This window comes from Collimonas arenae (genome assembly GCF_000786695.1).
GTDB lineage: Bacteria > Pseudomonadota > Gammaproteobacteria > Burkholderiales > Burkholderiaceae_D > Collimonas > Collimonas arenae_A.
Genome location: NZ_CP009962.1, coordinates 287759 through 403101, shown reverse-complemented (window position 1 = coordinate 403101; position 115343 = coordinate 287759). Strand labels below are relative to the sequence as shown.

At 57.9% G+C, this 115343-nt stretch carries 82 protein-coding genes and 2 pseudogenes (2 of these 84 running past the window's edge); 41 read left to right on the top strand and 43 right to left on the bottom strand.

The genetic code is table 11. The features are described from left to right. From LT85_RS01700 to LT85_RS01655, 10 genes are all read left to right on the top strand, one after another. Positions 1–5906: the 3' portion of a non-ribosomal peptide synthetase gene (locus LT85_RS01700; protein WP_052134544.1), read on the top strand. The gene continues 1183 nt to the left of window position 1, outside the view; the window shows 5906 of its 7089 coding nt (coding positions 1184–7089); its start codon lies beyond the left edge, outside the window; the stop codon is at positions 5904–5906. A 132-nt stretch (positions 5907–6038) separates the two neighbouring features. Continuing rightward, complete coding sequence (locus tag LT85_RS01695; protein ID WP_038484514.1) at positions 6039–12272, top strand: type I polyketide synthase; 6234 nt, start codon at positions 6039–6041, stop codon at positions 12270–12272. A 23-nt stretch (positions 12273–12295) separates the two neighbouring features. Further along, positions 12296–17854: a beta-ketoacyl synthase N-terminal-like domain-containing protein gene (locus LT85_RS01690; protein ID WP_038484511.1), complete on the top strand. Its 5559-nt coding sequence runs from the start codon at positions 12296–12298 to the stop codon at positions 17852–17854. Beyond that, positions 17851–19596, top strand: a complete 1746-nt coding sequence (locus tag LT85_RS01685; RefSeq protein WP_052134542.1) for a PfaD family polyunsaturated fatty acid/polyketide biosynthesis protein — start codon at positions 17851–17853, stop codon at positions 19594–19596. The genes LT85_RS01690 and LT85_RS01685 overlap by 4 nt, the downstream gene beginning before the upstream one ends. 52 nt (positions 19597–19648) lie before the next feature. Continuing rightward, a complete protein-coding gene (locus LT85_RS01680; RefSeq protein WP_052134540.1) occupies positions 19649–20443 on the top strand; it encodes a thioesterase II family protein in 795 nt (264 codons plus the stop codon). Next, entirely contained in the window at positions 20440–21207 is a 768-nt protein-coding gene (locus tag LT85_RS01675; RefSeq protein ID WP_052134537.1) for a 4'-phosphopantetheinyl transferase family protein, read from the top strand. Before LT85_RS01680 ends, LT85_RS01675 begins: the two co-directional genes overlap by 4 nt. After that, the gene (locus LT85_RS01670) at positions 21191–22663 is read left to right on the top strand and encodes a polysaccharide pyruvyl transferase family protein (protein ID WP_038484508.1); all 1473 of its coding nucleotides are present in this window, start codon (positions 21191–21193) and stop codon (positions 22661–22663) included. Before LT85_RS01675 ends, LT85_RS01670 begins: the two co-directional genes overlap by 17 nt. A 62-nt stretch (positions 22664–22725) precedes the next feature. Then, positions 22726–23349, top strand: a complete 624-nt coding sequence (locus LT85_RS01665; protein ID WP_156117398.1) for a hypothetical protein — start codon at positions 22726–22728, stop codon at positions 23347–23349. A 50-nt stretch (positions 23350–23399) separates the two neighbouring features. Then, a complete protein-coding gene (locus LT85_RS01660; protein ID WP_172656931.1) occupies positions 23400–24194 on the top strand; it encodes a deaminated glutathione amidase in 795 nt (264 codons plus the stop codon). Positions 24195–24401: 207 nt separating this feature from the next. After that, complete coding sequence (locus LT85_RS01655; RefSeq protein WP_253273643.1) at positions 24402–25691, top strand: TCR/Tet family MFS transporter; 1290 nt, start codon at positions 24402–24404, stop codon at positions 25689–25691. Between the two features lie 21 nt (positions 25692–25712). Here the strand turns inward: LT85_RS01655 and LT85_RS01650 are convergent, their stop codons facing one another. Next, on the bottom strand, positions 25713–26174 hold the full coding sequence (locus LT85_RS01650) for a MarR family winged helix-turn-helix transcriptional regulator (protein WP_038484502.1): 462 nt from the start codon (positions 26172–26174) through the stop codon (positions 25713–25715). Between the two features lie 54 nt (positions 26175–26228). Here LT85_RS01650 and LT85_RS01645 point away from each other — a divergent pair, with 54 nt between their 5' ends. Then, positions 26229–26597, top strand: coding sequence for a VOC family protein (locus tag LT85_RS01645; RefSeq protein WP_038484499.1), 369 nt, complete (start codon positions 26229–26231; stop codon positions 26595–26597). A gap of 23 nt (positions 26598–26620) precedes the next feature. Here the strand turns inward: LT85_RS01645 and LT85_RS01640 are convergent, their stop codons facing one another. Beyond that, positions 26621–27085, bottom strand: a complete 465-nt coding sequence (locus LT85_RS01640; protein ID WP_038484496.1) for an Lrp/AsnC family transcriptional regulator — start codon at positions 27083–27085, stop codon at positions 26621–26623. A 164-nt stretch (positions 27086–27249) separates the two neighbouring features. Between LT85_RS01640 and LT85_RS01635 the strand changes: the two genes are divergently transcribed. The 4 genes from LT85_RS01635 to LT85_RS01625 all read left to right on the top strand — a co-directional run bounded on the left by LT85_RS01635 (position 27250) and on the right by LT85_RS01625 (position 31381). Then, positions 27250–27876 (top strand): LysE family translocator, encoded by a 627-nt coding sequence (locus tag LT85_RS01635; protein WP_038484493.1) that lies wholly within the window; start codon positions 27250–27252, stop codon positions 27874–27876. A 294-nt stretch (positions 27877–28170) separates the two neighbouring features. Further along, positions 28171–29340, top strand: coding sequence for a DGQHR domain-containing protein (locus LT85_RS01630; protein ID WP_156117397.1), 1170 nt, complete (start codon positions 28171–28173; stop codon positions 29338–29340). A gap of 2 nt (positions 29341–29342) precedes the next feature. Further along, a complete protein-coding gene (locus LT85_RS26345) occupies positions 29343–30314 on the top strand; it encodes a hypothetical protein (RefSeq protein ID WP_156117396.1) in 972 nt (323 codons plus the stop codon). Between the two features lie 266 nt (positions 30315–30580). Further along, positions 30581–31381, top strand: coding sequence for a hypothetical protein (locus tag LT85_RS01625; protein ID WP_038484490.1), 801 nt, complete (start codon positions 30581–30583; stop codon positions 31379–31381). Positions 31382–31505: 124 nt separating this feature from the next. Here LT85_RS01625 and LT85_RS01620 read toward each other — a convergent pair whose 3' ends face one another. Then, complete coding sequence (locus LT85_RS01620; RefSeq protein WP_038484487.1) at positions 31506–31886, bottom strand: helix-turn-helix domain-containing protein; 381 nt, start codon at positions 31884–31886, stop codon at positions 31506–31508. A 210-nt stretch (positions 31887–32096) separates the two neighbouring features. Here LT85_RS01620 and LT85_RS01615 point away from each other — a divergent pair, with 210 nt between their 5' ends. Beyond that, positions 32097–32879 (top strand): SDR family NAD(P)-dependent oxidoreductase, encoded by a 783-nt coding sequence (locus tag LT85_RS01615; protein WP_038484482.1) that lies wholly within the window; start codon positions 32097–32099, stop codon positions 32877–32879. A gap of 106 nt (positions 32880–32985) precedes the next feature. Here LT85_RS01615 and LT85_RS01610 read toward each other — a convergent pair whose 3' ends face one another. The 6 genes from LT85_RS01610 to LT85_RS01585 all read right to left on the bottom strand — a co-directional run bounded on the left by LT85_RS01610 (position 32986) and on the right by LT85_RS01585 (position 38348). After that, positions 32986–33411 (bottom strand): lipocalin-like domain-containing protein, encoded by a 426-nt coding sequence (locus LT85_RS01610; RefSeq protein WP_038484479.1) that lies wholly within the window; start codon positions 33409–33411, stop codon positions 32986–32988. A gap of 160 nt (positions 33412–33571) precedes the next feature. Continuing rightward, the gene (locus LT85_RS01605; RefSeq protein ID WP_038484476.1) at positions 33572–34285 is read right to left on the bottom strand and encodes a hypothetical protein; all 714 of its coding nucleotides are present in this window, start codon (positions 34283–34285) and stop codon (positions 33572–33574) included. A gap of 175 nt (positions 34286–34460) precedes the next feature. Further along, positions 34461–35753, bottom strand: a complete 1293-nt coding sequence (locus tag LT85_RS01600) for a thiolase family protein (RefSeq protein ID WP_038484473.1) — start codon at positions 35751–35753, stop codon at positions 34461–34463. Between the two features lie 442 nt (positions 35754–36195). Further along, positions 36196–36843: an NADPH-dependent F420 reductase gene (locus LT85_RS01595; protein ID WP_052134534.1), complete on the bottom strand. Its 648-nt coding sequence runs from the start codon at positions 36841–36843 to the stop codon at positions 36196–36198. 101 nt (positions 36844–36944) lie between these two features. Continuing rightward, positions 36945–37367 carry a DoxX family protein gene (locus LT85_RS01590; protein ID WP_038484470.1) on the bottom strand — a complete coding sequence of 141 codons (423 nt, stop codon included), beginning with the start codon at positions 37365–37367 and terminating at the stop codon, positions 36945–36947. 117 nt (positions 37368–37484) lie between these two features. Beyond that, positions 37485–38348, bottom strand: coding sequence for a pirin family protein (locus tag LT85_RS01585; protein ID WP_038484467.1), 864 nt, complete (start codon positions 38346–38348; stop codon positions 37485–37487). 126 nt (positions 38349–38474) lie between these two features. On the opposite strand from LT85_RS01585, the gene LT85_RS01580 reads away from it, so the two are divergent. The 5 genes from LT85_RS01580 to LT85_RS01560 all read left to right on the top strand — a co-directional run bounded on the left by LT85_RS01580 (position 38475) and on the right by LT85_RS01560 (position 43767). Then, positions 38475–39383 (top strand): LysR family transcriptional regulator, encoded by a 909-nt coding sequence (locus LT85_RS01580; protein WP_038484465.1) that lies wholly within the window; start codon positions 38475–38477, stop codon positions 39381–39383. A 303-nt stretch (positions 39384–39686) separates the two neighbouring features. After that, positions 39687–40124, top strand: coding sequence for a MarR family winged helix-turn-helix transcriptional regulator (locus tag LT85_RS01575; RefSeq protein ID WP_038484462.1), 438 nt, complete (start codon positions 39687–39689; stop codon positions 40122–40124). Between the two features lie 174 nt (positions 40125–40298). After that, entirely contained in the window at positions 40299–41066 is a 768-nt protein-coding gene (locus LT85_RS01570; RefSeq protein WP_038484459.1) for an alpha/beta fold hydrolase, read from the top strand. Positions 41067–41175: 109 nt separating this feature from the next. Further along, the gene (locus LT85_RS01565) at positions 41176–41601 is read left to right on the top strand and encodes an organic hydroperoxide resistance protein (RefSeq protein WP_038484456.1); all 426 of its coding nucleotides are present in this window, start codon (positions 41176–41178) and stop codon (positions 41599–41601) included. Between the two features lie 300 nt (positions 41602–41901). Next, positions 41902–43767 carry a DUF3857 domain-containing transglutaminase family protein gene (locus tag LT85_RS01560; protein WP_038484453.1) on the top strand — a complete coding sequence of 622 codons (1866 nt, stop codon included), beginning with the start codon at positions 41902–41904 and terminating at the stop codon, positions 43765–43767. A 133-nt stretch (positions 43768–43900) separates the two neighbouring features. Here LT85_RS01560 and LT85_RS01555 read toward each other — a convergent pair whose 3' ends face one another. Together LT85_RS01555 and LT85_RS01550 are read right to left on the bottom strand one after the other, a co-directional pair. Further along, a complete protein-coding gene (locus tag LT85_RS01555) occupies positions 43901–44281 on the bottom strand; it encodes a hypothetical protein (protein ID WP_038484449.1) in 381 nt (126 codons plus the stop codon). Positions 44282–44491: 210 nt separating this feature from the next. Further along, positions 44492–45397 (bottom strand): LysR family transcriptional regulator, encoded by a 906-nt coding sequence (locus LT85_RS01550; RefSeq protein WP_038484446.1) that lies wholly within the window; start codon positions 45395–45397, stop codon positions 44492–44494. Between the two features lie 225 nt (positions 45398–45622). On the opposite strand from LT85_RS01550, the gene LT85_RS01545 reads away from it, so the two are divergent. Together LT85_RS01545 and LT85_RS01540 are read left to right on the top strand one after the other, a co-directional pair. Continuing rightward, a complete protein-coding gene (locus tag LT85_RS01545) occupies positions 45623–46567 on the top strand; it encodes an alpha/beta fold hydrolase (protein ID WP_253273642.1) in 945 nt (314 codons plus the stop codon). Between the two features lie 105 nt (positions 46568–46672). Beyond that, a complete protein-coding gene (locus tag LT85_RS01540) occupies positions 46673–47764 on the top strand; it encodes an alpha/beta fold hydrolase (RefSeq protein ID WP_172656930.1) in 1092 nt (363 codons plus the stop codon). Between the two features lie 228 nt (positions 47765–47992). Here the strand turns inward: LT85_RS01540 and katG are convergent, their stop codons facing one another. The 9 genes from katG to LT85_RS01495 form a co-directional block, all read right to left on the bottom strand. Then, a complete protein-coding gene (gene katG / locus LT85_RS01535; RefSeq protein WP_038484440.1) occupies positions 47993–50137 on the bottom strand; it encodes a catalase/peroxidase HPI in 2145 nt (714 codons plus the stop codon). Positions 50138–50170: 33 nt separating this feature from the next. After that, the gene (locus LT85_RS01530; protein ID WP_038484437.1) at positions 50171–50368 is read right to left on the bottom strand and encodes a hypothetical protein; all 198 of its coding nucleotides are present in this window, start codon (positions 50366–50368) and stop codon (positions 50171–50173) included. Positions 50369–50768: 400 nt separating this feature from the next. Further along, positions 50769–52892: a TonB-dependent receptor gene (locus LT85_RS01525; protein ID WP_038484433.1), complete on the bottom strand. Its 2124-nt coding sequence runs from the start codon at positions 52890–52892 to the stop codon at positions 50769–50771. A 604-nt stretch (positions 52893–53496) separates the two neighbouring features. Then, positions 53497–53871 carry a copper-binding protein gene (locus LT85_RS01520; RefSeq protein WP_038484430.1) on the bottom strand — a complete coding sequence of 125 codons (375 nt, stop codon included), beginning with the start codon at positions 53869–53871 and terminating at the stop codon, positions 53497–53499. Positions 53872–53957: 86 nt separating this feature from the next. Next, positions 53958–57113, bottom strand: a complete 3156-nt coding sequence (locus LT85_RS01515) for an efflux RND transporter permease subunit (RefSeq protein WP_038484428.1) — start codon at positions 57111–57113, stop codon at positions 53958–53960. After that, the gene (locus tag LT85_RS01510; RefSeq protein ID WP_052134532.1) at positions 57110–58726 is read right to left on the bottom strand and encodes an efflux RND transporter periplasmic adaptor subunit; all 1617 of its coding nucleotides are present in this window, start codon (positions 58724–58726) and stop codon (positions 57110–57112) included. Before LT85_RS01510 ends, LT85_RS01515 begins: the two co-directional genes overlap by 4 nt. Next, positions 58723–60069: a TolC family protein gene (locus LT85_RS01505; protein ID WP_081991921.1), complete on the bottom strand. Its 1347-nt coding sequence runs from the start codon at positions 60067–60069 to the stop codon at positions 58723–58725. The genes LT85_RS01510 and LT85_RS01505 overlap by 4 nt, the downstream gene beginning before the upstream one ends. A 75-nt stretch (positions 60070–60144) precedes the next feature. Then, positions 60145–60549, bottom strand: a complete 405-nt coding sequence (locus LT85_RS01500; RefSeq protein WP_038484425.1) for a hypothetical protein — start codon at positions 60547–60549, stop codon at positions 60145–60147. Positions 60550–60845: 296 nt separating this feature from the next. Continuing rightward, on the bottom strand, positions 60846–62048 hold the full coding sequence (locus LT85_RS01495) for a glycoside hydrolase family 5 protein (RefSeq protein ID WP_038484423.1): 1203 nt from the start codon (positions 62046–62048) through the stop codon (positions 60846–60848). Positions 62049–62456: 408 nt separating this feature from the next. Here LT85_RS01495 and LT85_RS01490 point away from each other — a divergent pair, with 408 nt between their 5' ends. The 4 genes from LT85_RS01490 to LT85_RS01475 all read left to right on the top strand — a co-directional run bounded on the left by LT85_RS01490 (position 62457) and on the right by LT85_RS01475 (position 66699). Beyond that, entirely contained in the window at positions 62457–64187 is a 1731-nt protein-coding gene (locus LT85_RS01490) for a cytochrome c biogenesis protein DipZ (protein ID WP_038484420.1), read from the top strand. A gap of 8 nt (positions 64188–64195) precedes the next feature. Beyond that, positions 64196–64801: a peptide-methionine (R)-S-oxide reductase MsrB gene (gene msrB / locus LT85_RS01485; protein WP_367379788.1), complete on the top strand. Its 606-nt coding sequence runs from the start codon at positions 64196–64198 to the stop codon at positions 64799–64801. Between the two features lie 110 nt (positions 64802–64911). Beyond that, positions 64912–65736, top strand: coding sequence for an alpha/beta fold hydrolase (locus tag LT85_RS01480; RefSeq protein WP_038484417.1), 825 nt, complete (start codon positions 64912–64914; stop codon positions 65734–65736). Between the two features lie 318 nt (positions 65737–66054). Continuing rightward, a complete protein-coding gene (locus LT85_RS01475) occupies positions 66055–66699 on the top strand; it encodes an SAM-dependent methyltransferase (protein WP_038484414.1) in 645 nt (214 codons plus the stop codon). A 60-nt stretch (positions 66700–66759) separates the two neighbouring features. Here the strand turns inward: LT85_RS01475 and LT85_RS01470 are convergent, their stop codons facing one another. Both LT85_RS01470 and LT85_RS01465 read right to left on the bottom strand, forming a co-directional pair. Further along, complete coding sequence (locus tag LT85_RS01470) at positions 66760–67551, bottom strand: polysaccharide lyase family 7 protein (protein WP_038484412.1); 792 nt, start codon at positions 67549–67551, stop codon at positions 66760–66762. Between the two features lie 72 nt (positions 67552–67623). Then, on the bottom strand, positions 67624–68613 hold the full coding sequence (locus LT85_RS01465; RefSeq protein WP_038494717.1) for an MBL fold metallo-hydrolase: 990 nt from the start codon (positions 68611–68613) through the stop codon (positions 67624–67626). Between the two features lie 456 nt (positions 68614–69069). Between LT85_RS01465 and LT85_RS26335 the strand changes: the two genes are divergently transcribed. From LT85_RS26335 to LT85_RS01430, 6 genes are all read left to right on the top strand, one after another. Then, the gene (locus tag LT85_RS26335; RefSeq protein WP_156117395.1) at positions 69070–69759 is read left to right on the top strand and encodes a hypothetical protein; all 690 of its coding nucleotides are present in this window, start codon (positions 69070–69072) and stop codon (positions 69757–69759) included. A 354-nt stretch (positions 69760–70113) separates the two neighbouring features. Then, on the top strand, positions 70114–71688 hold the full coding sequence (locus LT85_RS01450; RefSeq protein ID WP_253273641.1) for a porin: 1575 nt from the start codon (positions 70114–70116) through the stop codon (positions 71686–71688). 445 nt (positions 71689–72133) lie between these two features. After that, the gene (locus LT85_RS01445) at positions 72134–74776 is read left to right on the top strand and encodes a S9 family peptidase (protein ID WP_253273640.1); all 2643 of its coding nucleotides are present in this window, start codon (positions 72134–72136) and stop codon (positions 74774–74776) included. A 266-nt stretch (positions 74777–75042) separates the two neighbouring features. Beyond that, positions 75043–76107 (top strand): purine-nucleoside phosphorylase, encoded by a 1065-nt coding sequence (locus LT85_RS01440; protein ID WP_038484406.1) that lies wholly within the window; start codon positions 75043–75045, stop codon positions 76105–76107. Positions 76108–76286: 179 nt separating this feature from the next. Further along, positions 76287–76640 (top strand): hypothetical protein, encoded by a 354-nt coding sequence (locus tag LT85_RS01435; protein ID WP_038484403.1) that lies wholly within the window; start codon positions 76287–76289, stop codon positions 76638–76640. A gap of 427 nt (positions 76641–77067) precedes the next feature. Further along, positions 77068–77502 carry a hypothetical protein gene (locus LT85_RS01430; protein WP_038484400.1) on the top strand — a complete coding sequence of 145 codons (435 nt, stop codon included), beginning with the start codon at positions 77068–77070 and terminating at the stop codon, positions 77500–77502. Positions 77503–77803: 301 nt separating this feature from the next. On the opposite strand, the gene LT85_RS01425 is transcribed toward LT85_RS01430, so the two are convergent. Then, positions 77804–78586 (bottom strand): SDR family NAD(P)-dependent oxidoreductase, encoded by a 783-nt coding sequence (locus tag LT85_RS01425; protein WP_038484397.1) that lies wholly within the window; start codon positions 78584–78586, stop codon positions 77804–77806. Between the two features lie 279 nt (positions 78587–78865). On the opposite strand from LT85_RS01425, the gene LT85_RS01420 reads away from it, so the two are divergent. Continuing rightward, positions 78866–79225 carry a helix-turn-helix domain-containing protein gene (locus LT85_RS01420; RefSeq protein ID WP_052134528.1) on the top strand — a complete coding sequence of 120 codons (360 nt, stop codon included), beginning with the start codon at positions 78866–78868 and terminating at the stop codon, positions 79223–79225. 779 nt (positions 79226–80004) lie between these two features. Here LT85_RS01420 and LT85_RS26330 read toward each other — a convergent pair. The 3 genes and pseudogenes from LT85_RS26330 to LT85_RS01405 all read right to left on the bottom strand — a co-directional run. Then, positions 80005–84846, bottom strand: a pseudogene (locus LT85_RS26330) (beta strand repeat-containing protein); the annotation flags it as partial. Positions 84847–84945: 99 nt separating this feature from the next. Continuing rightward, a pseudogene (locus tag LT85_RS27645) lies at positions 84946–85056 on the bottom strand (ESPR-type extended signal peptide-containing protein); the annotation flags it as partial. 310 nt (positions 85057–85366) lie between these two features. Next, entirely contained in the window at positions 85367–86080 is a 714-nt protein-coding gene (locus tag LT85_RS01405; RefSeq protein WP_038484394.1) for a response regulator transcription factor, read from the bottom strand. Positions 86081–86921: 841 nt separating this feature from the next. On the opposite strand from LT85_RS01405, the gene LT85_RS01395 reads away from it, so the two are divergent. Then, entirely contained in the window at positions 86922–87251 is a 330-nt protein-coding gene (locus LT85_RS01395; RefSeq protein WP_038484387.1) for a hypothetical protein, read from the top strand. Positions 87252–87300: 49 nt separating this feature from the next. Here the strand turns inward: LT85_RS01395 and LT85_RS27435 are convergent, their stop codons facing one another. The 4 genes from LT85_RS27435 to LT85_RS01375 all read right to left on the bottom strand — a co-directional run bounded on the left by LT85_RS27435 (position 87301) and on the right by LT85_RS01375 (position 90925). Beyond that, positions 87301–88089: a transposase gene (locus LT85_RS27435; RefSeq protein WP_172656929.1), complete on the bottom strand. Its 789-nt coding sequence runs from the start codon at positions 88087–88089 to the stop codon at positions 87301–87303. Positions 88090–89086: 997 nt separating this feature from the next. After that, the gene (locus LT85_RS01380) at positions 89087–89788 is read right to left on the bottom strand and encodes a response regulator transcription factor (protein WP_038484382.1); all 702 of its coding nucleotides are present in this window, start codon (positions 89786–89788) and stop codon (positions 89087–89089) included. Positions 89789–90100: 312 nt separating this feature from the next. Continuing rightward, positions 90101–90274, bottom strand: coding sequence for a hypothetical protein (locus LT85_RS26325; protein ID WP_156117394.1), 174 nt, complete (start codon positions 90272–90274; stop codon positions 90101–90103). Positions 90275–90295: 21 nt separating this feature from the next. Then, the gene (locus LT85_RS01375) at positions 90296–90925 is read right to left on the bottom strand and encodes a LysE family translocator (RefSeq protein WP_038484379.1); all 630 of its coding nucleotides are present in this window, start codon (positions 90923–90925) and stop codon (positions 90296–90298) included. 159 nt (positions 90926–91084) lie between these two features. Here LT85_RS01375 and LT85_RS01370 point away from each other — a divergent pair, with 159 nt between their 5' ends. Beyond that, a complete protein-coding gene (locus tag LT85_RS01370) occupies positions 91085–91549 on the top strand; it encodes an Lrp/AsnC family transcriptional regulator (protein ID WP_038494698.1) in 465 nt (154 codons plus the stop codon). A 997-nt stretch (positions 91550–92546) separates the two neighbouring features. On the opposite strand, the gene LT85_RS01365 is transcribed toward LT85_RS01370, so the two are convergent. From LT85_RS01365 to LT85_RS01355, 4 genes are all read right to left on the bottom strand, one after another. Continuing rightward, positions 92547–93326 (bottom strand): isocitrate lyase/PEP mutase family protein, encoded by a 780-nt coding sequence (locus LT85_RS01365; RefSeq protein ID WP_038484376.1) that lies wholly within the window; start codon positions 93324–93326, stop codon positions 92547–92549. Between the two features lie 168 nt (positions 93327–93494). Beyond that, positions 93495–93659, bottom strand: coding sequence for a hypothetical protein (locus tag LT85_RS26865; protein WP_172656928.1), 165 nt, complete (start codon positions 93657–93659; stop codon positions 93495–93497). 92 nt (positions 93660–93751) lie between these two features. Further along, a complete protein-coding gene (locus LT85_RS01360) occupies positions 93752–94594 on the bottom strand; it encodes a helix-turn-helix transcriptional regulator (RefSeq protein WP_216595039.1) in 843 nt (280 codons plus the stop codon). A 159-nt stretch (positions 94595–94753) separates the two neighbouring features. Further along, positions 94754–95923 (bottom strand): JmjC domain-containing protein, encoded by a 1170-nt coding sequence (locus tag LT85_RS01355; RefSeq protein ID WP_081991907.1) that lies wholly within the window; start codon positions 95921–95923, stop codon positions 94754–94756. Positions 95924–96247: 324 nt separating this feature from the next. Between LT85_RS01355 and LT85_RS01350 the strand changes: the two genes are divergently transcribed. Continuing rightward, complete coding sequence (locus LT85_RS01350) at positions 96248–99796, top strand: pyruvate formate lyase family protein (protein ID WP_038494690.1); 3549 nt, start codon at positions 96248–96250, stop codon at positions 99794–99796. 201 nt (positions 99797–99997) lie between these two features. Further along, positions 99998–101392, top strand: a complete 1395-nt coding sequence (locus LT85_RS01345; protein ID WP_253273639.1) for an MFS transporter — start codon at positions 99998–100000, stop codon at positions 101390–101392. 33 nt (positions 101393–101425) lie between these two features. Here LT85_RS01345 and LT85_RS01340 read toward each other — a convergent pair whose 3' ends face one another. From LT85_RS01340 to LT85_RS01315, 6 genes are all read right to left on the bottom strand, one after another. Beyond that, a complete protein-coding gene (locus LT85_RS01340) occupies positions 101426–102868 on the bottom strand; it encodes an efflux transporter outer membrane subunit (protein ID WP_038484370.1) in 1443 nt (480 codons plus the stop codon). Continuing rightward, entirely contained in the window at positions 102865–104112 is a 1248-nt protein-coding gene (locus LT85_RS01335) for an efflux RND transporter periplasmic adaptor subunit (protein WP_038484367.1), read from the bottom strand. Before LT85_RS01335 ends, LT85_RS01340 begins: the two co-directional genes overlap by 4 nt. A 1-nt stretch (position 104113) precedes the next feature. Further along, on the bottom strand, positions 104114–107362 hold the full coding sequence (locus LT85_RS01330; protein ID WP_038484363.1) for an efflux RND transporter permease subunit: 3249 nt from the start codon (positions 107360–107362) through the stop codon (positions 104114–104116). 375 nt (positions 107363–107737) lie between these two features. Further along, the gene (scpB, locus tag LT85_RS01325; RefSeq protein WP_038484360.1) at positions 107738–108541 is read right to left on the bottom strand and encodes a methylmalonyl-CoA decarboxylase; all 804 of its coding nucleotides are present in this window, start codon (positions 108539–108541) and stop codon (positions 107738–107740) included. Next, complete coding sequence (locus LT85_RS01320; protein WP_038484357.1) at positions 108538–109761, bottom strand: CaiB/BaiF CoA transferase family protein; 1224 nt, start codon at positions 109759–109761, stop codon at positions 108538–108540. The genes scpB and LT85_RS01320 overlap by 4 nt, the downstream gene beginning before the upstream one ends. A 31-nt stretch (positions 109762–109792) precedes the next feature. Beyond that, positions 109793–111139 carry an MFS transporter gene (locus tag LT85_RS01315; RefSeq protein WP_081991905.1) on the bottom strand — a complete coding sequence of 449 codons (1347 nt, stop codon included), beginning with the start codon at positions 111137–111139 and terminating at the stop codon, positions 109793–109795. Positions 111140–111296: 157 nt separating this feature from the next. Here LT85_RS01315 and LT85_RS01310 point away from each other — a divergent pair, with 157 nt between their 5' ends. Then, entirely contained in the window at positions 111297–112223 is a 927-nt protein-coding gene (locus LT85_RS01310) for a LysR substrate-binding domain-containing protein (protein ID WP_038484354.1), read from the top strand. A gap of 41 nt (positions 112224–112264) precedes the next feature. Here the strand turns inward: LT85_RS01310 and LT85_RS01305 are convergent, their stop codons facing one another. Then, positions 112265–112777 (bottom strand): GAF domain-containing protein, encoded by a 513-nt coding sequence (locus tag LT85_RS01305; RefSeq protein WP_038484351.1) that lies wholly within the window; start codon positions 112775–112777, stop codon positions 112265–112267. Between the two features lie 9 nt (positions 112778–112786). Between LT85_RS01305 and LT85_RS26320 the strand changes: the two genes are divergently transcribed. Both LT85_RS26320 and pstS read left to right on the top strand, forming a co-directional pair. After that, on the top strand, positions 112787–112951 hold the full coding sequence (locus tag LT85_RS26320; RefSeq protein WP_156117393.1) for a hypothetical protein: 165 nt from the start codon (positions 112787–112789) through the stop codon (positions 112949–112951). Between the two features lie 229 nt (positions 112952–113180). Beyond that, positions 113181–114224: a phosphate ABC transporter substrate-binding protein PstS gene (gene pstS, locus LT85_RS01300; RefSeq protein WP_038484348.1), complete on the top strand. Its 1044-nt coding sequence runs from the start codon at positions 113181–113183 to the stop codon at positions 114222–114224. A 79-nt stretch (positions 114225–114303) separates the two neighbouring features. Here the strand turns inward: pstS and LT85_RS01295 are convergent, their stop codons facing one another. Continuing rightward, entirely contained in the window at positions 114304–114927 is a 624-nt protein-coding gene (locus LT85_RS01295) for a LysE family translocator (RefSeq protein WP_038484345.1), read from the bottom strand. A gap of 165 nt (positions 114928–115092) precedes the next feature. Then, positions 115093–115343, bottom strand: partial view of an alpha/beta fold hydrolase gene (locus tag LT85_RS01290; RefSeq protein WP_038484343.1) — the 3' end only. 526 nt of this gene lie beyond the right edge of the window; 251 of the gene's 777 nt are visible here — the last part of the coding sequence; the start codon falls outside the window, past its right edge; its stop codon occupies positions 115093–115095.

Genomic DNA, 115343 nt, shown 5'->3' with positions numbered 1-115343 from the left:
TCTCGCATGCTGAAGTGCCGGCCGAACGCATCCTGTCCGAGGCGGTGGCGCCAGATGCGCGGTCCGGGTTGTTCCAGGTCATGATTGCATTGCAGAATGCGGTCAGCAGCAAGCTCGCGTTTGCCGGACTGGAAGTCCAGCCCTTGCCGATCAGCGGCGACACCGCAAAATTCGACCTGTTCCTGGCCATCGACGAAATCGGCGACACGCTGGCGCTGTCGCTCGAATACTCCACCGCCCGCTTCGGCCAGGAAGGCATGCAGCAACTGCTCACGCACCTGGTGCGGCTGACCTCCGCCGCAGTCGACGCGCCGGACCTGCCGCTATCGCGTCTGCCGATGCTGACGCCGCAGGAACGGCAAGACTTGCTCAGCGCCGGCGACAACGCCGCACCTTGGCCAGGGCCTGACAACCTGTGGCAACGTTTCAGCCAGATGGCCGCCGCCGCACCCGAACAGTTGGCGCTGATCGCGCCGCCGCAATGGGGCGAACTAAAGACCGATGACATGACCTATGGCGCGCTCCATGCGCGGGCTCTGGCTATCGCCGCCCGGTTGCTGCAAGCGGGCATGCAGCCAGGCGAAGTGGTGGCGCTGAACGGGCAACGTTCAGCCGGCTTTATCGAAGGCATGCTCGGGATTCTGGCTGCCGGCGGCAGTTATATGCCGATTGCCCCCGATCTGCCGGCGGCGCGTATCGCGGAATTGCTGGAAGATACGGCGGCAAGTATCCTGGTCTGCGTCAGCAATGATTGTCCGATCCCGGCGACACAATTTCGCGCCATTGTCTGCACCGGCGATATCGGCAACCTCCCTGACGCAAGCTCGCTGGAGATGCCTGCCACAGCTGCCGACGCACGGGCTTACGTCATGTTCACTTCCGGCTCCACCGGCCGGCCCAAGGGAGTCGAGGTAACGCACGCCAATGTGGTGCATTTCGTGGCAGGGATGCCGACCACACCCGGCGACGGCAATGCCGTATTCCTGCATTTTGCGCCGACCGGATTCGACGCCTCGGTGCTGGAAATATGGAGCGCGCTGCTGACCGGGGCGCGCCTGGTGATCGCTCCACCAGGCTTGCCAAGCCTGGATGCGCTGGCCGACCTGATGGAAGCCCACCGGGTATCCGCCAGCTTCCTGACCGCCGGCCTGTTCCAGCAACTGTGCGAAGTCCGCGCCGCCACGCTGTCGAAACTCGACTGCCTGATGGCCGGCGGCGACCGCGTATCGCTCAACGCCGTGCGCGCGGTCATGGCTTGCGGCGGCCGGGTAAGGCTGTACAACGGCTACGGCCCGACCGAAACCACCGTCATTGCTTGCCACCACGAAGTGCGGCTGGCCGATATCGATCCTGCAGCGCACTCATTACCTATCGGCAAAGCGCACGGCAACACGCGCCTGTACGTGCTTGACAGCCACGGTGAACCGGTAGCCGCCGGTGTGATCGGCGAGCTGTACATCGGCGGCGGCGGCGTTGCGGCCGGCTACATCAATCGTCCGGATCTGAGCGCCGAGCGCTTCCTGCCCGATCCGTTCAGCAGCGAACCGCAAGCGCGGATGTACCGCAGCGGCGATCTGGTGCGGCGGCGCAGCGACGGCGTGCTGGATTTTCTTGGCCGCGCCGACCGCCAGCTGAAAATCCGCGGCTTCCGCATCGAACCGGGCGAGATCGAAGCCAGCTTGAGCGCCCACCCAGCCGTAGCGCAGGCCGCAGTCGAATTGAAAACCGTAAGCGGTCACGCGCGACTGGTCGCCTATATCGTGGCGGCCCAGCCTGCGACCGATCAACATAACCCGCTGGACCTGGCCGCCATACGCGGGTTCCTGGTGCAACGGCTGCCCGAGCACATGATTCCAGGCGCGCTGGTAATCCTGGACAGCCTGCCGTTGACCCGCAACGGCAAGCTGGACCGCGCCGCGCTGCCCTTGCCTGTGGCGGAAGCGGCGGGCGAAACCCTCCGTACTCCACCCTCCAGTCCCGAAAGCCTGATCCTGGCAGGCATCTGGCAAGATGTCTTGCAGGTGGCGCAGGTTGGCATGGAAGACAATTTCTACGACCTCGGCGGCGACTCGATCATGGCGATGCAAGTGGCGATGCGCCTGACGCGTCAGGGCTGGGAACTGCGGCCGCAGGAAATGCTGCGCCATCCGACCTTGCAGGCCCAAAGCACGCTGATGCGCCGTCGCCAGCAAGCTTTCGTCAAACGCTCCGATCATGGTCCGTTGCCGGCAACACCGATCCAGAACTGGTTCTTCAACCTGGAGCTGGCTAACCGCCACCACTGGAACCAGGCCGTGCGCCTGGCCTTGGAACCACAGGCCTTGTCCGCCCTGGAACCGGCATTGCTGCAACTGGAGCAGACGCATGAAGCCTTGCGCCTGCGCTTTCTGAACACCGCCGATGGCTGGCTGCAACAAGCCGTCGCAACTGCGGCGAGCCCGCTGCTGCGCGTTACTGCCGATAACCCGGCGCAAGCACTGGCCCATATTGAAGCGGCGCAAGCCAGTCTGGATATACAAAGCGGCCCGGTCTGGCGCGCCGTGCTGGTCGAAGGCGACCATGACGAGTGGCCGCATCTGGTATTGATCGCACATCATCTGGTGGTCGATGGCGTGTCCTGGCGCATCCTGCTGGAAGACCTGACGCTGGCATTGCAAGGAAAAGCGATTGAAGCGCCTGCGCTCGGCATCACCGACTGGGCCGCTCATCTCGCGACCAGCGCCTCGCCGGCGCAGTCCGACGCAATGCCAACGCCAACGCCGGCGTTGCCGCCTTTCGACTGGCCGGATGGCGCGCATTTGGAGGCAGACACCGGCATCGTCACACTGCAGCTGCCGCCGCAAGTTGCAGCTGACCTGCTCGGCGCCGCCAATCTGCCTTATCGCACGGAACCGACCGAACTGCTGCTGGCCGGCGTGATGCTTGGCTTGCGCGACGCCTTCGACCGCGGCGACCTGAGCGTGGCCCTGGAACGGCATGGCCGGGAAGTAGAGGGCGTTGATCTGTCCGGCACGGTCGGCTGGTTTACTGCGATAACACCGGTTCATCTGGCGCTGGCTGCCGATGCCGGTACCGGGCAAGCTTTGCTGGCGCTCAAACAAACCATCCGCAGCGCTGCCAGGGAGATGTCCTCCGGCCGCGAGATGCCTGCAGTGGCGTTCAACTATCTTGGCCGCTTCGACAACAGCCTGCCGCCAGGCGGACCGTTCATGCTGGTGGAGGAAAGCAGCGGCGCCACCAGCGCTGCCAAAAACAGCCGCCCTTATCCGCTGGAGATTGTCGCTTCGGTCGATAGCACCGGCCTACGCATGGACTTCCGCTTCAGCCACGGCCAGTTCGCGCAGCGCACTGTCGAAGCCTGGGCTGCGGCGGCGAAACTGGCGTTGCTGGATGTGGTGGAACACACCAAGACTACCGAAGCCGGCGGCCGCGCACCCTGCGATTTTCCGCTGGCAGGCATCGCCACCCAGCACGAACTCGATGCGTTGCTGGCGGATAACCGGCTGAGCGCCGGCCAGATCGCAGATGTGCTGCCGGTCAGCTCGCAACAGCGCGGCATGCTGCTGGAAAACATGGCGCATCGCGAACGCGGTCTGCATATAGAACAATTCGTCGCCACCTTCGAGGGGCCGCTCGATTACAGCGCTTTGGAAAGCAGCTGGGGCAGCCTGGTGACGCGCCACGAAACCCTGCGCAGCAGCTTTATCTGGCGTCCTGCCGGCGATCCGCTATGCGTTGTCTTTGAACGGCATGCAGCTGCCTGGCAACACCTCGACTGGAGCGCACGCGACGCCGCCAGCCAGCAACAGGACATCGCCGACTGGCTGCAACAGGACAGCCGGGCCGGCTTTGACGGCAATGGCGTGCCGCTGCGCTTTGCCACGATCCGCCTGACGCCGGAAAGCTGGCTGTTCGTCTGGACCTACCATCACGCATTGCTGGATGGCTGGAGCGTCGCCCAGCTCCTGTCCGAGGTGCTGGATGGAAATGGCAGCCAGACCTTGCCAGACAGCGTCCGCGATCACGCCAGTTGGCTGGCATCGCGCGACCGTGAAGCCGCAGCCGCCTTCTGGCAACAGAACCTGGCCCATGCACAGACGCCGACAATTCCCGGCCGTTATGTCGAGCAGCTGGCGCCGGGCACAGGCCACGCTGACCAGCGCCGCCAGGTTCCGGCCGGCGTTGTGCAACAGCTGGAGCAACTGGCGCGCCGCCACCGCACTACGCCTGCCCTGGTGGCGCAAGGCGCATGGGCTTTGGTGATGGCATGGGCATCGGGCCGCAGCGACATCGTTTTTTCGATTACGGTATCCGGCCGCCCCGCTGAAGTCGCCGGCAGCGAAGCCTGGGTCGGCCTGTTTATCAATAGTTTGCCGTTGCGATTGACGGTTCCCGCCACCGGCAATGCCTGGCAATGGTTGGGCGAACTGGGCGCCGTCAGCGCAGCGCTAACACCGTACGAATGGTGCACCGGCGGCGACATTCATTCTTGGTCGGGCCTGCCGTTGACTCGCGCGCTGAGCGACACTTTGCTGATCTTTGAAAACTTTCCGCGAGCGCAGCACCAGCCGCAAGCGGGCAACGAGGATAGCGCCCTGCCGCAACTGGTCGACGTAGCCGGGCACGGTTCCCGTACGCGTTTCCCCGTCACGCTGGTGATTGTTCCGGACAATGGCTGGCGCTGTGAGCTGGCTGGCGACAACACGTATTTCCCCGAATCCGAAAGCGAGAAATTGCTGGATGCATTCGTCGTCTTGCTGCGCCAGCTGATCGAAGACAATATCGATATCGCCGCGGCACAGGCGATTCTTCCCTCACCGCCAGGCATTTGCATCCCGGTGGCGCGCACTGCGCAAGCGCCGCGTACGCCGCTGGAACTGGATCTTGCCAAGTTATGGGAAGACCTGTTTTCTTACAGTCCGATCGGGATAGACGACAATTTCTTTTCTCTCGGCGGGCATTCGCTGCTGGCGCTGGACCTGATGTCGCGCCTGCGCATCCGCTTCGGCCGCAACATCCCGTTCACGGCGTTCTTGCGCGATCCGACGATCGGCAGCTTGTCCAGGCTGCTGGAAGGCGACGTCGAGAAAGGCGGCGTCAGCCTGTTGCCGCTGGGCGTCGCCGGTCAGCCGATGTATCTGATGCCGGGCGCCAGCGGCAATCCGCTGGCCTACCTGCCGCTGGCGCAGATACTCGAAGGCCGTATCGCGTTGATCGGCGCCCAGCCGGACATGCTGCTGGAATCCGGCGCAATCTCGATTGAAGCCATCGCAGCCGAGCTGGCGCGCTCGATCGACCTGTATCAGCCGCATGGAACCGTGCATCTGGCCGGCCATTCGTTCGGCGCCGTGGTGGCTTTCGAAACCGCCCGCCAGCTGACGCAGACCGGCCGCCACGTCGGCGCCCTGATCCTGATCGATACCACAGTGCCGGACGGCGGCAAGGAGTTCATCGGCTATGGCGAGCGCGACTGGATCGTCGCCATTTCCGATGCCGCGGCCAGTTATTTCGGCCGTGCGGTCGAGATCCGGATGGAGCAGCTGGAAGGGCTATCGCCGCAGCAGCAACGCAGCTTGCTGCTGCAACGCTTCAAGGCAGCCGGCACCTTGCCGGCCGGCGCTTCCGTGGAAGTCATCGACGATCTGCTTCTTACGTACCAGCGCAGCATTGAAGCCTTGTCGACCTACCAGCCGCAGTATTGGGATGGCGCCTTAAGTGTGATCCGTTCCAGCGAAACCCCGGCGCCAGCCGATCCTGCCTTGGGCTGGGGCGCGCTATGCCGTGAAATTTCCGCAACGTTCCAGGCGCCCGGCGACCATATCACCATGGTGACCGAGGCGCATGCAGCGGCTTTGGCCGGATTGATACAACAAAGCATGGATGCAAATCCTGTGGCAACTACCTGACGGTGTGCAAATGACCCAATGAACCAATGAACGCAAGGGCGACCTCCGGCGGCGCAACAAGCCGCAGGCGGTCGCCCCTCAAGAAACAACCAAAACGACCAACCTGTTTTTCACTGATAAAGAGAATCGGAAATGCTCATCAACCAGTCACAGCCTAGTCCGGATGAAGCGCCTAGCAGCTTCGCCTCCTCCCCCATTGCGGTCATCGGCATGGCTGCGCTCATGCCCAAGGCCAACAGCCTGAAAGAGTACTGGAGCAATATTCTCAACGAGAGCGAATGCCTGGAAACCGTACCGTCCAGCCGCTGGCGGGTGGACGACTATTTCGACGCCGACCCCAGCGCGCCTGACCGCACCTACTCCGACCGCGGCGGCTTCATTCCCGATATCGCCTTCGATCCCATGCTGTTCGGCATGCCGCCGAAGTCTCTTGCATCGACCGATGCGGCGCAGATTTTTGCATTAGCGGTCGGCCGCCAGGCTTTGATCGATGCAGGTTACAACCCAGACGCTGCGGGCCAGGGACGGCGCTTGCCCGCCGACCGCGCCGGCATCGTGCTGGGAGTATCCGGCACCACCATGAAACTCACACTGGAAATGGCCAAGCGCAGCGAAATCCCGAAATGGATCGACACGTTGCGTCAGGCCGGCATCGACGAACGCGCCATTGCCAGCGTGGCGAACGCCATGCGTCAGCATTATCCGGACTGGACCGAGGATACCTTCCCAGGTTTCCTGGCCAACGTCGTCGCCGGCCGCATCGCTAACCGTTTCGGCCTCGGCGCCGCCAGCTATACCGTCGACGCCGCCTGCGCCAGCTCGCTATCGGCAGTGCGGCTGGCATGCCAGGAATTGCGCAGCGGCGCCGCCGACATCATGGTCACCGGCGGCGTCGACACTGACAATTCCAATGTCGCCTATCTCAGCTTCAGCAAGACGCCTGCGCTGTCAAAGAGCGGCAAGGTCCGCTCGTTCGACGCCGATGCCGACGGCACCATGATCTCGGAGGGGGTCGGCATGCTGGTGCTCAAGCGCCTTGACGACGCCATCGCCGACAAGGACCGTATCTACGGGGTAATTCGCGGTCTCGGCGCCTCCACCGACGCCGCCGGCGGCGCCATCTACGCACCGCGCAGTTCGGGCCAGATCCGCGCACTGCAAGCGGCTTACGCCGACGCCGGCTTCGACCCGCAATCCATCGGCCTGATCGAAGCCCATGCAACCGGCACCGTGGTCGGCGACGCCGTCGAAATCGAGTCGCTTGAAAGCGTATTCGACGCCACCGACAATGCAGTCGCGCTGGGCAGCGTCAAGGCCCAGATCGGCCATACCAAGGCAGCAGCAGGCGCGGCCAGCCTGATCAAGACGGTCCTGGCGCTGTATCACAAGGTGATCCCGCCGACCATGAACGTCCAGGCGCCGAATCCGCGCCTGAATCTGGACAACGGACCGTTTTACCTGCCACGTCACGCCCGGCCATGGCTCGCGCCTGCACACGGCCCGCGCCGCGCCGGCGTCAGTGTGTTCGGCTTTGGCGGCGCCAACCTGCATGTCGCGCTGGAAGAGCATGTGAACGACCATCCGCTGCCTAGCCACCAGCAAGCGTTGCCGATCCTGCTCAGTGCCGCCACGCCGGCGCAGCTGGCGCTCACCTGCCGCAAACTGGCTGGCGAGATAGAAAGCGGCGACGCCGAAACGTTGCTGTGGCCGCTAGCCGCAGTGCCGTCAAGCGACGCCCGCATCGGCTTGCTGGCGCGCTCGCGCGAAGCAGCTCCCGCGCTGCTGCGCAGCGCTGCCGATATGCTGGAGAAACGATTGCAGGAAGATACCTGGTCACTGCCGACCGGCGTCCATTACCGGCGTCAGGCCATGGCCGCCGATGCGCGCGTGGTTGCCGTATTCAGCGGCCAGGGTTCGCAAACCGTCGGCATGGGCGCTCGCCTGTCGATCGATTTCCCGCAGGTGCGCAAGTATTTCGAAGCGTTCGATGCCGCCGGAAAAGCCAGCGGCTTCAAGCCGGTTTCCAGCCTGATCTTCGCTCCCGACAGCTTCGACGCCAGCCGCGTCGAAGCCCAGCGCAAGGCGCTGACGCACACGCTGCACGCCCAGACGGCAATCGGGGCCTACAGCATGTCCGCCTATTCCCTGCTGCGCAACGCCGGCTTTACGCCAGCTATCGCGTTCGGCCACAGCTTTGGCGAATTGACCGCATTGTGGGCCGCAGGCGTGTTCAGCGACCAGGCCTATCGCAGCGCAGTACTGGCGCGCGGTGACGCATTGACGCCGCCGCCCGGCGCCAACGCCGGCAGCCTGATCGCAATCAGCGCCGCCGCTGAACGGGTAACCGAGCTGTTGCCGCAAATACCGGGACTGGCCATCGCCAATCTGAACAGCCCAAGGCAAACCGTGGCCGGCGGCTCCCGTGAGGTGTTGACCAATGCGCTGGAAGTCTTCAAGCGCAACAACATCGATGCGACGCCAATCCCGGTTGCCGCCGCCTTCCATACCGAACATGTCAATTACGCTGCCGAGCCCTGGCATGCCGCGTTGGCAAACATCGAACTGGGCGCCCCCGCCTTGCCTGTGCTGGCCAACCTGAACGCACAGCACTACCCGGCAGACGCCAGCGGAATCCGCGATTTGCTGGCCCGGCAGCCGTTCGCCGCAGTACAGTTCCGGCAACAGATTGAGGCTGCATACGCCGCTGGCGGCCGGATTTTCGTGGAGATAGGCCCGCGTGCAATCCTGACCAGACTGGTCGACGACATCCTCGGCGACCGCCCGCACGTGGCCCTGCCGGTGGCGCACGATCCGGCCGGCGACGACAGCCGACAAATCCAGGAAGCCATGGTGCGGCTTGCAGTTCTGGGGCAAGCGCTGCAACTGGCGACCCCGGCTTTCAAGAAAATTCCGGCCAGCGCTTTATCGGTCCAGATCGGCGCCCATATCATCCGCAACCCGAACCAGCCTGCCTGGCCGGTAGTGGAAAAACCGAGCGGCGCGCTGGCCGGCATCTTGTCCAAGCTGCAAGAACCAGCGCAGGCGACGACGCCTGCCGATGCCTCAGCTGTGCAACTGAATACGATGCTGGCGGCGCAGAACCGGCTTGCAGAAATACACCAGGATTTCCTCGACAGACAGGCGACGCTGGCGCACAGCCTGGCGCAGCATTCACCTTCGGCTGAAGTCATGGCTGAAATTCAACGCAACCAGGCAAGCATCAACGCTGCACATGCCGCCTTCATGCAAGGACAGCAGCAAGCCATCAACCAGTTGGCGGCCAGCGGTGGTGCTGCCTTGCCTGTCACTGCCGAGATTTCTTCACTCCCGCTTACCCCTTCTGATCTTGCGAATCAGGGCCGTGCGCCACAAGCGCCCGCTCCTGCGGCACAAGTCACTGCGCCGGCCGATCCTGGCGTTTCCTCCATTCATATCCTGCAGCTATTGACGGATATCGTCGCAGAGAAGACCGGCTTTCCGGCATCGCTGATTGAAGCCCAGATGTCGATCGAAGGCGACCTCGGCGTCGATTCCATCAAGCGCGTGGAAATACTCTCAGCCATGCGCACGGCGCTGGGCGCACTGCCTGCGCCAGAAATACTGTCGTCGGCGCGTAACCTTGCGGAACTTGCGCAATGCATCGCGCAAGCCAGCGGCGAACCAATCAGGGCTGCTGCAGTTCCCGTTGCCGCGCCCGTTGCGGAACCTGTCCAGGTTGCGGCGACGGCTGCGTTACACGTCAGCCCTCCCGAACAGAGCAGCCCGACGGCTTCGGTATCCGGCATCGGCGCCTTGCTGTTAAGCACGGTGGCTGACAAAACCGGCTACCCGGTCGACATGCTATCGCTCGACATGCGGCTGGAGGCTGATCTTGGCGTCGACTCCATCAAACGCGTCGAAATCCTGTCCTTTATCCGCGACACACTCGGGTTGCAGAGTCATTCAGCCACCGACCAGCTGCGCAACGCCGCAACGCTGGCGGATATCGCCGCATTGCTCGGACACCAGGAGAATTCTGGCGCAAGCACGGTTGCCGTCGAGGCGTCGGCACCAGCTTCAGTCCCAGTCCCAGTTCCAGCCACTGTCATTGCGCCACCAGCCGTCGCTGTTGCCGTTGCCGATAAGACCGGCGACGTATTGACCCTGTTGCTGCAAACGGTCGCAGACAAGACCGGCTTCCCGGCTGACATGCTGTCCGCCGAAATGCGGCTGGAAGCGGATCTCGGCGTCGATTCCATCAAACGTGTCGAAATCCTCTCCGCCGTGCGCGATACGCTCGGCATAGCGGTCTCTGCTGCGGCCAGTTCGGATGCTTTGCGCAATGCGGCTACGCTGGCCGCCATCGCCGAATTACTGAGTGGCGCCGCCAGCGAGGCGACAGCGGTTGCAGCGCCGCCAGCCGCGCCGGCGCAACCTGAATCCCAACCTGTTGCGCCAACGTTGCAACAGCCCGATACGGATATCAGTAACCTGCTGTTAGCGACCGTCGCGGAAAAAACCGGCTATCCGGTAGACATGCTGTCGCTCGATATGCGGCTTGAAAGCGATTTGGGCGTGGACTCGATCAAACGCGTCGAAATCCTGTCCAGCGTGCGCGATACCTTGGGCATTGCCGCCGGCTCGGCCAGCGACGAATTGCGCAGCGCCAGCACGCTGGCGGAAATCGCAGCATTGCTTGCCCATGGCCCCCGCGTCCAGGCTAGCGTCTCGCCGTGGCAGCCTTTGCCGGTTTGCGCGCAGGCCTTGCCCTATCCGCCGCAACCGCGCAATCCGCAAGCCAACGCCGGCAAGACAGCGCTGATCTTCAGCGATGGCGGCGAGCTTGGCAGCGCGGCGACCGACGGTTTGCTGCAAGCAGGTTACCGGCCGCTGATCATCCGCCTGGATGGCTGGATGGCGCCAAATTCGAAGCAAGCGGCCAACGCGCATGTCAACGCACATGCCAGCACACATATTATCGACGCGTCGATCGACACCCTGGCGGCGACGCTGACATCGCTCGCCCAACAATTCGGCACGCCGGCAATCGCCCTGCTGTTGCAAGCAACGGATAGCAAGGTCGCCAGCCGCAATCGTCTTTCGCTGGCGTTGCGCACCGTGCGCGTCATGCTGCCATGGCTGGATGGCCGCCAGGGCCGGCTGACCTTGCTGGCCGCGGCCCGGCTTGACGGCAAACTCGGCAGTCTTGGCGCGCCCGGCGGCGATCCGGTCGCCGGTGGCCTGGCCGGCCTGATCAAGACGCTACGGCTGGAAGCAGAAGGCGTCGCCGCACGCTTCGTCGACCTGGCGCCGGAATTAAGCCCGGCGGCAGCCGCGCAATCCCTGCTGGCGGAAATGCACGATGCCGATCATGCTCCGGCCGAAACCGGCTGGACCGCAGAGGGACGCTGGACGCTGGCGTCTGCGCCGGCTACCCCTGAACAGCAAGGCGCTTTGCCGCCACTGCGCGCAGGTGACCTGGTGCTGGTTACCGGCGGCGCTCGCGGCGTGACTGCGCACTGCGTACAGGCGCTGGCAGCCACCGTAGCAGCGCATTTCGTCCTGATTGGACGCACGCCGCTGGTCGAGCGCGATCCTGCCTGGGCCGAGAACGTCAACGACCCCGCCACGCTCAAAAGCAACGCGCTGCAACACCTGCGCAGTAATGGCGGTACGCCGACGCCGCGCATGCTGGAAGACAGCTGCCGTGCAGTACTGGCCGCACGGGAAGTGCGGCTCACCTTGCAAGCAATCGCCGCCCACGGCGCCCAGGCGACTTACCTGCCGCTCGATCTGGGCGACGTCGCCGCCACTCGCAGCGCGATCGCCGCATTGACCGCGCGCCATGGTCCTGTCGCCGCGCTGGTGCATGGCGCCGGCGCACTGGCCGACCGCAAGATCGCCGACAAGACCGAGGCCGATGTCGAAATCGTGTTCCGGCCCAAGCTGGACGGTTTTCTGACCTTGCTGGAAGCGCTGCGTGACGCGCCGCCGGCGCGCACCGTGCTGTTTTCCTCAACCGCCGGCGTCTCCGGCAATGTCGGCCAGGCCGATTACGCAATGGCCAATGAAGCGCTGAGCAAACTGGCGTTCCACCTGCCGCATGTATGGCATGGCACGCGCGTGGTTGCTCTGGCCTGGGGGCCGTGGGAAGGCGGCATGGTGACGCCGGCTCTGAAAAAGATGTTCGCAGAGCGCGGCATCGGCTTGTTGCCGATTGCCGACGGCGCTTCCTTGTTTGCTGCCGCCCTGAGCGGCACCCGCGCCGGCGGTTATCAGTTCGTGGTGGGCGACGCCATGCAGGCCCCCGCCAGTGGACAGGCCGCCGCCGTTACCCCCACCCAATATGCCGGAACCGCGACAACGGTTCTTGCTTATTCCATCTAAGCGGTCGAAGAGGAGATTTATTGATGTTTCCGTTAGATATCACAGGCATAGGCTGCCTGGTGCCCGATGCCGACACACTTGCCGGTTTCTGGGACAACCTGGTGGCAGGAAAACGTTCTATCCGCACCGCCGACAAGCAAGACTGGGGCGTCGACCCAACCCGCTTCATACAACCCGGGCGCGGCATCGCCGACCATACGTCAAGCATCGAGCTCGGCAAACCGGTCGGCTATGAATTCGACCCTAACGGCTACCTGCTGCCGCCGGAATTCCTGGCGGCGCAGGATCGCTGCATCCAATGGCCGCTGGCGGTGGCGCGCACCGCGTTGAGCGATGCCGGCATGTGGCCCGGAACCGATCTGTCGCGGGTCGGCATCGTGCTGGGAAGTTACGCCTGGGCCGCCAGCTCGGCCAGCGACGCCATCACCCGGCCACTGTACGATACGGCGCTGGCGCAGGCCCTTGCCAGCGCCGCACCGAACAACCCGTTGCAACTGAGCACAGGCCGCGCCACGCCTAGCACGCATCCCGAATCGGCGCGCGTTTCCGGCGGCATCACCACTACCCTGGCGCAGGCGCTCGGACTCGGCGGCCCGCGCTATGCCATCGACGCCGCCTGCGCTACGTCCCTGTATGCGATCTATCTGGCGGCGCTGCACATTGCGTCGGGCGAGGCGGACAGCATGCTGGTGGTCGCCGCCAATGCCTTCGATACCTTGTTCGCCAATTTCGGCTTTGCCGCCACCCAGGCGCTGCCCGACGGCAGCACCAACCGCCCTTTCGATATCGGTTCCGACGGCGTAGCGCCAGCCGACGGCGCTGTGGCGCTGGTGCTGCGGCGCGCCGCCGGCCACAGCACGCAAGCCTATGGCACCGTGCGCGCCATAGGCTTGTCCAGCGACGGCCGTGGCCAGACCCTGACCGCGCCCAATCCGAAAGGCCAGCTGCTGGCTTGCGAGCGGGCTTATGCCCAGTCCGGCATCGATCCGGCTTCAGTCGCTTATGTTGAATGCCATGCGACCGGCACCCGGCTGGGCGACCGGGTAGAACTGGAAACCGTGGCCAAGGTGTTCGGCCCCAACCAGCCGGTCGGTTCGGTCAAATCGAATGTCGGCCATCTGCTGACTGCCGCCGGCGTCGCCGGCCTGGTCAAAACCTTGCTGGCGATGCGTCACAACAACATACCGGCCACCGTCGGCATCCTGAATCCGCTGTCGCGGGAAATCGCAGGCACGCCCGCTATCCTGATGGAAAACACGCCCTGGCCGGGAAGCCACAAACGCGCCGCCATCAATGCCTTCGGTTTCGGCGGCGTCAACGCGCACCTGATCCTGGACGGTCCCGGGCAGGCGGGTGGTGAACAAGGCCCGTCGCGGCGGAAAGGCGGCACCGCCCTGCTGACCGGCATGGGCGCCGCCATCGGCGATTGCCCGGATCTGGTTTCGGTGGCGCATGCCTTGGCCGCCGGAAGGCCGCGTCTGCGGCCGCTACCGGAGCAACGCCATGCCGGTCTGTCGCTGCCCTGCGCTGCACCGGCAGGCGCTTATCTGGAACGCGTCGCCATCGATGCCTTGCGCTTGCGCGTGCCGCCCAACGATATCGTGCGCATGCATCCGCAGCAGCTGCTGATGCTATCGGTGGCCGACGCCGCCTTGCATGATGCCGGCATCGTCCAGGGCAGCCGCACCGCAGTCATCATCGCCGGCTCCATGGACCATAGCGGCCACCGTTTGATGGCGCGCTGGGAATCTTCATGGCGGCTGGAAGACAGCCTGGACGCCGCCGGTTTCAAACTGACGCCGGAAGAACGCACCGGTCTGACCCAGGCAGTACGCGAAGCCTTGCACAATCCGGTCGACGCCGTGGTCATGCTCAGCTATGTCGGTAGCCTGCTGGCCAGCCGGATTGCCGCCACCTGGGATTTCTCCGGCCCCGCTTTCATGCTGACCGGCGATGAAACCGGCGCCCTGCGCGCCATGGACCTGGGTGCGCAACTGCTGGCTGAGGGCGAAGCTGACGCGGTGCTGGTCGGCGCGGTCGACCTGGCTGGCGCTATCGAAAACCTGATGGTGCGGCTGGCCTCCGGACGCGATATCTCACAGCCGTTGGGCGAAGGCGCTTGCGCCATCGTGCTGGAACCGTCGGCGGCGGTGCAACAACGGGCGCAGCCGGCCTATGCCGAATGGCGCGGCGCCGGCTTCGGTTCAACGGCGGCAACCGCTGCACACAATGCTGGCAATGCAAGCGCCATTCAGGCAGCCTCGATCGGTTTGTTCGAGACCACAGAAACATTGCCTGCGGCCAGCTTGCTGGGCGGCCGTCCGGCATTGGCCAGCGCTGCCGCCGTCTTCGGCCATAGCCGCATGGTGGCGCCGCTGCTCGGAACGCTGCATGCGGCGCTGGCGCTCAACGCCCGCACCGTGCCGGCCTGGGCTGGCTGGAAAGAAAGCAAAATCCCACACGGCCTGAGCGAAGCGGATGCCTATGTACCGACTGAAGCCCGGCCATGGTTCCGCCCGGCTGCAGGACGCCGCATCGCCGCCATCCTGGCGCAAGACGCCGACGGCAGTTCGGCGCAGGGCTTGCTGGCGGAGGCCCCGGACGGCGTCGCCGCCAAAGCCATAGCGCCGGCATTGCCGTTGTTGTTCCCGCTAGCAGCGGAGAATAGCGCCGCCTTGACCGAACATGTAGCGGCCTTGGTGCGCGAACTCGGCAATGGCGCCGATGCTGCGGAACTGTGCCGTGCCGCAATCCGCGACTATCAGGCCGAGCCGCCGCTGGCATTGGCGCTGGTAGCCGACGATAAAACGGAATTACTGGCCGAAGCGACAGCCGCGCTGGCGCAATTCTCAAAAGGCGCAACTGAATGGCAATCACCGCGCGGTAGCCGCTATACCTCGCAACCGCTCGGCCGTGAAGGCAAGCTTGCCTTTGTGTATTCAGCCTTGAACACGGCGTTCACAGGATTGGCGGCGACGGTGGCGCAACTGGCGCCGCAATGCATCGAGCAGATGACCGCGGCGCACCATGACGCCGGCCGCGCCATCGGCAGCGCACAGCTCTATCCGCAAAGCCTGGCGCCACTCACGCCGGATGCACGGATGGAGATCGAAGAGCAACTGCTGCAAGATAACAATGCCTTGATCAACGCCGGCATCCTGTCGAGCTGGCAATACACAAAATTGCTGACCGAGCGCATCGGACTGCGCCCCGGCGTCCTGTTCGGCCATAGTCTGGGCCAGTCCAGCATGCTGTTCGCCAACGGCGTCTGGGCCCCGGGCGATGCCTGGGGTGAGCGCCTGAAGGGACTCGACAGCACGCTGGCCAAGTTATCCGGCGACAAACAAGGCGTGCGCGAACTGTGGCAATTGCCGCCAGAGGCCCCGGTTGACTGGGTAAATTTCCTGGTGCTGGCGCCAGCGGCAGCGGTGGTGGAAGCTGCCAGCCATGAGCCGCGCGCCTATGTCAGCCTGATCAATGCGCCGGATGAAGTCACTTTGGTCGGCGAGCGCGACGCTTGCGCCCGTATCCTGCAAAAACTGGGCGCCGATGCAGTGCCGGCGCCAGACAGCCTGGCGATGCATTGCGCCCCGGCGGCACAGGAACGCGCCAATATCGCAGCCCGCTTCAGCGTTCCGATTGGCCCCCAGCCGGCTGGCCTGCTGTTTGCCGGCGGCGCACCACGCAGCTGGGATTCGGAGGCATTGGCGGAGCGGATCGCCGGCGACCTGGTGGCGCCGCTGGACTTCCCGGCGCTGACCGAGCAAGCCTATGCCGAAGGCGCCCGCTTGTTTCTCGAACTGGGACCGGGCGCCAACTGCAGCCGCTGGATCGGCAAAACGCTGCAAGGCAGGCCGCACGCCAGTTTTGCGCTGGGACGCCGGGATCAGAGCGATGCAACGATGTTCATCAGGCTGCTGGCCTTGTTGGTGACGCATCGCGTGCCGCTGGACCTGGCCGCAATTCTCGACACGCCGCCGCTGGTGAAGAAACCCGCACTCTACAAGGACCTGGTGTTCGGCAAACCCGCCATCGGCAAAACGCTGGTCGAATCGCTGCGCAAGCAAGGCCTGGATCAGGCTTTGTCCAGACCGCTTGAAAAACCCCAACCTCTTACTACCATGCCTGCAACGGCTACCAGGAACAGCATGACTACATCCGATACGCATCACGCCCCGCCAGCGCCGCTGCCGCCCGCCGACGCCTCGCTGCACAATCTGCTGCAAAACCTGGAGCAGCAGGCGCAACAGCACGGCGCCCAGCTCGCCACGCAGCACGCAGCGCTGACCAGCCTCCTTAACCTCAATCCAAATCCGCCGCCAACTGCCCTGCACGGTGGCCTGGCCGCGAATCCCTCGCCGGCGCGGACGATCTTGTTCAGCGAGGCCGACATCATGGAATTCGCCGAGGGGCGGGTCGCCAACGTACTGGGACCGCAATACGCGGCCATCGACAAACTGCCGCGCCGGGTGCGTGTGCCGGGTCCACCGTTCATGGCGGTCAGCCGCGTCACCCACATGTCAGGCACCCACGGCAAGCTGGAAGACGCTCGCATCCGCACCGAATACGACATTCCCGATCCGGCATGGAACGCTGTCGATGGCCAGGTATCGTACCTGTCGCTGGATGCCCAGGGCGTATTGTTCCTGGTCGGCTGGCTCGGCATCGATTTCGAAAACCAGGGCAAGCGCGCCTATCGCTGGCTCGACGCGCAACTGACTTACCTGGGGCCGATGCCGCAGGCAGGCCAGCGCGTCGAATACGATATCCATATCAAGCAGTCATTCCGCAACGGCGACGCGACCCTGTTCAAGACCGATTTCCTGGCGCACGTCGACGGCCAGCCGATGCTCAAGATCGAACACTGTACGGCTGGCTTCTTCACCTACGAAGAACTGGCCAAGGGCGCCGGCATTACGGACCAGCACCGGACTCCGCGCAAGGTCACGCAAAGCGCATTCCGCGCGCCGCTGACGCCGCCAGGACGGGCGCTGGAAAATGCCGACCTGATCGCCCTGGCGCGCGGCGATATCGCACAAGTGCTATCGCCTGCGCATGCCACCGGTGGCCGCAATCCGTCGCTGCGGATTCCGCCGCCGGTCATCCAGTTCATCGACAGGGTGACGCGGATTGAGAGCGGCGGCGCCTACGGACTCGGCGTCAGCGAAGCCGAATTCCGGCTGGACCCGCAACACTGGGCGATCCGTGCGCACTTCAAGGACGATCCGATCTTCCCCGGACCTTGCATGATGGAAGGCGCATTCCAGCTGCTGCAGATCCATGCGCTGGCGCTTGGTTTGCAGACCGCCGTCAGCGGCGCCCGCTTCCAGCCTCTGCCAGACCGGCCGATCCTGGTACGCTTCCGGGCCCAGGTGTTACCGCAGAATCAGTTGTTCGGCTATCGTGCCGATATCGTCGAAATCGGCTTGAGTCCGGAACCCTACCTGATCGCCGATATCGACCTGATCGATAACGGCCGCGTGGTAGGACGGGTGGAAGGATTGGGCATCCGCCTGGTCGGCCAGTCGGCGCCGCAAAGCAGCCACGGCGCACTGGCGCCGGCAAGCGGGGTGGCGCTATGAGCTCCGCCGCGTACAACGTAGAGCGCAATGTAGAACACAACGCAGAGCAACTCGGCAGCGCCGCTTTCCGCCAGCGCCATGGACTTCGCCTTGCCTACATGGCAGGCGCGATGGCCAACGGCATTGCCGGCGAAGCGCTGGTAGAGTCCTTGACGCGAGCCGGCTGCCTGGCCAGTTTCGGCGCTGCTGGCCTGTCGCTGCAACGTATCGAGAGCGCCATCGTCCACCTGCGTGCGGCCTTGCCTGGCAAGCCGCTCTGTTTCAATCTGATTCACACGCCGGACGATCCCGAACTGGAACTGGCGCTGGTCGAGCTGTACCTGAAAAACGGCATCGAAACCGTCGAGGCATCAGCCTTCATGTCGCTCAGCCCTGCCATCGTGCTGTACCGTGCGCGCGGCGCTCATATCGACGCCGCCGGCCGCGCCATTGCACGCAATCGTGTGATCGCCAAGGTCTCGCGGCGTGAAGTCGCCGAGCCCTTCTTCCGCCCTGCACCGGAAACGATCCTGTCCGCCTTGCTGGCCAGCGGCGCGCTGACGGCCGGCGAAGCGGCAGCAGCACGGCTGTTGCCGGTAGCCGACGACGTTACTGTGGAAGCGGATTCCGGCGGCCACACGGACCGCCAGTCGCTGGTCTGCGCGTTGCCGGCGCTGGCTTTGCTGCGTGAACGCATCGCCCGCAGTTTTCCGGCGGCGGCCCGGGTTGGCCTCGGCGCAGCCGGCGGCATGAGTACGCCGGCTGCGATTGCAGCGGCTTTCGCCATGGGCGCCGACTATATCGTGACCGGATCGGTCAACCAGGCATGCGTGGAAGCAGCTACCTCTCCCGCCGTCAAGCGACTACTAGCAGAAGCCGACCTGGCTGACGTCGCGATGGCGCCGGCGGCTGACATGTTTGAACTGGGAGTGCAAGTCCAGGTGTTGAAACGCGGCAGCTTGTTTGCCGTCAGGGCCGCCGCGCTGTGGGACCTGTATCGCGCCTTCCCGTCGCTGCAGGCGCTGCCGCCGGCAGAACGCGAGCGGCTGGAGCGCCAGTTTTTCCGGCTGCCGTTTGCCGAAGTCATCGCCGCAACCGACGCCTTCTGGCGCGAGCGCAATCCGGCGCTGGCCGAGCTGGCTGCGCGTGATCCGAAGGTGCAGATGGGGTTGGTGTTCCGTTGGTACCTGGGGCAATCCTCGCGCTGGGCGATCCAGGGTCAGGAAGATCGCCTGTTCGACTATCAGGTCTGGTGCGGACCGGCGATGGGCGCGTTCAACGCCTGGGCTGCCGATACCCGCTTCGCCAGGCCGGAAGCGCGACGCGCTGCGGAGATCGCCGAGGCGCTGATGCAGGCTGCGACAGAACGTTCCCTCAATAGTGCGGCGCCATCGCCCGTGCTGCACGACGCGTCGCCGATAGCGCCGTTGATCGCTGCAGCTGACATCCAGGCGACCGCAGGCTTGCCGCAGAGCGAGGAGGATATCCAGGAGTGGCTGATGGAACAGATCGCCGACCAGCTTGCGGTCTCGACCGACGAGATCGATCCGCGCCGCACCTTTGAAAGCTACGCGCTGGATTCGGCGCGCGCGCTGTTGATCCTGACGCGGCTGGAGACCCGGCTCAGCCTGAAACTGTCGCCGACGCTGATCTGGAATTATCCGACCATCGAGGCGCTGGCGGCGCGCCTTTACAAGATGTCGCAGGCTCGCACCACACCGGCCGAAGCTACGACTGCGGCTGAAGCGGCGCAGCCGGCATGAAACAACCGCCATTTATCAGAAATCAGAAACCAGTCATCAGGAATCAGCAACCATGCCGACTACTCAAGCAACCAAGACTTTTCCGGTCCAGCGCCCGGATCCCTACAATAACTGGCTGATGTTCCGTAAGCCGCGTCCGCAGGCAGCGATCCGGCTGCTGTGCTTCCATCATGCCGGCGGCGCGGCGCTGGCCTACCGCTCCTGGGTCGACCGGATGCCGGCTTTCGTGGATGTCTGCCCGGTGCAACTGCCCGGACGCAGCACACGCATGAACGAAGAGCCGGGCCGCAACGTCGACGTCATGGTCGCCTCCCTGTTGCGCGCCATCGAGCCGCTGCTGGACCGGCCGCTGGCGTTGTTCGGCCACAGCATGGGGGCGACGCTGGCGTTTGCCGCCGCACAGGTGCTGGAACGCAAACAGGCACAGGTCGTGCATCTGTTTGCGGCCGGCCGCCGGGCGCCGATCCCGGAATACAAGACCGATCTGCACCGGCTGACGGACGTCGGTTTGGAAGCCTATCTCAGGAAACTGGGCGGCACGCCTGACATCGTGTTCCAGGAACCCGACCTGAGAGCCAACGTATTCTCGCTATTACGCGCCGATTTTGAAATGAACGACCGCTTCACCGCCATCGGCCGATTGCAGAATGTGCCGATTTCAGCCATGGGCGGGAATCAGGACGAACACGTCCCGGTAGCTGCGCTGGACCACTGGCGCGGTCTGACAGGCGCGGGCTTTAGCAGGCATTTGTTCCAGGGCGGCCACTTCTTTGTGCGCGATGAAGAAACCGCCGTGATCCAGCATGTCTCTTCGACCCTGGCGGCGAGCGTGGAGTATTCGCTGTGAATGAATTTGCGACCGGGTTGGCGACGGAGTTGGCAATCGAGTTAGCAATCGATACGCATAGCATCCATGTCATCGCCATCGCGCTGGACGACACCGAACCGGACTACGCGTTGTTGTCCGAAACGGAGCGTCAGCGCGCCGGTCGCTTCTTGCGGCAACAGGATGGCGCGCGCTTCGCCGTGGCGCATAGCGCATTGCGGCGTTTGCTGGCCGCTGCGCTTGAAATTCCGGCCACAGAACTGCACATCGCCGCCAGCAGCGACGGCAAGCCCTGGCTGCTGCGGTATCCCGGGCTGGCCTTCAACCTGAGCCACTCCGGCGCCGTCGCCATGATCGCGATCGGCCGCGACATGCGGCTGGGTATCGATATCGAACATCGGGAACGCCTGGCCGCCGCACATTTCGACTGGCGCGGCATTGCCCGTTCCTATTTCACCCAGCGCGAGCGCACGGCAATCGGCGCCGGCGCCGATGCGGCATATCGCTTCCTGCAAATGTGGACGGCGAAGGAATCAGTACTGAAAGCCATCGGCAGCGGACTGTCGGAACTGGAGCAAGTCGAAGTCGCTTTCGACGACGCCGTTCCGCTGCTGCTGTCCAGACACCACCTGCGCTGGCGTCTGATGCCGCTGGCGACCGCCGACGGCCATCCGGCCGCCCTGGCACACGATGGGCCGCCCCGGCCGCTCCGCTACTGGCGTTGGGACGGCTCCCTGCAACCTGCATTCACTGAAAAGAACATCTCTTATGTCCAAGCTGCTTGAAGAATTCCTGGCGTCCAACGCCGCCTATCCCGTCATGTACCGCCAGCTCAACCAGTTGATCGGCAGCGCCGCCAGCCTGCCGCCGCTGACCAGGGAGCCCGGCGCGCCTTTACGCTTGCTGTTCGCCGGCTATGCCGGCGGCGGTAACACCGGCTCCGATGTGCGGGTAGCGGAAATGATGCGGCAGGTGCGTGCCATCCTCGGCCGCGACAAGGTGGTGATCGGCCTGGTCGCCACCGGCGAAGAACTGCCGCCCGATTTGCTGGACGATGTCATCCTGGAACCGGTGCTAGACTATTTCCCCGACTTTCTCATGCAGACCATCCCGCGCTATGACGGCGTGATCGCCTGCGACGGCTCCATGTTCAAATCGAATTTGTGCTCGATGTTGTCCGGTATGCTGGGCGGCGCGCTAGGCATCGCTGCCGCCGCCGGCAAGCTGGCGGTCGGCTACGGCGCAGAGGCCGGCAAGATGGACCCCGACCTGAGTGAATTTGTCGCCGGCCTCGGCCGCGCGCCGCTGGTCTTGTGCCGCAACGAGGAGTCCCGGGCCGTGCTGGAACCGCTTGGCCTGCGTACCACAGGCGGCGCCGACACCGCATGGACTTACCAGGCGGAACCGGCTGCCGCCACCACGGAACGGTTGCGCGCGCTGCGCCTGGAACACCGGCCGCTACTGGTCGTATGCCCGATGAATCCATTCTGGTGGCCGGTGAGCCCCGACTTGCGCAAAGCGCAGGAACTGGAACAAACCGGCGCCCATCGCGAGCTGCATTTCGGCAGCCTGCTATTTCATCCCGACGATGAAACCATCCGTACACGCTATGCAACCTACCTCGACGCACTGGCTTTCGCGGCGCAGCAATGGCAACAGGAAAGCGGCGGCAGCGTGCTGATTATCGGCATGGATAAAGTCGACCGTATCGCATGCAACGATCTCGCGACCCGTTTCGAACAAACGCCGCCGGTGGTGGTCAGCGGCGACGCGCCGCCTGCCGCCATGGTCGGCCTGCTGCGGGCAGCCGACCTGTTGCTGAGTTCACGTTTCCACGCCATCGTCACCAGCATGGAAGCAGGCGTACCGGCGGTCGGCGTCAGCATGGATGAGCGGATCGCCAATCTGCTGGGTAAAGACGAGATCGGCCGCCGCCTGTTGAAGGTCGATGCTGTCGATTTACCGGAACGGCTGGTCGCCGCCCTGCGTCATGCAGAAGCGGAACGTAGCCAGATCCACGCGCAAACGCGCGCCGCGGTAGTGACGCAATTGCGCAGCATGGCAGAGATGGGAATGCGTTTTGCCAGGGAAGTACAGCGTTTCCATCCTGATTTGCAGACGCCGGACGAAGCAGGCCCCTGGACCGCTTTCCTGCCGTCGCTCAGTCCGCAACTGGAAGAGCTGATAGAGCTGATTGCACCGCATGCCATCAGGGCCGAGGCTAGCGCTTTAAGCGCGTAAGAATGTTGATGCGCCTTTTGGCGCTGGTTGTTGTCATATTTTACAAAACGGAGATACCAATAATGACCGTCAGATTAGTTTCCAGGATTTCCATCCTGATCTCCGCGGCCGCGTTGCTTCTGAGCGCTGCCGCCTGTTCCACCGACAAGGATCCCAATGAAAGGGTTACCGGCGACAGCGGCAGCAAACTCTTGAGACTCAGTTCCAAGCAGGTTACCGTTGATCTCAATGAGAAGGAACGGGCAGCCCTGACGCACGTCCAGGACAAGCTGTTTCCCAGCCTGAACGGTTCCGGGGCAGTTGCCGCCAGCGCCTGGGCGCTGGAGGAGATGGGCTTCAAGCCGGTCAAGGCGGACCCGGAGTTTTTCATGGTGGAAGCCCAGAAAGACAAGGTGATCGGCGTGCGCTGGCGCGAGGCGATTCGCGCCATCTTCAAGAGCCGGGGAATTCCGCTGAGCGCCAAGCCCGATCATGAGAGCGTCAATGCCATCATTTCGGTGCGTCCCGGCATGAGCGGCTCGGCAACGCTGGTGCGGGCGCGCTTTACCGCCACCATCTGGGACACCGCCGGCGATTCAAAAACCACCACCGTGACCGACCGGGAAATATACGACAAGTTTTTCTTGCACATGGGTGAATCCTTGTCTGGCGCCAAGCACCGCCCGCCCGTGCCGGAAAATGGTTAAGCGCCGCGCCGAGCTAGTGCAGGCCTGAATACAGAAAAAAGAAAGGCATCATGAAAGTAGCTCTTGGACAGTTTGCCGTCAGCCGGGAATGGCCGGAAAACGTAAATACGTGTATTGATTTGATGACGCAGGCGAAGCACGGCGCTGCCGATCTGCTGGTGCTGCCGGAAGGCGTGCTGGCGCGCGACATTGCCGATCCCGATATCGTGCTCAAAGCGGCGCAGCCATTGGACGGTCCGTTTGTGACGCAGCTCCTGGCGGCCAGCCGCGGCTCTAATCTTACCGTCGTGCTGTGCATACACGTACCTGCGCCAAATCAACGGGTATTCAATGTACTGATCGCGCTACGCAATGGCGAGATCATTGCGCAATACCGCAAATTGCATTTGTACGACGCGTTTTCCGTGAAAGAATCGACCAACGTCAGTCCGGGAAACGAGATCCCTCCCTTGCTGGACATCGCCGGCCTCAAGGTCGGATTGATGACCTGCTACGACGTCCGCTTCCCCGAACTGGCGCGCCGTTTGGTGCTGGATGGCGCCCAATTACTGGTGCTGCCTTCCGCCTGGCTCAGAGGGCCGCTGAAGGAAGCGCATTGGGAAGTCCTGGTTACCGCACGCGCGCTGGAAAACACCTGCTATATCGCGGCAGCCGGCGAATGCGGGCCGCGTAATATCGGCAACAGCATGGTGGTAGATCCGCTGGGGGTCGCTGTGGCGCGCGCCGCCGAAGGACCTGCCTTGATTCTTGCCGATATCGACCCGGCGCGCATTGCCTATGCACGGAGTGTGCTGCCGGTGCTGGAGAATCGTCGTTTCGAAGCGCCCCGGCTATCGCGAGACTAGACAATAAAGACGAGACAACAAAGACTGGACCACAAAAACTAGCCAGCGAAGAACAGGCGCTGGCATTTCCTCAATTGAACAGTTCCATATCGACCTGGCATGTGCATCGTCATGCTCATAACACCGTCATATGGATTGTCGTGTCTGTCACCAAGGCGATTCTTGTCCGCCACGGCACGATGGCGCCACCTACCGGAGTAGCAAAGCGTGACCACTTTCAGCACTGCGACACAGCACAAAGCCCGCGCCGCCGCCATGCCTTTCATCATGCTGACGGTCTTGATCGACATGGTTTCGGTCGGTCTGATCGTGCCGGTATTGCCGGCGCTGGTCGGCGAATTCACCGGCTCGCAAGCGGACACGGCATTCTGGTACGGCGCCGTGGCGTTCGCCTTCGGCCTGGCGAATTTCTTCGGTGCGCCGATCCTGGGCGCACTGTCCGACAGATATGGCCGACGACCGATATTGCTGCTGGGATTTTGCGGACTGGCCTTGAATTTTTTCGCCACCGCTTTTTCGACCGCACTGTGGATGCTGATTGTAGTGCGCCTGATAGGCGGCGCCATGCAAGCCAACGCAGCAGTGTGCAATGCCTACGTAGCGGACATCACGCAGCCGGAACAACGCGCCAAGCGCTTCGGTATGATCGGTGCAATGTTCGGCGTCGGCTTCATCATCGGGCCGGTGATGGGCGGCTTGCTGGGAGCGATCAATTTACGCCTGCCTTTCATCGTCGCCGGCAGCCTGGCCCTGATCAACCTGATCTACGGTTATTTTGTCTTGCCCGAATCGTTGCCTGCGGAGCGGCGGCGCAGCTTCAGCTGGAAATCCGCTAACCCGCTGTCTTCCCTGCAAGCGCTGTCGCGCCTCAAAACGGTTGGCCCCCTGGTCGGAGTAGTTGCCTGCAGCGGCCTCGCACAATTCATACTGTTCACCATCTGGATGCTCTACACCAACCTCAAGTTTGACTGGGGACCGCTGCAAAACGGCCAGGCGCTGGCAGCGGTCGGCATCATGTCGGTGCTGGTGCAAGGAGTATTGCTAAACCTTCTGCTCAAGCGCTTCAGCCCGCAGCGGCTGGCGATCATCGGCCTGCTGTCGTCGACAGCCGCCTACCTGCTGTGGGGAATGGCCAACCATGGCTGGATGATGTACGCCATCATTTTCGCCAACATCTTCGGCCCCACGGTTACCGCCGTAATCCAAAGCATCATTTCCGGCGCGACGGATTCGCATAATCAGGGCCAGACGCTAGGCGCAGTCAGTTCGCTCAACAGCTTGATGGCGGTGATCGCGCCGGTCATCGGCGCGCCCTTGCTGGGCGCGGTATCCAACCTGCCAAAAGGAGACTGGCGCATCGGCGCGCCCTTCTATTTTTGCGCAGCATTGCAATGTGCTTCGCTGGTGCTGGCGTACCTGCACTTCCGGCGGCAACGCCAGGCACGCACCTTTGCGTATCTGGCACAGAAATTGTCGTCTGATGCTACAAAGGCGTGATCGGATAGCCGTAGACCATCCCTAGCTGTCGGACGGCTGGTCGTCCAGGGCGGCGGCACAACGCTTGAGCAACTCGCAAAGAAGCCGGGCCTCTTCAGTAGACAGCCTGGACAGCATCCGCCGTTCTACCGCGTCGGCAGCTTTCGCGCCATCGGCTACGGCCTTTTGACCGGCCGTCGTCAGCTCGGTCATGATGACCCGGCCATGCTCCGGGTGCGGACTCCGCACAATCAGGCCTCCGCGTTCAAGATTGACGAGGATCGCCTGCATGGTCTGCGGCGTCACGAACGCCGCGCGAGCCAGGTCGGCATTCGAGATTCGCGGATTGCCGGCGACGGCAAGCAGAGCTGCATTCTGAGGCGCCGTGATGCCGACCCGCGCAAGTTCGGCATCCAGGCGTTGCCTCAACCGATGTTGCGTGATCTTCAGGTTGTAGCCAATCCAGTCGACTCCGCTTCGAGGCGCTATTTTCTCCGTTGACATATCAGTGCCCTTACATTAATATCAGTGCACTGATATTACTTGATAGGAGCTATTATGACAACCCCAGTCGGCCCCGACTTCATCGCCTTGCAAGTGCGCGACCTCGCCGCATCCCGCAAGTTCTACGTCGAAATCTTCGGTTTCGAAACCGCAGCGCATAGTCCTCCCGGGGCGGTCATTTTCAAGACCGAGCCGATCCCGCTGGCGCTGAGAGAGCCTCTGCGTGCGCTTCCCGAAGCGGGGCCGCTCGGCGTAGGCATGGCGCTCTGGATCGCATGCGCCGACGCCGATGCGCTGCACGACCTCATTATCAAGCGGGGCGGCACAATCCTCAGCCCGCTCGCCGACAGCCCCTTCGGTCGCTTCTTCGTCACCAGTGATCCCGATGGCTACGCGATCACCTTTCATACGGCGCGGAGCTGACTGCAGCCGCATTGCAACCGCCTCTAGATCGGGAGGCGGGTCGTTTGCTTGATGCGTTTGAGCGGGATCTCGGTTTCGACGTTGCGTATCCCTTTAATCTTCGTGAGCGTCTCCATCTGGAAGCGCTGATAGTCGTCCAGATCCCTGACGGTGACGCGCAGGAGATAGTCGTAGCTTCCGGCCATCAGATGGCACTCAAGCACTTCTGGCGCTTTTTCCATTTCCTTTGCAAAGTGCTCGACTGTCGCTTTGTCCTGGCGCTCAAGCGTGATTCGCACGAAGGCGGTAAAGCGCAGGTCAACGGCAGCGGGATTCAGCAGCGCGACGTAACCGTCGATGACGCCTTGCTCCTCAAGAAGGTGCACGCGGCGCAGGCACGGTGTCGCGGAGAGCCCGACGTGCTGCGCGAGTTCGGCATTGGTCCGGTTCGAATCGCTTTGGAGCGCACGCAGGATGCGCTTGTCTATTGCATCGAGTTTTATCGACATAATTCACTACCAATTTTTCTAAAAATAGATAATAACTCCAAAAATTGATATTTTTGTGGGCAAATGCGCATCCAATCGCTACAGGGGGAGAACTATAATTTAACGACGGGCCTGCACGCGGCACTCAGCGCGGTTTCGCCCCCACCTCTTCCAGGAGAAATCCCATGCATCAACTCTCGTGGCTATCATTCATCGCCACCTCACTTCTGATCATTCTTACCCCGGGACAGGACATGGTCCTGGTGATATCGCGCACGCTATCCGGGGGAACCCGTGCCGGCGTCGTCACTGCGGCGGGCGTCAGTACTGGCCTGCTCATGCACACGGTGCTGGCGACGCTAGGTGTTGGGGCGCTTCTTCAAGCATCGGAGTGGCTCTTCACGGCGCTGAAGCTCGTCGGCGCGCTTTACCTGCTATACCTCGGCGTCACGCTGTTGCGTTCGTCGGGCGAGTTGTCTCTGGCGAGCAGTCGGGGCGCACCAGCATCGACGCTGCGGACCTTCGCGCAGGGAGCCTTGTCCAATGCCTCGAATCCGAAGGTTGTGCTCTTTTACCTCGCCTTCCTGCCGCAATTTGTCCCTGCAAATGCGACGCATCCGATGCTTTCCCTATTTGTTTTGGGTGTGACGTTTGCCGGCCTGACGTTTCTCGTTAAAGGGCCGGTCGCACTATTCGCCGGCCGGCTGTCAGCATCGATCCACCGTAACCCCCGTATCCTGACCCGCATGCACCAGACCAGTGGCATTGTCCTGCTGGCGCTTGGCGTTAAACTGGCGTTCGAACGCAGATAAAGATCGACAAGCTTGCAGTATTGAATGGCCGCAATCGAGAGAATCGTCGACTGCACGCTTGCGGCCAAGTACGGCCTGTAGACCGAGAGAGCGAAGGGTCGCTTAGGGAAGGCAGGCGGATCTATACCGCCGCCAGTTTTTCCCAATCGCTGCGCGTCATCATATAGGCAACGGTATCCATCTCGTACCACCTTTCAATGCCTCGAAAGCGCATAACCTCTTTTCATTTATAGCCTTATCAACGAGATAATTCGGTACACTAGGGAAACAATATATTTCGAATAAAGGTCACAGATGAAGAAAATAGATAAAACTGCGGCGCCAACTGCCGACAAGACCAAAAAATCCACCAATAACAAACCTTTATCCTTGTCCTCGAAAGGCGCGTCGATAGCTACAAAATCCGCCCATCAGCCCTTATTATTTCCAGATTTCGCTTCCGATACCACATCCACCAAGAGCAGTATCGGAAAATCGAACTCAGAGAAAATTCCGGCTGCTGGTGATGAGGTTCGGTATTCTGTTAGCCAAATGCGACAAGGCGAGCATCGCTTTTATACTTTTTCTATCTTTAGTGATGTCTTAGCGAAATGTTGTTTCGCAACTAATCGCGATGAAGATCCCATAAATGGTTTTCAACGTGTACTGGATAATAAAAGAGCCAAGGACATTGCCAACTACATTGATTTTGAAATGGGAACAATTCCAAACTCAATCGTTCTCAGCGCACAAACCGAGTCGAAATTTAAACTGGTAGGTCAAGGTAAGACAGCATCGTTTATATTTGATCCGCACGCATTCTTGATTATCGATGGGCAACATAGGGTGTACGGATATGCATTGGCAAAAACCCGGCTAAGGGTTCCAGTTGTCGTCTATGAAAATCTGACACGCGAACAAGAAACTAGATTGTTCATCGATATAAACACTAAACAACGCCCCGTCCCAAAAGAATTATTACTGTCTATAAAAAGTTTGGCAAAAACCGAGAATGATATAGAGGGCTTGCTAGGTGAAATTTTTGACCTATTTGACCAAGATCAAAAAAGCGCTCTAATTGGGCTCACCAGTGCAACTAAAAAAGTTGCAGCGAAAATTAGCCGAGTAACTTTCAATGCGGGGTTGAAGCCGCATTTGCAAATATTTTCGGATCGATCCGCAGATCAAATTTATCTAATTTGGAACTCATATTTCCACGCAGTCCTTCTCGGATTGCGTGAGAAAAAATCTGAAAAATCCATAACCAATAAAACCGTTTTCCGGGCATTTTGTGACGTATTTCTAGATTGCGCTGAACGTGTAAAACTTAGATTTTCAAAAAAATATACCGTTGACAATTTTGAAGCCGTGTCACAACCGATATTTGCAAATATCAAGCAAAGTACGTTTACCAATCCAAGAATGAATCAGGCGGATCTCGCGGAACATTTTAGACAACAACTTAAATCTAACTTTAGTCTTTAAAGATGAGCCTCATCGATGCATCACAGCAGCTTTTGCTTAGAGATCTGCGCAATCAGCGTCGTCCAAAAATTCTTGGGGTGCAGGACTGGATACTTTCCGCATCCTACCGAGTTGAACAATCGCCTAAGAAAAAAAATGTGACACTATTGCTCGATGCTTCAACAGATATTGTTGAAGCCTTGGCGCACGACATTGTTCGCTATAGTTCTGCCGCGATAGAAAGTGCTCAGAGAGTTGAGGCATTGATCGATAGGCCTTTAGCAAGTGGTTGGATCATCATACGGTCATATTATTCGGCCTATTTCGCCGCAAATTCCCTTATGCGCTTGTTCGGCTATTTCTGTACAAATATTGATCAACGACATGTCGCAGCCATTCATCAGATTGCACATCTCTATGAAATACCACTCCCTACAAATGAGAAGTCCAAACTTGCATCAGGAACGTATAGCGGACGGTACATTACCAACTCACACAATGGTGCTGTTGTTCTGAAATCCTTGCACTCCATTGGGGGTGGAGCGCATAAACAATTCTGGTTTGCGTTCAAAGAATTCCTGGACTCTTTTCAACATGACTTAAGTCAATGCGTTCTTTCGAAATCACAGATGGAGAAAGCTCGTAGCTCTGTCAAGTTTTTGCTGTCTACCCTATGCCAAGAGAATCATCCCAATGGAAATTGGCTGTCAGAGATTCGTAACTCGGTAAATTACAGACTTGAACACGGGGCGTGGCACCCGTATGACGGTAATCAAACAGAAGCCCGTGAGCTAATTGAATTAATTTCCTGTTCTTTTTTAGGAGAGCCACGATTTCAAGTTACAGATGCAAAAGCAAATGAGTTATCTAGATCAACTGATAGCTGTTCTTATTTGCTTGCATGGATGCTATGCTCTGTGAATAAAATTTCGGAGCAGTCTAATGGTGGTGCAAAGCACTTCCTTAAAGCCGGACCATTAGCACTGCTCCGGTAACCAAGCCACGTCTACAGTTCTTTGAAGTGATTATTTATCTCAACACTGTCATGCAGGATCTTGAAGCTCAGCATCACCATACTATTTGCCTACTGTTATTAGACTGAATTTTACCGCCCCCATACTTGCGACGGCGCATCGCTAAGAATGCATCGAACGGTTAATGAAATCGTTTCTTAGTGAGTGCCTCAGCTTGTGATTTGATCTAAAAATAGAGCAGCCAGCACATCCACGACTTCCGATTTTCATTCACTTTTGATCGTTATATGGTAAAAGCTCTGTCAAAAAATAGACTGCCAGCCAAGATCGACAACAATAAGTCTTTCTCTGAAAATGGGATCTCGAGTTTTCTTGGACTATTGGCAAAAATCTTTGCTGCCACAATTATCGGTGGCGGGATTTTGCTCTATTTCCTGGGATATATTTACCAAAGTATCTATTTGGATAAATTTGGTGTGAGCTCCACCGATTTTCCGAAAGGCACGTATGAAACTCAGATATATGGTGCGGTGACTCTTTGGAATTTTGCTAACACAGGAATAAATGGGATAAATAAATATCTAGGATTCCTGCTCGCTGGCGTTCTGGCCATTATTCTCTATATTTGGGGTATGCAAGTTACAACCAGAAAGCTTGCAAAAAAATCGCCTAGCAAAATACGGAATATTCCCGAATGGTTACTAGAACTATTTGGCAGTATTTTCATAACTGGTAGCCTTGCCCTGACTGTACCTATCATACTAATTCTGATAGGAATAATTTTAGGTCTGCCACTATATATCGCAGTAAGCCAAGGAGAAATTTTTGCTGCAAAGAAGCGAGCAATATATGCCAAAGGTTGTGAGGCCGGCTCGACTGATTCGCAGTGCCATGAAATTTTAAAGAACGGCCAGAAAATTGCTACAGGTTTCATTCTGGATAGTTCACCTACTTACATTGCGATATTTGATTCACAGAACCAAATATCTCGCGTTATCGAGCGAAAAGACACAGAGCTCATCGTTCACAAAATTGCAAAGACAGTCATCCCTCTTAAAAAATCTGAAGAAAATACTCTCAAAAAGTGAACTGCTCAGAATAGATTGATAGCTGATTTGCGCCATCAATTACCCCACTTTTTTCTCAAGCTGTGATCCAGCGGAGTCATTCGGAATCGCAGCCTGATATTGGGTCCTATTACAGCCAGAACTTCTAACCTTCAAACTCTTCCTTTTGCTGTGCTTTACTATCTTTTCTAGCAAAACGTCGCGCAAGCTTTTCCACCATCCCAATAATCAATTGGCGATCTGTAGTGGGCACATTTGAGAGTAGCTTAGTCATGTACTCAACCTGATCGGTTGGCCGCCGACTACCTTCGATAAGAAACGTTTCTACGCCGCATTCGAACATGTCGGCCATCTCGTAAAGCTTGAATATTCCAGGGCTGACCAGCCCACGCTCAATTCGAGAAAACGCTTCGTTGCCAATACCAAGATGCTCTGCAACTTCTTCCTGAGTAAAGCCTGCAATCTTCCGTTTCTTAGCTACGGTTTTGCCTATTTTTGTATTGATGAGTTCTTCTTTGGTGGGCACGACACAATACCTCCACGTTGGACAACACGTAGATAGTTGATCATCCACCTTATACGCATAACACACCTAAAGTGTGAAATTCAACTCTATACAATGAATTAAATATAGTTTAAGGTTGCTTATCAACCAAATTATTTGTTTTATACTCAGGCCGAAGCGACAAAAGATATATGTAAACCATTGCTAACACGCGAACGTGTCAGGACCCCCATGAACCAACTCAACGCCTACTTCTCCCTCAAAAACAAAGTCGCCCTAGTCACCGGCGCAGCACGCGGCATCGCGCTGCACATCGCCTGTGCCCTCTCCACCGCCGGCGCCAAGCTGGCGATCCTGGATGTGCGTGAGGAGGAGGGCCAGGTCGTCGCCTGGCTGCTCGGCAGCGCACAGGGCCGGGCGAGATTCTGGTCGCTGGATGTCAGCGACCGCAATGCAGTGCTGCGGGTGATGGGTGCGGTTGAGGGGCATTTCGGCCGTATTGATATCCTGGTCAACAGCGCCGGCATCGATGCCGACAATCCGTCAGCGCAGGGGCTTTCGCTGGCGCAGTGGGAGAAGGCCATGTCGGCCAACGTCAATGGCAGCATCCTGTGTACCAAGCACGTCATCGCGGCGATGGAGCGGGCCGGTGGCGGCTCTATCGTCAATGTGCTGTCTTTGTGTGCGCTAGAGGATGAGCGGCATGAAGCGGCCGACCATGCGGCGAAGGCGGCGCTGCGGATGGCCAATATGAATGCGATGCGCTATGCGGCGCGCAATATCCGTGTCAATACGATCCATCCGGGTTTTTCACGGCCACCGGCGCAGGTGGAGGCTTTGCGTAAGCAGGGCGACCTGACGCAGACGCTGGTCGATCTGGCGGAGGTGCAAATGCTGACAGGCCGTGGTTCGGCGACGGATGTGGCGGCGGGGATTTTGTATCTGGCGTCGGATGCGAGTCGGTTTGTCAGCGGGGCGGAGCTGGTGATCGAGGCTGGCTATGGTTGCCGCTGACGTGCGCAATTGTCGCCGAATGCATTGCCTTCATTCCCCGCAGGATGCAGCCGGGAATTGATCACCTGCAAACGAACGACTAGTTGCGAACTCAGCGTAGGGGAAATTACTCGCGTCTAAAACGAAGAATAGCTCTTCCTATTGGATTTCCTGATATCAACGGATTCGGCATCCAGGCCGTCATGACGTAGAGCGTGTCTCCTTCAAGCTTGTAGGATCGTTCCTGCTCACTGCCATTCCAGGCTTCATTCCAGGAGGAGTCAATTTTTGTGATGAATCTATCCCCGTCTATCCGATACCGTCCTGTGTAGCACATCATGGTACGGAAAAGTGCTAGCAGCTTCTCATCCGTATCTCCGGGCTCCCGCGTCTCTGCGGTAATCATTACCATCATTCGCCCGTCAGAGCCGAAAATAAGGCGCCCATTGGGGGCCGCGCCCCACGGTTGCGTGCGCTCCTTTGTGTCCTGACGCTCGGTATCAAAAGAAACCAACCGCCAGCAACCGTGGAGCTTGGTGTCGTGTTCAGACATATTCTCTCCTGTAGGAGTTTGCCTAAATGTACCCACCTATCGAAGCCAGGGTATGCCACCATGCAAATTGCAAAAACACCATCAAATTCGCGGGATGGGCCACAGAGCGCTGATGGCCGTTTTGAGTCTCTTGAAATAGCGGACTTAACGATGCATGGCGTCACCCTGAGCGGCACGTTTTCCATTCTAAGATAGGCCCTTTGAAATGGCCTCCAGTGGCCACCAATGCCATAATTCGTTCCTGCGATGGGAAATATGACGAATGATTGGGCCAGGTTTCCAAAACAAAACCATTCCACCAGCTTTGCGCATCTATGAGATGCACTTTCCCATCATGAACTGCTTTGAACTCATATCCATTCTCACGAATTATCTGGACAGCAGTCAGTAGTGCGTTTTCAATGTCAGGCGAGGCAACATACATGCAAATGACAGCAGATTCCCAACTTTCTGGCATTTCAACATTTACTCCCTTGCTAACTACAATTGGGCATTCAAATAAGCTTAAGCTGGAGAAAAGCAATGGCCTACACTGGCTTCTCAGTCTCGTACTAATTTCAACATCGAGCGAATCCAAAAACAGGATGTCCATCGGCAAAAAGCCAGCACAAGAATTCGCGATTTCCTGCATTTGGTCCGCAGTGGCAGCGTCAGTATCAATTGCTAGACCAATCCGGATAACGTCCTCGCCTTGGTGCTTGAGTCTCGTCAGATAGGCATTCTTAACGATAGGAAAACGCAGTAAACGACTTGTCATCTCGATTCGTAACTCGGATAGACCGGGGCCGCTTGGCTCTCCGAAAAATTCCATACTAGCGTTGGCCACTTGAAATGGCTTTGCCTTCTGCTTAGTTCCAAACAATTTTCCCAGCATCCTTATGCCCTCTAATCGTTAGTCTCACCGAAAATTATTGTCATCATTGTTGGATGGCTGCTCCTGGCCGATCCCGGCCTATCAGACCGGTTCAAGTTCCGACAAAATCTGACACCGGATGGCAGGCCGAGTCTGGTTTACTCCGGTTGATAACTCAGCTCATGACAAGCATTCACTAAGCGTTTTGCAAAAGCATGACGCTGCCCTGCCCCCCATCCGCACATATGCTGACAATTGCGTATGTACCGATCGGCATCAATGCCAATTCCTTTACCGCCTGGCTGAGAATACGTCCGCCAGTTGCGCCAAACGGATGGCCGAGTGCGACGCTGCCGCCGTTCGGATTGAGGCGCTCAAACGGGAATTTGCCAAATGACTGGTCAACCTTTGCTTTTTCTTTGAGGAATATTGCGTCTTCCATCGCCTTGATGTGGAAAAGCACTTGTCCTGAGAACGCCTCATGTATCTCCCACAAGCCGACATCTTCATACGCGAGTTGATGCCGCGCCAGCAGGCGCGGAATGGCGAATGCCGGCGCCATCAACAAACCTTCGGTACGAAAATCTACCGCTGCCAACTCAAAGTCGACTAGCCGTACTTTCGGCACGGTCGATGGCAACCTGTTCAAACCTTCGGTCGAAGCGACCCAGATCGATGATGCGCCGTCGGTGAGAGGGGACGAATTGCCTGCTGTCAGCGTACCTTTGCCGCTGGTCTTGTCAAATGCGGGTTGTAATTTGCCGAGCCTTTCCAGTGATGTATCGGCGCGCGGAATGGTATCGCGGGTAGCTCCGCCCACGGGAATGACGAGGTCATCGAAGAAGCCGCTTTCCCAACCGGCCACGGCGCGTTGATGCCCGCGGAGCGACAGTGCGTCTTGCTCGGCTCTTCCTATCTCCCATTCCTTGACCGTGATTTCCGTATGTTCTCCCATGCTCAGCCCGCTGGTGCGATTAGTTACCGCTGGGATGTACAAACGCACGTCACGCAGCGCGAGGTCGGCGAGCTGCGACAATTTTTTGCCGATGGACCTCGCCTGCTGAAATTTTTTGACCCATTCGGACAATTTCATGGGGAGTCCGATTTGGACATTGCTCATGCTTTCGACGCCGCCAACCAAAGCAAGTTGGTTGCTGCCATTGCCAATCATGCCGGCGGCTTCGATGGCGCCGACCATGCTCGTTGAGCACGCCATGATTGTTGAGAATGCGGGGACCGTTGGCGCAACGCCGGCATCCATCAGGATTTCCCGGGCAATGTTGCTCCAGGTCAGATTGGGAACGACGGTTCCCCAGACGGTGAAATCCGGGAGCGCCCCGTTTCGTAAGCTGCCGACCATTTGCTGCGCCAGGGGTACTGACAATTGGATCGCGTCATAGTCGCTCAGTGCGCCATCAATTTTGGAGAAAGGCGTGCGAACGCCTGAAGCCAGCCAGATATCGTTTCGAGGCGCAGACTTGGAATTCATTTTTTCTCCTGATTACATCGGTGGGCATTTAGATTTTTTTACAGCAGGCGCATCGAAGTGCGGGCTCTTTGCATGTTGTTAGACACGGCGATCAGGCAGCGCAAATGGCATCTCTACAAAAAGCCGTGATTGCCTACTATATTTGAAATCAAAATAAATTGCTCATCGGCATTTTTCGCTCACGGCCACTAGCTTCTTCATTCCCGGGCGTATCTAGACGTATCTGGACGTACCTGGGCGTATCTATAGATGGATGCGTCGAACGCCTGTTGACACTGGCCTTACAGAACATCACGTGCGATGGCCGCTACCGCGGGTGGGCCCGGTTGGCGTGGGTAAAGTGAATTCAAGATTGTTCATGGGAACTCCTGTTTTCATTAGCAATTGATTCCGCAATCACACCTGCGATACAGCTCACCACACGCCAGACTTAACTCCGGCTTCAGTTAGAAACTTTGATCAGGTTCACTGCGGGTAACGGGCCGCCCGGAAACTGTTGCAGCTTGCCGCCGACGGCCAGGCTGCCAAGATCGATGCTGGCAAAGCCCAACCGTTCTATGAGCTGTTCTACGGTGGATTTGGCTACTGCATCGTCGCCCGATAAAAACACCACGCGCTTGCCGCCGGCTTGCTTTGGATCGCTGGCCAGAACTGCAGCAAGCAAGGTGTTGAATGATTTTACGAGCCGGGCGCCGGGCAGCATATCGGTCACGACCTCGCCGGAGTTACGTCCGCCAAGTTCGGCCAGTTGATAGCCGGGCTGGATGACCGGATTGGTGGCGTCGATGACAATACGGCCGTCCCACGATGGAAGGCCGGCCAATGCCGACGGCAATTGCGCCCAGTTCACGCTCAGGACGACAATGTCCGCCGCTGCCGCATCGCGGACGCTGCCGGCGTGGGCGTTGGGCCCCAACTGGTCGATCACTGCGGCGAGCGATTCCGGGCCGCGGCTATTGCTGAGCGTGACCTTCAGGCCAGCCCGGACGGCCTGCTTCGCCATCGCCTGGCCGATTGCACCGGCGCCGATGATGCCGATATGTTGAAAGCTTTCTTTATTAGCTTGTGTGTTTTGTGAGTTGTCAGACATGATGAATCCTTTCATTTGTTGTCGTGGTCAATACGGATAAATGGAACTCACGGTGACTTACCATGAGTTCTTGCAATGCATGTGGATGTTCGTGTTGCAGTTCAGGCTGCGCGAGGCGTGGCTTTTGCCAGCTTGCGCGCATCGAGACTCAATGCGCTAGGGCCGAAGCTCATGATTTGCAGCAGACCGCCAGCCATGGCGATGTTCTTGAGCAGATTGAACAATTGATTCTGATCGCCGATGGCGTGATGGAATACCAGGCCGGTGACTACTGAAAATACGGCCAGTACCAGCGCGACGATACGCGTTTGGAAACCGAACGCCAGCAGCAAGCCGCCACCGACTTCAACCACAACAGCCAGAGCAAACCCCAAAGTCGGGAACGGCAATCCCATGGCGCCGATGTAGCCGATGGTCATGGCGGGAGCGGCGATTTTGCCGAAACCACTGATCAGAAAAATCGCCGCCATCATGAGTCGGCCGACCAGTGGAAAAGTAGATGATGGGTTAGTTACGTTTTGCATGTTAGCTCCTGATTTAGTTGGAAATACGTTGAAAGTAAGTTAAAAAAATAAATTAAAAATGAGTAGAAAATGAGTAGAAAATGAGTAGAAAATAAAGATAAAAATACTGCTCGGGAATTACACACTGCGATTTGCTTCCAATTGCTTTCTGATGTTTTCAATCTCGGTTTCGCCACGCTCCAGCGCTTCACCATTCGTGTGCACCGAGTAATATCCCAACACAAGATCGTGGGGATGCTTGACTGCGGACCCGAGAACGAATTCAGTGTCGCCTTCTGCGTAAAAATCCAGGGCGTCTGTCGACTCTTCGAATACAGCGAGTTCTTTCTGCAACACCGTTCCTGCTGCGTGCAGCTTGCCCACGCTAGTGGCGACCCAGCCTACTGTGTGCCCTTCCGGGGGTTGGTAACGCCAGCGCTGGCCATTTTTCAATGTGACATGCAGATAATTGATCGATGCGCGGGTGACGATTGCGCTCGCTGCATTTCCGTAGCGGCCTAGAACGACCCGGGCAGGGCCGTGCGTCTGAACTTGTTCCGGTGCGAGGTACTGACTGTGTGCGGGACCATTTTCATCTTCCGGCGGCAATGCGATCCACAGTTGAAAGCCACGGACGTGGTCGCCTTCGGCGGCGCCGCCGCCATGCCAGACACCGCCGCCGGCCTTCATCCATTCGACGCTTCCGGCTGACAACGTGCCGCTTTTACCTGTGCTGTCCTGGTATTCCATATTGCCGGAGAGGACGACGGTGATGGTGGCAATGCCTGAGTGCGGATGCATGCCGGAGAGCGGCTTGCCGGTGGAGCGGACATCAAAATCGTCCAGGAAAACGAAGGGCTTGATTTTTTCGCCTATGCCCGATGGGCTGGCAAGACGGGTGAACCATTCCTGGCGTCGTCCATGGGTACGATAAATTACCTGGCGAGCATTGGGCGTTGCTGTTTCGGGAAGGGCAACGGCTTTGTTGTCAATTGCGTGCATGATTCTTCTCCTGAGTGAGGGTGTAGGGTGTTGATGACGTGTTGAAGCAATGACTGCATGGTAGGCACTGGACTGCTATCGCGGAAGCCTATATATTTCGATGGAATCAATCGTCAGGAGCGATACATGCTAGATGCGATGTCCATGGACCAGCTGCGCACCTTTATTGCTGCAGCAGACGAGGGGAGCTTTTCCGCCGCCGGACGCAAGCTGCGGCGCGCGCAATCGGTTGTCAGCCAGACGCTCGCCAATCTGGAACAGCAGGTGGGATTTCCGTTGTTTGAAAGAACCGGCCGTTATCCGCAACTGACGGAGGCCGGCAAGGCATTGCTGGCCAATGCGCGTGCGGCGGCTGACAGCATGGATGGCTTCAAGGCGAAGGCGCGGACCTTGGCGGAAGGGCTTGAACCGGAACTCTCCGTGGCGGTAGACGTGATGTACCCGATTGAGGCGCTCACCGAAGCCGTGCGCGCTTTTCATGAAGCCTTCCCTATCACCCCGCTAAGGTTATATGTCGAGGCGCTTGGCGCGGTAATCCAGCCAGTGCTCGACGGCCGCAGCCGCATCGGCATCATCGGATCTTTACCTGAGGTGCCGAGCAATTGTGAATCCGAATACTTGCTGAGCGTTCCTGCAGTAACGATGGTTGCGCCAACGCACCCCCTCGCAAGCATTGACCAACCCATTCCTCGCGCTGCCGCCGCCAGCCATGTGCAACTTGTGCTGACAGATCGCTCCAGCCTCACCGAAGGCCGCAATTTCGGGGTCGTATCGCCGCTGGTGTGGCGACTTGCCGACCTGGGCGCCAAGCATGCATTTTTGCGTGCCGGCCTGGGCTGGGGCATCATGCCGCAACACATGGTTGAAGACGATATCGCACGCGGTAGATTGGTGACGATTGAACTGGAGCCCCATTCGACCTTGGGTTCAGCCTTTTCCATGCATGCGATATACCGCAAGGATATGCCGCCAGGCCCGGCCGGACGCTGGTTCGTCAGCCAATTGAAGCAAGGATCCGCGCGACCGCTTGAGTGATGTGAAGCGTGCTCATGAAGATATCCGCTCGCGCCAAATTACGGGATCTGCCATTTTGATACCCTGATTCTGGCTTCCGCCTGATCGCCAGGATGAGCTGATACATCATGCGGTGGGCTTTCCATTGAAAGAACGCGCCAGTACGCAAGGGCAGGCCCGGTTCTTATCGCTCGGTGTCAGCAACCGCAAAGCCGTTCAAACAACCAAAGACGTCTGCCGCCGAACACAGATTAATCGCGTGGATTGATGGTTGCCGCGGAATCGTTAGTGCGCTAAGCTTAATTACTTTCAAGGACAACGCAAATGACTACCGGCCCTCGCCCACCTTCGCTTGATGAGCATCTGTGCTTCAAGCTGTATTCCACATCCCTCAAGATGACTCAGCTGTATAAGCCGATGCTGGCCGAACTGCACCTGACTTATCCGCAATATCTGGTCATGGTGGTCTTGTGGGAAGAAGAAGGTATCGGCATCAAAGACCTGGCGGCACGCCTGCAGCAGGATCCTGGCTCGATTACGCCATTGGTGAAACGACTGGAGGCTGTCGGCTATGTCATCCGCAGCCGTGACGCCATGGATGAGCGAAATCGGGTTCTGACCTTGACGGAAGCCGGCAAGGCATTGCGCGCAGATGGCGTTCGGATCAGTAAATGCATTGCTGAAGCCTCTGGCATTACCGCACAGGAAGCGGAGCAGATAATGAGCGGAATGACAAAACTCAGTAAAAACCTGGATAGCTAGGCGTCAAGCATGTGCAACAGGCCGTAAAAATATTTTTAAAATTAACTTGCGCACTAATAATTAGCGCACTATATTGACGACATGGCAGGGCGCAATTCGGCGAAATGCCATTTATTTACTTAGCGCGCTAATAATTAGCGCATAAATATAAATACCATCTCAAAAGGAAATATCATGAATAAGTCCGTCAAACGCGCCCTGCTGGCTTCTGCAATCTTGTCCGCAGCAGCTGTTGCTCCAGCCTTTGCTCAAACAACCCCGACTAACGACGTCACTGTCGTTCTCGTTCATGGCGCTTTCGCCGATGGTTCGAGCTGGGGCCGCGTCATTCCTCTGCTTCAAGCGAAAGGCGTTAAAGTCATCGCTGTTCAAAATCCGCTGTCTTCCCTTGCGGATGACGTAACGGCGGCACAGCGCGTCATTGATGCGCAAACCGGCAAGGTTGTACTGGTGGGCCACTCATGGGGCGGCGCTGTGATTACCCAGGCCGGCGTGAGCGACAAGATCAAAGCGCTGGTATATGTTGCCGCTTTCGCGCCTTCCGAAGGCGAGGCATTAGGCACCGTCGGCAAGGACTACCCGCTGCCACCAGGCATTCCTACCCTGAAGCCTGATGCTGGCGGCTATGTGACGCTGTCCGATGAATCCTATGCAACGAACTTCGCGCAGGATCTTCCGGCTACAACAGCAAAAGCGATGGCTGCGACTCAAGGCTTGTTCCCGGCGAAGGCATTCGGCGAACCGATCACTTTCGCTGCCTGGAAAAACAAACCCAACTATTACATCGTCGCCAGCAATGACCGCATGATCGACCCTGGCCTGGAACGCGATTTCGCCAAGAAAATGCATGCCATTACCACCGTTCTACCAACCAGCCATGTACCGATGCTGTCCCGGCCGAAGCAAGTTGCGGACGTCATCATGGCCGCTGTAAATCGCTGATGCTTTCGCCGGCAGCACTTGCTGCCGGCATGGCAAACCCCTGCACCAGTTAAATCAGTAACTCATTCACTCATTCATTCATTCGTTTAACCACTTAAAGGAAATCATCATGTCACTCGAAAAAGTTCTGTATCGCGCCAATGCAAAAGCAACCGGTGGCCGTGAAGGCCGCGCTGTTTCCTCCGACAATGTGCTGGACGTCAAGCTGACTACCCCTAAAGAACTGGGCGGATCCGGCGCTGTGGGCATCAACCCTGAGCAATTGTTTGCAGCCGGTTATGCGGCTTGCTTCATCGGCTCAATGAAATTCGTCGGCGGCCGCGACAAGATCGTTGTGCCTGCAGATGCGTCGATCGATGCGACGGTAGGCATCGGTCTGATCCCGACTGGTTTCGGAATCGAGGTGGACCTTAAGATCTCTCTGCCAGGCATGGAGCGCGCTACGGCAGAAAAGCTGATCGCTGCGGCACATATCGTTTGCCCTTACTCCAACGCGACACGTGGCAATATCGACGTGACTGTGACCTTGGTTTGATTACCCGGTAGTGCAGTGAACGGCACGGTCATCATCCGTGCCGTGGCCGACATAATCGGACTTCTTGAAAAGCGACCGCGTATCTCTCCCCTCCCTTCCGACATGGCCCGCATAGTGGCTGAAAGTCTCTGCCGCGAAACTCTGTCTGTAACATTTTGACATTAATTTATTAACAATATTAGTATTGAGAATAATTCCTATTTATAATTTCAGGCCTTCGACGTACCGTGGGCCTTCAACGTTGTAATGTGTCGGGCCTGCATGCGGTACTTGTGTTCAACGATTCACGTCTAGGCATCTATGCAACGTTTCCCGTTTTATCGTCCATTGATCTGTACAAGCCTGGGGCTTGCCACATCGACCGTTTTCGCAGCGTATCAGCCGACTTCTGAAGCGCCGTTGGCGAGCGATTTTGAAACCCGCTGCCATTTCAATAGCAATGGCAGCACCGACTGTGTCGAAACCTACCAGTACACGATTCTCAAACCCAATGGCAGGGAAATGCTTTCGCGGATTGATTTTAATTATCCGGAGACGGACAAGGTGGAACTGATTCGCGCCGAGTCGATTCAGCCTGGTGGAAAGCCAATCCCTTTAGCAGCGTCACAGATCGATACGCGTACCGCGCCTAACCCGGACCAGGGGTTTTCTCGTAAAAAGCAAACTTCCCTGGCTTTTCCCAACCTCAAGGAAGGCACGCGCATCAGCTATTCCGTACGTATCCACTATGCTGCGCAACCCGGGATCAACGGCTTCCATCACGTTCTGACATTTGCCCCCAATCCTGTGCGCCGTGACGCCTACAAAGCCAGTTTCAGCGCCGAACAACCGATTCAGTGGCGCAGTGAGTTAATGGATGGATTCACCATTACGCCATCTTCTGACCGCAAAGAATTGGTCGTGGAACAAAACAAGGCGACCTATGTGAACTACATCAACGAAGCCGACAACGCTTATATCCGTCTGATCCCGCGCCTGGAATTGGGCAACTCTCTGGATATACAACACTACTTTGGCGATGTCGCTTCGCGTTACAACCAGATCGTCGGCGCAGCGTTGCCAGCCAAGAGCGCCGCGGCCGTAGCGGCATTGCATGATCTGTCCGTTGAGCGGAAAGTTTCCGGATTAATGCAGCACATCAATGACAACTATCGCTACCTGGGTGACTGGCGTGCCTCGGATCGCGGCTACCTGCCGTTCAGTCTTGCGCAGATCGAGCAGCACGGTTACGGCGATTGTAAAGATCTCTCGGTACTGCTTGCGGCCATGCTCAAGGCGAGCGGCATTTCCGCCGACGTTGCGTGGGTCAGCCGTGGCGATGTGGCGAGATCATTGCTGATCCCGGGGACGGCTGCTCCGAACCACGCCATTGTCCGTGCCGTCATCAATGGTCAGGTGTGGTGGCTGGATCCAACCAATCCGGTATTCGATCCGGGCCAAACCTTACCGGATATTCAAGATCGCTGGGTGATGGTGATCGATTCCAAGGGCATGGTCCGGGAGGAACATATTCCACTGCAAAGCCCTGCTACCAGTATCGGCATGAACAAACGTGTGCATTTTGAAGACAGCGGCAAAGCACGGATTTCGGCCGATATCGACATGCGCGCGCTGCCCGCAGTGGGGGTTAGCGTCGCCGACCGTCAACAGGGCGCCTCCAGTACCGATCAAGACCTTTGCAACAATTTCGGCAAAGAGATTACCGATTGCGCCGTCACTCGCGAAGCCAGTGGATTCGTCGTGCCCAAGACATACAAGATCAAAGTCAAGCTGACGGATCTGCGGCCCTTGGAAAAAATGAACGGGGATTATTTTTATACCGCTGAGGCGCTGCGCGAAAAATGGAGCGATCTGATCAATTACCGGCGCAACGGCCAGCTGGCAGATCTGTACATGGGTAATCCGGAAACAACCGTCCACGAGATCACGCTTTCCGGCGGCAAACTGGACAAGGATATTCAAAGCTGCCAGGTGCGTTCGCCGTGGTATGACATGGATTTGCGCAGCGAACGCGTCAAGGGCGATTATCGCTACCACTACACGCTGACGCAAAAAATGCGCTGGCTAAGCCACGATGAAATCGTCAGCGCGCCTTTCGAAACGATGATCAACGAAGCGCGCAGTTGTGGGGAGCAGTTGCATCAGGTAGTGAAATTTAACGGCTAATTTAGCAGTTAATTTAGCTGCTAAATTAACAGCTCATTTAACAGTTACGCCTACATCCTGAGTAACGAAACATCCCGCTCGCAGCAACAGCGAGCGGGGATAATCTCTATCGTGATTGTGTCTATTTCTACCTCTATTTCTTTTCAATGGCCCATGCGCCGGCCGCCTTTTTGCACAGCGGAAGCGTCAAGGTCTGGTCTTGTCCCTTGGCATGCAGCACCACAGTCAAACTGCGGCAGGTCGTGGCATTGTCGTTCGTGGTATTCGCCACGCTGATCTCTGCATTGATGCGCACTGAATTACCCAAACCCTCGTTGGTCCAGTTTGCAGACTCTCCATCCTTTTTGTCATCCAGGACGGCAGCGGCGGCCTTGTGGAGATCCGCATGGTCTTTTTTCTTCAAATACGTGATGGGCGTGGCATCGAGAAAACGCATGTTCGCGGCCTGCACGGACGATGCAGCCAGTAACAAAACCGCTGCGGCGGAAATGATTTTCAAAGATTTTTTGTACATTTCTTTTCCTCTTATATAGATTAAACGACCATACAAAGCGAGCGCGTAAAAGTCAATGTACTTTTACGAAAACGGCATTGGCTTGACAAGCACTTTGTCGCACATTTGGCTGCACCCGATACGCATTATTGAAGCAGCTTGTTGAAACAGATTGTTGCAGCAGATTTCTCCCGACGGCATGTGCCGGCATATTGTTGAGAGGGCCGGAGATTACTCTTTGTCGATGTAGCTTCTCAACTCATCAACGAACACGCGGGTCTTTTTCGGCCGATGCCGTGTGGCCGGGTATAGCGCATGAATGCCGCCGCTATGCAGATGCCATTCGGGCAGTATGCGGACCAGGCGGCCCGCCGCCAGATCGTCTTCCACGGAAAAATCAGTGAGTACAGTCAAGCCGCCTCCGGCCACTGCAGAGGTACGGGCGGCATAGGCCGTGTTTGCGGAAAACGCCGATTTGAAGCGGACTGTGCGTTCTGCACCGCCCTCTGTCTTAAAAGTCCATGTCAGGGGCTGCGACAATACCGATAGTGCGATAAACGGCAGGTCAGCGAGGTCATCCGGGGTCTTCGGCTCGCCGATCTGGCTGAGAAGCTGCGGACTTGCCACTAGCCAGTGGTCAAAGCTGCCGACGCGAACGGCCTGGTAACTGGAATCGGCCAGCCGCCCGACACGGATGGCGACATCGATGCCGTCTGCGACAAGATCGAACAGCCGGTCGCCGGTCAGCAACTCTATTTTCAACATCGGATAACGCCGTTGCAGTGCAACGGCAACCGGGGCGACGACGGTTGCACCATAGTCGATCGGTGCGGTGACGCGTAAAGTGCCGCGCGGCTCCGCCGTCTCTTGCCCTGCGGCCGATATGGCGGCCTGCGCATCGCCGACGATGCGGCGGCTGGCTTCGTAAAAAATTTCTCCCGCATCGGTCAGGCTGAGACGCCGCGTAGTGCGCACCAGCAGACTGGCGCCAATTTCGGCCTCCAGCCGCTGCATGTGCGTGCTCACCATGGTCTTGGTCAGGCCTAGCCGGCCCGCCGCCGCAGTCAGCGAGCCGGCCTCCACCACCATGACAAACACCACCAGGCGATTGAGATTGATTGAAGAAATATCTGCCATGTCAGGGGTTCGCCTCATTGTCCATTATTGATGAACACATTTTATCTAACTGTCCATCTTATCGATACTAATGATTGCAGGTATCTTTGAGTCATGGATGGTTTGAAAGCAGCGGCAAGCGACTATCCCGGATTGAAACAATGATTGAAGCAATGATTGAAGCAATGATTAAAGCAATTTTCGTTCGTCAACCCTATTTGATATTTCAACAACAAGGAAAACAACATGAAATCGACGCTACTAGGCTTATTTATCACGATGCTTTCCGCACTCGACGTGCAGGCGGCGCCACAAGTGTCCTACCGCATCCAGGATGTGGACGGCATCAAGATTTTTTACCGCGAGGCAGGCAATCCGGCCAATCCGACCATCGTGCTGCTGCACGGTTTTCCATCGTCATCGCATATGTACCGGGATTTGATTCCTGCCCTGATGGGTAAATTCCACGTCATTGCGCCTGACTATCCGGGCAGCGGTTATAGCGAAGTGCCGGACGGCGTGCCCTTCACGCCGACGTTTGACGGACTGGCCGATGTCATGACGCGCTTCGTGGAAAAGAAGGGCCTCACAAAATTTGCTCTCTATGTCCAGGACTTTGGCGGACCGGTCGGTTTTCGCATGGCTGCCAGCCACCCCGAATGGATTTCCGCACTGGTGATCCAGAATGCCAATGCCTACAAAGAAGGCCTGTCTTCGCAGGTGGCAAGCGACATCAAGCAGCTCAGCGTCGGCATCAATCCAGACACCGAGCGCGCCATGTCGCAGGTGCTGAGTCCGCAGGGCGTGCAATACATGTATAAAACCGGCGCCCGCAATCCTGAACGTCTGAATCCGGATGCATGGACGCATGACGAAGAGGGCTTGCAGAACGACGTGAACCGCAAGATCCAGATGAATCTGCTGGCTGATTACCATTCGAACGTCGAACAATATCCTGCCTGGCACGACTATTTCCGCAAGAGCCAGCCGCCTACCCTGATCGTGTGGGGCAAGAACGACCCGTTGTTTATCGAGGCTGGCGCCAATGCTTATCTGCGGGATATCAAGAATGCCGAGCTTCATCTTCTCGATAGCGGCCACTTCGCTCTGGAAGAGGATTCTGCGGAGATCGCCGCCCGCATCACCAGCTTCTTCGCGGCTCGCCCTGCGCTTGTGAATGTTGTGAAGTAATGCCAAGTAGTGCTAAGTAATGCCGGAACCGAGGCTGGCCGCGGCCAGCCCCCCCATCAACACTTATCAACAATGATCAACAATTTCGATAAAAGAAAGAAAAAAATGAAATCGCAATTCAACCAATACAGCGCTTTAAAAATCGGCTCACTACTGTTGACTGCAATGATGTTTTCCTGGCTTCCTTCAGGCGCCCTGGCGCAAGCCGCTCCGGAAACCGCTGCAAAAACTGCGGCAAACACCGCTGCAAAAACCGGCATAGAGATGCACGGAAAAGGACACTATGCGCCGTCGAAATTCGGCAAAATCTATTATGAAACAGAGGGTTCCGGTCCTCCGGTGTTCCTGATCGCAGGCGGGCCTGGCTCCAGCCACGCATCGTTCCATCCCTGGTTTTCCAGGCTCGCCGCTGAACATACTGTCGTGTACCTGGATAACATCGGCAGAGGCCGCTCGGACCGGCTGCCTGCGCAGCGCTCGTCGGAGTATACGGTTGAACGCGACGCCGAAGACATCGAAGCGCTGCGTACGGCGCTCGGCTATGACCGGATTTCGGTGATCGGCCATTCATACGGCGGCATGCCGGCACTCGCCTACGCATTGAAGTATCCGCAACATGTTTCCAGGCTGGTCTTGTCCGACACCTTGCTCAATGCGCAAAGCTGGCAAGAAAATATCGACAGCGCCAATTTCACTGCGCGCAATCAATTCCCCGAGATATGGGAAAAATTGATGCAGATGCGGGCGCGCGGGGTTAAATCGGGCGCTCCTGAATATGGCGACCTCTATGGAGAGACAGAGCTCGACATCTACTGGCGCGATCCCGACATGGAAAGCAAGCTGTACCGGTCCGACGACCCGGCAGATGGCTCTAATTCCAATGTGTATCTGAGTTTCATCGGCGACGATCCGGAGTGGCAAGTGGGCGGCACCATGAAGGGATATGATCCGAGCCCTCGCATGAAAAACCTCACTGTACCGACATTGGTTTTCGTGGGACGTTACGACCGTGTCGGCACGCCAAAGATTGCAGGTGAAATCAAGGCGGCGCTTCCTGCGGCGAGCAGCAAACTTGTCGTCTTCGAGCGCAGCGGACACCGGCCATGGGTGGAAGAGTCGGATGCGTATTTCAAATTGCTGAAGGATTTTTTCCCGACGGAAGATGAGAGTGCGACGCCAAAGCTCAGCAAGCAATAACAACGAGAGATGAGCAATCAACAATAAGCAATAAGCGGAAGTACGCTGGCCTGCATCGTGAAACTATGCGGGCCAGCGGCCTGTTAAAGCGGACTATTAAAGTGGATTATTAAGGCGGATTACCTTGGAACTGACAAGACACCCTTCGCCGGAAAACCGCTAATCGGCTAACCGGGAAGAGCAGGCCTTGTCTGTGCTTGAACCAGACAAGGCCTCAGCCAGTCAGTATTAGGCTAGATCGAAACGGTCTGCGTTCATGACCTTGACCCAAGCCGCGACGAAGTCCTTGGCGAACTTCTCTTTGGCGTCTGCTGTGGCATAGACCTCGGCATAAGCCCGCAGCACCGAGTTGGAACCGAAGATCAGATCGTTGCGCGTGCCTGTGTACTTGACCGCGCCAGTCTTGCGGTCGCGCCCTTCGAACAGTTCGGCCCCGCCGTCCACGGCTTTCCACTCCAGGCTCATGTCCAGAAGATTGACGAAGAAGTCATTGCTGAGTACGCCGACCTGGCCGGTGAACACGCCGTGCTTGCTACCGTCAAAGTTGGCGCCTAGTACACGCAAGCCACCGATCAACGCTGTGAGCTCCGGTGCCGTCAGCGTCAGCAACTGGGCGCGATCAACCAGCAATGCTTCAGTCGCAGCGCCGATGTTGCCCTTCTTGTAGTTGCGGAAACCATCCGCTACCGGCTCCAGCACGGCAAAAGCTTCAACATCCGTCTGCGCCTGCGTGGCATCGGTACGGCCCGGTGCGAAAGGTACTTCGACCGAGATGCCGCCTGCCTTGGCTGCCTGTTCAACACCAACGCTGCCTGCCAGCACAATCACGTCAGCCAGCGAAGCCTTGCCCGAAGCCTTCTGGATTTCCACCAGCTTTGGCAAAACACGCACTGCCGTCGCGTTGACTTCCCAGTCCTTCTGAGGAGCCAGAGCCAGGCGTGCGCCATTGGCGCCGCCGCGTTTGTCGCCGCCACGGAAGGTGGAGGCAGAAGCCCAGGCCACCGACACCAACTCGCCCACCGACAGGCCAGAGGCTGCGATCTTGGCCTTGATATCAGCAATGTCGGCCGCTGTTGGCTGGTGCGTTGCAGCTGGCAACGGATCTTGCCAGATCAGGTCTTCCTTCGGTACTTCTGGACCAAGGTAACGTGCTTTCGGGCCCATGTCACGGTGCGTCAGCTTGAACCAGGCGCGGGCAAAGGCATCAGCGAAGGCTTGCGGGTCTTCGTAGAAATGCTTGGAAATCTTGCCGAATGCCGGGTCATAGCGCAGCGTCAAATCGGTGGTGAGCATGGTTGGCTTGTGCATCTTGCCTGGAATATGCGCATCGGGGATGATCTCCGGGCCGTCCTTGGCCACCCACTGCTTGGCGCCGGCTGGCGACTTGGTGAGTTCCCATTCGTACTTGAACAGGTTTTCGAAGAAGTTGTTGCTCCACAGCGCAGGCGTCTTGGTCCAGGTGACTTCCAGGCCGCTGGAGACGGTATCTTTGCCGTGCCCTTGCCCAAAATTGCTGTTCCAGCCCAGGCCTTGCGCTTCAAGTGACGCACCTTCAGGTTCAGGACCCTTGTGTGATTCAGGCGCGGCGCCATGGGCCTTGCCAAAGGTGTGCCCGCCGGCGATCAGAGCGACGATTTCTTCGTCGTCCATGGCCATGCGATTGAACGTGGAGCGGATATCCTTGGCTGCTGCCATGTAGTCGCCGCTGGCGTTCGGGCCTTCCGGGTTCACGTAGATCAGACCCATGTGGGTGGCGGCCAGGTTGCTGTTCAATTCACGGTCGCCTTCGAAACGCTTGTCGTCGCCCAGCCACTTGGTTTCGGCGCCCCAGTTCACGTCCATGTCTGGTTCCCACACGTCTTCGCGGCCGCCAGCAAAACCGAAGGTGCGGAAGCCCATCGATTCCAGCGCCACATTACCGGTCAGGATGAAAAGGTCGGCCCAGGAGATTTTCTGGCCGTATTTTTGTTTGATCGGCCACAACAGGCGGCGCGATTTATCGATATTGACGTTGTCCGGCCACGAGTTGAGCGGTGCAAAACGTTGTTGTCCGCGACCGCCGCCGCCTCGACCGTCAAGGGTGCGGTAGGTGCCGGCTGCATGCCAGGCCATGCGGATGAACTGCGGGCCATAGTGGCCGAAGTCGGCCGGCCACCAGTCCTGGCTGTCGGTCATGAGTTTGATGAGATCCGCCTTGAGCGCCTTGTAGTCGAGTTTCTTGAACTCTGCAGCGTAGTCAAACTTCTCGCCCAACGGGTTGGATTTGTTGGAGTGCTGGTTCAGCAGGTCAACGCGTAACTGGTTCGGCCACCAGTCTTTGTTGGTTGTGCCGCCGCCGGCTTGGTGGAAAGGACATTTGGCTTCAGTTGACATGGGGATCTCCTTTGTCGTGGGTAGGTTGGGTGACTACAACATCTCTTTAATCAGGCCGTTCGGGCCAACAGTTTGCGAACGTTGATTATCGCCTATTGCTGCGCCCCTATCCTGAGTGGGCGCTGCTGCAATACTTGGACCGCTGCCAAGGACAATGACCGCCACCGCGATAGTCGCCAGGCATAAGGCTGGGAGCCCGATATAGCGATTGAGTAGCGAGGCATTTCCCATGAGGCGTCTCCTGATTATCAAATTGGCGTATTCATAGTAATTTCAATTTAATGATAGATAAAATTAATTTTATTCATCAAATCGATAGCTATATATAATCATAAGCTCTACTTAAGCCATTAGTTGACGCGACAGTGAGCCACAGATCAACGCTTGATCCGTTCCGCCAAATTCAAGTATAGGCCAGGCCGGTAGTGGAGACAGGCTCCTCTTCAGGCGGAGGTGCGGCAGGGGGCAGACAGGCGATGAGCGTACCGGACGCTCTCGGGCGCCCGGAGATTCTGCGATGACCAACGCCGGTACGTTCACCAGCGTAGCGAAGGAGACGTGGGGTTGCACTTGCCCCTGAAGCGGATGCATGCGTGCATCCGGGGCTTCGCGTTGCGCTAAAACCGTGGAATCAGAAACTAACCGCCACACCGGCATCAAGCGACCGGCCATAGCCAGGCAATGCCTGCAAGCTGTCCGACCTGGCGCTGGCGAGGCCAGACAAGTAAACGCCGCCCAATGCATCGGCGTAATTTCGGTTAAACAGATTGCTGATGCCAGCGAAGACGGAGATGTTCTTGTTCGCCTGGTAGGTACTTTTGAGATTAACCACGGTGTAGCTCGCTGTCACCGGTTCCAGGCGTTGTGCATCGACCAGCGTCTTGCGCGCAACGTAGTTTGCCTCGACGCGGTTGATCCAGGCGCCGGAGTGCTGTTCAAGCGCCGCCAGCGCATTGAGCGGCATCATGTGATACAGGTTGCCGCCACCGACGCGCTTGCCGCGTGTGACGTCGACTTTGCCGGTAAAGTCGATATCGCCCAGGCTGAGCCCTTTCAATACGGGCATCTTCCACGACAGATTGACGCCGTACAGCTGGGCATCATGATTGGCGAACTGCAGCAGGTTGCCGTTCGCCGATTTCACGCCATAAGGGCGGAAGCTGCCAATGACATCGGCATCGATGTAATTCTGCACATAGCTGTAGTAAGGCGTGACCTTGACGAACCAGTCGCGGGCGCCGTTTTCGCTGCCCTCACTGTGCCAGTCGACGGTGCCGCTCAGGGTGTTGGCCACCTCCGGCTTGAGATCGATATTGCCGACATAACCGTTGCCGTCGCCAAACCAGTTGGTCATGGTCATTGCCATGGTGCCGCGGCCCCAGGTATAGCGCTCATACAGGTTGGGCGAGCGCGTCTTGCGCGCATAGCCAAATTCGATGCGCCGGCTGGCATCCGGCTCGAAGCGCGCCAGTGCAGTGAGATCGATGTTGTTATCGGTCTTGCCGTGGCCGCGTGCGTTGAAGGCGGCCGCCGCTGCCACATCGGTGGCGTTCATCATGCCGCTGCCGTATGGCTGCACGTTGCCGGTATCGGTCTTGACCAGCTCGTCACGCACGCCGACCAAGGTGGTCCATTGCGCGCCCAGCTTCTGCTCCCACTCGGCAAACAGGGCAGCGCGATCACGGGTGCCGTTGTTGATGTTCACATAGGTATTCGGTCCCATCATCATCGAGCCAGGAACCGGCGGCCAGTAATCGTTGAGACGGAAGCTGTGGAATTCATTACCCAGGCGCAGCGTGCCGCTGTCACCCTGGCCGACGGCGATGTCGGCGCGCACGGTATAGCCCATGTCACGGCCACGCGTGTTCATGGGCATGGCGCCGCGGCGTTCGGATGAAAAGAAACCCATCTCATGCTCAGTCTGCTGCCAGTACAGCTTGGCGTACAGCCTGCCCCAGTCGAACCCACGGTCGTAACCGAGATTGGCGGTGGTGGCGCGGTTGCCGGTCATGTCCATATACTGGTTCGGAAAGCCCTGGTGGGGAATGTACTGTTGCCCGATCTTGAACACCAGTTGCTGGTCGTTGCCACGGGCGGCGATGGTCAGCGCGTGGTTATTGCTTTCGTACTGGCTGGCCAGCACCTTCTCTCCATTGCCGGCCTTGTAGCTCTGAGCCTCAGAGTGGCTGGCAACGTAACCCACCGAGAAGTTGTCGGTAGCCACTGTGGCGTTCGCGGACGCCGTCACCTCGGAATTAACACTACGCGCCGATACCGAAAATCCGCCTTTGGTCAGCAATTTACCTTTGCCGTCGGCGAACTGCGGGGCCGGCGAAGACAGTTCGATGGTGCCGCCAATGCTGTCGCCGCCGATACTGACCGGAGTGATGCCGGCAATCACCCTTGTTACCCCTATTTGCGACGGCGGCATATAGGACATCGGCGCATTCATCTGGTTACCACAGGCAGCGGTCACTTCCATGCCGTCCAGCCGCACTTTCAGGCGGTCGGCGGCAAAGCCGTTGAGGGTCGGCAGTGAGGAGACGCCACCCGCCGCTTGCGCCGCATAGCCCGGTTCCCGGTTCAGCAACAGTGCGCTGTCGGCGCTGCTTTGCTGCGGCTCATTGCTTTTGGCGCCGACGACTGTGATCAGCGGCAGCTTGTTGTCGGCAGGGAGATCGGCGGCTTGTGCATAGGTTTTTCCGCCCATGGCGAAGGTGAGCGAAATCGCAAAAGCGCAGCGTGTCAGTTTCATTGGGGGGAGTCCTATCGATTGTCGTTGTAAGCGCCGCGAAAAAGATATCTGCCGCGACGCATACCGTCAGGCGCAAGCCGAAGGCAGAACGTAAGCCGGCACATGAATTTCGTCATCGCGAACGGAATTTTTCGGCGGCCAGTTTAAGGGACAACGGATAATCGAAAGTGCGACATATTGTCGCGCTGTGCTTTTCGAGCGACGGTCTTTCAAGATACCTCTGCTCTGCGAGGTATCTGACCAACAGGACGCACGACATGAAGATCTTCGCCAGACGCGATAGCGCGGGCAATAGCGTGGACAATATATGCATCGGGGTAACGTCATCCGGAACGGATGCTGGCGATTCGTGAAGACTGGATCGCACTGCTGTGATCCAGTCTTCCTGCTACCTATAGTTGAAATTCCCTTGAAAAGGCATCACCCAAGAGATGCTGCTTTTGCTGCCAGATTTTCCTGATACCGGAAAATCATATCCGCGCGGTCATGCTCACGGCCGCGCGATTTTAGATGAGATGATGCGGAAAAATATTGACAGTTTTCGCCACATCAACTGGGGCATTATGTCACGCCATAATGCCCCATATCCGCCCCGCCTTTTCTCTTACTTCACCGCAGTCACAACGTAATTGGCGCCTTGCTGCCTGATCTCGACGTTGACCTTTTTGTCGACGGCGAGTTTATCGAAAAGCATTTTGTCGTTCACCATGAAGGTCATCGTCATGGCTGGCCATTTCAACGTGTTGATCGGTCCGTGTGCCAGCGTTACAGTTCCTTTCGTCGAGTCGACGGCTTTCACTACGCCGGTGGCCTGATGGATAGCGGATTTCGCAGCGGCGTCGTTAGTGGTCTTGTTCATGTCCATGCCTTTCATGTCCATATCTTTCATGGCCATGTCTTTTCCAGTTCCAGACTGCGCAAAAGCAATGCCGGAAGCGGACAAAGCAAGGATCAAGGACAGCGTAGCAGTACGTTTCATGGTGTTTCCCTTCGTTGGTTGGGTAAGTCAGATTAAAAAATTGCTTGTCTTATTTGCGTCCCTAATTTGCGTCCCTCATAAAACTACTATTCCACCAGTTCAGGAACGACAGGCGTTACCCGCAACTGCCGCCGGCGCAAGAGCAGATATACGACAGGCACCACAAACATCGACAGCAACGGCGCCGTGATCATGCCGCCGACCATCGGCGCGGCGATGCGCTTCATCACTTCCGAACCGGTACCGGCGCCCAGCATGATCGGCACCAGACCGGCGATGATGACTGCGACCGTCATTGCCTTCGGGCGTACCCGCAACACCGCACCTTCGCGAATGGCGTCCAGCAAATCCGCTTCGCCGGTCTTGCCATGCGAGACACGCTCATCCCATGCATGCTTCAGATAGAGCAACATGATCACGCCGAATTCCGCAGATACACCGGCCAGCGCAATGAAGCCGACGCCACTGGCAACGGATAGATCGTGTCCCAGCAGCCAAAGCAGCCAGATGCCCCCTGCGAGTGCGAACGGCAGCGTCGCCATGATCAATGCCGCTTCATCGAAACGCTTGAAGGTCAGATACAGCAGCACAAAGATAATGAGCAAGGTCGCCGGCACCACTACCTTGAGTTTTTCAGTGGCGCGCTCCAGGTACTCAAACTGTCCGGACCAGGCAATCGAATAGCCGGCGGGCAGTTTCACCTGTCTGGCGACGGCTTGTTGCATATCGCGCACCGCGGAGCTGAGATCGCGGCCGCGAATATCGACATACACCCAGCCCGACAAACGGGCATTCTCGCTCTTCAGCATCGGCGGTCCGTCATTGATCCGGATGGCTGCCACGTCGCCCAGGTTTATTTGCGCGCCACGCTCTGTCAATAGGGGCAATTGGCGCAAGTTCTCGACCGAGTCGCGGATTTCACGCGGATAACGCACGTTGATCGGAAAGCGTTGCAACCCTTCGACGGTTTCGCCGATGTTGTCGCCACCAATAGCCGCAGAGACGACGCTTTGTACGTCGGCGATATTCAGGCCATAGCGCGCTGCCGCGTCACGGTCGATATTCACATCCACATATCGTCCGCCATTGAGCCGCTCTGCGAGCGCCGATGACACGCCGGGTACCTGTTTGACGACGCGCTCGATCTCAGCAGTGATGCGGTCGATCTCCTGCAGGCTCGTCCCGGCCACCTTGACGCCGACCGGACTCTTGATGCCGGTGGCCAGCATGTCGATCCGGTTGCGGATCGGCGGCACCCAGATATTCGATAGTCCCGGCACCTTCACGGTACGATCCAGTTCTTCAATCAGCTTGTCCGTGGTCATGCCGGCTCGCCACTGGTCGCGGGGCTTGAGCTGGATCGTCGTTTCAAACATTTCCATGGGCGCGGGATCGGTCGCCGACTCTGCACGGCCGGCCTTGCCAAAGACTGTCTGTACTTCAGGCACGGTTTTAATCAGCCGGTCTGTCTGCTGCAACAACTGCGATGCCTTGCCCACCGACAGCCCGGGAAGCGCCGACGGCATATACAGCAAATCACCTTCGTCCAGTGGCGGCATGAACTCACCTCCCAGCCGTGATATTGGCCAGATCGTCACCACCGCAACCAGACCGGCAACCAGCAGTGTCGTCTTCGGGAAACGCAGTACGCCATTCAACAGAGGACGATAGAGGGCAATCAGAAAGCGATTGAGAGGATTTTTCTGCTCATCGGGAATGCGGCCACGGATCAGATAGCCCATCAACACCGGTATCAGCGTCACAGCCAGCCCGGCCGCAGCCGCCATCGCGTAGGTTTTGGTAAACGCCAGCGGCGAGAACATCCGCCCCTCCTGCGCTTCCAGGGTAAATACCGGGATGAAGGACAAGACGATAATCAGCAATGAGAAAAACAATGCCGGACCGACTTCGGCCGCCGCATCGCCAATCACGCGCCAATGCTCATTGCCCTGCAGCTTTACGCCGGGATGCGCATGGTTCCAGGCCTCGATATGCTTGTGGGCATTCTCGATCATGACTACCGCCGCATCGACCATGGCGCCAACGGCAATCGCAATCCCGCCCAGCGACATGATGTTGGCGTTCACGCCCTGGTAGTACATGATGATGAAGGCAATCAATATGCCGATCGGCAGCGTAATGATAGCGACCAGAGCCGAGCGCATATGAAACAGGAAAATGGCACAGACCACGGCAACGACGATGAACTCTTCGATCAGCTTTTCCTTCAGGTTGGTGACCGCGCGTTCGATCAGCTTCGAGCGGTCGTAGGTCGGAATGATTTCGACGCCGGGCGGCAAACTCGCTTTTAACGTTTCCAGCCTGGCTTTGACCGCATCGATGGTTTCCAGCGCATTCTTGCCGGATCGCATGATGATGACGCCGCCGGCCACCTCCCCTTCGCCATTGAGTTCAGCAATGCCGCGCCGCATTTCCGGCCCGACCTGGACCCGCGCAACATCGCCCACCCTGACCGATACGCCGGCCTCGGTCGTCATGAGTGGAATCTTGCGGAAATCGTCCAGCGATTTCAAGTAGCCGGATGCGCGCACCATATACTCGGCTTCGCCGAGCTCCAGTACCGAACCGCCGGTTTCCTGGTTGGCCTTCTGTACGGCATCGATCACTCTGCTCTGCGGGATGTTGTAGGCGCGCAGTTTGGCTGGGTCGAGCACGATCTGATACTGCCTCACCATACCGCCAATGCTGGCCACCTCGGAGACGTTGGGCACTGTCTTCAGTTCATACTTGAGGAACCAGTCCTGCAATGCGCGCAGCTGAGACAAATCCATTTTTCCGCTCTTGTCGGTCAATGCGTATTCATAGACCCAGCCGACGCCGGTCGCATCCGGCCCGAGCGACGCCTTCGCCTGCGGCGGCAAACGTGACTGCATCTGATTCAAATATTCCAGCACGCGCGAGCGCGCCCAGTAGGGATCGGTGCCGTCCTCAAACAAGATATAGACAAAGGAATCGCCGAAAAACGAGTAGCCACGCACCGTCTTCGCTCCCGGCACCGACAACATGGTGGTGGTGAGCGGATAGGTGACCTGGTTCTCGACAATTTGCGGCGCCTGGCCCGGATAGCTGGTGCGGATAATCACCTGCACATCGGACAGGTCCGGAATGGCGTCGAGCGGTGTGCGCGCCAGCGACCAGATACCCCAGGCGACAACCATCAGCGTTGCCAGCAACACCAGAAAGCGGTTGGCAATCGACCAGCGGATCAGTTTGGCGATCATTTGGCGACTCCATTGCCTGACTTGGCCGGATGCCTTGCTGCCGGCGCAGATGCAGGTGCAGGTACGTCAACAGTCGGGACAATGCGTGCGATTGCAAACATCCCGTCGCTCATCGGGCGGATATCAAAGGCGACCGTGTCGCCCACAGCGATATTCTTGGGAAGACCGCCGGCCGGCGCCGCAAAGCCCATCGTCATCGCTCCCCATTGCAAGGTCGCTATCGGGCCATGGGAGATGGTAATTTCATCTTTGCCGATACTTTCAACTTTACCGACGCCGTGGTGCGTTGGTCCCGATATTGGCCCTGCCGCGCTCGAAGCCTCAATATTGGGCGAGGCCGCCGTCATGTCGCCCATGCGTGTCGCCGTACCTTTCAGGCTGGCTTCCGAGTCGATCAGGAATTGGCCGGAGACGACAACTTTTTGTCCTGCCCTCAATCCAGCCCGGATCTCGCTCTGGCCGTTCGTCTCGGTACCGAGGTCAACATCGACCGGCGCGAACTTGCCGTCACCCTGATCCACCATCACGACGCTGCGGGTCCCCGTCTGAATCACCGCTTCCATCGGCACCAGCAGGACATCTTTGCGCGCAGGCGAGACGAAGTTCGCCGTCACAAACATGCCGGGGATCAGCTGTCCTGAAGGATTGGCCAGCTCGATGCGTGCCTTGAGCGTGCGGGTGACCGGATTGACGTCAGGCAGGATTGCGCTGATCTTGCCTTTGAAAATCGTTCCGGGCAAGGCGGCCGCATGCGCCTCGACCGCATTGCCGATACTGATTTGCGCAGCGAGACTTTCCGGGATTTCCGCGTTGACCCACACCGTGCCCAAGCCATTGATGCGAAACAGCGGCGCGCCCATTGCCACCGTCATGCCCTCGTGTACCGCCAGTTCGGTCACAACGCCACCGGTCGGAGCCGTCACTGTTGCACGTGCTTGCACCTTGCCGCTGGTATCGACCTGGCGGATTTGGGCGTCGCTCATACCGACCAGGCGCATCCGCTGCCGCGCGGCGTCGGCCAAGCCGTCCGCACCCGCGCCGTGCAAGCGTTTGGCGGTCAGATATTCTTCCTGCGCGGCGACCCATTCAGGGACATACAAATCGACCAATGCCTGGCCCTTATGGACCGCATCCAGGGTTGCCTTGACGTAGAGATGCTCCACAAAGCCATTGCTGCGGGCCTGCAATTGCGCCACGTCGCGTTCGTTGTAGGCCACGCTGCCGACGGCAACGATGGCTTGCCCCAGGTTGCCCTTGATGACTTCAGCGGTCCGGATGCCCAGATTCTCCTGGACACGGGAACTGACGCTGACCTTGCCTTCATCGCCGGCGTCGCCCGCATACACCGGTACCAGTTGCATGTCCATGAACGGCGACTTGCCGGGCTTGTCGAATTTCTGGCCAGGCACCATCGGGTCATGCCAATACAATACTTTCTTGCCGGCGCTGTCGGCTTTCGCTGCGTCTCCTGACGCAGCCGCACTCGCCACCGGCGCCGACATAGTCATGCCGCTATGCATGCCGCGACTGACGCCGAGACGATAGAGGCCATAGCCGCCGGCAGTAAGCAGCCCGATAGCCATCAGGGCGAAGAGGATCTTCTGGTTTTTCATGGGGCATCCTTGTTGATGGTCATGGCCGAATGCGCATCAGCGTCTTCTGTCGGAACCAGGAAATTGAGTTGCGCCCACAGGCGGTCGGATTCGGTGGTCAGTTGCAATGCCTGAAGCCGCACGTCAATTTCGTTGCGCCGCGCTGCCAGCACTTCCGCCAGGGTCGCTTTGCCGCCGCGGTAGGCCGTCAACATGGCAAGGATCCGTTCGCTGGCCAGGGGAATCAGTTCGCGTTCGTAGCGTACGCTGCGTTCACGGTCGTTATCCCATTCATTGATCATCGAGCGGGTCTGCGCAACGTGGTCACGCAACATTTCGTCGCGCTCGGCCCGGGCCTGTTCAACCATCGCCAGTTTTGAAGAAAGCTCACGGTCCTGGCGGTTCTTATGATTCCATTGCAAGGGAATCGAAAGACCGACCGATATCATGTTCGAATAGGCGGAGCCACGCTGTTGATAGGCCACTTCGACGCTCCAGTCGGCTTTCTCGTTGGCTTTGGCGAGTCTGGCCTCATTCGCGGCGATATCTTCCTGCCGGCTCAGCACGGCGATTTCCGGATGGTGGGCCAGTTGCGTATCGAGCGTAGCGGGGTCCAGGCGGATCTTGTCGGTCGCCGGCCTGGCGGCCAGGAGCACATCGGCGTCGCCGCCGCCAATCCAGCGCACCAGCATGGTCCTGGCATTTTGCACACGGCGTTGAATCTCACTGGCGCGATCATCAAACATCGCCAGCGCACTGCGCGCAGCGACAACATCGGCCTGGTTACCGCGGCCGGCACGATATGCGCCTTCGGCCGCCTGAATTTCAAGCTTCGCCTGGCCGCTTTGTTCGGCAACGACGGCCGCCATCGCTTGTGCGTAATACAGGTCGAGCCAGGCCAGCGCCGTGTCGCGCTCAATGGCGGCAGTCGTCACGGTTTTCTGGGCCAGCGTTTTTTGCGCTTCCAGTTCATACCGTTCAGAGCGCAACTGGCGCTTGTCGCCACGCGTAATTTCCTGCATCAGGCCGATCCGCCGCATGGTCATGAAGTCGCGCGTGGTGCTGTAACGATCCTGGCCGTTGACAGGCAGGTTGTCGATGCCAACCTTGAGGACGGGATCAGGCAATTGGCCGGCAGCCACCGCCATGTCACGCGACGCGGCGACGGCATAGTCCTGTGCGCTTAGCTGCCGGGAGCGCTCCACTGCGCGGCGTTGTGCCTCTGCCAGCGTGAGCGGTGGGTCGGTTGCAAAAGTATTGGCGGAGAAAACGGCTGCGCCAGCCAGCGCGAGCACGCGGATACCTCGGGGATGCCGAAGTATCGCACCGCGCGTCCGGATGAACGCGCTAAAAAGGAAAAACATGCTTACCTCCAGATAGCATTGAACACATCGTTTGCGCACACGGCGCAACGATGACGGGCTAAGCGATCTGGGGGATTAAATGCGGAAGCAGCAGTGTTGGATGGAAAGCGGGGGCGCAGTGGCCCGTTGCAGCCATGTCGACTCAGGCAACAAGGCTATTGGGTAATCAACGACAGCGATAACGCTCAGCAGCACCAGCGTGGCTGGAACAAATGGCTGCACATGCGGCAAATTCGGCTTGTCGAGCGACTGTTGCCCGGCTTGGGTATGTACCTTGCACAAGCTGGGCTGAGCATGGTCGATCTGCTCGCACCCAGGCATCGCCTGGCTGTCCGCCATGACAGACATTCCTGCCATCTCGGAAATTTGTTCCACAGCATGTTCCGGACACACGTAACCGGCCACGGCGAGCTGCATGAACAGCATGCTGAACAGTGCGACAAGCGCTACGGTGAGTCGTGATCGACGGAACAGTTTCATTGGATTGGTTTTCTTTGACGAAGCATGATATCGACGGACTAAGCCAAGTGTCAACTTGGCTTAGTATAGGTTGATTTTTCCCTTATTCATTATTTTTGATCCAAATTTGATCTTGCTTTGATCTCGCTTTGATCTCATTTTGTGCCGGATTACGCGAGATAGCCGAGTCTAGACATTCCCCCCATAGGAAGGTCAATCGTTTTTTAACGGCGTAGCTAAACTTCATTGGATCGGAGCCACAAAAAATCTTAGCGTTGAAGATGCAACTGCATACAGCCTCCTCACAGCAAACCGGATCAATTTGCACCGGTGCCCAGGCGTTTGCGAATCGGCTCGAACTCCGGCGTGGCGTGGCGCTCCAGCGGATCCGGCTTGCGCTCGTCAATGGCTTTCCAATAAGCCCAGGGCACCTTGGCGCTGCCGAGTTCGTAGTCCATGCCGTCCCAGCTGTCCTCCCGAAAACTGTAGAACGCCCAGTGCACGCGGGCGTCATCCAGCACCGTCAGCACGTTATCTAGGTACTGGCGGCAACCGGGTAAGCGGCGCATGCATCCGAACTCTCCGGCGACCAGCCGATTGGCCGGGACGCCATGCTTGCCGGCCCAGTCAAGCGGGAGCTGCAGGTAGGCTGCAACCCGGGCCGCGTCCCACTTCTCCTTGCCTGCGCCGAACGGCACAAGGCCGGGATAACTGTAGGGCTTGGCGCGCTTCAGGTTGGGCGCGCTGGTGGCGGCATAGGGCTCATACATATGGAAACTGTACAGGACGCGGGAGTCGGCCAGCGGCTTGGACCAGTAGGAAAACGCATCGGCTGCGGCATACCAGCCGGCGTCGACCATGACCGGCGTCAGTAGGTCGACCATGCGCAGCGCTTGCAGGATGGATGTGTAGAACGCGGGTAAATCGCGCGCACTGCCCGCCTGCTTCTGATACCAGGCTTGCATCTGCGCGGCGTCTGCATGTTCAGGAAGCGTTCCCTGTTTTTCCGGAGCCGGTTCGTTAATCAGGTTGTAGGCAGCGACTGCCGGATGGTCTTTGAGCGCTGTGGCAAGATCGTGCCAAAACGCGGCAGCTTGGATCCAGTAAGCCTTGTCTTGCCATAGCCGGCCGTCGAAGCGCCCGCCATTGTTTTGCGACCAGCGCATGCCCGGCAGAGAGAGCGGCGTGATGACGACTTTCAGCCCTGCCGCGTGTGCACGGTCGAGGACCGTTTTCAACACGGCCAGATCGCTGGGCACCAGGCCCGTGTAGTGATCGGCATCGCCCAAAAGAAAGTCGCGCTGCGCAGGCTGCCATTTGTCGTAAGACAAGCGCACCCAGCTGGCGCCGTAGGCTTTCAGGGCGTTGAAATAAGCCTGGTCCGGAGGCAGGCGGTTGAAACTGTTGCCGCCATGCTGGGGCTTGCCCCAGAAATTGATCAGGTCAGCCGCGCTGGCGTTAGACGCCAAGCCGGTCAGGAAAGTCAGTAGCACCAGAATTTTATACAGAAATACGCGCATGGATTAATGCCCTCACCAGATATGCGGTCAAGATTATCGGCTGTCGAGATCAAGCGAATTGTCGTTGTGCATCAGCTTGAAAACAGGACGCAGGGGGAAAATAAGAAGTCAAACCGCGATTATTCCCTAAACGCTCTATCGAAGATGACATCTTTGTCATTTTTTTGTCACGCGAATGCTCTCCTGCATGGCGTACATTCATCTTCATCGTGCCGCTCCCGGGCATCGAACTTGCCTTGTTGACGGTCCGATCGAGCGCCACGCAGAAAATTGAATCCCTCTTTGTAAGATTTTGTCATCAGAAACGACCAACACCTGAAAACAGGCTCGATGTGAATCATCCCGGACTATCGGCCAACTCTTTTAACGCAGCATCAATAGATAAAAACAGAGAAAAACGGATAAAACATGATCTTGCTTCTACTAGTCTATCTCGGCGGCGTACTGACCATACTCAGCCCATGCATCTTGCCGGTACTCCCCTTTGTTTTCGCTCGGGCGGAACAGCCTTTCCTGCGCGCCGGCTTGCCGATGCTGGGCGGGATGGCGCTGACCTTTGCTGCGGTAGCCTCTCTGGCTGCGGTAGGCGGCGCGTGGGCCGTTCACATCAATCAATATGGACGCGTCCTGGCGCTGATGCTGCTTGCAGCATTTGCACTGACCTTGCTGTCAAAGCGGCTGGCTGACTTCATCGCCAAGCCTTTTGTTTCTGTGGGAAACCGCCTGGTTGAAGGCGCTTCCGACGGTGGCAATGGCGCCAGTCCGTCGCGTTCGTTTTTGCTGGGCATCGCTACCGGCCTGCTGTGGGCGCCTTGCGCCGGCCCCATTCTTGGCCTGGTCCTGACCGGCGCGGCCATCTCGGGGCCAAATACGCATACCTCGCTTCTGCTGTTTGCCTACGCGGCAGGTGCAGCCACGTCGCTTGGCGCGGCGTTGCTGATCGGCGGTAAGGTGTTCGCCCTGATGAAGAAATCGCTGGGCGCCGGTGAATGGATCCGACGCGCCTTTGGCGTGGCGATCTTGTTTGCTGTCGTCGTCATCGCCGCCGGCTGGGATACGAATGTGCTGACGCGGCTCTCGCTCAACAGCACCAATCAGCTGGAGCAGTCCCTGATCGCGCGCATCAAGCCGGCACAGGCGGCAACGAGCACCGGCGGGGCCACAGGCGATGTCGCTTCGGAAGGCGACTTGCCAAGCCTCGCGGGCGCTACCGCCTGGTTGAATTCGGAACCGCTGACCCCGCAAGCCTTGCGCGGCAAGGTGGTGCTGATCGACTTCTGGACTTACTCCTGCATCAACTGCCTGCGCACCCTGCCGTATGTCAAATCATGGAGCGAGAAGTACAAGGATGCAGGCCTGGTGGTGATCGGCGTGCATGCACCCGAATTCGCTTTCGAGAAGGAACTGAAAAACGTGCAGCACGCTGTACAGGATTTAGGCGTGACTTATCCGGTCGCGCTGGATAACAACTTCAGTATCTGGCAAGCCTTCAATAACCAGTACTGGCCGGCGCATTATTTCATCGACGCACAAGGCAGGATTCGCGGACACCATTTTGGCGAAGGAAATTATGACGAATCAGAGCAATTGATCCGCAAGCTACTGGTGGAAGCCGGCGCTAAGAATTTACCGGCGGCCGACACTCTAGTCAAAGCCAGCGGCATCCAGGTTGCTGCCGACAATGCCGACATGCAGTCTCCCGAGACCTACGTCGGTTATGCGCGCGCCGACAACTTCGCGGCCAAGCCCGGTCTGCAAGCCGACCAGCCGACCGACTATACGTTGCCGGCGACGCTGGCGCTGAACCAGTGGGGCCTGCAAGGAAAATGGCAAGCGGACAAAGAGAAGGCGATGCTGGCCGGCGCGACGGGGAAAATCGCCTTCCGCTTTTATGCACGCGACCTGCATCTGGTGATAGGGCCAGGCGCGGACGGCAAACCGGTGCGCTTCCGCGTACTGCTGGATGGGCAGTCGCCGGCAGATGCACACGGCGTTGACACTGACGAGAACGGTAACGGCATCGTGCGTGAACAACGGCTGTATCAGTTGATCCGGCAATCGAAGGATGTGCGCCAGCACACCTTTTCCATCGAGTTCCTCGACGGCGGCGCGCAGGCGTTCGCCTTTACTTTCGGCTAGGAGATATCATGCAGACCCCATCCATCAAAGCAAAAACCCGCGCTGCATTGCCACGCCGCACCGCGATCAAATACGGCCTGGGCATGCTGGTGCTGGGCGGCCTCTTCGGCCGTACCGTGGCCGGCAGCCTGGCTGATCCCAAGCAAGAGCAAGAGAAAGAGAAGGAGGTCATGATCGACCTGTTCCTGCCCTCTGGCAAAATCGACAAGACCGTGCGGCTGCCCAGGCTGGTCAAGTCGGATGCAGACTGGCGCAGGCAGTTGTCCGACATATCCTATCAAGTAGCGCGCAAGGCAGGGACCGAACGGCCCTTCACCGGCAAGGATTGGAACAATCACCAGGATGGGCTGTATCGCTGCATTTGCTGCGATACAGCGCTGTTCGATTCAAAGACCAAGTTTGAGTCCGGCACCGGCTGGCCGAGTTTCTGGCAGCCGATTTCTGCGTCTAATGTCAATGCAGAAAGCGACAGCACCTTTGGCATGACGCGCACCGCGATTGCCTGCCGTTTGTGCGATGCGCATCTGGGCCACGTGTTTGACGACGGCCCCAAGCCGACCGGTCTGCGCTACTGCATGAATTCGGCATCGATGCGGTTTGTGGCGCGCGCTTAGGAAGGTACGGGGTTGGATCCCTGGTGATTACCTGACAGGTAATTGTCCGTAATCACCTGAATCGATATCGTAGGACATCGTTCAAGCGATCAACCAAGGAGATCCAGACCATGTCCACCTTCCAAACTACCGATAAAACCACTTTGTTTTTCCAGGACTGGGGCAGCGGCCAGCCCGTCCTGTTCGTACACAGCTGGGCCATGAATTCCACCATGTGGGATCCGCATATGGCGCACTTCAACCGCTTGGGCTTGCGTACCCTGGCGATGGATCGCCGCGGTCACGGCCGCTCCGACGCGCCGGGAACCGGCTACCACTACGACAGGCTTGCAGACGACCTGGCCGAATTGATCGAACATTGCGATCTGCACAACCTGACCCTGGTTGGACATTCGATGGGTTGCGCAGAGATCGTGCGTTACCTGGCGCGCCATGGCGCGAGCCGCATTGCGCGCGTCGTCCTGATTGCTCCGGTCATGCCGTGCTTCCTGAAATCGGCAAGCAATCCCGACGGCGTGGAGATGAACGTGATTGAGGGCTTGCAGGAAGTGCTGCGCAAGGATTTTCCAAAATGGCTGGCCGATAATGCGGACGATTTCTTCTTGCCGACATCTTGGGGGACCACGCCGGAATTTACGCAACATACTATCGACATGATGCTGTCCACGGTATTCAATGCTGCAATGACCTGCCTCCACACCAAAATGACAACCGATCTTCGCGGCTGGCTTGCAGAGATCACCGTCCCTGCCTTGGTCATTCATGGCGACCGCGACGTCAGCGAACCTGTCGAGGGCGGGCGGCTTACCGCGCAACTGATCAGGAATAGTCAATATCGGGAATATGCCGGTGCGCCGCATGGCATCTATCACACGCATATGTCGCAGGTGCTCGGGGATATCCTCCACTTCGCGGAGCTGGGCAAAGCAGGCTGACTGCGGTAGCTGATTTATACAGCAGGCAATTTCATTAATAAAAATACCATTATGGCCGCTGCGATACGCTCGTTGCGGCCATAAAGGCGTATCAGAGCGTAGTGTCATCTCGCCACCTTCAACTTGCATCTTCCACCGGTAGCGAGCATTGTCAAAGATTCGCATTGGTGCAATTCCTGCGTCGCAGAAAACAGAAGGATCCGGTGTTTCGCTTTACAATGCGCGTAATTGCTGTTTTGTCGTTGTGCTTTTGCACACACGGCGTCATCCATCGATGTTTCAACATCCCTCATTAGTCAAATCTGGAAGTCATCCCCCATGCTTATCGTCACCATCAAACAAGGCAAAGAAAAAAGCCTGCTGAATCGTCAACCCTGGATTTACGCGTCCGCGGTTGAGCGGGTTGACGGCAAACCCGGGGAACACATGAAGCCGGGAGCGACGGCGCTGGTGCAATCGTCTTCCATGCAATTTCTGGCGCGCGCCGCCTACAACGCGAAATCGCAGATCCGCGCCCGTGTCTGGACTTTCGATCAAAACGAAGCGGTTGACCATGCGCTGATCAAACGTCGGGTCAAGACGGCGGTGGCGGCACGCAGCACCAAAGGCAAGAAACCCGCCGCCGGTTCCGGCCAGCCGCTGCATCTGGTTCTGGGCGATGAGGACGGCTTGTCCGGCCTGGTGGTTGACTGGTTCGGCGGAAAGAACGGTTTTCTGGTGTGCCAGTTCCAGGCGGCTGGCGTCGATGCGTGGAAAGTGCCTATCGTGCAGGCCTTGATCGCCGAAACCGGCTGCCCGAATGTGTATGAACGATCGGACGAACTGCTACGCAAAGGCGAAGGCTTGCCGATAGTATCCGGCGCACTGGCAGGCGACGAACCGCCGGACGACATGCCGTGCACCGACAATGGCGTGCGCTTTACCCTGGATATCAAAACCGGGGAAAAGCGTTTCTTCAGATAAGCCAGAGGTCGCCTGACCGGCCATGGCCGGTTCGCCGCCGCAATCAATTGGAATCACCGATTATTTATGCGTAATAGCTAACGCATAAAAATGCACAATGGTCCCGGCATTCGTATCAGGTGTGCCGGACACGGCGGTTTGATCGTAATCGCCAGCCTTGAAATAGAATTTCTCTCCAGCGAAGCTTGCATCTGCCGTAAAAGTTTTTACGACGCCATTTGCAGTCACCGTCACCGTGCGATTCAATAGCTGCAGTTGATAGTCAAACCTGGTTCCCAGCGGCACGCTGGTGACAGGGAAGACTTTTGCACTCCCTCCTTGATTCGTATTTTCAAGCAAAAGCTGGACCTTTCCCTTTGACGTGACCTGCAATTCGCATAACGGCTTGCTGGGTCCGCTGCCTTGGAAAATCTGGCCGATGGTCGTATGGTCGGACACTTGCGATACTTTTACCGTGGCGTTCAGGAGATTGGTTCCGGTAGCAGGCCAGACGGCGTTTTCACGCAGTTCCGTGCGTGGATGCTGCGAACCGGATGTGGTCCAGCCGGTTCTGGGGTCCATCATGATCAGCGAGCCATCGGCGCTGTCGGTATAGAAATAGAACTGGTTGGTATAGCCTGCCGCCAGATTCGCGCCGCTCACCGTGTCAACCGAACCGGAGGAACCGGTCGGCAGCTGGAGCGTATAAGGCGCGAGATTGAAATTCTTCCCTGGCGGATTGGCGGGGTTGAGAGCCACGGCGGTTGCTACCGTGTTTGCGGCTGCTTCCATGGCTGTTGTAGCGCAGGCGCCACCCGATACCGTTATCCCGATCACGCCTGCAATAAACATTGGACATAGTTGAACGCGCATTATTTTTCCTCCGCGATTGCTTGAAACAGGACGGCGCCCTGTCGGTATTGGCGGGGCGGGTGCTGACGTGCATCAATGCATTTGCGTAAAGTTGACCGGCAACCACTGGAAGCCCTTGCCCATTTCCCGGATATGTCCCAGGGCAGGAAACGGCAAATGCGCTGCGGCGAACAGGTAACCCTTTCTGGACGCATCGCTGAATTCCTTGATGCGCTCGGCTTCCGCCTCTTTGCTATCGCTGTCGAATGTGACCGTCACGGTCGGCTGTTCGAATTGCACCGCCGCCACGTGAATCACGTCCCCCGCCAGCATCAGTTTCTGACCTTTGCTTTCAACCACGTAGCCGCTGTGGCCTGGCGTATGGCCGGGACTTTCATAGGATCGGATGCCTGGCGTCAGCTCGACCGAGCCTTCGAACGGCTTGTATTTTCCGGCCTGGATATACGGGGTCAGCAAGGTTGCCACCTTTTTGAACGTGCTTTTGGTCGCCCCTTTTTCACCTTCTGGCGCCTTGTTCATGTTTTCCTCGCTCAGCCAATAGTCGGATTCACGCTTGTCCGCGCGCACAATCGCGTTGGGAAATGCCAGCTTGCCATCTGCGATCAAGCCGCCGATGTGGTCGGCATGCATGTGCGTGAGGTAGATTTCATCGACTTGTTCCGGCTGGTAGCCCGCGGCTTTGAGGTTGGCTACGAGCTTGCCCAGATTCGGGCCGAAGCCTGTGCCGGCGCCGGTATCGACCAGGACCAGCTTGTTGCCGGTATTGACAAGGAAGCCATTGAACGAGGTTTCCACCGGGCTTGCCAGATAGGATTTGGCCAGGGCCTGTTCAACCTTGTCCGGGGTGGTGTTGGTGAGTATTTTATCGACCGGCAAATCGAGCGTGCCATCGTTGAGCGCGGTAATTTCAAAATCGCCCAGCATGATGCGGTAGAAACCCGGCGCAGGGGCTTTCGCCATAGGCGCCGCGGCTAGTGCCGGCCCTACGTTGAAGGCCATGATGACGGCGCAAGCAAACAAAGCGGCAATCTGAAAGGGCTTGTACATTCGGCTATAAGTCATGTTGATCCAATCACAAATAAAATAACTTCGGTAGAGTGGCTTCAACCCGCTGCCGGCGGGCATTGAGCGCAGCTTGTCCGGTGAACCCGATTCTTTCGTGCCGGCTCCACAAAATCCGGCGCGGTTCATTATCGGGACTTACGCAAAGCCGCCCTGGCCGCGTTGCATCTCCTGGCCGACCATTCGTACTGTCTTCGTCGATGCGCCTTGCCAGGACGATTTTGCGTAAGTCCTGATTATCTATCTTTTCCAGAAAAAATTCCCTGAGGCAACAAATACTTGGGCGCACAAAAATAATTGCGGCATAAAGTCCCATTGATCTTCTCAACGCGGTGTCTGCATTTATTCAGATCATGTCCGGATTGTGAATGCCGCCATCCGGCGCAAGAAACGGAGTGCCATGGCGATGCGGCATCGCTAGCCTGCGAATTGTTTCTCAACTTCCGGATACCCGATATGCCTTCGCATGTTCATCCCTCTCCGTCGCAACTCTCCTCCGCTGGCCGTAACTCGTACTTCAATCTGCTCACCCGGTTGGGCGCGGGTGTCCTGGATGAAGTGCCTACACTGACAACGCCACAAGCCTTGAAGGAGATACACACGAACGATCCTCACCATGGACTCGCCCTGATTCTGGCGGCGCTGGATGGAGCGCCCGATCTCTGCGCTCATTTTGGGCATATCCGATTAAGCGCCCTGGTGTGGCATTGCCTCGACATGGATCCGGCGGAGGCGCAACTGATGTCGGCGCTCGCCGGCGATTGCCCGATGCAGAACGAGCAGACACCGGCGGCATTCAATGTTGTCTTGCATGAAGTGCTTTTCCAGCATTGCTTGCGGAATCTGTTTTGCCCCGGCGCGAGCGGCAACCACCATCGCGGCATCGTGCCAACTGCGTACAACGAACGCACAGGCGAGATCGACGCAGATGAGATGGCGCGCTGGCGAGCGGATTTTCGCGCCATGGTCCCCGAGCGTCAAATAATGGCCGCAACCATCATCTGGCTCTATCAATGCGGCCCTGACTCCACATGGCTGCGCCGCGTTCCGTGCACCTGGCCCGCGACCGAAGCGCTGCACTGCCTGCGGCATGCCGGATGCCTTTCCCAGTGGCTACGGCTGATGGCGGCTTATCCGGGATGGTGATCTTAGAGGCTGTTGTAAACACACCTGGCGTTGTTGCCCTTGCAGGGCGCGCCCGGGCTTGCAAGCCCGGATCGTTCCGCAGGCAGACGACAGCGTCGTCTGAAACCCCTGCTACACCCTCCTGGCCGCACTACTCGTACTGTCTTCGTCGAAGCGCCTAGCCATCTATGTTTGCAACAGTCTCTTAAAATCAACTTCGCCTGACTGCGTAAAAACAACGGCGCATGCGCCAGAAGAAAACGCGCAATCACTATTTCCAGCTTCTTTTTAAAATCTTGATCGCGGTTAAGTACATGACCGCGAAAGGTTTCTAGTGTTAAGCCTCCTTACACAAAAACAAAAGGAGACAAACGCATGGCAACCCTCAGAAAAATGGCGCTCAGCTGCGCTCTGGCATGTACGGCAATCGGCGGTCTATATTCTGGAGGAGCTTATGCACAAAGCACTTCCAGCAAGGAAAAACAAGATATCGATGCACTGAAAGAACAGATCCAGCTGTTGATGAAAAAGGTCGATGAACTATCCGCCAAACAGGCGAGCACTTCTGACAAGCAGGCGTTGATGGAACAAAAGGTCGCGGCAGCACCGCCAGTCTCCGACAGCCATCAATTCCTCGAACGCAAAGCGGGCGACGGCATTACCTTCCTGACCCGTGGCGGCGAGGTATCGCTGTATGGCAATCTCGACATCTCCATCGACGACACCACCAAGGGCATCAGCGGCGTGCAAGACGTAGCGGGCAAAGGCGGCTGGCTGCCGGCGATCTCGACCAATATGTCTTATGTCGGCATACGTGGCTTCCAGGATATTTCCGATTCCCCGTTCAAATTCCTGTATCAGCTCGAAACCCAAATCGACGTGAGCGCCACTTCCGGCACCGGCGACACCAACAGCAACACCAGCAATACCGTCAAGGGCGGCCTCACATCCAGGAACAGCTTCATCGGCATACAGTCAGCGGCCATGGGCGCATTCAAGATCGGCAAGACGGATGCGCCTTACAAGACATCTACCGCACGGATGAATCCCTTCAGCGGCATGCTTGGCGACTATTCCGTCATCATGGGTAATACCGGCGGCGACAACCGGGTCGAATTCGGCACCCGGCTCGATCACGCCCTGTGGTACGAATCGCCCAATATGCATGGCTTCTCGTTCAATGCGCTGATCTCTCCAGGCCAGAACCGGGGCTATGACAACAGCAATATCGCTGCCGGTGAAAGCGATTGCACCGGCGGCAATATTCCGGGCAGCGGCGCGACGCCGGCAGCCTGCAACGACGGCTCGTATGGCAGCGCATACAGCGCCAGCCTGTCCTACACCAATGGTCCGCTGTACCTGACCGCCGCCTATGAAAAGCATAAAGACGTCAACCGGACCAGCGATCTTCCTACCTACGATCCGAATGACATCGCCGACGAGGACGCTGCAAAAATTGGCGTCCAGTACAAATTCCCGACAAAGACCACCATCAGCGCAATTTATGAAAACATGAAAAGACATGTCCCCGCCTACCTGGACTATCAAAACGAACGCAGCCGTTCAGGCTATTGGCTCGCACTCAGCCAGGAGCTGTCCGCAAAAGACAGCGTGCATTTTGGCTGGGGACATGCCAACCAGGCTACCGGCGATCCCGGCCAGCACAATACTCCTGGCGGACTGAACTCCGATAATGTCGCCAATCTGTACACCGTGGCGTGGAAACACCAGGTCGACAAGAATTTCAGCACCTACGTCGACTATGCGATGACCGCCAATCACGGCTCAGCGCATTACGACCTGGGCGCCGGTGGGCGAGGCGTCACCACCGATTGCCATGATGCGTCAAATCCGGACACCAGCGGATTCGACCCGAATGGCGGCTCGCCGCACTGTTTCGCCGGCGGCAAGCTGCAAGGCGTTTCGGCCGGAATGAAGTACATCTTCTAAGAGGCTGTTGCGAACACAGATGGCTAGGCGCTCCGACGAAGACAGTACGAACAGTACGGCTAGGAGGGTGTAGCAGGGATTTCAGACGACACTGTCGTCTGCCTGCGGAACGGCCCGGGCTTGCAAGCCCGGGTGCGCCCTGCAAGGGCAACAACGCCAGGTGTGTTTGCAACAGCCTCTAAACGCCGCGAGCAGTCATCGAGCGCATTCATGCGCTGGTTTGAGCGCCACCCGATCAACCTCCGTCCGAGCCAGGGACGGAGGTTTTTCCGCTTATGGATACCGGGATGGTTATGCCCCCTGCCGCAGATCTCGCCGGAAATGTAAAAAAAATTGCCAAAAAGTGGCCCCTTTTTTGATCTCGAATGGCAATATTGGTAGGGTCACTTACCAACCTGACAAAAAACCAGTTCCAGACGAATCAACACCAAGGAAACCGATGGCAATGAAATCCTCCCTGACCTGTTTCTGGGTCACCCTGCTTGCGGCCGGCGTCACGTCGATTCCGCTTGCCGCGCAAGCAGCTTCGCCGCAACCTGCCGCCAACTCAGCTCCCTCAACGGCTGCGGCTGCCGCCTCTGGCGCTTCTGGCTACAACCAGCCGCCCAAGAACATCCTCGACGTCATGCACGCGCCATCGCCGCCGGTGCCGGTCATTAGCCCGACGCGCGAGCGGATGCTGCTGGTGTCCTGGCAAGACTATCCGTCCATTTCCCGGGTAGCGACGCCCTTCCTGCGCCTGGCCGGGGTACGGGTCGAACCCGGCAATCACAGCAAGCACGATACCCCGGGCGGCTACGGCATTACCCCTTGCGCCAGCAGTTTCGAGCTGGTGCGTATCGCCGATGGCGCGCAGACGCGTATCGCGCTGCCTGCGGATGCCTGCCCGAACCGGCCGCTGTGGAGCGCCGACGGCAAGCGCTTCGCTTTTGAAAACACCACCGCCAGCTCGGTTGATCTCTGGGTGGGCGATGCCAGCACCGGCGCCATACGCAAGATTCCTAGCGTGCGCCTGAACCCGATGCTGGAAGACGAGCTGCAATGGATGCCGGACCAGAAAACCTTGCTGGTCAAGCTGGTGCCTCCGCGGCTCGGTCCGCCGCCTGCGGAACCGACGATTCCGACCGGTCCTAGCATCCAGGAATCGGACGGCAGCAAAGGACAGAGCAGCACCTACGAAAACCGCGACACGCTGGGTAACCAGCACGACGAAGACCTGTTCGATTACTACGCAAGCGCGCAACTGGCGCTGGTCGACGCCAATAGCGGCGCGGTCACGCCAATCGGCGCAGTGGGCCGTTACGAGTCGCTGGGCGCTGCGCCGGATGGGCAGCACCTGTTGGTGACGTCGATCCGCAAGCCTTACTCCTACGTCACGACCTTCGACCGCTTTCCGCAAGAAGTAGAGATCTGGGACCTGTCCAAACGCCAGAACATGGCGGTGCATCACATCGCCTCGCTGCCATTGGCGGACCGCGTGCCGATCGGCGGCGTGCCGCTGGGGCCGCGCGATTTTTCCTGGCGTGCGACGGAACCGGCAACTCTGGTCTGGGCTGAAGCGCTTGACGGCGGCGACTGGAAGGCCAAAGTCCCGGCGCGCGACAAGCTGATGCTGCAAAAGGCGCCATTCAATACCGCCCCGGTGGAACTCATGCGCACCGAACAACGCTATGTCGGCATCGCATGGGCCGAGCAGCCCGGCCTGGCGCTGATGACCGAATACGATCGCAACCGGCACTGGCGCAAGACCTTTGTGATCAATGTCGATGATCCGCAGCAGTCGCCGCGCCTGCTGTGGGATTTGTCGACCGATGAGAAGTATGCGAATCCGGGTACCGCCGTCAGGCGTCAGTTGCCGAACGGCGCGTTGGTGCTGCGCCAGGATGGCGACGCCATCTTCCTCAGCGGCGCCGGCGCATCGCCGGGCGGTGACCGTCCGTTCCTTGACCAGCTCGATCTGAAGACGCTGAAATCGGAACGCCTGTTCCGCAGCGATAAAACCTCCTACGAGCAATTCGTTGCCTTCACCGGCGCGGATGCGAGCAAGTTCCTGACCTGGCGGCAATCGGTGAGCGACGCGCCGAACGCGTTTGTCCGCACTCTCGGCGCACCAGTCGAAGCCGCTGCTGGCGAACCCGTCTTTGCATCGAACAGCGTGGCCATCACGCACATTCCCGATCCGACGCCGGAAGTGCGCCAGATCAAGAAGCGCCTGGTGAAATACAAACGCAACGACGGCCTCGACTTGTCGTTTACCTTGTACACGCCGCCCGGCTACCAGGAAGGCACGCGAGTGCCGACCATCCTGTACGCTTATCCGCTCGATTACGCCGACGCCTCGAAGGCGGGCCAGACTACCGGTTCGCAAGAAACCTTCACGCGGCTGCGGCAATACAAATTGCTGCTGCTGGCCGGCTACGCCATCATCGACAACGCGGCCTTCCCCATCGTCGGCGATCCGAAAAAAGCCTATGACACCTACATGGAACAACTGGTGGCCGACGCCAAGGCTGCGGTAGATGAGGCAGTCCGGCTAGGCGTCGCCGATCCCGAGCGCATCGGCGTCACCGGCCATAGCCACGGTGCGTTGATGACGGCGAATCTGGTGACCCATTCCGATCTGTTCCGCGCCGGCGTCGCCACCAGCGGCTCCTATAATAAAACGCTGACGCCGTTCGGCTTCCAGAGCGAACAACGCTCGGTATGGGAAGCGCAGGATGTCTATCTGAAGGTGTCGCCATTCTTTTACGCCGACAAGATCAAGACGCCGCTGCTGATCGTGCACGGCGCCGACGACGCCAACCCTGGCACCACACCGCTGCAATCGAGCAAGCTCTACGAAGCCATCCGCGGCAACGGCGGCACCACGCGCCTGGTGCTGCTGCCGCACGAACCGCACTGGTACGCGGCGATGGAATCGAACGAGCAGCTGGTGTATGAAATGCTGCGCTGGTTCGACACCTATGTGAAGAATGCGCCGCCGCGCACGTCAACTGCAGCAACTGCTGCAACTACTGCAACCGCAGCAACCACAGCAACCACAGCAACCACAACAGCCACAGCAACTGCGGAGACAACGCCGCGTTAGTCAACTCGGCCGGATAGCCGGTCACCGAAACGGCATCCGGCAAGACCCTCAGCCCAACCCGCAAGGTTGGGCTTTTTTTTGCAGATCCATAGCGTCCGGCTACGACGGCGCAACTGCCGACACACGCCGGCAAAAATGCCAAATTAATTTCTCTGTGGCATTTAATGTCGTAAAATCAAAACCCGACCTTAGGTATAAATGGCCGGAACAATGCCGGACATCTCCGGCGATTGTTCTCATCCACCTCGCTCCCATAAGGAAAACCAATGCTGATCCGTTCTGTATTTTCCGCAGCCGCGTTATCTCTCGCCGCCTGCACCGCCGTCCCGTCGATTGCACAGACCACCAGCAACGACGCACTCGCCGATGCCAATGGACAAGGCCATCCGGTCAAGGTAATGATCATCACCATGTTCGGCCCCGAAGGCCAGGCATGGCTGGACCACATCGGTCCATGGAAAAGCATTCCGGTGCCCGGCCTGTCGCCGGACTACCCGGACGTGCACTGCAACAAACAAGATGTCTGCGTGGTCACCACCGGCATGGGCTACGCCAATGCATCAGCCTCGATCATGGCGCTGACGTTCTCCTCGCGCTTCGATCTGCGCCACACCTATTTCCTGATCTCCGGCATTGCCGGCGTCGATCCGGCGCAAGGCACAGTCGGTTCCGCAGCATGGGCAAAATACCTGGTTGACTTCGGCATCCAGTGGGAACTCGATGCGCGCGAAATTCCGGCCGGCTGGAACACCGGCTATCTCGGTATCAACACCAAGAGCCCCACCGAAAAGCCGCCGCTCGATTATCGCAACGAAGTATTCCAGCTGAACGCCAAACTGGCCAATACCGCCTATGTGCTATCACGTAACGTCGTGCTGGCAGACAGCGCACAAGCACAGGTAGCACGCTCGAAATTCAGCTACGCACCAGCCAACCAGCCGCCTTCGGTAGTGCAATGCGATATCGCTTCCGGCAATACCTGGTGGTCAGGCACGCTGCTCGGCCAACGCGCCCGCGACTGGACCAAGATCCTGACCGACGGCAAGGGCGTGTATTGCATGACAGCGCAAGAAGACAACGCCACCTTCGAAGCCCTGAAGCGCGCCGCGAGCATCAAACGCGTAGATCTGAGCCGCGTGGCGGCGCTACGCACCGGCTCCGATTTCGACCGGCCCTACCAGGGCCAGACCAGCGCCGATAATCTGCTCAACTATGCGGACCAGGGCGGCTTTGTACCGGCGACGGAAAATCTGTACCGCGCTGGCAATCCGCTGGTGCAGGATATTGCGACGCATTGGGGTGAATGGCGTGACGGGGTGCCGCGTCGGTAACGGTTTGTCTGCAAAGGGCTGCCCGGATTTTGTTGTGGCCGGGTGGCCGTTTTCAGTTGTCGCAATTCAGAGATAGCCTAACCCTGTATATCGGATAGGCCCGAGCTCAAGAGACGATCCGTGGATGACTATCGGCCAAGAGCAGCCGGTCGCCAACCAAGTAATCCATAAAGGAATATATGGAATTAACTAAAGAGATTCTTGAAGATATTTTTCAGATTACACGTCAGGTTAGTAAGAACAACATGACGCTGACTGAAGGAAAAAATGAGCTAGTACGCTTGTATGGCATCAACCCCAATTCGGCAACAATGTCGATTCGTTCGCTGCGGCATATGATTAATGGTGAACGCTATCGTCGAGCATTGACGATTGATGCAACGGATTACTTTCTTGCCAGAATAAAAAAAGAAGATGGCGAGAGTGCGTTGAAAGTTGCCTTGGCGGGATTGTCAGCGCATATCGACTATCGTACTTTAACGGGCGTGCTCGTACCAGGCTTGCAGTCGGTATTGGCCAAACATAGCAGTTAGGTAGGTTGATGGCTGGCTGATATCGGCCACAAGCGGCCTTAACGCATTCCAGCAATTCGATATTGCTGCGGCAACTTATGTGTGGCAGCATTCGGCAGATGTTCCCCATTTGTGGACCGATGCATAAAATTGCGAAGCCGCCGTGCGAACTACGGTGTGGCAACAAAAAAAATAAATTCCGAGATCCAAATGCCGTCAGAGGTTGTTGTGCCCTGTTGGACGCAAAGCCGGATGTGGCCAACGATAGCGTATTTCGTGGTGATGACGGCAAGCAGCTTACTATTATATTTATATAAATCTAGTCACTCCGCAGCCCCTTGGATACCGTCGATATTTTCGCAGCACATATGCGACGGTGAATATCGGTAATGCTGCGCAAAAGAATTTTTTTAGAAGACCAATAGCCCTATTGCAAAGGAGTATAGCTATGGAATTTACAGCGATTGCCGATATTCAGCGCATTGCTACCGAGAGTGCGACAGCAGTGGTAGCCTTTGCACAACAAAACTTCGGAGAGCATCTCGATTATTCGGACGCCAGCATCGGAATAGTGGAGAGGATGCTGGAAAGCGCCCATGCCGCCTACCGCAATGGACAACTGGCAGCTGAGGATGTTCAAAAGCAGGCGCAGTTTATCGGTTCCTATATCGGTGAAACATACCGCCGAAATCACTGTGCCGATTGGGGGCTCGTCACGAGTGATGGCGCGAAAGCAGTTGGATTGCAAAGCAAGTCTGACAGCAAGCCTAATGGGCTGTTCTGGCCTATTGCACGCGTTGAGAAGCGGATTTTAAACGGGGGTGAAGACAATGTTCTTCATTATTACCAGTTCCTCGTTCGCAAACACGGCATACATATTTGACGACGCTTTTTTCCAGACTTAATTGAACGACCGCTTCCAAGCGACTCGAGGGTCTGGTCTGGTCTGGGTCGTTTGCATCCGATCGCATCAGACACATCACCCCCTATCTGAATTTATCCACATCGGAGCTTACAAACGGATGAGCATAGGATCAGGCTCGCACAAGCACATTTAAGCGCCAGATCTGGGACCATGACTCTATCCAATTTAGCAAAGACTCAGAAAAACCTTGAGTGCACGCATATAAATATTCTGCACTTGCGTGTCGTTGCAGAAACTTGCCCTCGCCCCTCTTTCCGTATCACCGGCAACCATACCCAGCCTCAATCACCAGCTCCGTCCCGCTGACAAACCGGCTTGCATCCGACACCAGATACAAAATCCCCGCCGCCACATCCGTCGCCGAACCCCGGCCCGTCAGCATCTGCACCTCCGCCAGATCAACCAGCCTCTGCGTCAGGTCCCCTTGCTTGCGTAAAGCCTCCACCAGCGCCGGTGGCCGTGAAAACCCAGGATGAATCGTATTGACACGGATATTGCGCGCCGCATAGCGCATCGCATTCATGCTGGCCATCCGCAGCGCCGCCTTCGCCGCATGGTCAGCCGCTTCATGCCGCTCATCCTCCAGAGCGCATAAGGACAGCACATTGACGATAGAGCCGCCACCAGCCCGCTCCATTGCTGCGATCACATGCTTGGAGCACAAGATGCTGCCGTTGACGTTGGCCGACATGGCCTTCTCCCACTGCGTCAGCGAGAGCCCTTGTGCCGACGGATTATCAGCATCAATGCCGGCGCTGTTAACCAGAATATCGATACGACCGAAATGTCCCTCAACCGCTGCCATCACTTGTTGCACCGCTTTGCGGTCGCTGACATCAAGCGACCAGAACCTGGCCCGGCCCTGGGTGCTGCCAAGCAGCCAGGCGACGACCTGCCCCTCCTGCTCGCGCACATCCAGGATCGCCAGCCGAGCACCGGCGGTGGAGAGAGCGCAGGCGATGTGAAGCGCAATACCGCGTGCAGCGCCGGTGACCAGGGCGACTTTGTTTTTGAGGGAGAAGTAGGCGTTGAGTTGGTTCATGTTGGTCCTCGCGACATGCATTGCTCCCAAATCATGGGGCTTCTGTTTGTTGATTGATCCCGGCAGAGGTAAGCCATGTGCCGCGCCGGGAAAGAGCCGTTGCCATTCATCGATATTGCAGATGTTGTGCGTTAAACCATGCCTAAAAATTATTACGCATGTAGTTGGAATAAAAATCATAAAAATGACTTATTATGTCATTAGTTGCAATATACATCATTTTCGTCGAGGAGGGATAGATCGACACTTCATGTCATCTAATGATATGGAGGCTCCTCCTTGGACGATCAGGCAAAACTGCGCGACAAAACACTTTCCAAACTGGTTGGCGCTCGTTTGGCGGCGAGGCGCAAGGAACTGAAACTTACGCAAGCGGACCTGGCAGAAAAACTGGGAATCGAGAAGGAAAGCGTTTCACGTCTGGAAACGGGCGTTATATCTGCCTCTCTGGGAAGGCTTTCGACTCTGGCTGATGCGCTGGATCTTTCGATGGAAAGCCTGCTGCGCGATGTATCAGCTCATCCTAGCGATCAGGCGGCAAGCCTGATTGCGGCAATTGAAGATTTACCCGAGAAAAAGCGTGCCTTGGTTCTTCGCACTGCAACAGAGTTGGCAATGATTTTAAAGACAGACAAATAAGAAGCGACGAGAGAGTTACCCCATTCTGCATTACAGTGAGCAAGCCCGGCAGGCAAGGAAAAACGCCTTGCCTTACTGGCTATGGAGTCGGAAATTTTTACTACACCTTATCCTTCCAAGCGTCACCGGTGACCTGTATTTAGGGTGCAGTGCGTCCTGCTTAGGATGCCTCCAACTGCACTCGTCTTCAGGAGCGACGGGGATGCAACCCAAAGAATGCGCGAATGAATGCCAATCACTCGTCTGAACCGGCTACCTCGATAGACAATACAATCAACGGGGCACAAAAAAACCTGGCCCAGGTCGCGTGCTTGGACGCACTGCAACGTATCGCGAAGCTAGAAAAATCATGCAATCAGTTTTTATCTTGCGCCCAATGTATCTTCCAAACCAACCGCTGGCATAAAGCGCAGCGAGTTGCTGAGCGACCGACCGTAAAACATTCCATAGCGGGACTCAACAATAGAATTTTGGCGACTTTGCCCCATTGAACGGGTTGAAATATATCGAATGAATTGTCAATAAAAAACGCAATGACACTCATTCGAAGTCATTGCGTTTTCATTAGCTATCCGACGAAATGCATTACTCCGGATATCTAGGCCAAGTGCTTATTTCCACTTGAAACCGTAGCCAAGACTTAAACCGGCATTGTGGCCGGTAGTGCTGACCCCAGCCCCCCAAGCGCTCATGCCGGTCTTGCTGATGGACTTGAACTGCAGGGCCAGCGCACCATAACCCTGATATGAGCCAACACCGACACCCACACCTTTTTCACCCGCATCCAGAGCCGGCATCACTGCCCCCGACATCGCCATACTCATGGCGATACCCGAGTAAGCAATCCGTTGCACATTACCAATCTGGTTTTGCACGTTGTTGAGTTGGGATACATTCACAGCATCAGTCGGATTGACACCTGGAGCCACATTGGTAATGCGACGTTCGCTACCATGAGCACCTACAGACACCGTATTGTCCTGATCCGCCACAGAACCTGCACCCAGCGCAACAGTGTTGTTAGCAATCGCTTGCGCTCCCGCCCCCATTGCCACAGAGTTATTACCGGCGGCAACCGAGTTATAGCCAACTGCGACGGTTGGGTCGCCGGTAGCCTGAGCGTTATAGCCGATGGCGACCGCGCCTTCCTGGGAGGCAAGCGCCCGGAAGCCCACAGCCGTGGTATTGACTGCCGTTGCCCGCGCATTGGAACCATAGGCGCTTGCGCCGTCCTGGGTGGCCTTGGCGCACAATCCGGACGCTGTGCTGTCGATGCCATTGGCAGAACCGCAAGTCGCCACGACCACCGATGTAATCGTGTTGCCTGATATGCCTCGTGTTTCCGCCATTCCGTTGGCGTTGACGGCACCGATCAGGGTGGCGCCGATACCCATTCCGGAATTCGCGGCATATGTGCTGCTCGCTACCAGCGGTGCAATAGTTGTAGACAACGACGACACGTTGCTGTTGGTAGTGCTCAGGCCGGTTGACAGTGACGACACACTGCTATTCGTTGTACTCAACCCGGTCGACAACGACGATACGTTGCTGCTCACCGTACTCAGACCGGTCGACACGGAAGTCGACAGCGAACCGACATTGCTATTTGTCGTGCTCAGGCCGGTCGACAGTGAAATCACACCGCTTTGCGTCGTGCTGATCCCGGTCGAAGCCGATGTCGACAACGACGTCATATTGCTGTTGGTAGTGCTCAAGCCTGTCGACAGCGATGACACATTTGTGTTGGTGGTGCTCAGACCAGTCGACAGCGACGAAATACCGGTCGATGCAGACGTCGACAGCGAGGAGACATTGCTGTTGGTCGTGCTCAAACCGGTTGACAGTGACGAAATACCGGTCGATGCGGAAGTCGACAGCGAGGAGACATTGCTATTCGTCGTGCTCAGACCAGTCGACAGCGATGAAATACCGGTCGATGCAGACGTCGACAGCGAGGAGACATTGCTGTTGGTCGTGCTCAAACCGGTTGACAGTGACGAAATACCGGTCGATGCGGAAGTCGACAGCGAGGAGACATTGCTATTCGTCGTGCTCAGACCAGTCGACAGCGATGAAATGCCGGTCGATGCAGATGTCGACAACGACGACACATTGCTATCGGTCGTGCTCAAACCGGTCGACAGCGACGAAATACCGGTCGATGCGGAAGTCGACAGCGAGGAGACATTGCTATTCGTCGTGCTCAGACCAGTCGACAGCGATGAAATGCCGGTCGATGCAGATGTCGACAACGACGACACATTGCTATTGGTCGTGCTTAACCCTGTCGACAGCGATGAAATACCGGTCGATGCAGACGTCGACAGCGAGGAGACATTGCTGTTGGTCGTGCTCAAACCGGTTGACAGTGACGAAATACCGGTCGATGCGGAAGTCGACAGCGAGGAGACATTGCTATTCGTCGTGCTCAGACCAGTCGACAGCGATGAAATGCCGGTCGATGCAGATGTCGACAACGACGACACATTGCTATCGGTCGTGCTCAAACCAGTTGACAGCGATGAAATACCGGTCGATGCAGACGTCGACAGCGAGGAGACATTGCTGTTGGTCGTGCTCAAACCGGTTGACAGCGATGAAATACCGGTCGATGCAGATGTCGACAACGACGACACATTGCTATCGGTCGTGCTCAAACCAGTTGACAGCGATGAAATACCGGTCGATGCAGACGTCGACAGCGAGGAGACATTGCTGTTGGTCGTGCTCAAACCGGTTGACAGTGACGAAATACCGGTCGATGCGGAAGTCGACAGCGAGGAGACATTGCTATTCGTCGTGCTCAGACCAGTCGACAGCGATGAAATGCCGGTCGATGCAGATGTCGACAACGACGACACATTGCTATCGGTCGTGCTCAAACCGGTTGACAGCGATGAAATACCGGTCGATGCAGATGTCGACAGCGACGACACGTTGCTATTCGTCGTGCTCAGACCAGTCGACAGCGATGAAATGCCGGTCGATGCAGATGTCGACAACGACGACACATTGCTATTCGTCGTGCTCAAACCAGTTGACAGCGATGAAATACCGGTCGATGCAGACGTCGACAGCGAGGAGACATTGCTGTTGGTCGTACTCAAGCCGGTCGACAACGACGACACATTGCTGTTGGTCGTGCTCAAACCGGTTGACAGCGATGAAATACCGGTCGATGCGGAAGTCGACAACGACGACACATTGCTATCGGTCGTGCTCAAACCAGTTGACAGCGATGAAATACCGGTCGATGCGGAAGTCGACAACGACGACACATTGCTATCGGTCGTGCTCAAACCAGTTGACAGCGATGAAATACCGGTCGATGCAGACGTCGACAGCGAGGAGACATTGCTGTTGGTCGTACTCAAGCCGGTCGACAGCGACGACACATTGCTGCTGGTCGTGCTCAAACCGGTTGACAGCGATGAAATACCGGTCGATGCAGATGTCGACAACGACGACACATTGCTATCGGTCGTGCTCAAACCAGTTGACAGCGATGAAATACCGGTCGATGCAGACGTCGACAGCGAGGAGACATTGCTGTTGGTCGTACTCAAGCCGGTCGACAGCGACGACACATTGCTGCTGGTCGTGCTCAAACCGGTTGACAGCGATGAAATACCGGTCGATGCAGATGTCGACAGCGACGACACATTGCTGCTGGTCGTGCTCAAACCAGTTGACAGCGATGAAATACCGGTCGATGCAGATGTCGACAACGACGACACATTGCTATCGGTCGTGCTCAAACCGGTTGACAGCGATGAAATACCGGTCGATGCAGATGTCGACAGCGACGACACGTTGCTGTTGGTCGTGCTCAGACCAGTCGACAGCGATGAAATGCCGGTCGAAGTCGATGTCGACAAGGAAGTCACATTGCTATTGGTCGTGCTCAGGCCGGTCGACAGTGAATTCACGCCGCTTTGTGCTGTGCTGATGCCCGTCGAGGCTGAAGTCGACAGCGAAGTCACATTGCTGTTGGTGGTGCTCAGGCCAGTCGACAGTGAATTCACGCCGCTTTGTGCCGTGCTGATGCCGGTTGACGTTGAAGTCGACAGCGAGGTCACGTTGCTGTTGGTCGTGCTCAAGCCAGTCGACAGTGAAGTAATGCCGGTCGAGGCCGAGGTTGACAGCGAGGAGACATTGCTGTTGGTCGTACTCAAGCCGGTCGACAGCGACGAAATACCGGTCGATGCAGATGTCGACAACGACGACACATTGCTATTCGTCGTGCTCAAACCGGTTGACAGTGATGAAATACCTGTCGATGCAGAAGTCGACAGCGAGGAGACATTACTGTTGGTCGTGCTCAGACCAGTCGACAGCGACGACACGTTGCTGTTGGTCGTGCTCAGACCAGTCGACAAGGAACCGATGTTGCTGGCGTTGGTGCTGATGCCGGTCGACGCTGAAGTCGATAGCGATGTCACGTTGCTATTGGTCGTGCTCAGGCCCGTCGACAGCGATCCGATGTTGCTGGCGTTGGTGCTAATCCCTGTCGATGCCGAAGTCGACAACGAGGTCACGTTGCTATTGGTCGTGCTCAAGCTAGTGGACAGCGAACCAATATTGCTGGCGTTGGTGCTGATGCCAGTTGAGGTGGATGACGATAAAGATGACAATTGGCTGAAGTTGACGGCATCAGTTGGAGCCGCCCCTGGTGCAACATTGGTAAGGGTAACTGGTGCTGTAGCACCTGCACCTCCCAATGTAACGCTCGTGTGACCAGGATTATCATACTGAACTGAATTAGCAATTCCAGTTGAAGCAGAAGTCGACAACGAAGTCATATTGCTGTTGGTAGCGCTCAGGCCAGTCGACAGCGATGAAATACCGGTCGATGCCGATGTCGACAGCGAAGTCACATTGCTGTTGGTTGTGCTCAAGCCAGTCGACAGCGAATTCACGCCGCTTTGTGCTGTGCTGATGCCGCTCGAGGCCGATGTCGACAACGACGTCACGTTGCTATTCGTTGTGCTCAAGCCAGTGGACAGTGAATTCACGCCGCTTTGTGCTGTGCTGATGCCTATCGACGCCGATGTCGACAACGACGTCACGTTGCTGTTGGTGGTACTCAGGCCAGTCGACAGAGAATTCACGCCGCTTTGTGCCGTGCTGATGCCGGTTGAGGTCGACGTCGACAACGTGTAGAGTTGAAAGCCGTTCACGGCTTGAGTACTTGTCGCGTTTATCGCGCCGGCTGCCACTCCTGAAAGCTGAACACCGCCTGTGGGGCCGGCCCCTGGCACGTTAGTCATGGTCAAGATATTGCCGCTCGTACCCCCGGGCCGGAAATATATTAGCCCGGTGTCACCATTGACTTCAACCTGCGTTCCATTAGCGCTAACGCTCGCAAAAGTCGAGCTCCCTGGAGTTCCGACAATAGGTGTATCAGCCTGGCTGCAAGCGTTACCAGCGCCGTTAGCCGACCCTCCCACGAGATACGAGGCCGAACTGCTGTTACTGATGTTGCTTGCGCAGAGCCCCGGAGCTTGGACCGCAGCCTGCGCCTCTGGCAGCAAAGCAGCTCCGTCAAAGAAAATCAAAGCGCCCAAGGCAACTGCAGCGGCAACTTTACTTTTACTCGGCTTACCGCTGCGAACGGTCACTTTTCCGGACCGTGCGATATCAGCAAAGGAAATTATAGACAGAGCGGAAATAATTCCCGCTGCTATAGGCTTCAAGCTATCAAATCCTGTCAGGCGCAGAATCGTACCAGCCCCGCGCGTACTTTTTTTCTTGCTACTGCGAACACCTTCTGACACCACAACCCATTGACGATGGAATTCGCTCCAAACTGTTGCATATATCTTGTTCATTTCCTCATTCCCTAATTCGATGATGTCGCACGGTTTGCCCAATGTCGCGTTAACCGATTGTCCGGCGCCCTCGATGCAACTTTGGCCACTTTGAATTGTGCGAGATTCGCGGTGACGTTTTTAGATAAAAACTACAGAAACAGACAGCTTTTCAGCTGTTACCACCGGCTAGGAAAATGCCAATTGCGACATGTCCATGCTTAAGATCATTAATGCCCATAGGATCAATGAAGTGCGTCGTTGATCTTCTATTTTCAATTTCAGATAATTCAAGTAAAGATTCCGGAGACTCCGTCCAACAAATTTGGCATCAAGGAGATTTCTCGGCATCCTTTTCCACGCTTAGTTGATCCAATCGATAGCCATACCGATAAATCGAACAAAGCCTAAAACCACCTTCTGGCCGCAATCGCAATTTTTCACGTATGCGCGAGATATGTGTGTTCAAGGTTTGAGACGAAATCACAGTCCCTCGCGACCATACCTCCTCCAAAATCTGCGCACGAGAGACGGAGACACCAAGGTTGCGAAACAACATGAGCGCAAGAGAAAATTCCTTTGGCTTGATATCAATCAACTCCTCTGCCACGGTCAAACGACAGGCACGTGTGTCGAATAAATAATCACCAAAAGCAAATTTTTCAGCCACGTTCTGACTCGGATAAGCGAGCCGTATAAGTGCCTTCACGCGCGCCACCAATTCATTGCGACGGATTGGTTTAATGAGATAACTATCAGCACCGGCGCTCAAACCTTCAACGGCCTCATGTTCGTCCGCATGATTGGCAATACACATAATTGGAATGACCTTGGAAAATTCGCTTCTTATCCAACGAAATAGCTCAACCGCAGTCAGATCCGCAACTCGCCAATCGATAATCAACATTTCGTAATTTCCTCCGCGCAGCTGACTCAACATCTCCATCCCACTATCAAACGCCTTACAAACGTATCTTTCAGATTCGAGAATTTCGCAAACGATACCGGCTTGATTTCGATCCTCGGCAAGAACAGCAATTTTCATATTTCTCCAACCGGGACTTCAGCCTTGCGCGCTTTTGACATCCTTGAAATTCGTCTAAAATTTTGGAACTTAAAAATTCAGACGAGATTGAAATCCCCCGTCTAAGCCACTGATGACGCGATTGTAAGCAGCCGATAAGCAAAAAAATAATCATCAATTGTTAAATTCCGGGTCGCTAACAATTGTTGAGATTGTGTCGACCATCGACAACAACGCAATGATGTAAAGAGTGAGGAATATGAAAAAAATCGATGAGGAAAATATTCTGCAGACGCCCTACGTCGTTCGTTTTTTTGCTATCTGGTCACGTAGAGATAACCCTGTCGCAATAAACAACCTCAATTAAAAGAAAAGAATCCGGCATAACTTTTCTAATGAGAAAAAGGAGAGTAGCCGTGAGGAGAAGTAAATTCACAGAGCGGCAAATGACTTTTGCTTTGAAGCGAGCGGAATTGGGAATGACGATAGATAGGTATGTCGCAAGCTTGGGATATCTGAGGCGACGTTTTGCACCAGGACGAAGATTGCGACCGAGGACCTTCCGAACTACGTCGGCTTCGTCATTTGGAAGAAAATAATACGAAGTTCAAGAAACTGATTGCGGATCTATAGCCGAAAGCAATCGGCGTGGTAACGCCTGCGATATTGCCGACGTAGTTGAATATCAAACTGACCAACCTCATGGTTTCCCCAGCGCCGTCTTGCAACCAGGTATCAATCTCGGTCGTAATGCTTTTGCCAAAAACGGTCAGCGTCATCAATACGATTGATCACGTGCTACTGTCCACGAGAGCGAGACAGAGTCAGCCGCACACCGGCCGCTGCGCCCCCGAAAATACCGATGGTGAAAAACGATGTGGGTCAGCCGAACCTGCCACTCAGCCATTCCGCAATGGGCGTGAAAATAGTCGTCACGAAGTACGAAGCAGAAGAAAGGAGTGCCATTTCCCATCCGCGCTATTGCTTCGGACACCACATGGCAGTGACCCAGCTATTGGCAGGAAAGCGCCGGGCTTCGATGAATCTCAGTGCAAAGCGCAATGCAAACGACAAGCCAAGCGTCAGTAGGATTGGTCGTCACTTCGCCATGAAGCACACCAAAATCGTGGCAATTGACCATCCCATCAGCGTGAACAAGTACAGGTTCCTGCTACCAATCAGAGGCTTGTAATGAACGTCAAAGGCCTCATGATTTTACTTTGTGTGCATAAAAATGCATTTCAGATTTCCCCTAACAGGGCACGCAATTCTTTGATGCTTAGTCCGCTGGCGTCATGCATCTTTATCAAGACAGATGCTCCAATCACTATTTGATGATTTCGAATTTTGCTAATCACGGGTGGAGAAATTTTAAGTTTTCGCGCCAGCTCCGCATCATTTCTGAGGCACAAATTAACTATCAGAGTATCCAGCAATCGATTTGGATTACACGTCGTATTTGCAATACAGTTACTAGACTTTCCATCTGACGGAATCTGCAGCGAAGCAGAATCTTCAATCCCCCTCAGATTGCGACATTCGATACTTTTTAAGTACTCCAAGTCACCAGTCACTTTTTTTTCAGCGCCGCGGGAATCTGACATCAAATCGACCCAATGCAAAGGCGAATCTTCTGAAATTTTCGATTCATCGAAGCTTCTGAAAAATTCTTTTTTCGAGCCATTAATCTTGCGGCTTTCTCTTCTGAAAGATCTCTCATTAACTCGCATTAACACTCTGTCGCCATAGGCGGAAATTTCTTCGATTATGGCGCGCAATTCCAAATCTTCACTTACATGCGACATGAGTTGATGCCAGAAGCCGCTTACACTCCAGCGTCTAAAACGCATATACGCTGTGTTCCATTTTCCAAACTCAGATGGTAGTTCTGGCCACGTTCCGGAACCTGCCAATTTCCAAAGAATTGCATCGATAAACAATCGATTATTACGGCCGGTTACCCCTGGTTCATTTTCTGATCCAAGAAGCAGCGGCTCCAATTTTTTCCAGTGGTCGTCTCGAAGACTCATTATCTTTTCCCGCACAAAACACCTAGCTCCACAACTGTTTCGATATCTCTTCCCCGCTTTGAAATGACTCGCATATACGTCCATCGCACGTAGGCACGTCGTAAAATAGCGGCATGATCGCAATCATTATCAAGAACGGCCATTTTCACGTTTTTTTTCAAAGATTTGAAAGCTGATCGGCAACTTTTTTCGCATCGAATTTATGCTAAAAATCCAAAATAAAACGAAGAAATTCCGCATGTGGATTCTTGATTTTTTACTGCGTTTGTTACGTTAGTATTGTAGGCAGCATGCGACCTAATAAATAATTAGTAATTGTTAAATCTGAGAATTTTTACAAATGTTTAGATTTCATCGGTCACATTCAATCCGATGCTGATATGGCTGACAAAATTTGTGTCGTGGTGAACTTAATCACGAAGCAGCTGCTGCTTCTACATGGCTTTCCTACACATATAAACTGAGTGTGAAAAAATATCCCAGACGACTTTACGGCACGATCACCGCGGTAGGTATACCAAGTCGCGTGAAGCGATTGAGGATGGCGACGCGCACCTCAACTCGGGAACCAGACGATCGAAGCCGCCTGTCATTGCCCGCCACCCAGCGGCCCGAAACAATCAATTTTTTCTTCGGCCAGACTGCGCCGACGATAGCCGGCCACCTCTTCAAAATCATTAGTCAAGACGGCGCGTGGCATGCAATAGGGCTTTGTGCGCCCAGCGCCAGAGCTGCGCTCTTTCTACGGTTTGCCGTTTATTGCGTGTCGGAATACTGCCTTGTACACCGCGCCGCGCAATGGCTTCATGACAGCCTTTCGTGTCATAGATATCCGACCAGATGAGCCGCGAACTATGGCCTTCAACGCCACGTTGCATTTTTCTCAGTAGGTCGTTCGATACTTCCGTTTGACGGGAGCACCCATAGCGCTAGCTTGCAGGAGCCTCAATTCAGATGAGACTGGCGAAGATTTATGCAACAAAGCCATCTAGCATCATCAAGTCGCAACTGCTGCGCATTGTTTACTTGTGTTGAGTCGTTGCAGTTGATAACCATATCGATAGATTGAATAAAGCCGATATCCGTTCTCTACCTGTAGCTGCAATTTGTCTCTGATATTGGCAATATGTGTATACAAGGTTTGGTACGAAACGGGAATGCAGTTTGACCAAACTGTCTCGAGAATATATGTGCGAGTAAGGGGGCAATCAAGGTTGCGAAAAAAAAGCAGCGCTAGATCAAATTCCTTTGGTGAGATGTCAATTGGTTTACTTGCCCGTGTCAGCTGGTGGGTACTCATATCAAATAAATAATCGCTAAATTCGATTTTCTTATTTGCATTCATCGGATACGCGCGCCGCACCAACGCCTGCACTCGCGCAGACAGTTCATTGCCCCGTATAGGTTTGATCATGCAGCTATCGGCACCCGCAGTTAGTCCTTCAACAATGCCTTCTTCGTCAGAATTGTCCACGACAAACAAAATAGGTATAGCTTGGGGGAGTTGCTCCCTTATCTCTTTTAATACATCAAGCGCACTCGCTCCGCCCAGAATCAGCAAGTCGAAGTTACCACTGCTCAACCGCATCAATACGTCTTCATCCCTTTGGAACGCGGCACAAATATGCCCTTCGGATCTGAGAATATTGGAAATAAGATTAATTTGATGAAAATCATCATCAAGAATCGCGATATTCATTTTTTAGTACTTCCACTTTGATAACGAAGTCTTGGCGATCATATGGCCGTCAATGAAATGATCAATTGGTGTAGTGTTGGTTTGCATGGAATTACCTCTATATGTGAATTAAATGAAGTTTTGAAATCAGGCTGCTGAACTATGGGAACCAGCCATGGCCTTATCGATGACTGGCCTGCCCGCCGTTGCAGCGGCGGTCTCGTAGACAATGCGGCTCGCGTCGAAGAAATACGCCGCATCGGAATGGTGGACGATCGAAATTGCGCAATGCCAAGTGCTCCGCCGGAGACATTTGGACCACACAGGCACTCTTCAAAGGTTGCCGCCAACCACGCGCAGTGCGAAGCCCGAATGGGCACAGCGCAGCCCTAAATGGGCTAACACCGCAAGCACTACGCTGATTGCCAGGCCCACATGAACATCGATTCCCGCGATGACTGGGGGCATGTGGTATGCGTTGATCGGATGAATCAAAGGCTTGTCCATTCAATACTGCAAGCTTGTCGATCATGATTTTCCTTCGAACGCCAGTCTGACACCGAGCGCCAGCAGGACGATGCCACTGGTCCGGTGTATGCGGGTTAAAATACGGGGATTACGGTGGATCGATGCTGACAGCAGGCCAGCGAATAATGCGACCGGCCCTTTAACGAGAAACGTCAGGCCGGCAAACGTCGCACCCAGAACAAATAGGGAAAGCATCGGATGCGTCGCATTCGCAGGGACAAATTGCGGCAGGAAGGCAAGGTAAAAGAGCACAATCTTCGGATTCGAGGCATTGGACAAGGCTCCCTGCGCGAAGGTCCGCAGCGTCGATGCCGGTGCGCCCCGAATGCTCGCCAGAGACAACTCGCCCGACGAACGCAACAGCGTGATGCCGAGGTATAGCAGGTAAAGCGCGCCGACGAGCTTCAGTGCCGTGAAGAGCCACTCCGATGCTTGAAGAAGCGCCCCTACACCTAGCGCCGCGAGCACCGTGTGCACCAGCAGGCCAGTACTGACGCCCGCCGCAGTGACGATGCCCGCACGGGTTCCACCGGACAGCGTGCGCGATATCACCAGGACCATGTCCTGTCCCGGGGTGAGAATGATCAGAAGTGAGGTGGCGATGAATGATAGCCACGAGAGTTGAAGCATGGAATTTTTCCTGAATGGGGGCAAAACCGCACTGCGTGCTCCGTGCGGGCCAGTCGTTAAATTATAGTGCTCCCCCCGTAGCGATTGGATGCGTATTTGGCCATACAAACATCAATTTTTGGAGTTATTATCCACAATCAGAAAAATATGGAGTTAATTATGTCAATAAAACTCGACGCAATAGATAAGCGCATTTTGCGTGCGCTCCAGAGTGATTCAAACCGGACCAATGCCGAACTCGCGCAGCACGTCGGACTCTCCGCGACACCGTGCCTGCGCCGCGTGAACCTTCTCGAGGAGCAAGGCGTCATCGACTGCTATGTCGCGCTGCTGAATCCCGCTGCCGTTGACCTGCGCTTTACCGCCTTCGTGCGAATCACGCTTGAGCGCCAGGACAAAGCGACAGTCGAGCACTTTGCAAAGGAAATGGAAAAAGCGCCAGAAGTGCTTGAGTGCCATCTGATGGCCGGAAGCTACGACTATCTCCTACGCGTCGCCGCCACGGATCTGGACGACTATCAGCGCTTCCAGATGGAGACGCTCACAAAGATTAAAGGGATACGCAACGTCGAAACCGAGATCCCGCTCAGACGAATCAAGCAAACGACCCGTCTCCCGATCTAGAAGCGGTCGCAACGCGGCTATTCCCATCGTAGCTACCTTGCTCCGAATCCTTGTCGAAGTCATTGGACATCTACGATCGATGATCTTGGCGTCGGGGCGTAGGTAGGCTGCGGCAGCCAAAGCGACTTTCCCGTTCACATCAGTCCCCAACCCACCGACAAATGCTGCTCACGGGATAATTAGCGTAATTTCTTGTCGTAAGAGCCCTCCTTCACTCGTCAGCGTGACCGCAGTAGCATTCCCGACAGAACGGACTAAATTTGTAGCGCGGGATGAATCGGATCGACGTTGGCCTCATCAACGACAACTCCAGTGGCGAATGCCGGAATGATGGCAAGCTCTAAGTGGCAGTGACTCTCCTGGCTTCTGGCGTAACACCGCCATAGTTTGCTATTTCATGTGCGCGGTAGCCACGACGCCAAACGAAGGTATTCGAAAGAACCTGGCCTAGGGGACTCACGTCGTCCTTCTCTTAGGCGAAGATATAGACTACCGGGAAGTAGGGAGGATAGTGCTCGAACGGGGTGTTTCGATACGTCCTATCTCTACTTTGTATTCGCCAGTACACTATCTTCCCACCGCAACAGGATTTATCGAGGCTGCCGCCCAAGGATTGGGGTGGTGCCTGGCACCAGAGTCACTAATTGGAAACGCAATAAAGGAACGCCGCATTGTGAGCATCGCGCCAAATCGTTGGCTAGACGTCCCACTCTACTGGCAACACCCATCGGTTCAATCACAGATCTTGCAGCAGATTGGCACAGCCCTTCAAAACGCAGCTTCGACCATTTTGGAACAATAGCACCTTGGGAACCCTGAACATTAACGAAAAATTTCGACTGTGACAGCTACCGCCATCTCCGGTATTCCGCTCATCTTCGCTTCCGGCTACGACATCACGCAGGGCGATCCGCGCGGCCGTTTCTTTACGATTAAAGCGACCTACAAGTTCCTGTGACAGCTTGTGTGCAAGCCATCTCCGGCCTCTGCCTGAGATTCAGGCAGAGGTAGTTCCCAAGGCATCCCGCGCCGCCTGCTCCAGTTGTTTCATCAGCTTTAAATATGGACCTGGCCCGTAGCTCACCCGGGCCACGCCGGCGTGCGCCAATTGCGGCAAGGAGGGCGTTTGTTCGCGCACCATGACATTGAGCGGTAGCGGCGATTCGGCCGCCAGCCTTGCAATCAGGCGCTCATCGGTCAGGCCCGGTACGAACAGGCCGTCCGCGCCCGCCTCGGCATAGGCATGCGCCCGCTGCAGCGCCAGGGCGACCAGGGCGTCGTCATGCGGCGGCGCCGATGGCTGAAAGAAGATATCCGTCCTGGCGTTGATAAAGTACGGCAGGTCCAGGCCGTCGGCCGCATTCCTGGCGTGCCGGATGCGTTCGCTTTGTTCCGTCACGCTGCGTAGTGTCCGGTTTTCCGGGAAGCTGTCTTCCAGGTTGCAACCGATGGCGCCGGCCCGGATGCTGCGTTCGATCACGCCTGCAACCTCGGCGGCTGTCCTGCCGTAGCCGCTTTCGAGATCGACCGTGACCGGCAAATCGACCGTGTGCGTGATGCGCTCCAGGTTGCCGATGACCAGATCAAGCGGCACCTGCTCGCCGTCCGCGTAACCATTGACATGCGCCACCGCCCAGCTGCCGGTAGCGATTGCGAGGGCGCCGCCGGCGGCAACCGCGGTTGCGCTGCCCGGGTCCCAGATATTGAACAACACCAAAGGATTTCCTGGAATATGCAGTTGCCGGAATTGTTCCGCTTTCTGTTTCAGGTTATTCATGATTCTCCTTGTTGTTTAAAAAAACAGCACATCATGGGCGAGCAGAGCAACCCGCACTTTCCTTGGCCGGCAGAGTTGCCCCGCGCAACGCGCTTGCCGATGCTACGCTAGTTTGGCAATGTTTTCATTTCTCGACCGCCATTTCCGCGGGGCTGTAACCGCACACGCTTATGGTGCTGACGACGCATCGGCTGGATGCATCGCGGCGTAGGCGTCGCGCAGTTTTTGCGCGCATTCCTGGCAACAGACTTCGACGGTTTTGCCGCCGATCTTGATCTTGATTGCACTCTCGTCAAGCTTGTAATCGCAGGCTGCACATGTTTTTTCTGACATGATGGTTCTCCGTAAATACCCGAAAGCCGGGACCTGTAGAAGACCATGCGGCGACATCAGCCGCTATCGAAATCTTTAGTAACTTGTGTTTATTACCGCTGCAACGCCGCTTGCTTGAATGCCGATGGCGAGCGGCCGAAGGCCTGGCGAAATGCGGCGCTGAAATGGCTATGGCTGGAAAAACCGAGGTCGAGGCTGAGTGCGGACAGATCCTCGTATTGGTCGAGCAGATCAAGCGCCCGCGCCAGGCGCAACTGCATTTGGTAACGGTACAGCGGCATCCCCTCGATCTGCTGGAATACCTGGGTCAGGTACACCGGCGAACCGCCGGTTTCGGCAGCAATTTCGGCCAGCGTCCAGCGCCTTGCCGGATCGCTGGTCAGCACCAGCTTGGTCCGGTCCACCAGTCGCCGTAGGCCGTGGCTTGCATGTGCAGCACCTGCGGTCTGCAAACCAAGCGCGCGGCGCACCAGGGTCAGCGTCAATATCTCCCCTTCCAGCGGCTCGGCGATACCGTTGCGCAAAGAGTGCCGCAGCAGCGCCACCAGCACCTGTGCGCGCGAGTCGATGCGTTGTCGCTGCTGCTTGAAGACCGCTTGCGCCTGGTGTTGCACAAGTTCGGGCGGCGCCAGTTCCAGCAGCATTTGCGTATCGACGGCAATCGACAGGCAAGCGTCGCCGCCGGCGACCGGATGGCTGACCTGATATTCCTGGGACGCGTTGAAGAACAGGACCTGGTTGCTGTCGGCAACCGCCTCGTCGCTGCCGACATGCCGCATATAGACGCCGCGATAGGGAAACACGATGTGGGTGCTGCCTGCGCATTCGAGCGCGCTCTTGTGGCGGCAGTTGCCACGGCAATGCACGTCGTGGACGGCGGCCGTCGGGGTATTCAGAAGAGTCTGGGATGTGATTTCCGGCATGGTCTGGCGCACGCTAGGGTCTGTCGACGTGACATAACCAATGCATTTTGCATGCTTTTGTCCATTTCCGCTGGCCCGGCTGCAATGCTTGCCAATTCAACATATTTCAACACGCGTCAGCACATTGCAGCACCTGTCAGCAGGTTCTGCTCGCCGACAGGCGAGCCAGAATCACAGTCCGCCATTGCGCAAGATCAAACCGGTCTCGACAAATTCCTCCAGGATCTCGGCTACCCGCGCGACCGGCACGGCGCCTGTTGCCTCCGCCACCTGATGGCCGTGGAAAGATTTTTTCCGCGCGCCTATCCACTTCAGCACTTGCCATGCGTCCTTTGCGAGCACGCTGCGTTCATGCTTGCGACCGGTCTTTACGACCAGCACGTCGTCATCGCCGGCCACGCCGCCATCGATATGGAATGCAATCTGCGGATTACGTTCAAACGAAGCCGTCAGCGCACCGCCCCAGTCGGCCAGTAAGGCGCTAGCCGAAAGTTCTGACACTGCCTCTCCCGCCGCATCAATCAAATGCTGCAGACGCTGCCGCTTTTGTTCATGGTCAGCGGTGGAGCCAAGGCCAAAGGCCAGTTCGCGGCCAGCATCGTGCTTGAGCATCAGGTCCCTGATTTCATTCATCAGCAAATCTGTCCACGACGGCGGGTTGATGGTGAACAGCAAGGACAGCGACGGTTCGTGATTAAGGGTGCAATGCCAGTAACCGGGATGCAGGTAGACCAGCGTGCCGGGCCGTGCCTCGAAGCGTTTGCAGCCGGGCGGCATGCGTGTCGGGAACGGCTGGCGCGCATAGCGTTTCATGTGTTCGTTGACCGTGGTGCCGGCGGACCAGCCCACATGCGGATTGACCAGATGCTTGTTCTCGGCGACGCACCATTGCTTGCTGCCGATCAGTTGTATGTTGATGGTGACGTTGGGATCGAAGTGAAAACCGGAACCGGTGCCTTGCGAAATGAAGGCTTCGAAATAAACATCCTCCTCGCGCAGGCCGAGATCGCGCTCAAGCTTGCGTGCAATCGGTTCCAGCGCGGGAACATGTTCTTCGACCTTGCTCAGGTAGAGCGTGTAGCCGCTTTCATAGAATGCCGGCAGTTGCTTCGCGGTGGCGTTGATCAGCGGATTTTTTGTATCGCGCGGGGCCCAGGCATCGGCGTCGCCGCGCCAGGCTTCGAGCAAGGCATCGATGCTGGCCAGTTCAGGGATGGCGGCGATTTCGGCGAAGCGTTGCGGCGAACCGTGGCCGATATAAGGCTTTTTTTGCCAGTAACGCGCCATGAACGTATCCAGCGCCAGCGGATGTATCAGGTCGGCCATTCCCAGCTTTTTCATCGTCGCTCCCGTCGCAGAAAAACCATGACCCGAAGCAAATAAACTCGCCCGGTGTGTGATTACTGAATACGCTCGCTACCGCCAAAAACCAGTCATGTTGTTTCTATATTCCAATATTAGCCGCGTGTCGACTGTCAAATTTGACAGTCGTGTGCGATTCGTTTCCGTCCGCGCCGTGCACAGCGCAATTTCGACAAATCGGCGGATTTTTCCGATAGAATTAATTTCCACAAAGAAATATTAATGTATTCCACCTTCCCGGCCCGCACTCAGCGGCAATTGCATTCCCACGGCCTCGCGCCACGTTCAGATAAGGATCTTAAGATGTTTATCGACGCTATCAAACACACGCAATACGGCTTGTTGACCCGGGCCGTATTCGGCCAGATCGCCACCCTCACGCTGCGCGACCACAGCCAGACTACCGCAGAGGCAATGCTCAGCCTGGTCCGCTCGCTTGCCAATGCCGCCAAGGCATCGCCCGCAAACGCCGGCCTGGTGGCGGCTTTCGATCCGGAATTGTGGGGCCGCTGGCATGACCGCCAGATTCCGGTATCGCGCACAGTGCTGGACAGTTCGCCCAAGCTGCGCGATAGCGGCGGCGATGTGCTGCTTTACCTTAAAGCCGACAGCGCCGCCATTGCTGCGCAACTGATGGAAAGCATACGCCCCGGGCTGGAAGCGCTGGCGGCGCAGATCGAAATACTGCCGTTGGGCAAACGGCCGGACGGCAAGGTGATGGGCGGCCGCTATCTTGACGGCATCACCAATCCGAACGATCCGGTGAGCCTGGCCAGCGACATTCTGGTCGATGGCGAATTCCGCGGCGCCTGTTACGGTTTCACACAGAAATTCCTGTTCGAATGGAGCACGATCGGCGATATGCTGCCCGACGCGCAAGACGCCATGCTGGGTCGCAATCCCGCCGGCGTCATCTTGCCGCAGCATGATCACAACGCACATATCCATCGGGTGCATGTCCTCGACAGCAATGGCGACAACCTGAAACTGCTGCGCCAGGCTTTGCCGTTCGGCGAGCACGCGGGCAGCGCTGCGCGTGAGAAAGGGTTGATGTTCGTGGCCTTCTGCAACGCTCAACCGCGCTTCGAAACCATCATCAAGCACATGATGGGCGGCATGCCGGACCGGCCCGCCGACCGCATGATGAGCGTGGTGCAAGGGGTGGCCGGCAGTTATTGGTATGTGCCGAACGCGCAGGAACTGAATGTGCCGGCTGCCGGCATCGATGATGTTCAGGAAGACCCGCACTGGAAAGCGCGTAGCGAAAACGGCTATATGTTCTACAACGGTCAGGACTATCTGCACCAGATGAGCGAAGGAAAATATGCCGCTGGCGATCCGCCCAGCCCTCGCCTGCTGGCGCTGCTGGGACGGGCGTTTTCACACTGGAACGACGGCTGGCTCAAGCGCCATCCCTTTCCGCGCCTGCCGCATTTGTCGGAGCTGGTGAGCCAGGCCGAGGCGCCGTCGCTGACCGCTTCGGTGGCTTTGCGCAAAGCACTGGCCAATCACAAAACGCTGGGCGGTTTGCTGTCCAGCCCGGAGTCGGAGATCGCCCGCAAGAACGGCTTGCTGCGCATCTACCCCGAGGAACTGATCGTCGGCGTGATCCCTGATTTCACGCTGGGCCGCGGCAAGGAAGTCGTTCCCTACCTGACCGAGGACGAAACAGTGGCGGCCTGGCTCAAGGGTCAGTTGAACGAATGGTCGGCCATGGGCCACGTGGTGCCGCATTACCAGAAGCTGGTCACGCTTGGCCTGGGCGGCTTGATCGCCGAACTGCAGCAGCAGGCGCAGGCCGCTGCCCTGCTGCAGGAAGACAAACCCGGCGACAGCGCCTTGAAGAGCAGGCTGGAATTTTATCTTGCGGCGATCTTGTCGCTGGAAGGCGTACAAGACTATCTGGGCAATTGGGCGACTCTGGCGGAAACCGCCGCCGGCGCGGCACGGGATTGCGGTACGGCGGAGAACGCCAACAATATGCGCGACGTCGCCGCCCGCCTGCGCCACCTGCGTACCGAGCCGCCGCTCAGCTTCCAGGACGGCGTGCAGCTGGTGTTTTCTTTCCATTGTTGTCTGCACCTGGTAGGCGAACTGACATCGCTGGGACGGCTGGACCAGATCCTGTGGCCCTTGCTGGAGCACGACAACATTGGCCCGGAACGGGCGCAGGAAATCGTCGATTGCCTGTGGCTGAAGATCGGTGAAAACGCTTTCGTCAATCGTGGCCTGATCACCGATTACGTCAACTATGGCACCACCGCCGTCTGCGGTTACGGCGGCAACTTTCCGCAGGGCGGCGGCATCAACCAGTGGGTTCAGCAAATTACCGTGGGCGGTTATGTCGCCAATGACGACGCCACGCCGACCGGCGGCGTCAACCCGGTCACCATGCTGTGCCTGAAAGCGGCGCGGCGGATCCCGGTCAACGCGCCGACCCTGTCCCTGCGGGTGTATGACGGCATCCCCGATGCGATCATGGACGAAGCGGCCAAATGCCTGCTGGCCGGCGGCGCGCATCCGATCCTGTATCAGGATGACCGCCTGTGCCAGGCCCTGCATGCATCCGGCAGCAATGTAACGCTGGCTTGGTCGCGCAATTATGCGGCTGACGGCTGCTATGAACCGATGCTGGCCGGCGCCACCGGCTTCTCCTTCAACAACGTCACACCGATGACGGCGCTGGAGCAAACCCTGAACCAGGGCGCCTGCTACGGCGAAGCCGGCCCGGTCTATCTGCGCGGACTCAAACAAACCTTCCGTTCGCCGCCTGTTGCTGCAATCACCAGCTTCCAGCAATTGCAGGATATCTTCCTGCGACAGCTGGAGTGGATCACGATCCAGAGCTACAACGTGATCTTGGGCGGCTTCGGCAACCTGGCCGATATCTGCCCCAGCCCGCTGCTGTCGGCGGTGATCGAGGGCTGTGCCGAATCCGGCCGCGACCTGACTGCCGGCGGCGCTCGCTTCAACATGATCGCGCCGCTATGCGTCGGTATCTCCAACACTATCGATTCGCTGTATGCGATCCAGAAACTGGTGTTCGATCCGGCCACCGCCGTCACTACATTGCCAGAACTGGTCGACTGCCTGATCAACGATTGGGGCTTCAACATGATCGAGCCCTATCAAAGCCAATTGCTGGGCCCGGCCGACGCCGAGGAACGCGGCCGCCGTTACCAGGAACTGCGCGAGACTGCGCTGGCTTTGCCCAAGTGGGGCAGCGGCGACGCCGAAGTCGACGCCTTGGGAAAATGGCTGATGGATAACACCGTGCGCATTTGCGTCGACGTCATACGCAAACCGCACCCTGCCCTGAAACCGGCGTTGGACGGCATCGCCAGCACTTACGGCAACCCCGAGTTCGTGATTACGCCAGGCATCGGCACCTTCGAAGGCTATGTCGGCGACGGCCTCGGCTGCGGCGCATCGGCCGACGGCCGGCGCAACGGCATGCCGATCGCCTCCGATCTGTCACCCGTCCCTGCGCCGCAAGACCTGCCGCCGACGCCGGCTTTCCGCAACATCTACCAGGCGCTCAAAAGCTGGCGCGTCGATTCGATCGAATACGGCTTGTCGAACGCGTCGCCTGTCGACATGAATATCGAGGAGGATTTTCCGCTGCAAGAGTTGCAACGCTTTGTGAAAGCTTATGCGCGCGGTGAAACCGGCTCCAACCTGATCACCCTTACCTGCGCCGACCTGGCCACCTACCAGGCGGCGGTCAACGATCCGGAGCGCTACAACCTGGTCCGGGTGCGGATGGGCGGCTGGACCGAGTTCTACGCCACCATGTTCCCGATGCATCAGGAACAGCATCAGCGGCGGCAATATTTCACACCGGAAGAGTAGTCTCGGCAACCTCAGTAGCCTCATGAAAAGAGCGTTCAGCGGCACAGACCGGCCGGCTGGGCGCTCTTTCTGAAAGCCGCTGCGCAAGATGGCAGCAGCCGTATTGAACATTCAATTACTTCGTCATTTCGTCACGTGGCGAAGCATCTCGCATCGGGAAAAAAGTATATTGATCTCCAGCCCGCCATCTGGAGACCCGCCGTGACCGACACCACCGAAACAAAGCCTTTCCCCGGAAACCGGATACTGATGGCCACCAGCATCAGCTACACCATCGTGCTGCTCGACGCTTCGATCGTCAACGTCGCCTTGGAACAGATCAGCGGCACGCTCCACAGCAACGTCGCCGGGTTGCAATGGGTCGTCAACGCCTACACCCTGACCTTCGCCAGCTTCCTGCTGACTGGCGGCACGCTAGGCGATCGCCTTGGCGCGAGAAACATCTATCTTGCCGGCCTGGCCGTGTTCACGCTTGCCTCGATGCTGTGCGGCTTTGCGCCCGACCTGCTGACGCTATCGCTGGCGCGCGCGTTGCAAGGCATCGGCAGCGCGATGCTGGTGCCCTGTTCCCTGTCGCTGATCAACCAGGCCTATCCTGATCCGGCCCGGCGCGCTTCCGCTGTCGGCGTCTGGATGGGTTGCGGCGGCGCTGCCATGGCTTGCGGGCCGCTGCTTGGCGGCGTACTGATCCATTGGTTCGGATGGCGCAGCATCTTCTTCGTGAACTTGCCGCTGGGCCTGCTCGGCATAGGGCTGACGTGGTCGGTCGCGCGTGACAAAGTCCTGCACTCCCGCCACGTCGATTTAGCCGGCCAGATTGCGGCAGTCATCGCGCTTGCGAGCCTGATTGCGGTGCTGATCGAAGGCGCTGTGTTCGGCTGGCGATCGTTGCCGATCATTTCAGGAATGGTGGTGAGCGGCGTTGCATGGACCTTGTTCTTCACGATAGAAACCCGGCGCGCGCACCCCATGCTGCCGCTATCGTTCTTCCGCAACCGCCTGTTCGCGGGTTCGGCCTTTGTCTCGATGGCATCTGCCTTTGTCTTTTACGGCGTGTTGTTTATCTTCAGCATTTACTATCAGCGCGTACTCGGTTATTCGCCGCTGCAAACCGGGCTGGCTTTCCTGCCGATGACCATCATGGTGGCGCTGGGCGGCCTGTTTTCCAGCCGCCTGGTGCGCATTTTCGGGACGCGCTGGCCGATGTGCATGGCCTTCGGCCTGTACGCCGCCGGCTCCTCCGGCTTGCTGCTGGCGACGCCGGCATCACTGTACTGGACCGCCATCCTGCCGATGCTGGCAATCGGGCTGGCCTCCGGCTTCATCTCGCCGGCGGTGACTGCGCCGGCAATGGGTACTGTCGATAAAAGCCGCGCCGGAGTGGCCGCCGCTGCCCTCAATTCAGCAAGGCAAAGCGGTGCAGCGCTAGGCGTCGCCATCTTCGGCACATTCATCGCAGCGCTGCAGCCGTTTGAGCGCGCCATGCACGTCGTGCTCGGGATTGTCGCCATCACAGCGCTTGTGGCTGCGATGGTCTGGTGGTTATCCGCCAAGCGGGTCACTCCCGCCGTTATACGGAGTGCGCTTGCGGAATGACGCGGATCGACTCGCCTCGCCACCGTGACCAATTCACCTGGCCGCTTGCGCCGTATCGCCCTGCCAGCCGCCGCCCAGCGCCTTGACCAGATAAACCGAGGTCAGCATCCGCTGGCCGTTGATCTGCACCATCTGGCGCTGATTGGTCAGCAGCGTTTGCTGCGCCGTGATGACATCGAGATAGGTGTCGAGGCCGCCGGTGTAGCGGTCGTTGGCAAGATCGAGCACCCGTTGCGAGCTATGCACGCTCGCCTCGGCCTGCTTGCCGGCGCGCCCCAGCACCGCCAGGCCATCGATGCCATCCTCGACTTCCTGCATCGCAACCAGCACCGTTTGCCGGTAATTGGCTACCGCAGCGGTGTAGCCGGCTTCGGCAATCTTCACGCCGGCGCGGGTCTTGCCGGCATCGAACAGGTTTTGGGTGATCGAGGTGCCAAGCGACCAGAGCAGGCTGGGTGCGCTCAGCAGATTGCCGATCTGGTTGCTGTCCCAGCCACCGTTCGGCTGCAGCAGGATAGTCGGGAAGTATGCCGCGCGCGCCACGCCAATGCCGGCATTGGCGGCCGCCACGGCGCGTTCGGCAGAAGCAACATCAGGGCGGCGCTGCAGCAGATCGGATGGCAGACCAACGGGCAAGGGCGACAATACCGCCGTCATCAGCGTCAGCGCCGGTTCCAGCTTGAATTGCGGAGCGGGCGTGCCAGTCATGGTGGCGAGTGCGTGTTCGTACTGCATACGCTGGTTTTGCAATAGTTCAAGCTGGGTCTTGCTTGCGTCAAGCAGCGCCTGCTGCTGCGCCAGATCCAGGCCGGAAGCGACGCCCAGGTCATGGCGGTCGGTGATGAATTCCAGGGATTTCTGTTGCAAGGCGATACCCTGGCGCACCACGTCGATTTCGGCATCCAGCTCGCGCAGATTGAAATAATCGGCGGCCAGTTCCGACATCAGCACCAGCTTGGCGTTTTCAAAATCAGCACCAGCCTGCTCGGAAGAGGCACGCGCCTGCTCCACCGTGCGGCGTACCCGGCCAAACAAGTCGGCTTCATAACTGACCGCAAAGCCGAGCTGGAAGTTGTTCTGCACGGTCGACTGGCTCGGCGTGCCATAGGCGCTGAGCGGCCGGTTGGCTGAAATTTTCTGGCGAGCGGCGCCGGCCTGCAGACTCACCTGCGGAAACAGGCCGGCGGCGCTGACCGTCACCTGTTGCCTGGCTTGCTCAAGACGCGTCGCGGCGATCCGCAAGGTCTGGTTTTGCGTCAGGGCCAATTGCTCCAGCTGGTTCAGGCGGGCATCCTGGAACGTCTCCCACCAGTTGCCTTTCAGCGCGCCGTCGTTCGGCGTCGCGATATGGAACGGCTCCTCGAATTGCCAGGCTGCCGGCATCTCGATGTCAGGTTTTTTATAGTCAGGACCGCTGGCGCAACCCGCCAGCCAGACGACGGCGCTGACCAGTGCGAGGCGGCGCGGCGTATTCATAGCTTGGCCTTCTGCGGCGCCGCAGCGGCTTTAGGCTGGACAATCGTCACGGCGTCGTTGTCAGCCAGAGAATCGGGCGGATTCAGCACCAGTTTGTCGGCAAGACTGACACCGCTCAGGATTTCCAGCGAGTTGCCGAGATCGTGACCGATGACGATCGGCCGCAGCTTGATGCGCCCGTTGCCGCCGACCACGGCGATCCGCGCTCCTTCGGGACGAAACAGGATCACATTGGACGGCACGATCAGCACATCGGAAGCGCCGCCAAGCGGCAGCGCAACCTGCACATACGCGCCGGCCAGCAGCTTGTGTTCCTGATTCGGCAGATTGATTTCCATCTGCATGGTGCGGGTGGCGGCATCGATCGCGCCGGCGGTCCGCACCACTTTGCCGTGGAAGGTCTGGCCGGGCATTTCGCTTTGCGTGATATCGACCTGGTCGCCGATCTGGATGCGTTGCGCATACGCCTGCGGTACGTAGACATACACCCGCAGCTGGTCGATCTGCGCCAATGAAAACAAGGCGCGTCCGGCGCCGCCGTTGCCGGCATCGATCAGGTCGCCGACATCGACGCTGCGGCGCGTCACCACACCGGCAAACGGGGCGATCACTTTCTTGAAACCTTCCAGTTTCTGCAGGCGACGCACATTGGCGTCTGCCGCAGCGAGATTGGCTTGGGCCTGGGTGTAAGCGCTGGTGCGCTCGTTCAATTCCTGCTGCGTGACGGCGTCTTTCTTGCGCAGCGCCTCCCATCGTTCAGCGGAAGTCTTGGCCAGATCGAGGCTGGAGGCGGCCTGTTCCCGCGCCGCGATTGCTTGCGACAATTGCTGGTCCACTTCAGGCGTGTCGATATCGGCCAGCAATTCGCCTTTGGCGACATTGGCGCCGATGTCTTTGTACCAGCGCAATACATAACCGCTGCTGCGCGCATACAACGTCGATTCGATCATGCCTTGCAGGGTCCCTGGCAAAGTCACCGGCTGGCTGCTCGTGGCTGCCTTGGCATTGATGGTGGTCACGTACAGCAGCGCGTGCTCATTGGTGGCGGCAGTCAAGGCGCGGGCATGGACCAGGCGCAACGCGACGGTTGCAATCGCGCCCAGCAACAGCAGCACGAGAATGACGCCGGCAATCAGTCTGGCGCGTTTGCGGATATCGGCGCGCGGCGAAGAGCGCACGCCAGCCGCAGGGGACGGCGCTTCGGCGCCATGGATGCCGAGAACGGCATGGCGTTTTTCAGACATGTCAGGAACCTCCCTCTGCCGCCGGCAATGGCGGATGCTGCGGCGCGCCGGCGCGCGCTTCCTTGCGGCGCGCCAGATGACGGTGAATGCCGGCAAAGACGATCGGCACGAAAAATAAAGTGGACACTGTTGCAAACAACAGCCCGCCGATCACCGCACGGCCCAGAGGCGCATTTTGTTCTGCGCCTTCGCCAAAGCCGATCGCCATCGGAATCATGCCGATGATCATCGCCAGCGCGGTCATCAATACCGGACGGATGCGGGTGGCGCCGGCCTCCAGCGCGGCAGACAACGGCGGGACGCCGTCATCCAGGCGCTTGCGGGCGAACGACACCATCAGGATACTGTTGGCGGTAGCCACCCCCATGGTCATGATCGCCCCGGTCAGGGCCGGCACGCTGAGCGTGGTGCCGGTCAGGAACAGCATCCAGGCGATACCCGCCAGCGCAGCCGGCAACGCCGTGATGATGATGAAGGGATCGACCCAGGACTGGAAGTTGACCACGATCAGCAGGTACACCAGCACGATCGCCATCAGCAGCCCGATGCCGAGGCCGATGAATGACGATTTCATGGTCTCTACCTGGCCGCGAATCACGATATGCGTACCGCGCGGCAGTTCGGCCCGCAACTGGTCCACCAGTTTTTCCACCTCGCCCGAGACCCCTCCCAGATCACGCCCTTCGGCGCTGACATACAGATCGACCACCGGCGTCACGTTGTAATGCGAGACATCCGCCAGTTGCTGCGCCGGCGAGACTTGCACCAGGTTGCTGAGCAGTTGGGTCGGCATGATGCCGTTGCCGGCGGTGGCCGCCGCAGCGTTGTTGCTGGCGTTGTTGGCGTTGTTGGCGTTGGCGCCGACCGGCGTGCGCAGCAGCGCGTCCAGGCTGTCGACCTGGTATTGCGGCGTCTGTATCGCGATGTTGTAGACCACGCCGTTGGCGGGATTGAGCCAGAACGCCGGCGCGGTCTGGAAGCTGCCGGCCAGCGACACCAGCACATTCTGGGCGACGTCGATCGGATTCAGGCCAAGCTGCTTGATCTGCAGCCGCTGCATGTCCAGCGCCAGCGTCGGCTGGTTCAGTTTTTGCAGGATATGCACGTCGACCGCGCCGGGCACCAGCTTGACCTGTTTCATCAGCTTGCTGGCGAAGCCATAGTTGACCGGCAGGTTGGGGCCGCTGATTTGCACATCGAGCGCAGCCGGCAAGCCGAAATTCAGGATCTGGGTGACGATATCGGCCGGCTGGAAATAGAACTCCATGCCGGGGAAACGTTTTGGCAGCTCGCGCCGCAAACGCTCTACATAGATGGCGCTGGGACGATGGTCCGCGCTCAGGGATATCTGGATTTCTCCATCCATGGTGCCGATGGTGCCGGCATTGCTGTAGGAGAGATTGATGCCGCTGTACGGCAGCCCGAGATTGTCAAGGATCGGGCCGAGCTCGCTGGCTGGAATCACCTCGCGGATTACCTTTTCCACCTCGTCGGCAAGGCGCGCCGTTTCCTCGATGCGGGTGCCGGTCGGCGCCCGCATGTGCAGGCGGATCTGGCCGGCATCGACACGCGGGAAGAAATCGCGTCCGGCAAAGAAAAACAGGCAGCAAGACAATACACAAAAACCCAGGAACAGCGAACCGAACATTTTCCGGCGCGTCAGCAGGCTGGCCAGGATCACGATATAGCCGCCGCGGAAGCGTTCGAAGCCGGCGTCGAAGCGGCGATAGACCCGTTGCAACAAGTTCGGCTTGGCGGACGGGTCGACGTGCGCCTTGTCCATCATCAGCATCACCATGGTCGGCACCAGCGTACGCGACAATACATAGGATGCCAGCATGGCGAATACGACCGCCTCGGCCAGCGGCACGAACAGATAGCGCGCCACGCCGGTGAGAAAAAACATCGGCACGAACACGATGCAGATACACAACGTCGACACAAACGCCGGCACCGCAATTTCACCCGCGCCTTCGAGGATGGCTTTGTGCAGATCCGATCCCTGATGCAGGTGACGTTCGATATTTTCAATGGTGACCGTGGCGTCGTCGACCAGGATCCCCACCGCCAGCGCCAGCCCGCCCAGGGTCATGATGTTGATGGTCTCGCCCAGCGCATACAGCGCCAGCACCGACGCCAGGATCGACAGCGGGATTGAGACGGCGATGATGCAGGTGCTGCGCCAGTTACCCAGGAACAGGAGGATCATTGCGGCAGTCAGGCAGGCGGCGACGACCGCCTCGCGGATCACGCCGCTGATGGCGGCCTTGACGAACAGCGACTGGTCGAACAAGGGCGTGATTTTCAGGTCTTCCGGCAGCGACTGCAGCGCGACCGGCAGGATGGCGCGCAGCGTGCTGACAATATCCAGGGTCGACGAACCGCCGTTTTTCAATACCGATATCAGCACGCCGCGCTCGCCGTTCTGACGCACGATATTGGTTTGCGGTGAGAAGCCGTCGCGCACCCGCGCCACTTCGGAGAGATAGGTGGTGGCGCCGTTCTTCGACAAGACCGGGATATTGTTCAGGCCGGCAATCGTATCGGGTGAACCGTTCATGCTGATACTGAATTCGGTGGTGCCGATCTTGGCGGTGCCCGACGGCAGGATCAGGTTTTGCGCATTGACGGCATTCACCACGTCGGTCGGTGTCAGGCCCTTGGCCAGCAGCGCCTTGGTGTCGAGGTCGACCGAGATCACGCGCGATTTTCCGCCGTAGGGATAGGGAATCGCCGCGCCCGGCACCGTAATCAATTGCGGCCGCAGGAAATTGAGGGCGGTATCGCCCAGCGCCTGCTCGGTCATGGTCGGGCTCGACAGCGCCAGCTGGATCACAGGGATGCTGGAGGCCGAATATTTAATGATCAACGGCGGCGTGATTCCTGGCGGCATTTGCCGCAACTGGGCCTGCTCCACCGCAACCACTTGCGCAATCGCAGTCTGGATGTTGGCGGTCGGCTGGAAGAAAATCTTGATGATGGAAATGCTGGCCAGCGATTGCGATTCGATGTGCTCAATGTCATTGACGGTCGTGGTCAGGCCGCGCTCGTTGCTGGCAGCGATGCGCTGCCCCATTTCCTGAGCCGAGAGGCCGTTATAGTTCCAGATGATGCTGATGACCGGGATGTTGATGTCCGGCAGGATGTCGGTCGCCATCTTCAGCAGCACCACCGGCGTCGCCAACAAGATCAGCAACGCCATCACGATGAACGTATAGGGCCGCCGCAACGCAATTTGAACAATCCACATATCCGACAGGTCCCACGCAGGTTAACGGCGTGAAGTGATGGTAGCGGAATTTTCAATGGCGGGCGCAGCCGCCATGTATCAGAATTGTTTCAGGATTGCTGTATAGGTGACAGCAAGGCAACTGCGCGACGGCTGCATGCGGTTGATTTAGAGGCTGTTGCAAACACACCTGGCGTTGTTGCCCTTGCAGGGCGCACCCTGGCTTGCAAGCCAGGGGCGTTCCGCAGGCAGACGACTATGTCGTCTGAAACCCCGCTACACCCTCCTAGCCGTACTATTCGTACTGTCTTCGTCGGAGCGCCTGGCCTTCTGTGTTCACAACAGCCTCTTAATAATATTTTTTCAACACCATGCGGACATCACTTTCCCGGCCGATCACATGCCCCGGAACAACGGTTGCCGGCGCGCGCTGAATGCCTCCAGCCCTTCGCTGAAATCGGCGCTGGCGCAAGCTTGCCTGCGCAGCTCGGCGATCTGCTCCATGGCCTGCACCGGCAGCGGCTGGAAATCTTCCAGGATCCGCAACTGCTCTTTCACCGCACGTATCGCCAAAGGCGCCTTGTCGGCGATGCCGCGCGCCAGTTCAAGCGCCGTGGCCTCCAGCTCGCTGCTCTCTGCGAGGCAGTTGATGACGCCGAAATGCGCGGCGCGCTCGGCGCTGAGCGGCATGGCGCAGAAGAACATCTCCTTGAGCACGTGGATCGGCAGGTTGCGGAAGAAGCGCAGCAGCCCGCTGGTGGTGTAGGGCAAGCCGATATTTGCCGGCGTCATGGCGAAGCGCGCGCTGCGGTCGGCGACCACCAGGTCGCAACTCATGGCCAGGTCGACCGCGCCGCCCCATACCGATCCCGAGACCATTGCGATCACTACCCCGGGGTAGGAACGCACGGCGCGCAATACCCGTTCCAACGGTTTGCCGTAAGCGATTGGATCGCGATCATGCGCCAGCTCGCCGAGATCGTGTCCGGCACTCCATACTTCCTGATCAACACCGCTGCCAAGCAGCAACACCGGCACGTGCTGTGCGGCGAGTTCCGCCAGGCGTTCTTCCAGGGCACCCAGCAGATCGGCGCTGAGCGCATGACGGCGCGACGGGTTGCTGAAGACGATCTGGCCGATCCGTTTTTCAACGATGCGACTTGTAACCGCAACCGAATATTCGTTCGCAATAATGCTCATGCCGCCTCCGCCATCGGCGCTGCGCTTTGATGCGCCACCTTCGACGCCAGCAACGCATCGATGGCTGCCTGGCCGAAGCCGGCTTGCCGCAACACTTCTACCGTATGTTCCCCGAGCGCAGGCGGCGCGCGGCGGGTGACAGGCGCATCCGCTGCAGCGCCGTAGCTGGAGACCGGCGTCACTACCTGCCTTAGCGCACCGAGCGTCGGGTGTTCAGTGGTTTCCACCAGCCGGCAATGCAGCACCTGAGGATCGGCGAACACTTCGTCCAGGGTATGGATCGGCCCGGCCGGCAGACCGGCGTCGGTGAACAGCGCACTCCATTCACGTTTGCTGCGCGTCTTCAGGCGCGCTTCCAATAAGACTTTCAGCTCATCGCGATGGGCAACGCGCGCCTCGTTGCTGGCGAAGCGCGGATCGTCCGGCAGTTCCGGCACATCGAGCAACTGGCACAGCCGCAGCCACATGTCGGCGGTGATCGGCGCCAGGTTGAGCGGGCCGTCTGCGGTCTCGAAGACGCCGTATGGCGCAATCACGGAGTGGGCGTTACCGGTTCTCTGTGGAATTTCGCCCAGGCTCAGGTAGCGCTGGCCATGTACGCTCAGCATGCCAACCAGGCTGGCCAGCAAGGAACTGCCGACATGCTGGCCGCAGCCTGTGCGTTCGCGCTCCAGCAGCGCCGCCAAAATGGCGCTCGTCAGCCACATGCCCGAGCTCATGTCGCCGATGGCGGTGCCGGTGCGGGTCGGATCGCCGTCGGCAAAGCCGGTCAAGCTCATCATCCCTGAATATCCCTGGGCGATCTGGTCGAAGCCGGGCCAGCTGCTAAGCGGGCCGTCGGCGCCGAAGGCGTTGATGCTGCCCAGCACCAGCCGCGGGTTGCGCGCGCTGAGAACGTCATAGCCCAGACCCATGGCGGCCATTGTGCCCGGCTTGAAATTCTCGATGACGACATCGGCGCCGTCGATCAGCGTTTGCAGCGTCGCCAGTCCCTGCGGATTGCGCAAATCGAGGCAGATGCCGCGCTTGTTGCGGTTGCAGGACAAATAGTAAGTACTGACGCCGCGGTCGAACGGCCCCCAGCTGCGGCTCATGTCGCCGCACGGCCCGGACTCTACCTTGATGACGTCGGCTCCCATGTCGGCCAGCGCCATGGAGCAGAATGGTCCCGACAGCGCGCGGCTGAGGTCGATGATCTTGATACCTTGTAGTGCTTGCATCTGTTGCTCCAATCGTAACTGTGGTTGGCGGCTATTGCGGCAGCTTATGGTTGCGGGTTTCCACGGCAAACGGCAGGATCAACAAACCGGCGACGAACGCCGCCGCAGTCCAGGCCACCGGCAGGCCGAGCGAACCCTGCCACTGGATCGCCGCCGCCAGCAGGAAATTCACGCCGGCGCCGAGGAAGCGGCCAATGGAGGCATTGAAGGCGAACGCCGTGGCGCGGATCCGGGTCGGATATTGTTCCGGCAGCCAGAGTGAGAAGATGGCGAAATTGCCGCCGAAGAAACCCAGGAACAGCAGCGACACCATGAACAACTTGAGGCCGTCGGGCAGATAGAACACCCAGCCGAAGGCGAACACGATGGAGACCGCCATGCCGGCGAAATAAATACCGAGTGCAGTCCTGCGTCCGAGCCGTTCGGCCAGCCAGGGCGCGGCCAGGCAACCGAGAATCGTGGCGAACGACAGGATCGCAGCGCCGATCGACGCCAGATGCACCGCGCCGACATGATCGACGCCGGCGCGCGTCGCCAGGGTGACGACCGCGCTGGCTTCATACACCGATCCGGCCCACAAGCCGATCACCGCTACCCCCACCAGCGATGCGCTGGTGATGGTGCGGCGGCGAAATGCCGGGGAAAACAATTCGCGGAAAGAACTGCGCGCCGCTGTCTTGGCCGCAACCACGGTGCCATGGGCAGCCTTGCTCCATTGGCCAGGTTCTTTCACGCGCAGCACCGTGAAAATGGCCAGCAGCGCCGGCGCCAGGCCGCACAGGAACATCGCACGCCAGCCATAGGTAGCGCCGATCGTATAGTTGAGCCAGGCGGCGATGAAGAAGCCGACGTAGTAGCCGGTTTGCAGATAGCCCGCGCCCATCTTGCGGCGATCTTCTGGCCAGCTTTCCGCCACATAAGTGCCGGCCAGCGCCCATTCGCCACCCACGCCGATACCAGCGATCAGGCGGAACGCCGCCAGCTCCCAGACATTGTCGGCAAATGCGGCTGCGCCAGTAAACACAGAGTAGATCAGGATGCTGGCGGCCAGGGTCTTGACCCGGCCGAAGCGGTCCGCCAGCGGCCCCCAGATGAACGACAAACCCCAGCCGATCAGGAACAGCGCAAACAGAATCGAGCCGTACATGCCGAGATTGCCGGGTGTGGCGACGATGCCTGAGGCCGGCAGCAACTCGGTCAGCGCCGGGATCAGCACCAGCGCATAGATCACCGAATCGACGCCGTCCAGCACCCATCCTGAATATACGGCCCAGAAACCGCCGATCTGTTCGCGGGTAAGCGGCGTGCGTTGTAGCTTGATGCCGGGATTTGCACCGGGCGTGATCACCGGCTCCTGTAATGCAACTGCCTTGTCCATGCTTGTCTCCTTGTCAGCCTGTATCGGCTGCGGTTTTGTGTTTTGTGAGCCAAGTATAGAAAAGCGATCAATAATTTAAAAATATGTTATTCCGCTAGCTTCATAGGATTTACATATAGGATGGCGATACAGGATCAGAACATGGAAGGAGTGGGAAATGGACTTGCGGCAGTTGCGGTATTTCGTGAAAGTGGTTGAGTGTGGCAACGTCACGCACGCCAGCGAGGCGTTGCATATCGCCCAGCCTGCGGTCAGCCAGCAGATGCGCAACCTGGAACGCGATCTCGGCATGCAGTTATTGGAGCGCAGCGTGCATGGCGTCAGCCCGACCGCTGCGGGACTGACGCTGTACCGGCATGCGCTGGAACTGCTGCGGCAGGCCGACGGCACGCTGGAACTGCTGCGCCAGGATGCCGAATTCCCACAAGGTAAAGTATCGGTGGGCATGCCGTCCAGCACCTCGCGGGTGCTGGCGATTCCGCTGGCGCGCATGGTGCGCGAGCGTTATCCCGGTATCGTGCTGGAACTGATCGAAGCGCCGAGCGCGGACCTCGGCGGCCTGATCGGCGGCGGCCGGGTCGAACTGGCGGTGGTCGCCGATGCGGTGGAAACGCGTGGCGTTGCTGCGCAGCGGCTGATCAGCGAAGCCTTGCATTTGATTGCGTGGCCGGATTTCCAGCTGCCGCCCGCACCGATAAAGCTGGCCGACCTGGCGCGCATGCCGCTGATCCTGCCGAGCGCGCCGAACTCGATCCGCAGCCGCGTCGACTGGGCCTTGAGCGAAGCCGGCTTGTCTTGCGAAGTACGCTTCGAAGCAAGCTCCACCGCACTGCTGTTTGCGGCGGTCATCGCCAAACTCGGCGTCACCGTCCTACCCTGGTCTGCCGCACATATCGAGCTCGACGAACACAAGCTCAAGCTGGCCAAGGTCGACCACCGGCTGTTTTCACGCGAGCTGTCGCTGTGCTGGCACGACACCGAACTACTCAGCAACGCGGTGTACAAGGTCAAGGCGATTATTGTGGAACTGTTCGACGTGCTGGGCCAGCGGCCAGAGTGGGTGGCGGCAAAGAGCAAGGCCTGAAAACGCCAGGCGCAGGGATGTCGCAGGAAAGGCGCAGGCGCCTATTCGAAATCCGTCGCCGCCACAAACACGGCGAGCAAGGATTCGAGCCCTTGCAGGTCTTCCGGCCGGAAGCGGTTCAGGCTTGGACTGTCGATATCGAACACACCGTATAACTTACCGTTCTTGATCACCGGGATGACAATCTCGGCGTTCGACGCCGAGTCGCAGGCGATATGTCCCGGGAAAGCATGCACGTCCGGCACCAGCACCGACTGGCGGCTGATCGCGGCCGTACCGCAAACGCCGCGGCCGAACTGGATGCGGGCGCAGGCAACCTTGCCCTGGAACGGGCCGACCAGCAATTCATGTTCATCGCTGTGCGTACTTGCCGCTCCACGCGGCTTCACCCAATAAAAGCCCACCCAGTTCAAATCGGCCACGGTCTGGTAAACGAAGGCTGAAAATTGCGCTGCATTGGAGTTCTGGTCGCGCTCGTTGTCGAGAATACTGACGGCCTGGCGCGCCAGGAGAGCGTAGTCGACATCAAGCTCTGCTGTGGTGGAAGTGAACATGGTTATCCCGTGAAAATATGCCGCAAGTTTACACGCAAACCGATATTTTCTGGCAGCGGTCAACGGCGGCTGGAGCTATCTCTGGTCATCCTGGCAACCGTCATGCCGGAAAAACCGCTGTCGGAAGAAATGACCGAAATCGCCAAAGGAAAAATTGAGGTTCCAAAGTACTGATCCGCAGCACGTTCACATAGCGTAAACCGGCTTTGGGCATGGCTTCACAAGCCACGCCTGCTTACCGTCTCAGGTCGTTTAATACAATTCGTTTATACAATTTCTCGAGAATTTCTGCGAAAATGCCGCTCTGCTTAATTGTTGATTAATGGCTGATTTACTGTTCAAGTTGCAGAAAAATACAGAATTTGCTGTGGCTCTCAAAGACATCTCACGCGTAAGGTTGTAAATGTTGAAATATCTGGTTGTACTCTCCTGCGCGCTCGGCCTGAGCGCATCCCATGCTACCGACATCAACGGCGCCGGATCGACCGCAGCGGCCCCGCTGTATCTGAAATGGGACGCCGCCTACAACAAGAAAACCGGTAACAAGCTGGCCTACGAATTGATCGGCTCCTCTGCCGGCATCAAGAAAATTAAAGAAGGCACAACAGATTTCGGCGCCAGCGATGCGCCGATGTCCGCCGCCGACCTGAAGAAATTCAATCTGCTGGATTTTCCCACCGTGATTTCCGGCGTCGTGCCGATTATCAATCTTCCGGGGATCAAGGAAGGCGAATTGCGCCTGACCGGAGATATCATGGCCGGCATCTATCTGGGCAAGATAGACAAATGGAATGACGTCGCGATCGCCAAGGAAAATCCGAAGCTGACGCTGCCCAATTTGCGCATCGTACCGCTGGCGCGCGCCGACGGCTCCGGCACCACTTACACCCTGACCGACTATTTCAGCAGCGTCAATCCGGAATGGAAACAACAGTACGGCCGCAATTTCAGCATCGCCTGGCAGGCTGATGTCAAAACCATCAAGGGCACCGGCGACCTGGTCGCCGCCTTGAAGAAAACGGCGGGCGCCATCGGCTACGCCGAGTACGCCTATGTCATCGAAAACAACCTGAACTACACCCAGCTCAAGAACCGCGACGGCCAGTTCGTCAAGCCAAACGCCAACTCCTTCAATAGCGCCCTGGCCAACAGCAGCTGGAAGACCACCGGCAATTTTGAAGAAATGTTGACAGACAAACCAGGCTCGGGCAGCTGGCCGATCACCGGCGCTACCTATGTGTATCTGCCCCGCGTAACCAGCCAGCCGGAACGGACCAAGGCGGTCATCCAGTTCTTTACCTGGGCTTTCATGGAAGGCGACGATCTTGCCAACAGCCTGGACTACATCCGCTTGCCCGACAATGTACAAGCACGCGTGGTGCACGAAATGTCCGCCGTCGTCGACGCCAAGGGCAAGCAGCTGACAGTGCCGATTTTCCTGAAATAACCGGCCTGACCTCCGGGTCGGATTGCGGCCGCAATCCACGATGCCTTGAAATTGCGCAAGCAAGCCGCCTGCGCATTTTTTACGACGAACGGTGTACGGCGATCGCAATCCCGAGGCCGGTCAGAATGGCGCCGCCGGCGCGGTTGATGCGGCGCATGACAGCGGCGCGGCGGATCACATGGCGCAGACGTATCGCACAAGCTGCATACAGGCTGTCATTGAGCATGCCGATGACGGCCATTGTCGGTATCAGGATCAGCATCTGCGGCACGTAAGGCGCCTGTTTGTCGATAAACATCGGCAGGAAGAGGACAAAGAAACCGATCCCCTTCGGGTTGAGTCCGGTCACCAGGAATGCATGGCAAAAGGCTTTCAACGGGCTGACCTGATGCACCGCTTTCTCCTCATCGATTCCTTTCGTATCCTGACGCCACATCCGTATCCCGAGATAAATGAAATAGGCCGCGCCGAGCAGCTTCAGGCCAGTGAAGACCAGGGTCGACGTCGTCAGCAACACGCCCAGGCCGGCCATCGCCAGCGCCATCGCGGTTGCTCCGCCCAGCGCCGAACCGAGCACCATGGCCGCCGCAATGCGCGGGCCGAAGCTTACGGCATGGGTTGCAATCAACAGAATGGTCGGTCCCGGAATGGCGATGACCAGCGCGGAAGCGGCAACGAAAGAAAGCCAGAGTGAAAGCGACATGGCGATACTCCAAGGTTTGAAGGGCTGTGTCGCCGATTATAAGACAATCCATAAGACGATCCTCCGGCAGTCAGTCTGGCGCAACCGACTCCGGCTGTTTTGCGCGCGCGGAGCTATGGCGTCCAGCAAGACGACGATCAAGAAATCATCAAATAATTCTTCACACTACTGCGTACGCCCCGCCGCCGCCAGGATCAGGTCGGCAATTTCCTTGGGGTGCGACACCAGCGACAGGTGGCTGGAATCCAGTTCGATCGTGGTCGCATGCATGCGTTGCGCCAGGAAGCGTTCCAGATCGGGCGAGGTGGTCTGGTCCTGCTTCGACACCGCATACCAGGATGGCTTGTCGTGCCATGCCGCGACGGTGGTGCGGCCGCTGAACAGGGTCTTGGCAATCGGCTGCTGCGTGGCATACA

What these genes read in the sequence shown, in the direction of transcription:
- LT85_RS01685 (WP_052134542.1), top strand. Translation starts at nt 17,851, where the DNA reads ATGAGCTCCGCCGCGTACAACGTAGAGCGCAATGTAGAACACAACGCA.
- LT85_RS01465 (WP_038494717.1), bottom strand. Translation starts at nt 68,613, where the DNA reads ATGACTTATAGCCGAATGTACAAGCCCTTTCAGATTGCCGCTTTGTTT.
- LT85_RS01430 (WP_038484400.1), top strand. Translation starts at nt 77,068, where the DNA reads ATGGAATTTACAGCGATTGCCGATATTCAGCGCATTGCTACCGAGAGT.
- LT85_RS26865 (WP_172656928.1), bottom strand. Translation starts at nt 93,659, where the DNA reads ATGTCAGAAAAAACATGTGCAGCCTGCGATTACAAGCTTGACGAGAGT.
- LT85_RS01450 (WP_253273641.1), top strand. Translation starts at nt 70,114, where the DNA reads ATGGCAACCCTCAGAAAAATGGCGCTCAGCTGCGCTCTGGCATGTACG.
- LT85_RS01490 (WP_038484420.1), top strand. Translation starts at nt 62,457, where the DNA reads ATGATCTTGCTTCTACTAGTCTATCTCGGCGGCGTACTGACCATACTC.
- LT85_RS01515 (WP_038484428.1), bottom strand. Translation starts at nt 57,113, where the DNA reads ATGATCGCCAAACTGATCCGCTGGTCGATTGCCAACCGCTTTCTGGTG.
- LT85_RS01580 (WP_038484465.1), top strand. Translation starts at nt 38,475, where the DNA reads ATGCTAGATGCGATGTCCATGGACCAGCTGCGCACCTTTATTGCTGCA.
- LT85_RS01615 (WP_038484482.1), top strand. Translation starts at nt 32,097, where the DNA reads ATGAACCAACTCAACGCCTACTTCTCCCTCAAAAACAAAGTCGCCCTA.
- LT85_RS01440 (WP_038484406.1), top strand. Translation starts at nt 75,043, where the DNA reads ATGCTGATCCGTTCTGTATTTTCCGCAGCCGCGTTATCTCTCGCCGCC.
- LT85_RS01340 (WP_038484370.1), bottom strand. Translation starts at nt 102,868, where the DNA reads ATGAATACGCCGCGCCGCCTCGCACTGGTCAGCGCCGTCGTCTGGCTG.
- LT85_RS01575 (WP_038484462.1), top strand. Translation starts at nt 39,687, where the DNA reads ATGACTACCGGCCCTCGCCCACCTTCGCTTGATGAGCATCTGTGCTTC.
- LT85_RS26345 (WP_156117396.1), top strand. Translation starts at nt 29,343, where the DNA reads ATGAGCCTCATCGATGCATCACAGCAGCTTTTGCTTAGAGATCTGCGC.
- LT85_RS01375 (WP_038484379.1), bottom strand. Translation starts at nt 90,925, where the DNA reads ATGCTTCAACTCTCGTGGCTATCATTCATCGCCACCTCACTTCTGATC.
- LT85_RS01495 (WP_038484423.1), bottom strand. Translation starts at nt 62,048, where the DNA reads ATGCGCGTATTTCTGTATAAAATTCTGGTGCTACTGACTTTCCTGACC.
- LT85_RS01645 (WP_038484499.1), top strand. Translation starts at nt 26,229, where the DNA reads ATGACAACCCCAGTCGGCCCCGACTTCATCGCCTTGCAAGTGCGCGAC.
- LT85_RS01435 (WP_038484403.1), top strand. Translation starts at nt 76,287, where the DNA reads ATGGAATTAACTAAAGAGATTCTTGAAGATATTTTTCAGATTACACGT.
- msrB (WP_367379788.1), top strand. Translation starts at nt 64,196, where the DNA reads ATGCAGACCCCATCCATCAAAGCAAAAACCCGCGCTGCATTGCCACGC.
- LT85_RS01530 (WP_038484437.1), bottom strand. Translation starts at nt 50,368, where the DNA reads ATGGGAAATGCCTCGCTACTCAATCGCTATATCGGGCTCCCAGCCTTA.
- LT85_RS01520 (WP_038484430.1), bottom strand. Translation starts at nt 53,871, where the DNA reads ATGAAACGTACTGCTACGCTGTCCTTGATCCTTGCTTTGTCCGCTTCC.
- LT85_RS01500 (WP_038484425.1), bottom strand. Translation starts at nt 60,549, where the DNA reads ATGAAACTGTTCCGTCGATCACGACTCACCGTAGCGCTTGTCGCACTG.
- LT85_RS01690 (WP_038484511.1), top strand. Translation starts at nt 12,296, where the DNA reads ATGTTTCCGTTAGATATCACAGGCATAGGCTGCCTGGTGCCCGATGCC.
- LT85_RS01395 (WP_038484387.1), top strand. Translation starts at nt 86,922, where the DNA reads ATGGTGAAAAACGATGTGGGTCAGCCGAACCTGCCACTCAGCCATTCC.
- LT85_RS27435 (WP_172656929.1), bottom strand. Translation starts at nt 88,089, where the DNA reads ATGAGTCTTCGAGACGACCACTGGAAAAAATTGGAGCCGCTGCTTCTT.
- LT85_RS01605 (WP_038484476.1), bottom strand. Translation starts at nt 34,285, where the DNA reads ATGCTGGGAAAATTGTTTGGAACTAAGCAGAAGGCAAAGCCATTTCAA.
- LT85_RS01380 (WP_038484382.1), bottom strand. Translation starts at nt 89,788, where the DNA reads ATGAATATCGCGATTCTTGATGATGATTTTCATCAAATTAATCTTATT.
- LT85_RS01470 (WP_038484412.1), bottom strand. Translation starts at nt 67,551, where the DNA reads ATGCGCGTTCAACTATGTCCAATGTTTATTGCAGGCGTGATCGGGATA.
- LT85_RS01630 (WP_156117397.1), top strand. Translation starts at nt 28,171, where the DNA reads ATGAAGAAAATAGATAAAACTGCGGCGCCAACTGCCGACAAGACCAAA.
- LT85_RS26325 (WP_156117394.1), bottom strand. Translation starts at nt 90,274, where the DNA reads ATGGACAAGCCTTTGATTCATCCGATCAACGCATACCACATGCCCCCA.
- LT85_RS01370 (WP_038494698.1), top strand. Translation starts at nt 91,085, where the DNA reads ATGTCAATAAAACTCGACGCAATAGATAAGCGCATTTTGCGTGCGCTC.
- LT85_RS01350 (WP_038494690.1), top strand. Translation starts at nt 96,248, where the DNA reads ATGTTTATCGACGCTATCAAACACACGCAATACGGCTTGTTGACCCGG.
- LT85_RS01555 (WP_038484449.1), bottom strand. Translation starts at nt 44,281, where the DNA reads ATGTACAAAAAATCTTTGAAAATCATTTCCGCCGCAGCGGTTTTGTTA.
- LT85_RS01330 (WP_038484363.1), bottom strand. Translation starts at nt 107,362, where the DNA reads ATGTGGATTGTTCAAATTGCGTTGCGGCGGCCCTATACGTTCATCGTG.
- LT85_RS01625 (WP_038484490.1), top strand. Translation starts at nt 30,581, where the DNA reads ATGGTAAAAGCTCTGTCAAAAAATAGACTGCCAGCCAAGATCGACAAC.
- LT85_RS01590 (WP_038484470.1), bottom strand. Translation starts at nt 37,367, where the DNA reads ATGCAAAACGTAACTAACCCATCATCTACTTTTCCACTGGTCGGCCGA.
- LT85_RS01550 (WP_038484446.1), bottom strand. Translation starts at nt 45,397, where the DNA reads ATGGCAGATATTTCTTCAATCAATCTCAATCGCCTGGTGGTGTTTGTC.
- LT85_RS01365 (WP_038484376.1), bottom strand. Translation starts at nt 93,326, where the DNA reads ATGAATAACCTGAAACAGAAAGCGGAACAATTCCGGCAACTGCATATT.
- LT85_RS01545 (WP_253273642.1), top strand. Translation starts at nt 45,623, where the DNA reads ATGAAATCGACGCTACTAGGCTTATTTATCACGATGCTTTCCGCACTC.
- LT85_RS01570 (WP_038484459.1), top strand. Translation starts at nt 40,299, where the DNA reads ATGAATAAGTCCGTCAAACGCGCCCTGCTGGCTTCTGCAATCTTGTCC.
- LT85_RS01635 (WP_038484493.1), top strand. Translation starts at nt 27,250, where the DNA reads ATGCATCAACTCTCGTGGCTATCATTCATCGCCACCTCACTTCTGATC.
- LT85_RS01525 (WP_038484433.1), bottom strand. Translation starts at nt 52,892, where the DNA reads ATGAAACTGACACGCTGCGCTTTTGCGATTTCGCTCACCTTCGCCATG.
- LT85_RS01445 (WP_253273640.1), top strand. Translation starts at nt 72,134, where the DNA reads ATGAAATCCTCCCTGACCTGTTTCTGGGTCACCCTGCTTGCGGCCGGC.
- LT85_RS01475 (WP_038484414.1), top strand. Translation starts at nt 66,055, where the DNA reads ATGCTTATCGTCACCATCAAACAAGGCAAAGAAAAAAGCCTGCTGAAT.
- LT85_RS01510 (WP_052134532.1), bottom strand. Translation starts at nt 58,726, where the DNA reads ATGAAAAACCAGAAGATCCTCTTCGCCCTGATGGCTATCGGGCTGCTT.
- LT85_RS01295 (WP_038484345.1), bottom strand. Translation starts at nt 114,927, where the DNA reads ATGTCGCTTTCACTCTGGCTTTCTTTCGTTGCCGCTTCCGCGCTGGTC.
- LT85_RS01600 (WP_038484473.1), bottom strand. Translation starts at nt 35,753, where the DNA reads ATGAATTCCAAGTCTGCGCCTCGAAACGATATCTGGCTGGCTTCAGGC.
- scpB (WP_038484360.1), bottom strand. Translation starts at nt 108,541, where the DNA reads ATGAGCATTATTGCGAACGAATATTCGGTTGCGGTTACAAGTCGCATC.
- LT85_RS01480 (WP_038484417.1), top strand. Translation starts at nt 64,912, where the DNA reads ATGTCCACCTTCCAAACTACCGATAAAACCACTTTGTTTTTCCAGGAC.
- LT85_RS01505 (WP_081991921.1), bottom strand. Translation starts at nt 60,069, where the DNA reads ATGTTTTTCCTTTTTAGCGCGTTCATCCGGACGCGCGGTGCGATACTT.
- LT85_RS01595 (WP_052134534.1), bottom strand. Translation starts at nt 36,843, where the DNA reads ATGTCTGACAACTCACAAAACACACAAGCTAATAAAGAAAGCTTTCAA.
- pstS (WP_038484348.1), top strand. Translation starts at nt 113,181, where the DNA reads ATGTTGAAATATCTGGTTGTACTCTCCTGCGCGCTCGGCCTGAGCGCA.
- LT85_RS01680 (WP_052134540.1), top strand. Translation starts at nt 19,649, where the DNA reads ATGCCGACTACTCAAGCAACCAAGACTTTTCCGGTCCAGCGCCCGGAT.
- LT85_RS01355 (WP_081991907.1), bottom strand. Translation starts at nt 95,923, where the DNA reads ATGAAAAAGCTGGGAATGGCCGACCTGATACATCCGCTGGCGCTGGAT.
- LT85_RS01560 (WP_038484453.1), top strand. Translation starts at nt 41,902, where the DNA reads ATGCAACGTTTCCCGTTTTATCGTCCATTGATCTGTACAAGCCTGGGG.
- LT85_RS01425 (WP_038484397.1), bottom strand. Translation starts at nt 78,586, where the DNA reads ATGAACCAACTCAACGCCTACTTCTCCCTCAAAAACAAAGTCGCCCTG.
- LT85_RS01305 (WP_038484351.1), bottom strand. Translation starts at nt 112,777, where the DNA reads ATGTTCACTTCCACCACAGCAGAGCTTGATGTCGACTACGCTCTCCTG.
- LT85_RS01310 (WP_038484354.1), top strand. Translation starts at nt 111,297, where the DNA reads ATGGACTTGCGGCAGTTGCGGTATTTCGTGAAAGTGGTTGAGTGTGGC.
- LT85_RS01665 (WP_156117398.1), top strand. Translation starts at nt 22,726, where the DNA reads ATGACCGTCAGATTAGTTTCCAGGATTTCCATCCTGATCTCCGCGGCC.
- katG (WP_038484440.1), bottom strand. Translation starts at nt 50,137, where the DNA reads ATGTCAACTGAAGCCAAATGTCCTTTCCACCAAGCCGGCGGCGGCACA.
- LT85_RS01585 (WP_038484467.1), bottom strand. Translation starts at nt 38,348, where the DNA reads ATGCACGCAATTGACAACAAAGCCGTTGCCCTTCCCGAAACAGCAACG.
- LT85_RS01335 (WP_038484367.1), bottom strand. Translation starts at nt 104,112, where the DNA reads ATGTCTGAAAAACGCCATGCCGTTCTCGGCATCCATGGCGCCGAAGCG.
- LT85_RS01695 (WP_038484514.1), top strand. Translation starts at nt 6,039, where the DNA reads ATGCTCATCAACCAGTCACAGCCTAGTCCGGATGAAGCGCCTAGCAGC.
- LT85_RS01315 (WP_081991905.1), bottom strand. Translation starts at nt 111,139, where the DNA reads ATGGACAAGGCAGTTGCATTACAGGAGCCGGTGATCACGCCCGGTGCA.
- LT85_RS26335 (WP_156117395.1), top strand. Translation starts at nt 69,070, where the DNA reads ATGCCTTCGCATGTTCATCCCTCTCCGTCGCAACTCTCCTCCGCTGGC.
- LT85_RS01405 (WP_038484394.1), bottom strand. Translation starts at nt 86,080, where the DNA reads ATGAAAATTGCTGTTCTTGCCGAGGATCGAAATCAAGCCGGTATCGTT.
- LT85_RS01565 (WP_038484456.1), top strand. Translation starts at nt 41,176, where the DNA reads ATGTCACTCGAAAAAGTTCTGTATCGCGCCAATGCAAAAGCAACCGGT.
- LT85_RS01610 (WP_038484479.1), bottom strand. Translation starts at nt 33,411, where the DNA reads ATGTCTGAACACGACACCAAGCTCCACGGTTGCTGGCGGTTGGTTTCT.
- LT85_RS01640 (WP_038484496.1), bottom strand. Translation starts at nt 27,085, where the DNA reads ATGTCGATAAAACTCGATGCAATAGACAAGCGCATCCTGCGTGCGCTC.
- LT85_RS01670 (WP_038484508.1), top strand. Translation starts at nt 21,191, where the DNA reads ATGTCCAAGCTGCTTGAAGAATTCCTGGCGTCCAACGCCGCCTATCCC.
- LT85_RS01320 (WP_038484357.1), bottom strand. Translation starts at nt 109,761, where the DNA reads ATGCAAGCACTACAAGGTATCAAGATCATCGACCTCAGCCGCGCGCTG.
- LT85_RS01660 (WP_172656931.1), top strand. Translation starts at nt 23,400, where the DNA reads ATGAAAGTAGCTCTTGGACAGTTTGCCGTCAGCCGGGAATGGCCGGAA.
- LT85_RS01540 (WP_172656930.1), top strand. Translation starts at nt 46,673, where the DNA reads ATGAAATCGCAATTCAACCAATACAGCGCTTTAAAAATCGGCTCACTA.
- LT85_RS01650 (WP_038484502.1), bottom strand. Translation starts at nt 26,174, where the DNA reads ATGTCAACGGAGAAAATAGCGCCTCGAAGCGGAGTCGACTGGATTGGC.